Annotated in this window: 86 protein-coding genes, 1 tRNA gene and 3 pseudogenes (1 of these 90 running past the window's edge); 33 read left to right on the top strand and 57 right to left on the bottom strand. The window is 65.1% G+C overall.

The features are described 5' to 3' along the window. On the top strand, positions 1 to 294 hold the end of the coding sequence (locus D7S86_RS19155; RefSeq protein ID WP_121088463.1) for a DHA2 family efflux MFS transporter permease subunit. It extends 1,263 nt beyond the left edge of the window; only the last 294 of its 1,557 coding nucleotides appear in the window; its start codon lies beyond the left edge, outside the window; its stop codon occupies positions 292 to 294. 131 nt (positions 295 to 425) lie between these two features. Here the strand turns inward: D7S86_RS19155 and truB are convergent, their stop codons facing one another. The 9 genes from truB to D7S86_RS19105 form a co-directional block, all read right to left on the bottom strand. Further along, a complete protein-coding gene (truB, locus tag D7S86_RS19150; protein ID WP_121088462.1) occupies positions 426 to 1,340 on the bottom strand; it encodes a tRNA pseudouridine(55) synthase TruB in 915 nt (304 codons plus the stop codon). 65 nt (positions 1,341 to 1,405) lie between these two features. Next, entirely contained in the window at positions 1,406 to 1,795 is a 390-nt protein-coding gene (gene rbfA, locus D7S86_RS19145; protein WP_121088461.1) for a 30S ribosome-binding factor RbfA, read from the bottom strand. A gap of 249 nt (positions 1,796 to 2,044) precedes the next feature. After that, the gene (infB, locus tag D7S86_RS19140) at positions 2,045 to 5,002 is read right to left on the bottom strand and encodes a translation initiation factor IF-2 (RefSeq protein ID WP_121088460.1); all 2,958 of its coding nucleotides are present in this window, start codon (positions 5,000 to 5,002) and stop codon (positions 2,045 to 2,047) included. 80 nt (positions 5,003 to 5,082) lie between these two features. After that, positions 5,083 to 6,555, bottom strand: coding sequence for a transcription termination factor NusA (nusA, locus tag D7S86_RS19135; RefSeq protein WP_121088459.1), 1,473 nt, complete (start codon positions 6,553 to 6,555; stop codon positions 5,083 to 5,085). Further along, complete coding sequence (rimP, locus tag D7S86_RS19130; RefSeq protein ID WP_121088590.1) at positions 6,552 to 7,010, bottom strand: ribosome maturation factor RimP; 459 nt, start codon at positions 7,008 to 7,010, stop codon at positions 6,552 to 6,554. The genes nusA and rimP overlap by 4 nt, the downstream gene beginning before the upstream one ends. A 329-nt stretch (positions 7,011 to 7,339) precedes the next feature. Then, positions 7,340 to 9,118, bottom strand: coding sequence for a 23S rRNA pseudouridine(2605) synthase RluB (rluB, locus tag D7S86_RS19125; RefSeq protein ID WP_420813264.1), 1,779 nt, complete (start codon positions 9,116 to 9,118; stop codon positions 7,340 to 7,342). Between the two features lie 447 nt (positions 9,119 to 9,565). Further along, the gene (gene scpB, locus D7S86_RS29830; protein ID WP_166444140.1) at positions 9,566 to 10,675 is read right to left on the bottom strand and encodes an SMC-Scp complex subunit ScpB; all 1,110 of its coding nucleotides are present in this window, start codon (positions 10,673 to 10,675) and stop codon (positions 9,566 to 9,568) included. A 390-nt stretch (positions 10,676 to 11,065) separates the two neighbouring features. Next, positions 11,066 to 12,271 (bottom strand): pyridoxal phosphate-dependent aminotransferase, encoded by a 1,206-nt coding sequence (locus D7S86_RS19115; protein ID WP_121088458.1) that lies wholly within the window; start codon positions 12,269 to 12,271, stop codon positions 11,066 to 11,068. 299 nt (positions 12,272 to 12,570) lie between these two features. Beyond that, positions 12,571 to 13,485, bottom strand: a complete 915-nt coding sequence (locus D7S86_RS19105) for a LysR family transcriptional regulator (protein ID WP_121088588.1) — start codon at positions 13,483 to 13,485, stop codon at positions 12,571 to 12,573. Between the two features lie 606 nt (positions 13,486 to 14,091). On the opposite strand from D7S86_RS19105, the pseudogene D7S86_RS19100 reads away from it, so the two are divergent. Then, a pseudogene (locus D7S86_RS19100) lies at positions 14,092 to 14,487 on the top strand (transposase); the annotation flags it as partial. Positions 14,488 to 15,141: 654 nt separating this feature from the next. Continuing rightward, on the top strand, positions 15,142 to 15,423 hold the full coding sequence (locus D7S86_RS19090) for a hypothetical protein (protein WP_121088455.1): 282 nt from the start codon (positions 15,142 to 15,144) through the stop codon (positions 15,421 to 15,423). Positions 15,424 to 15,597: 174 nt separating this feature from the next. On the opposite strand, the gene D7S86_RS19085 is transcribed toward D7S86_RS19090, so the two are convergent. Continuing rightward, positions 15,598 to 15,900 (bottom strand): hypothetical protein, encoded by a 303-nt coding sequence (locus D7S86_RS19085; RefSeq protein WP_121088454.1) that lies wholly within the window; start codon positions 15,898 to 15,900, stop codon positions 15,598 to 15,600. A gap of 330 nt (positions 15,901 to 16,230) precedes the next feature. Here D7S86_RS19085 and D7S86_RS19080 point away from each other — a divergent pair, with 330 nt between their 5' ends. The 3 genes from D7S86_RS19080 (at position 16,231) to D7S86_RS19070 (ending at position 19,130) form a co-directional block, all read left to right on the top strand. After that, on the top strand, positions 16,231 to 16,461 hold the full coding sequence (locus tag D7S86_RS19080; protein WP_121088453.1) for an SIMPL domain-containing protein: 231 nt from the start codon (positions 16,231 to 16,233) through the stop codon (positions 16,459 to 16,461). Between the two features lie 147 nt (positions 16,462 to 16,608). Then, on the top strand, positions 16,609 to 16,878 hold the full coding sequence (locus D7S86_RS19075; protein WP_121088452.1) for a DNA-binding protein: 270 nt from the start codon (positions 16,609 to 16,611) through the stop codon (positions 16,876 to 16,878). Between the two features lie 569 nt (positions 16,879 to 17,447). Then, entirely contained in the window at positions 17,448 to 19,130 is a 1,683-nt protein-coding gene (locus D7S86_RS19070) for a trehalase family glycosidase (RefSeq protein WP_158602027.1), read from the top strand. On the opposite strand, the gene D7S86_RS29595 is transcribed toward D7S86_RS19070, so the two are convergent. The 3 genes from D7S86_RS29595 to D7S86_RS19055 all read right to left on the bottom strand — a co-directional run bounded on the left by D7S86_RS29595 (position 19,127) and on the right by D7S86_RS19055 (position 23,228). Beyond that, on the bottom strand, positions 19,127 to 19,270 hold the full coding sequence (locus D7S86_RS29595; protein WP_158602026.1) for a hypothetical protein: 144 nt from the start codon (positions 19,268 to 19,270) through the stop codon (positions 19,127 to 19,129). The genes D7S86_RS19070 and D7S86_RS29595 overlap by 4 nt on opposite strands. A 734-nt stretch (positions 19,271 to 20,004) precedes the next feature. After that, positions 20,005 to 21,192, bottom strand: coding sequence for an outer membrane protein assembly factor BamC (gene bamC, locus D7S86_RS19060; RefSeq protein WP_121088587.1), 1,188 nt, complete (start codon positions 21,190 to 21,192; stop codon positions 20,005 to 20,007). 512 nt (positions 21,193 to 21,704) lie between these two features. Continuing rightward, the gene (locus D7S86_RS19055; protein WP_121088449.1) at positions 21,705 to 23,228 is read right to left on the bottom strand and encodes a CoA-acylating methylmalonate-semialdehyde dehydrogenase; all 1,524 of its coding nucleotides are present in this window, start codon (positions 23,226 to 23,228) and stop codon (positions 21,705 to 21,707) included. Between the two features lie 259 nt (positions 23,229 to 23,487). Here D7S86_RS19055 and D7S86_RS19050 point away from each other — a divergent pair, with 259 nt between their 5' ends. Continuing rightward, positions 23,488 to 24,915, top strand: a complete 1,428-nt coding sequence (locus tag D7S86_RS19050) for an aminotransferase-like domain-containing protein (RefSeq protein ID WP_121088448.1) — start codon at positions 23,488 to 23,490, stop codon at positions 24,913 to 24,915. A 32-nt stretch (positions 24,916 to 24,947) separates the two neighbouring features. On the opposite strand, the gene D7S86_RS19045 is transcribed toward D7S86_RS19050, so the two are convergent. Together D7S86_RS19045 and D7S86_RS19040 are read right to left on the bottom strand one after the other, a co-directional pair. After that, positions 24,948 to 25,538 (bottom strand): peroxiredoxin, encoded by a 591-nt coding sequence (locus tag D7S86_RS19045; protein WP_121088447.1) that lies wholly within the window; start codon positions 25,536 to 25,538, stop codon positions 24,948 to 24,950. Between the two features lie 68 nt (positions 25,539 to 25,606). Continuing rightward, positions 25,607 to 27,916 carry a P-loop NTPase fold protein gene (locus D7S86_RS19040; protein ID WP_121088446.1) on the bottom strand — a complete coding sequence of 770 codons (2,310 nt, stop codon included), beginning with the start codon at positions 27,914 to 27,916 and terminating at the stop codon, positions 25,607 to 25,609. A gap of 189 nt (positions 27,917 to 28,105) precedes the next feature. Here D7S86_RS19040 and D7S86_RS19035 point away from each other — a divergent pair, with 189 nt between their 5' ends. Further along, positions 28,106 to 28,858, top strand: a complete 753-nt coding sequence (locus D7S86_RS19035; protein WP_121088445.1) for an SDR family NAD(P)-dependent oxidoreductase — start codon at positions 28,106 to 28,108, stop codon at positions 28,856 to 28,858. A gap of 191 nt (positions 28,859 to 29,049) precedes the next feature. Here D7S86_RS19035 and D7S86_RS19030 read toward each other — a convergent pair whose 3' ends face one another. Both D7S86_RS19030 and D7S86_RS19025 read right to left on the bottom strand, forming a co-directional pair. Continuing rightward, on the bottom strand, positions 29,050 to 29,319 hold the full coding sequence (locus D7S86_RS19030; protein WP_158602025.1) for a DUF4148 domain-containing protein: 270 nt from the start codon (positions 29,317 to 29,319) through the stop codon (positions 29,050 to 29,052). 527 nt (positions 29,320 to 29,846) lie between these two features. Then, a complete protein-coding gene (locus D7S86_RS19025; RefSeq protein ID WP_121088443.1) occupies positions 29,847 to 30,290 on the bottom strand; it encodes an Lrp/AsnC family transcriptional regulator in 444 nt (147 codons plus the stop codon). Between the two features lie 232 nt (positions 30,291 to 30,522). On the opposite strand from D7S86_RS19025, the gene D7S86_RS19020 reads away from it, so the two are divergent. Both D7S86_RS19020 and D7S86_RS19015 read left to right on the top strand, forming a co-directional pair. Continuing rightward, on the top strand, positions 30,523 to 31,620 hold the full coding sequence (locus tag D7S86_RS19020; RefSeq protein WP_121088442.1) for an ornithine cyclodeaminase: 1,098 nt from the start codon (positions 30,523 to 30,525) through the stop codon (positions 31,618 to 31,620). A 536-nt stretch (positions 31,621 to 32,156) separates the two neighbouring features. Further along, a complete protein-coding gene (locus D7S86_RS19015; protein WP_147432390.1) occupies positions 32,157 to 33,701 on the top strand; it encodes a hypothetical protein in 1,545 nt (514 codons plus the stop codon). Positions 33,702 to 33,781: 80 nt separating this feature from the next. Here the strand turns inward: D7S86_RS19015 and D7S86_RS19010 are convergent, their stop codons facing one another. After that, positions 33,782 to 35,167 (bottom strand): sigma-54 dependent transcriptional regulator, encoded by a 1,386-nt coding sequence (locus tag D7S86_RS19010; protein WP_121088440.1) that lies wholly within the window; start codon positions 35,165 to 35,167, stop codon positions 33,782 to 33,784. A 788-nt stretch (positions 35,168 to 35,955) separates the two neighbouring features. Between D7S86_RS19010 and D7S86_RS19005 the strand changes: the two genes are divergently transcribed. From D7S86_RS19005 to D7S86_RS30540, 3 genes are read left to right on the top strand one after another with little or no spacing between them, the layout of a single operon-like run. Next, on the top strand, positions 35,956 to 37,131 hold the full coding sequence (locus D7S86_RS19005; RefSeq protein ID WP_121088439.1) for an isovaleryl-CoA dehydrogenase: 1,176 nt from the start codon (positions 35,956 to 35,958) through the stop codon (positions 37,129 to 37,131). 8 nt (positions 37,132 to 37,139) lie between these two features. Further along, positions 37,140 to 38,837 (top strand): carboxyl transferase domain-containing protein, encoded by a 1,698-nt coding sequence (locus tag D7S86_RS19000; protein WP_121088438.1) that lies wholly within the window; start codon positions 37,140 to 37,142, stop codon positions 38,835 to 38,837. Positions 38,838 to 38,861: 24 nt separating this feature from the next. After that, positions 38,862 to 40,946: an acetyl/propionyl/methylcrotonyl-CoA carboxylase subunit alpha gene (locus D7S86_RS30540; RefSeq protein WP_121088437.1), complete on the top strand. Its 2,085-nt coding sequence runs from the start codon at positions 38,862 to 38,864 to the stop codon at positions 40,944 to 40,946. A gap of 112 nt (positions 40,947 to 41,058) precedes the next feature. Here D7S86_RS30540 and D7S86_RS18990 read toward each other — a convergent pair whose 3' ends face one another. The 5 genes from D7S86_RS18990 to D7S86_RS18970 all read right to left on the bottom strand — a co-directional run bounded on the left by D7S86_RS18990 (position 41,059) and on the right by D7S86_RS18970 (position 46,430). Further along, on the bottom strand, positions 41,059 to 42,483 hold the full coding sequence (locus D7S86_RS18990; protein ID WP_121088586.1) for an amidohydrolase family protein: 1,425 nt from the start codon (positions 42,481 to 42,483) through the stop codon (positions 41,059 to 41,061). Between the two features lie 49 nt (positions 42,484 to 42,532). Next, positions 42,533 to 43,294, bottom strand: coding sequence for an ABC transporter permease (locus D7S86_RS18985; RefSeq protein ID WP_240648295.1), 762 nt, complete (start codon positions 43,292 to 43,294; stop codon positions 42,533 to 42,535). A 125-nt stretch (positions 43,295 to 43,419) separates the two neighbouring features. Continuing rightward, entirely contained in the window at positions 43,420 to 44,295 is an 876-nt protein-coding gene (locus tag D7S86_RS18980) for an ABC transporter ATP-binding protein (RefSeq protein WP_240648282.1), read from the bottom strand. Next, entirely contained in the window at positions 44,292 to 45,332 is a 1,041-nt protein-coding gene (locus D7S86_RS18975; RefSeq protein ID WP_121088435.1) for an aromatic ring-hydroxylating oxygenase subunit alpha, read from the bottom strand. Before D7S86_RS18975 ends, D7S86_RS18980 begins: the two co-directional genes overlap by 4 nt. A gap of 75 nt (positions 45,333 to 45,407) precedes the next feature. Beyond that, positions 45,408 to 46,430, bottom strand: coding sequence for an ABC transporter substrate-binding protein (locus D7S86_RS18970; protein ID WP_121088434.1), 1,023 nt, complete (start codon positions 46,428 to 46,430; stop codon positions 45,408 to 45,410). Positions 46,431 to 47,317: 887 nt separating this feature from the next. Between D7S86_RS18970 and D7S86_RS18965 the strand changes: the two genes are divergently transcribed. Next, positions 47,318 to 48,883 carry a methyl-accepting chemotaxis protein gene (locus D7S86_RS18965; protein ID WP_121088433.1) on the top strand — a complete coding sequence of 522 codons (1,566 nt, stop codon included), beginning with the start codon at positions 47,318 to 47,320 and terminating at the stop codon, positions 48,881 to 48,883. A gap of 53 nt (positions 48,884 to 48,936) precedes the next feature. Here D7S86_RS18965 and D7S86_RS18960 read toward each other — a convergent pair whose 3' ends face one another. From D7S86_RS18960 to D7S86_RS18940, 5 genes are all read right to left on the bottom strand, one after another. Then, the gene (locus D7S86_RS18960; protein WP_121088432.1) at positions 48,937 to 49,884 is read right to left on the bottom strand and encodes an aldo/keto reductase; all 948 of its coding nucleotides are present in this window, start codon (positions 49,882 to 49,884) and stop codon (positions 48,937 to 48,939) included. Between the two features lie 164 nt (positions 49,885 to 50,048). Beyond that, entirely contained in the window at positions 50,049 to 50,312 is a 264-nt protein-coding gene (locus tag D7S86_RS18955; protein ID WP_121088431.1) for a helix-turn-helix domain-containing protein, read from the bottom strand. Positions 50,313 to 50,547: 235 nt separating this feature from the next. Further along, positions 50,548 to 51,750 (bottom strand): 3-oxoadipyl-CoA thiolase, encoded by a 1,203-nt coding sequence (gene pcaF, locus D7S86_RS18950; protein ID WP_121088430.1) that lies wholly within the window; start codon positions 51,748 to 51,750, stop codon positions 50,548 to 50,550. A 38-nt stretch (positions 51,751 to 51,788) separates the two neighbouring features. After that, complete coding sequence (locus D7S86_RS18945) at positions 51,789 to 52,445, bottom strand: 3-oxoacid CoA-transferase subunit B (protein ID WP_121088429.1); 657 nt, start codon at positions 52,443 to 52,445, stop codon at positions 51,789 to 51,791. Between the two features lie 11 nt (positions 52,446 to 52,456). After that, positions 52,457 to 53,149 carry a 3-oxoacid CoA-transferase subunit A gene (locus tag D7S86_RS18940; RefSeq protein ID WP_121088428.1) on the bottom strand — a complete coding sequence of 231 codons (693 nt, stop codon included), beginning with the start codon at positions 53,147 to 53,149 and terminating at the stop codon, positions 52,457 to 52,459. A gap of 273 nt (positions 53,150 to 53,422) precedes the next feature. On the opposite strand from D7S86_RS18940, the gene D7S86_RS18935 reads away from it, so the two are divergent. Then, positions 53,423 to 54,265, top strand: a complete 843-nt coding sequence (locus tag D7S86_RS18935) for an IclR family transcriptional regulator domain-containing protein (RefSeq protein ID WP_121088427.1) — start codon at positions 53,423 to 53,425, stop codon at positions 54,263 to 54,265. An 18-nt stretch (positions 54,266 to 54,283) separates the two neighbouring features. Here D7S86_RS18935 and phnN read toward each other — a convergent pair whose 3' ends face one another. From phnN to D7S86_RS18915, 4 genes and pseudogenes are all read right to left on the bottom strand, one after another. Then, entirely contained in the window at positions 54,284 to 54,832 is a 549-nt protein-coding gene (phnN, locus tag D7S86_RS18930) for a phosphonate metabolism protein/1,5-bisphosphokinase (PRPP-forming) PhnN (RefSeq protein ID WP_121088584.1), read from the bottom strand. A gap of 128 nt (positions 54,833 to 54,960) precedes the next feature. Next, positions 54,961 to 55,230 (bottom strand): annotated as a pseudogene (locus D7S86_RS18925) (GIY-YIG nuclease family protein); the annotation flags it as partial. Between the two features lie 117 nt (positions 55,231 to 55,347). Continuing rightward, positions 55,348 to 56,772 (bottom strand): multidrug transporter subunit MdtD, encoded by a 1,425-nt coding sequence (gene mdtD, locus D7S86_RS18920; RefSeq protein WP_240648281.1) that lies wholly within the window; start codon positions 56,770 to 56,772, stop codon positions 55,348 to 55,350. An 82-nt stretch (positions 56,773 to 56,854) separates the two neighbouring features. Then, the gene (locus D7S86_RS18915; protein WP_121088425.1) at positions 56,855 to 57,667 is read right to left on the bottom strand and encodes a mechanosensitive ion channel family protein; all 813 of its coding nucleotides are present in this window, start codon (positions 57,665 to 57,667) and stop codon (positions 56,855 to 56,857) included. A gap of 310 nt (positions 57,668 to 57,977) precedes the next feature. On the opposite strand from D7S86_RS18915, the gene D7S86_RS18910 reads away from it, so the two are divergent. Then, positions 57,978 to 59,630, top strand: coding sequence for a gamma-glutamyltransferase family protein (locus tag D7S86_RS18910; protein ID WP_121088424.1), 1,653 nt, complete (start codon positions 57,978 to 57,980; stop codon positions 59,628 to 59,630). 142 nt (positions 59,631 to 59,772) lie between these two features. Here the strand turns inward: D7S86_RS18910 and astB are convergent, their stop codons facing one another. The 3 genes from astB to D7S86_RS18895 form a co-directional block, all read right to left on the bottom strand. Further along, on the bottom strand, positions 59,773 to 61,128 hold the full coding sequence (astB, locus tag D7S86_RS18905) for an N-succinylarginine dihydrolase (protein WP_121088582.1): 1,356 nt from the start codon (positions 61,126 to 61,128) through the stop codon (positions 59,773 to 59,775). A 15-nt stretch (positions 61,129 to 61,143) separates the two neighbouring features. Beyond that, complete coding sequence (astA, locus tag D7S86_RS18900) at positions 61,144 to 62,169, bottom strand: arginine N-succinyltransferase (protein WP_121088423.1); 1,026 nt, start codon at positions 62,167 to 62,169, stop codon at positions 61,144 to 61,146. A 272-nt stretch (positions 62,170 to 62,441) separates the two neighbouring features. Further along, complete coding sequence (locus D7S86_RS18895) at positions 62,442 to 64,799, bottom strand: putative bifunctional diguanylate cyclase/phosphodiesterase (RefSeq protein WP_158602024.1); 2,358 nt, start codon at positions 64,797 to 64,799, stop codon at positions 62,442 to 62,444. Between the two features lie 605 nt (positions 64,800 to 65,404). Here D7S86_RS18895 and D7S86_RS18890 point away from each other — a divergent pair. Continuing rightward, the gene (locus tag D7S86_RS18890) at positions 65,405 to 67,741 is read left to right on the top strand and encodes an FdhF/YdeP family oxidoreductase (RefSeq protein ID WP_121088421.1); all 2,337 of its coding nucleotides are present in this window, start codon (positions 65,405 to 65,407) and stop codon (positions 67,739 to 67,741) included. 16 nt (positions 67,742 to 67,757) lie between these two features. After that, the gene (locus D7S86_RS18885; RefSeq protein ID WP_121088420.1) at positions 67,758 to 68,117 is read left to right on the top strand and encodes a 2Fe-2S iron-sulfur cluster-binding protein; all 360 of its coding nucleotides are present in this window, start codon (positions 67,758 to 67,760) and stop codon (positions 68,115 to 68,117) included. Positions 68,118 to 68,134: 17 nt separating this feature from the next. Here D7S86_RS18885 and D7S86_RS18880 read toward each other — a convergent pair whose 3' ends face one another. From D7S86_RS18880 to hmpA, 4 genes are all read right to left on the bottom strand, one after another. Beyond that, positions 68,135 to 68,965 carry a PhzF family phenazine biosynthesis protein gene (locus tag D7S86_RS18880; protein ID WP_121088419.1) on the bottom strand — a complete coding sequence of 277 codons (831 nt, stop codon included), beginning with the start codon at positions 68,963 to 68,965 and terminating at the stop codon, positions 68,135 to 68,137. Between the two features lie 170 nt (positions 68,966 to 69,135). Beyond that, a complete protein-coding gene (locus tag D7S86_RS18875) occupies positions 69,136 to 69,537 on the bottom strand; it encodes a group III truncated hemoglobin (RefSeq protein ID WP_166444142.1) in 402 nt (133 codons plus the stop codon). A 45-nt stretch (positions 69,538 to 69,582) separates the two neighbouring features. After that, positions 69,583 to 72,774, bottom strand: a complete 3,192-nt coding sequence (locus D7S86_RS18870) for a leucine-rich repeat domain-containing protein (RefSeq protein ID WP_147432388.1) — start codon at positions 72,772 to 72,774, stop codon at positions 69,583 to 69,585. 213 nt (positions 72,775 to 72,987) lie between these two features. Continuing rightward, the gene (hmpA, locus tag D7S86_RS18865) at positions 72,988 to 74,169 is read right to left on the bottom strand and encodes an NO-inducible flavohemoprotein (RefSeq protein WP_121088417.1); all 1,182 of its coding nucleotides are present in this window, start codon (positions 74,167 to 74,169) and stop codon (positions 72,988 to 72,990) included. 191 nt (positions 74,170 to 74,360) lie between these two features. On the opposite strand from hmpA, the gene norR reads away from it, so the two are divergent. Beyond that, on the top strand, positions 74,361 to 75,989 hold the full coding sequence (norR, locus tag D7S86_RS18860) for a nitric oxide reductase transcriptional regulator NorR (protein ID WP_121088416.1): 1,629 nt from the start codon (positions 74,361 to 74,363) through the stop codon (positions 75,987 to 75,989). Between the two features lie 11 nt (positions 75,990 to 76,000). Here the strand turns inward: norR and D7S86_RS18855 are convergent, their stop codons facing one another. Together D7S86_RS18855 and D7S86_RS18850 are read right to left on the bottom strand one after the other, a co-directional pair. Beyond that, the gene (locus D7S86_RS18855) at positions 76,001 to 77,227 is read right to left on the bottom strand and encodes an amidase (RefSeq protein WP_121088415.1); all 1,227 of its coding nucleotides are present in this window, start codon (positions 77,225 to 77,227) and stop codon (positions 76,001 to 76,003) included. Next, entirely contained in the window at positions 77,224 to 78,030 is an 807-nt protein-coding gene (locus D7S86_RS18850) for a cysteine hydrolase family protein (RefSeq protein ID WP_121088414.1), read from the bottom strand. Before D7S86_RS18850 ends, D7S86_RS18855 begins: the two co-directional genes overlap by 4 nt. 200 nt (positions 78,031 to 78,230) lie before the next feature. Here D7S86_RS18850 and D7S86_RS18845 point away from each other — a divergent pair, with 200 nt between their 5' ends. The 5 genes from D7S86_RS18845 (at position 78,231) to D7S86_RS18820 (ending at position 84,198) form a co-directional block, all read left to right on the top strand. Further along, the gene (locus D7S86_RS18845) at positions 78,231 to 79,391 is read left to right on the top strand and encodes a BMP family protein (protein WP_240648280.1); all 1,161 of its coding nucleotides are present in this window, start codon (positions 78,231 to 78,233) and stop codon (positions 79,389 to 79,391) included. Between the two features lie 3 nt (positions 79,392 to 79,394). Next, entirely contained in the window at positions 79,395 to 81,275 is a 1,881-nt protein-coding gene (locus D7S86_RS30250) for an ABC transporter ATP-binding protein (protein WP_240648279.1), read from the top strand. After that, a complete protein-coding gene (locus D7S86_RS18830) occupies positions 81,272 to 82,369 on the top strand; it encodes an ABC transporter permease (RefSeq protein WP_121088413.1) in 1,098 nt (365 codons plus the stop codon). The genes D7S86_RS30250 and D7S86_RS18830 overlap by 4 nt, the downstream gene beginning before the upstream one ends. Then, positions 82,366 to 83,283, top strand: coding sequence for an ABC transporter permease (locus D7S86_RS18825; protein WP_121088412.1), 918 nt, complete (start codon positions 82,366 to 82,368; stop codon positions 83,281 to 83,283). The genes D7S86_RS18830 and D7S86_RS18825 overlap by 4 nt, the downstream gene beginning before the upstream one ends. A 183-nt stretch (positions 83,284 to 83,466) precedes the next feature. Beyond that, the gene (locus D7S86_RS18820; protein WP_121088411.1) at positions 83,467 to 84,198 is read left to right on the top strand and encodes a TetR/AcrR family transcriptional regulator; all 732 of its coding nucleotides are present in this window, start codon (positions 83,467 to 83,469) and stop codon (positions 84,196 to 84,198) included. A gap of 214 nt (positions 84,199 to 84,412) precedes the next feature. Here D7S86_RS18820 and D7S86_RS18815 read toward each other — a convergent pair whose 3' ends face one another. The 3 genes from D7S86_RS18815 to D7S86_RS18805 form a co-directional block, all read right to left on the bottom strand. Beyond that, the gene (locus tag D7S86_RS18815; protein WP_240648278.1) at positions 84,413 to 86,674 is read right to left on the bottom strand and encodes a TonB-dependent siderophore receptor; all 2,262 of its coding nucleotides are present in this window, start codon (positions 86,672 to 86,674) and stop codon (positions 84,413 to 84,415) included. Positions 86,675 to 87,247: 573 nt separating this feature from the next. Beyond that, positions 87,248 to 88,378 (bottom strand): acyl-CoA dehydrogenase family protein, encoded by a 1,131-nt coding sequence (locus D7S86_RS18810; protein WP_121088578.1) that lies wholly within the window; start codon positions 88,376 to 88,378, stop codon positions 87,248 to 87,250. A gap of 10 nt (positions 88,379 to 88,388) precedes the next feature. Beyond that, positions 88,389 to 89,570, bottom strand: a complete 1,182-nt coding sequence (locus D7S86_RS18805; protein ID WP_121088410.1) for an acyl-CoA dehydrogenase family protein — start codon at positions 89,568 to 89,570, stop codon at positions 88,389 to 88,391. Positions 89,571 to 90,097: 527 nt separating this feature from the next. Here D7S86_RS18805 and D7S86_RS18800 point away from each other — a divergent pair. Continuing rightward, positions 90,098 to 90,967 carry a slipin family protein gene (locus tag D7S86_RS18800; protein WP_121088409.1) on the top strand — a complete coding sequence of 290 codons (870 nt, stop codon included), beginning with the start codon at positions 90,098 to 90,100 and terminating at the stop codon, positions 90,965 to 90,967. A gap of 37 nt (positions 90,968 to 91,004) precedes the next feature. Here D7S86_RS18800 and D7S86_RS18795 read toward each other — a convergent pair whose 3' ends face one another. Next, on the bottom strand, positions 91,005 to 92,276 hold the full coding sequence (locus D7S86_RS18795; RefSeq protein WP_121088577.1) for a glucarate dehydratase family protein: 1,272 nt from the start codon (positions 92,274 to 92,276) through the stop codon (positions 91,005 to 91,007). Positions 92,277 to 92,609: 333 nt separating this feature from the next. Here D7S86_RS18795 and D7S86_RS18790 point away from each other — a divergent pair, with 333 nt between their 5' ends. From D7S86_RS18790 to D7S86_RS18780, 3 genes are all read left to right on the top strand, one after another. Beyond that, positions 92,610 to 92,999 (top strand): hypothetical protein, encoded by a 390-nt coding sequence (locus D7S86_RS18790; RefSeq protein ID WP_121088576.1) that lies wholly within the window; start codon positions 92,610 to 92,612, stop codon positions 92,997 to 92,999. Positions 93,000 to 93,011: 12 nt separating this feature from the next. Beyond that, positions 93,012 to 93,416: a hypothetical protein gene (locus D7S86_RS18785; RefSeq protein WP_147432387.1), complete on the top strand. Its 405-nt coding sequence runs from the start codon at positions 93,012 to 93,014 to the stop codon at positions 93,414 to 93,416. Positions 93,417 to 93,593: 177 nt separating this feature from the next. Next, on the top strand, positions 93,594 to 94,046 hold the full coding sequence (locus D7S86_RS18780) for a lytic transglycosylase domain-containing protein (RefSeq protein WP_240648277.1): 453 nt from the start codon (positions 93,594 to 93,596) through the stop codon (positions 94,044 to 94,046). A gap of 22 nt (positions 94,047 to 94,068) precedes the next feature. Here D7S86_RS18780 and D7S86_RS18775 read toward each other — a convergent pair whose 3' ends face one another. The 5 genes from D7S86_RS18775 to D7S86_RS18755 form a co-directional block, all read right to left on the bottom strand. After that, positions 94,069 to 95,544, bottom strand: coding sequence for a heavy metal sensor histidine kinase (locus D7S86_RS18775; RefSeq protein ID WP_121088406.1), 1,476 nt, complete (start codon positions 95,542 to 95,544; stop codon positions 94,069 to 94,071). Next, the gene (locus D7S86_RS18770; protein WP_121088405.1) at positions 95,541 to 96,227 is read right to left on the bottom strand and encodes a heavy metal response regulator transcription factor; all 687 of its coding nucleotides are present in this window, start codon (positions 96,225 to 96,227) and stop codon (positions 95,541 to 95,543) included. The genes D7S86_RS18775 and D7S86_RS18770 overlap by 4 nt, the downstream gene beginning before the upstream one ends. A 176-nt stretch (positions 96,228 to 96,403) precedes the next feature. After that, positions 96,404 to 97,822, bottom strand: coding sequence for an efflux transporter outer membrane subunit (locus D7S86_RS18765; RefSeq protein WP_240648294.1), 1,419 nt, complete (start codon positions 97,820 to 97,822; stop codon positions 96,404 to 96,406). A 110-nt stretch (positions 97,823 to 97,932) separates the two neighbouring features. Then, positions 97,933 to 99,189: an efflux RND transporter periplasmic adaptor subunit gene (locus D7S86_RS18760; protein ID WP_121088403.1), complete on the bottom strand. Its 1,257-nt coding sequence runs from the start codon at positions 99,187 to 99,189 to the stop codon at positions 97,933 to 97,935. A gap of 45 nt (positions 99,190 to 99,234) precedes the next feature. Further along, positions 99,235 to 102,447, bottom strand: coding sequence for an efflux RND transporter permease subunit (locus D7S86_RS18755; protein WP_121088402.1), 3,213 nt, complete (start codon positions 102,445 to 102,447; stop codon positions 99,235 to 99,237). Positions 102,448 to 102,790: 343 nt separating this feature from the next. On the opposite strand from D7S86_RS18755, the gene otnI reads away from it, so the two are divergent. Next, positions 102,791 to 103,567, top strand: coding sequence for a 2-oxo-tetronate isomerase (gene otnI / locus D7S86_RS18750; protein ID WP_121088401.1), 777 nt, complete (start codon positions 102,791 to 102,793; stop codon positions 103,565 to 103,567). Positions 103,568 to 103,747: 180 nt separating this feature from the next. Then, positions 103,748 to 104,407 carry an HAD family hydrolase gene (locus D7S86_RS18745; protein ID WP_121088575.1) on the top strand — a complete coding sequence of 220 codons (660 nt, stop codon included), beginning with the start codon at positions 103,748 to 103,750 and terminating at the stop codon, positions 104,405 to 104,407. Positions 104,408 to 104,424: 17 nt separating this feature from the next. Here D7S86_RS18745 and D7S86_RS18740 read toward each other — a convergent pair whose 3' ends face one another. From D7S86_RS18740 to D7S86_RS18730, 3 genes are all read right to left on the bottom strand, one after another. Then, positions 104,425 to 105,471, bottom strand: coding sequence for an aldo/keto reductase (locus tag D7S86_RS18740; RefSeq protein ID WP_121088574.1), 1,047 nt, complete (start codon positions 105,469 to 105,471; stop codon positions 104,425 to 104,427). 165 nt (positions 105,472 to 105,636) lie between these two features. Then, positions 105,637 to 106,512, bottom strand: a complete 876-nt coding sequence (locus tag D7S86_RS18735) for an amidohydrolase family protein (protein ID WP_121088400.1) — start codon at positions 106,510 to 106,512, stop codon at positions 105,637 to 105,639. A gap of 183 nt (positions 106,513 to 106,695) precedes the next feature. Further along, complete coding sequence (locus D7S86_RS18730) at positions 106,696 to 107,130, bottom strand: DoxX family protein (protein ID WP_240648276.1); 435 nt, start codon at positions 107,128 to 107,130, stop codon at positions 106,696 to 106,698. A 268-nt stretch (positions 107,131 to 107,398) separates the two neighbouring features. On the opposite strand from D7S86_RS18730, the gene D7S86_RS18725 reads away from it, so the two are divergent. Beyond that, positions 107,399 to 107,488, top strand: a tRNA-Ser gene (locus tag D7S86_RS18725). A 162-nt stretch (positions 107,489 to 107,650) separates the two neighbouring features. On the opposite strand, the pseudogene D7S86_RS18720 reads toward D7S86_RS18725, so the two are convergent. Next, positions 107,651 to 108,059 (bottom strand): annotated as a pseudogene (locus D7S86_RS18720) (transposase); the annotation flags it as partial. A 231-nt stretch (positions 108,060 to 108,290) separates the two neighbouring features. Beyond that, positions 108,291 to 109,481, bottom strand: a complete 1,191-nt coding sequence (locus D7S86_RS18715; RefSeq protein ID WP_121088399.1) for a lactonase family protein — start codon at positions 109,479 to 109,481, stop codon at positions 108,291 to 108,293. A gap of 682 nt (positions 109,482 to 110,163) precedes the next feature. On the opposite strand from D7S86_RS18715, the gene D7S86_RS30535 reads away from it, so the two are divergent. Together D7S86_RS30535 and D7S86_RS18700 are read left to right on the top strand one after the other, a co-directional pair. Next, positions 110,164 to 110,355: an integrase catalytic domain-containing protein gene (locus D7S86_RS30535; protein ID WP_420813263.1), complete on the top strand. Its 192-nt coding sequence runs from the start codon at positions 110,164 to 110,166 to the stop codon at positions 110,353 to 110,355. A 235-nt stretch (positions 110,356 to 110,590) separates the two neighbouring features. After that, a complete protein-coding gene (locus D7S86_RS18700) occupies positions 110,591 to 114,229 on the top strand; it encodes an autotransporter domain-containing protein (RefSeq protein WP_147432386.1) in 3,639 nt (1,212 codons plus the stop codon). 251 nt (positions 114,230 to 114,480) lie between these two features. Here the strand turns inward: D7S86_RS18700 and D7S86_RS18695 are convergent, their stop codons facing one another. Both D7S86_RS18695 and D7S86_RS18690 read right to left on the bottom strand, forming a co-directional pair. Next, on the bottom strand, positions 114,481 to 114,774 hold the full coding sequence (locus D7S86_RS18695; RefSeq protein WP_158602023.1) for an integrase core domain-containing protein: 294 nt from the start codon (positions 114,772 to 114,774) through the stop codon (positions 114,481 to 114,483). A 205-nt stretch (positions 114,775 to 114,979) separates the two neighbouring features. Further along, the coding region (locus D7S86_RS18690) for an autotransporter domain-containing protein (RefSeq protein ID WP_121088395.1) at positions 114,980 to 115,343 on the bottom strand (364 nt) is incomplete at its 5' end.

Raw genomic sequence — 115,343 nt, 5'->3', positions numbered from 1 at the left:
ACGACCGCGTGGGATCGGCGCGCGACCCTGCACCATGCGCAGCTCATGGAGCAGGCGACCCCGTATAACCCCGTGTTCATGCAGCAAGTCCAGCAGTTCCAGCAGCACGGCGACAACGCGGTCGGCTATCTGTGGTTCAACAATTCGGTCTCGCAGCAAGCCGCGATGCTCGGCGTCAACGATCTGTTCTGGCTGTCGTCGGCGATTTTCGTCGCGCTGATCGCGCTGATCTGGATCACGAAGCCCGAACGCTCGACGCCCGAATCAGCGGCGGCGGCATCAGCCGCGCACTGAGTCGGTGACGCAATAGCTGACACGGTATCGCCGATGGCCCGACGTCCGGGTCATCGGCGAACGCAAAAAAGAAAGCGCTGGATGCCGATCGGTATCCAGCGCTTTTTGTTTGGGTCGGTGAAATGTCGCTTTTATGCCGCGGACGCGATCAGCCGCTCAGGCGCAATCACCCCGTCCTGCAATCGCGCGGTGCCGAGCAAATGTGACTCCGACGAATACACACGGACACGCTCGGGATCCGACGCCGATCGTTCGCGCACGCGAAGCTTCTGCCCATGAAGGAAACGCCGCGTCTGTTCGGCATCGAGATCGATACGCTCGAACGTCGACAACAGCGCATCGACGGGTGCCAGAACGGCGTCGCGCGCATCGACGGGCATCGCGTCGATCTGTTCGAGCGTGACCGCGCCGTCGAGTGTCAGCGCGCCGACGCCCGTGCGTCGCAACATCGTCAGATGCGCGCCGCAGCCCAGCGCTTCGCCGATGTCCTCGCCCAGCGTGCGCACATAGGTGCCCTTGCTGCACGTCACGCGTATCGTCGCGAACGGCAGCGTGCAATCGAGCAACTCAAGCCGATGAATCGTGACGGCGCGCGCCTCGCGTTCGAGCGTCTGGCCCGCGCGCGCATATTCATAGAGGGGTTTGCCGTCACGCTTGAGCGCCGAATACATCGGCGGGACCTGCAGAATCTCACCCCGGAATCGATCGAAAATCGCGGCGACCGCGGCCGCGTCGCATTCGACCGCGCGCGCTTCGACGACCTCGCCTTCCGCGTCGCCCGTCGTCGTGCGCGCGCCGAGCTTGAGCGTGGCTTCGTAGGTTTTGTCGGCCTCGAGCAAGTCCTGGGAGAATTTCGTCGCTTCGCCGAAACACAAAGGCAGCAGCCCCGTGGCGAGCGGATCCAGCGTGCCGGTATGCCCGGCCTTCTTCGCGCTGAACAGTCGCTTGGCGCGCATCAGCGCATCATTGCTCGACAGGCCGAGCGGCTTGTCCAACAGCAACACGCCGTCGATCAGACGGCGCGGAATCTTCTTGGGTGCATTCATAGCAAGCTATCGCCGGCGCGAACGTGCGCGCGTGAGACCGTCGCGATCGCGTCCGACCGATATCGTCATTCGCCGGCAGGCGCCTCGTCATCGTCCTTCGCGCGCGTCGCATTGGCCGCGTCGATCAGACGCGACATTTCGACCGCGCGCTCGACCGTCTGGTCATAGACGAAATGCAGCGTCGGCACCGTATGGATATGTAAGCGCTTGAACAACAGATTGTGCAGATGCCCCGATGCATGATTCAACGCGACCTGCGTCGCCTTCGGATCGCCGGTCAGCGTCGTGAAGAAGATTTTGGCATGCGCGTAATCGGGCGTGAGCTCGACGCTCTGGATCGTGACGAGACCGATACGCGGGTCCTTGACCTCGCGCGCAATCAACTCGGACAGATCGCGCTGGATCTGGTCGGCGATCCGCACATTGCGGTTCGGGGAAGCACTTTTTCTTGGCATGACTGACTCCGGTCAAACGCGGCCATCGCACCCCGATGGCCCGTCCGAGGCCGACGGCGCCGTCGCGGCGCGCATTTCGGACACTCGCGCGAGGCCCGACAATGCACGCGCTCGACGCGCCTGCGATCGGCCTCACAAATGAATTCGGCGGCCTGAGCCGCCGAACTTGGCCCGAGATCGCGCACGCATGCGCACCCGGGTCATCGATCACACGGCCGCCCCGTCTTCGACGCGGGCGACCCTTGATGCTTACAGCGTACGCGCGACTTCGGTGACTTCGAAGATCTCGAACTGATCGCCTTCGACGATGTCGTTGAAGTTCTTGACCGACATACCGCACTCGAAGCCTTGCTTGACTTCCTTGACGTCATCCTTGAAGCGCTTGAGCGAATCGAGCTCGCCCGTATGAATGACGACGTTATTGCGCAGCACGCGGACCGACGACGAACGCTTGACGATACCGTCCAGGACCATACAGCCGGCAACTGCGCCGACCTTCGGTACCTTGAAGACCTGACGGACTTCGACGAGACCCGTGATGACTTCCTTCTTCTCGGGCGCGAGCATGCCCGACATCGCCGCCTTCACCTCATCCACGGCGTCGTAGATGATGTTGTAGTAGCGGATATCGACGCCGTTCGCTTCGGCGAGCTTGCGCGCCAGTGCATCGGCACGCGTGTTGAAGCCGATGATGACCGCCTTCGATGCCGTCGCGAGGTTGACGTCCGACTCGCTGATGCCGCCGACCGCGCCATGCACGATCTGCACGCGCACTTCGGTCGTCGAGAGCTTCGTCAATGCATGCACGAGCGCTTCCTGCGAACCCTGAACGTCGGCCTTGACGATCAACGGCAGGTACTGGACCTCGCCTTCGGTCATCGAGTCCATGAAGTTCTCGAGCTTCGCGGCCTGCTGCTTCGCCAGCTTCACGTCGCGGAACTTGCCCTGACGGAACAGGGCGATTTCACGCGCCTTGCGCTCGTCCGGCAGCACGATGACTTCCTCGCCCGCGTTCGGCACTTCCGACAGACCTTGAATCTCGACCGGAATCGACGGACCGGCTTCCTTCGTGGCCTTGCCGTTCTCGTCGAGCATTGCGCGCACGCGGCCGTAAGCCGTACCCGCGAGCACCATGTCGCCGCGCTTGAGCGTACCCGACTGAACGAGCACGGTCGCGACCGGACCCTTGCCCTTGTCGAGCTTCGCTTCGATCACGAGGCCCTTCGCGGGCGCATCGACCGGTGCCTTGAGTTCGAGCACTTCGGCCTGCAGCAGCACGTTTTCGAGCAGATCGTCGATGCCCATCCCCGTCTTCGCGGAGACCGGCACGAACGGCGCATCGCCGCCGTACTCTTCGGGCACGACGCCTTCGGCGACGAGTTCCTGCTTCACCCGCTCGACGTTCGCGTCGGGCTTGTCCATCTTGTTGATCGCGACGACGATCGGCACATTGCCGGCCTTCGCGTGCGCAATCGCTTCCTTCGTCTGCGGCATCACGCCGTCGTCGGCCGCTACGACCAGAATCACGACGTCAGTCGCCTGCGCACCGCGCGCACGCATGGCCGTAAAGGCCTCGTGACCCGGCGTATCGAGGAACGTCACGACGCCGCGCGGCGTCTCGACGTGGTATGCGCCGATATGCTGCGTGATCCCGCCCGCTTCGCCCGCTGCGACCTTCGCGCGGCGGATGTAGTCGAGCAGCGACGTCTTGCCGTGGTCGACGTGACCCATGACCGTGACGACCGGCGGACGCGGCAACGCCTCGGCGTCGTGCGCTTCGCCTTCGATGCCTTCCGTCAACAGCGCTTCGGGATCGTCGAGCTTCGCGGCGACCGCACGGTGACCGAGCTCCTCGACGACGATCATCGCCGTTTCCTGGTCGAGCACCTGATTGATCGTGACCATCTGGCCGAGCTTCATCATCACCTTGATGACTTCCGAAGCCTTCACGGCCATCTTGTGCGACAGGTCGGCGACCGAAATCGTCTCCGGCACGTGCACTTCGCGCACGATCGGCTCGGGCGCCGTGAACGACGAACGGTCGTCCTGATGCTTGCCGCCGCGACCGCGCGGACCGCCGCGCCAGTTGCGATCGACACCGCCGCTCGAATCTCCGCGCGTCTTGATGCCGCGGCGCTTCGATGCGTCGTCCTGCCAGCCGCCGGGCTTCGCACCCGGTGCGCCGCGCTTCTTGTCGCCGGCATTGCCCGGCGATGCGGGCGCGGGCGTCTGCGCGTTCGCCGGACCGGCCGGCTTGCGTTGCGCGACCGGTGCCGGACGCGCGGGCGTCGACCCTTCGGGACGTGCGGGCTTGTGCAGCGTGCCCTTGGCTTCGGCCGCCTTTTGCGGCGCCGGAGCCGGCGCTTCGACCGGCTTCGGCGGTTCGACGACCTTCGCCTTGCGCGGCGTGTTCATCATCTCGCGAATCGCGCGCGCTTCGGCTTCAGCCGCGGCGCGACGCTTGCGGATCGCATCCTCTTCGGCGCGCGCGAGATCCGCCGCTGCCTTCGATTCGGCCGCAGCCTTCTCGGCTTCGATGCGCTTGGCTTCGCGTGCGGCGTTCGCCTTGTCGTCGGCTTCCTTGTCGGCAGCCTCCTTGCGTACCTGGGCTTCGCGATCGTTCGCGCCCTGCGCAAGCGCGGCCTTCTCGGCTTCGGCGCGCGCGGCACGTTCGGCGGCCTCGGCCGCTTCGCGCTGAGCCGCTTCTTCCTCGGCCTTGCGACGTTCGGCGGCGGCGGCTTCTTCGCGGCGCTTGCGTTCCTCGGCTTCGCGCTCGAGTTGTTCCTGGCGAGCCTGCAGCTCGCGCGCCTCGCGCTCGAGCTGCTCCGCGCGTTGCGCTTCCTCGGCCAGGCGTGCGGCTTCCGCCGCGTCTTCGCCGTCGGTCGCGCCCGGTACGTCCGTACCGTCTTCGCGCTTGACGAACGTGCGCTTCTTGCGAACTTCGACCTGAATCGTGCGAGCCTTGCCCGTCGCGTCGGATTGCTTGATTTCCGACGTTTGCCGGCGCGTCAGCGTGATCTTGCGCTTGTCTGCTTCGCCTCCGCCGTGCGCACGGCGCAGGTGATCGAGCAGGCGCGCCTTGTCCGCCTCGGACAAGGCATCCGCTTCACTCGCTTTCTGCACACCCGCCGCCTGCAGTTGTTCCAGCAGCACACCGGAGGGCATCTTAAGTTCTGCGGCAAATTGGGCTACGTTGTTGCTCGCCATTCAAACCTCATCGAGCAGGGCCTCAACGGCCCTGCAGTTAAACAATCCCGACCCGCTCTATCTAGACTCGCATACTGATCTCACTGAAACCAGTGCTCGCGCGCCTTCATGATCAGCGCCTTTGCGGATTCCTCGTCCATCCCGGTCAAATCGACCAGCTCGTCGACCGCGAGCTCGGCCAGATCGTCGCGCGTCTGGACCTTGTGCTCCGCGAGCTTGGCGAGCAGTTCCGGCGTGATGCCGTCCAGGCTCTTCAGGTCGAGGGCGACATTCTCCACCTTTTCCTCGTTCGCGATCGCCTGCGTCAGCAAGGCGTCGCGCGCGCGGTTACGCAGTTCGTGCACAGTTTCCTCGTCGAATGCTTCGATCTCGAGCATTTCGTTGAGCGGCACGTACGCGATTTCCTCAAGGCTCGTGAAACCTTCGTCGATGAGGATGTCGGCGACTTCCTCGTCGACGTCGAGCCGCGAGATGAACAGATCGCGATACGTCGAGCGTTCTTCGGTCTGCTTCGCGGCCGATTCATCGGGCGTCATGATGTTGATCTGCCAGCCCGTGAGCTCGCTCGCGAGACGCACGTTCTGGCCGCTGCGGCCGATCGCGACAGCGAGTTCGCTCTCGTCGACGACGACATCCATCGCGTGCTTTTCCTCGTCGACGACGAGCGACTGAACGGCGGCCGGCGCGAGCGCGCCGATGACGAACTGCGCGGGGTCTTCCGACCACAACACAATATCGACGTTCTCGCCGCCAAGCTCGTTACGCACGGCCTGCACGCGCGAACCGCGAATGCCGACGCACGTGCCGATCGGGTCGATGCGCTTGTCGTACGCGACGACCGCGATCTTCGCGCGCACACCCGGATCGCGCGCGGCCGACTTGATTTCGAGCAGGCCTTGCTCGATCTCCGGCACTTCGAATTCGAACAACTTCATCAGGAACTCGGGCGCCGTGCGCGAGAGTTCGATCTGCGGGCCGCGGGCCGTGCGGTCGACCTTCGTGATGTAGGCGCGCGCGCGGTCGCCGACCCGGAGGTTTTCCTTCGGGATCATCTGGTCGCGACGCAGCAGCGCTTCGACGCGGCCCGATTCGACGACGAGATTGCCCTTGTCGAGACGCTTGACCGTACCGGTCATGATCTTTTCGCCGCGCTCGAGGAAATCGTTGAGGATCTGCTCGCGCTCAGCGTCGCGGACCTTCTGCAGGATGACCTGCTTGGCGGCTTGCGCGCCGATGCGGCCGAACTCGATCGACGCGATCGGCTCTTCAACGAAATCGCCGACTTCGAGGTTCGGATTCTGTTCGCGCGCCTCGAACAGCAGAATCTGCTGATCGGGCTCTTGCAGACCCGCCTCGTCGGGCACGACGAGCCAACGGCGGAACGTTTCGTGTTCACCCGTTTCACGGTCGATATGCACGCGGATATCGGCATCGTCGTAAAGCTTCTTCGTGGCCGACGCCAGCGCGGCTTCAAGCGCGGCGTATACGACGTCCCGATTGACGTTCTTCTCGCGCGCCAGCGCATCGACCAGCATCAGTACTTCGCGACTCATTGTTTGCGGCTCCTAAAATCTACGTGCGGAACAAGACGTGCCTTGTCGAGATCGGCCAGGGTGAAATCGAGCATGGCCGGGCCATCCTTTCCTTCGAATTCCAGTCCTATCGTCTCGCCCTCCGGCGCATGCAGCACACCGCGGAACTGCTTGCGGCCATCGAGCGGCTTCTTTAACGTCACCGACGCCTCGCTCCCCGCGAAGCGCGTGAAATCCGCGAGCTTCTTGAGCGGGCGGTCGAGGCCGGGAGACGACACCTCGAGACGTTCGTAATCGACGTTCTCGACGGTCAAAACGTGTTGCAGTTGGCGCGTGACTTTCTCGCAATCTTCGATTGCGATGCCCGTCGGCTGGTCGATGAACACGCAGAAGAAACCGCGCCCCGTTCGTTCGAAGTCGACCAGTTCGTAGCCGAGGCCCGTCACCGTGCTTTCTATCAGTTCGGTCAGTTGCACCATAATTCCAGGAGTCATTGCAAAGCCCGGAGTGGTGAACCCGTCCGGCTGTCATTCGTCGCTCTGGTCGCTCGGCCGCCCGTTCGCTTGGCTGCGGCAGCAACCGGCTCCGTGAGCCAGCGAAGGGATATCGTGCGAAACCGTTTTGGCAAAAAAAAATGGGCGAAACGCCCATCATCTCTTGCCGGTGGTCGCTCGTTGGGCCGCGCATCTGCGCATCGAACACATCACCCAGCGACTTCGAGATTTTACACTTTATTCAATGCGTTGGCAAACTGCGCCTGGCGCGCGGGCCGCGCGCGGCGGCCCGTCCAGGGGCAGTGCGGTGTTCAACGTCCGCGGCCGCGATTGCGTTGACCGCCGCGGCCGTTGCCCTGACCGCCCGACTGGCCGCCATTGCCATTGCCACCCGCGTTACCGCCGCCGCCATTTCCGCCGCCGTTGCCGCGCGCGCCGCGCGGACCGTTGCGACTGTTGCCCCGGCCGCCCGCGACGTTGCCGTTCGCGTTGCCGTAGCCGCCCGCATTGCCGCGATCGCCACCCGACTCGCCCTTACGCGGCGCACGATTGCCGATATTGTCGGGAAGATGCGCGGTGTTGCGCGGCGTTCCCGTAAAGACACCCGTGAACTGCGACGGCGCGCGACGCGGTCCGCGCGGCCCGAATCGCCCGGCGCCCGGTTGCTCGGCGGCGAAGCCGAGCGCGGTTTGCATCGGATCGGGTTGACGGCGCTGCGGGGCGTTGCCGCGCCCATTGCCGCCACGCTCCTCGGCCGGCGCTTTCAGACCGACCGCGCTCATGAGCGCGCGGACCTGGTTGTCCTCGAGCTCTTCCCAGCGCCCGCGCTTGAGCCCGCGCGGCAGCGTCACCGGACCGTGGCGCGTGCGGATCAGCCGGCTCACGGTCAAACCGACCGCCTCGAACATGCGCCGCACTTCGCGATTGCGACCTTCCGACAACGCGACGTGATACCAGCGATTCGTCCCTTCCCCGCCGCCATCCGCGATGCGCAGGAAATTCGCGGGGCCGTCGTCGAGTTCGACGCCGCTCAGCAGCTTCTGGCGCGAGCCTTCCGCAAGTTCGCCGATCACGCGCACCGCATATTCACGCTCGACGCTATAACGCGGATGCATGAAACGGTTCGCGAGGTCGCCCGAAGTCGTGAGCATCAGCAGACCTTCGGTATTGAAGTCGAGACGCCCGACCGCCAGCCATTTGGCCGTCTTCATCGTCGGCAGCTTGTCGAACACCGAGGGCCGGCCCTCGGGATCGGAGTGACTGACGATCTCGCCCGTCGGCTTGTGATAGATGAGCACGCGGGGCGGCTTGTTCTGGATCTTGCGCTTGACGGGCTTGCCGTTGATGCGGACCTGGTCGGTCGGCATGATGCGCTGGCCGATATGCGCGGGTTCGCCGTTCACGGACACGCGGCCCGCGAGGATCAGCTCTTCCATGTCGCGGCGCGACCCCATGCCGGCTTCGGCCAGCACCTTGTGGAGCTTCGGCGCGTCGTCGTCGGCCGCCAGCACGCGCTTGGGCTTGTCGGCGGGCTTGCGGCCGCGGCGCAGCATCGGTGCGCGCACGCCCGTGCCGCCGCTATTGTCCGCGTCGAACGCGGGCGACGTCACATACGCGAACAGATCTTCGGATTCTCCGGCCCCGTTGGCGTCGGCCGATCCCGCGCGCTTGCCGTCCGCGCCGCGTGCGCCTTGCTTCGCATTCGCGCCGCCTTGCGCGCGATTGCGATTGCGGCCGTTGTTCTGACGGCCTTGGCGATCGCCGTTCGTCTCGGCGCGCGGCGCCTCACTGCGCGTGTCATTGCGTCGGCCCCGGCGTCCCTGCGCCCGGCCTTCCGTACCGGCTGCCTGGGTATCCGTCGTCGCACCCGCGTCGCCTGCGCGCTCCGCGCCGTCGAACTCGGCCACGTTAACCGAATCACCGCCGGATGCCGCGTCGCCGCTCGTTGCCGTCGTCGTCGCGCTCGCCGTATCGGCTGCGGCATCGGCCGTGCGCTTGCGGCGCGGGGCCGCGCTGCGCCGCGCCCGTCCTTCGCGCGGCGCGCCTGCGTCGCCCGATTCCGGGTTCGCGCGCGCCTCGGCGCCCGACACGTCGCCGGACCGATCCGCGTGTGCGCCATCGTCGCCTTCCGACGCGGGCGCTTGCGCGCGCTCGGCGACATCCGGATTTTCGTCGCCATCACGCGCCTTGCCCGCTCGGCGACGCGCGATCAAGCTGCGCGGACCGCGACGCAGACCGCGGCGCGTACCCCGTTCGCCCGCGTCCGCGCCGTCGGCGCCTTCAGCGCCGTCGGCCGCGCCGGGCGACGCCGATTCGGCCTGCGCCTGAGCGGCGGGCGCATCGGCGACCGCATGCTCGGCAGCCGGTGCGGCGGCAGCCTTGGCGGACTTCGCGCGCGATGTCCGCGCGCGGGCCGGCTTCGGCTGCTCTTCGCGCGACTCGGGCGAATCGTTGAATTGTTCGTCTTTCAAACTAAACCTCTGAGAGTCTTGACCGGGCCGCCCCATACGGGTGCACACCGGCCGTCCTGGTCTTGATCAGGCGTCGCGCGGCATCTCGTCGGGGCGCGCAGCCAGTGGATCGTTCGATTCGTCCTGACCCGGATCCGTCGCGAAGGACGCGTCCGTGTGCAAGCGCTCTTGCGGCCGATGCGCGTCGGCATCGGCCAGGGTGATGTCGTGCGCGGCGGGATGCGACGCCGTTTCCGTGCCGGATGCCGCGCTCGCGCCGTCTTTACCGTCTGTGTCGTTCGCGTCGGTTGCCGCCTCGACCGACGCACCGAGATGCGGGGGCGCCGCCTCGACAACCTCGATCGCCGCGTTATCCGTATCCGTCGTCGCGTCGGCGGCCACGTCGAGATGCGAGGCCGTCTCAGGCGTTTCGGCTGCCTCGGAACCGGCGGCGCCCTCGGCAAGTTTCGTTTCAATCTTGGCTTCGGCAACCGCCTCGACCGTCGTATCGCGAGCGGGGCCCGCCTCACGCGCTTCGATCGCCTCACCCTCGGCGCCGTCCGCGGCACGCTGTCCGTTCGCTGCCTGCGCAACGGCCGCCGCGACCTTTTCGGCGATTTCGTCTTCGGGCAGATCTTCGAAGGCGATCGCATGCTGCGCCAGCAGATCCGACTGGACCGCCGAATCCGGCGTCACGAGCGAAGGCAGTTCGTCGAGCGCCTTGAGACCGAGATCGTCGAGAAAATGACGCGTCGTCGCGTAAAGCGCCGGACGGCCCGGCACGTCGCGATGCCCGATGACTTCGATCCAGTCGCGATCCTCGAGCTGCTTGATGACCTGCGTGCTGACCGCGACGCCGCGAATTTCTTCGATATCGCCGCGCGTGACCGGCTGGCGATACGCAATGATCGCGAGCGTCTCGAGCACCGCGCGCGAGTATTTCGGCGGTTTTTCGGGATGCAGCCGATCCAGATAGACGCGCATCGCGGGCTTGCTCTGAAAACGCCAGCCGCTCGCGAGGGACACGAGTTCGACACCTCGTCCCGACCACTCGCCGCGCAGATCTTCGAGCAGGGCGCGCACCGTGTCGGCCGAAACGGGCTCGGCAAACAATTTGCGCAGCTCGCCCAGCTTGAGCGGCTCCTGTGCACAGATCAACGCAGTCTCGAGGACGATCCTTGCCTCTTGAGTATTCATGCAGCTAGTCCCGACCTGAGCGGTCAGCAGAACGGGATCAAAAGAAACTGGAATGGGGAGAAACGCTCGTCCGATTGTGATCGGTCATAGTCACGGGAGCGTATCTCGGGAAGGCCGACGCATCGTCAACGATCGGCCGCATCACTTCTTGCCGTCGGCGTCCGGCTCTACCGCTCGGACGCAAGGTGCCACACACCCGGCGAGCCATTGCAGCGCGATCTGCGGCTGCTTTGGCAGCAGACTCCGACCGTGGCCCATACGCGCACACACGAGAGTCGCCTGATAACGCCGCATCTTACGCAAAAAGAATCACGCAGTAAATGCCCGCGCGTCATGCCCGCGGTCAATCCCCATTGGACGCCGGGCGCGTCCGAAGGGCCCGCCCGCCGCCTAGACCCCAAGAAACTGCGCGAGCCGCCGCACCCCTTCATCGAGCCGTTCCGTGCCGCACGCGTAACACCAGCGCACGAAACCCTCGCCCTCTGCGCCGAACGCAACGCCGGGCGCGAGGCCCAGTCCCGCTTCGCGCACGAGCCGCTGGCACAGCGCGAGGCTGTCGCGCGCCGCGTCGAGCCGGAAGAACAGATACATCGCGCCGTCTCCCGGCTTGACGTCGACGCCGGGCAATCCGCCGAGCGCGCGCACGAGGTGATCGCGCGACTGGCGCAATTGCGCGACCACGCCGTCGGTCACGGCCGCCCCGTCGCGCACCGCGACGATCCCCGCGCGCTGCACGAACTCGGGCGCGCACGACGTGTTGTACTCGACGAGCTTGCTCAGATCGTCCATCAGCGCGTCGGGGGCGACGATCCACCCGAGCCGCCAGCCGGTCATGAGCCACGCTTTCGAGAACGAATTGACGGCGATTACGCGCTCGTCGCGTCCCGCGAGATCAAGAAACGACGGCGCCGTGCGCCCCGCGCCGAAATAGAGCCGCTCGTAGACCTCGTCGGCGATGATCCAGATGCCGTGTCGCCGGCAATGCTCGAGCACGGCGCGCTGCTCGTCGCGCGACATGACCCAGCCGGTCGGGTTGTTCGGCGAATTGATCAACACCGCGCGCGTATCGGGCGTCAAGACCGCGAGAAAGCGTTCGAGATCGAGCGTGAAACCCTTCGGCCCGTACGACAGCGACACGGTCTCGACGCGCGCGCCGAGAATCTTCGGAATCTCGACCAGATTGGGCCACAGCGGCGTCAGCGCGACGACGCGATCTCCCGCGCCGACCACGAGTTGCGATGCGAGCATCAGCGCATTGACGCCGGCGCTCGTCACCGCCACGTGATCGGGCGACGTCGCGCCGTGCAGCACCGACACATACTCGGCGAGCGCGCCGCGCAGCGCCGGAATACCGAGATTGTGCGTATAGAACGTCGCGCCGTCGGCCAACGCGGCGCTCGCGGCATCGCGAATAAAGCGCGGCGTTTGCTGATCGGACTCGCCGAACCAGAACGGCAGCACATCAGGCAAGCCCATCGCCGCATTCGCGACCTCGCGAATCTTCGACGCGCGCAACGCCTGCACGGCCTCTCGCGCAAAAGGCGCCGCCGCGCCGCGTCCGGCTTCCGTCACCCACGACACAGTCTCGCTCGCCATCTCCGTACCCACGCTCCCTGCCCTCGAAAAAACGGATGGTAGCAGCGCATCGGCGTTCCTCGCCCGCTATCCATGCTCACGCCCAAGCTCGTGCTCGTGCTCGTGCTCGTGCTCGTGCTCGTGCTCGTGCTCATGCTCGTGCCAGTGCCAATGTCAGACGCAAGCCCAGGGTCCGCCACCTGATTTCGGCTTTCGGCTTTCGGCTTCCCGCTTCCCGCTTCCCGCTTCCCGCTTCCCGCTTCCCGCTTCCCGCTTCCCGCTTCCCGCTTCCCGCTTCCCGCTTCGAGTGTAGGCCGCGCTCAGACGCCCTGCCCAAGCCGCAAGGGCACGTCGCGCACGATTTGCCAGACGGCGTCGGCCGCCGGAGACAGCGAGCGATCGCGGCGCCGCACGAGCGCCACCGTGCGCTCGGCCGTCGGCACGAGCGGGCGGGCGACGAGCGAAAGACCGGCCGGCAGCGGCAACGCCAGATTCGGCAGCACGGAAATGCCGACGCCCGCATCGACGAGGCCGAACACGCTCGCCGGATGAGCCATCTCCTGCACGACGACGGGCTCGATGCCGTGGTCGCGGAAGACCTTTTCGATCAGCGGACGACTGCCCGACGCCGAATCGAGCAGCACGAGCCGCTCGCCTTGCAGCGACGCCCATCCGATCGCGTCGCTGAACGCGAGCGGATGGTCGACGCGGCAGACGACGCTGAACGAATCCGTCATGACGGGTTCGAGCACGAGACCATCGGCCGCGATCGGATCGAGCAGCGGCGCGATGACGACACCGAAGTCGACCTCGCCCGACTTGACCTTGCGCAGCACGTCGTATTGCACCTCGTCGCGCAACGACAGCGCGATATACCGGTGCTGCGCGTTGCATTGGGCGACCGCGAGCGGCATCACGCGGGCCGATACCGTCGGCGCCGCCGCGACGACGACGCGTCCGCGCCGCTGTTCGCCGATCTCGCGAATCTCCCGCAAGGCGCCGTCGAGTTCGGCGAGCAGCCGCGATACGCTGGCGACGAGATTGAGTCCGGCCTCGGTCAGCACGACTTCGCGCGTCGTCCGGTCGAGCAGCTTGAGTCCGAGCTCGTCTTCGAGTTCGCGGATCGATCGACTCACGGCGGACTGCGTGAGGCCGATCTTCTGGCCGGCTTTGCTGAAACTCGCCAGCCGCGCGACCTCCATGAAAACCCGCAATTGCCTCAGCGTGACGTTCATCTTGTTGTTCGCGCTCCTCGCGCCCGATGCATGAGGCCGATAGACCGGCCCATTCGATGTGCGTGCCGCATCATAGCGCGCACGCCCAAAGACGACGCATCGGCATGGCGCGCGCGGAACCGGCGCGGTGCGCCATGCAGGTATGGCAACCGTCCGGTGCGCGCCGGCGGGTTCTTGCCCCGTCGAACCCGCGCGCGGCACGTCGACTGAGCGCGCGAACGCTTGCGCGTGCGCAACCGGCACGAATTGCGGCGAAAAACCCGCAACCCGGCCGATCGCGCGCGGATGCGGCACGCCCATCTGGTGCGCGCACGTGATCGACCGGGCACGGATCGCGCCTCGCATGCACAACTTCGGTGATTTCGCCGATCCCCAATCCTGCGTTTTCGACGCCCTGCGGGGTGGCCTTAAATCGCGCGCAAGCCTTATACGGCGGACGTTTGCTGTGCTGCAGCACGCGATTGGCACGGTATTCGCTTTTAGCCATCCAAGCCAACTCGCCATGCGGGTTGGAATACAAGGTCGCAACGTTGAGAAAGCGTCCACGCGTCCCGCCGCCGATTGCGCGGGCACACACTGGGGTCTGCATTGCTGAGGTGAAACATGATGGTATTCGACGATTTGAAAGACAACGAATGGGCCCTGGTCGAGGCGCTGTTCTGTGACGAGCCCAAGCGTAGCGAACGCCGCGGTCGTCCACGCGTCGAAGCCCGCTCGGTCGTCAACGCCGTGCTCTGGGTGTTGTGCACCGGCGAAGGCTGGTCGAAGCTGCCCGGGCGCTATCCGTCGCCGCCGACCTGCCGCCGCCGCTTCGACGAATGGCAAGCTGACGGCACGCTCGCCGAAATCGTCAAACGCCTCGGCAGTTGCGGCCGCGAGATCAGCCTGCGCGGCCGCGCGGCCGCGACGGTCAACAAACAACCGGCGCCGCCCGCGCGCGACCGCTTGCGCGGTGCGTTCTGGACCAACCCGGAATCGTGGCGCGCGCCCGTCAAACTGGCCTGAGAACATCCTGTCGGCTGAGCGCGCGCGGTCCGGCTACCGCCCCGCGCCTCGCGCTCATTGACGCCCGCATCCATCGGCCGCATCGAGGGACGGCACGCGTGGCGAACGGCGAAGCCGGCGATGCTGCGACGGAAACGTCGACGACACGCGGGTTCGCCACGCGGCGGCGGGGTCGGCTGCCGCGGTGTCCGCGGATCTGACAAAGATGCGCTGCCGACGACCGTTTCGCGCTCGGCGCCCGACGGCCGACACTGTCGCGCGCCGTCCGGTCACGATCCCTCCCGATGCGGCGACGCGGCGATGCGGCCGCTGTCGAGTCCGCGACATTCGATTCCGCGACGCCTGGGTCGCTCTCGTCGAATCCATGACCATCGACTCGGTCGCGGACCATCCGAAGCCCCCCGCGCCCATTCCGGCGCCGCGCGGCCCTTCGACACGCTTAGCGCTCGCGCTCCGCGATCTGTTACCGGCGCGCGGACAGACGCTCGTACGGCACGCCGCTCCTCGCAAGGTCCGCGATGCCCGACGCGGCCGACCGCCGACGCGCGTCAAGCGCCCGAAACGGCGATAAACATTCCTTTACGAACACTTACAGCTCGCGCGATCCGAATCCGTAGACTGAATGCTCCGCATTCACGTCGACACGTTTCCATGATCGCGAAAGCGCTGCTCGCCGTCGGCGCCGCAGCTCTGGGACTCGGTGGGTTTCTGATGGCGGCGCCGGCACGCAGCCAGGCCGCATCGGCTATCTGGGCTGCGCACGGCGCGCCGGTCGCGTTGCCGGTCGATCGTGCGCCGCCCGCGAGCTCGACCTTCACGCCGCCCGCGCCGAGGGGGAATTTGCGCGGCGACATCGCGGCCAATTCACGCGAGGACCGCCACGATCACGATCGAGACCATCGCGAATCCGAACGCAAGTCGAGCCGCCAATAAAGCAATCTCGAAAATATTCCGAAAAGTCCGGGAACCTGTTTCGCTTCGCGCGTGTCGGACACTTTGCCATGACCACAGCGTGGCATGTGTTACCCGGTATCGCCCGTATCCCTGGATACGGGCGTTTTTTTATCGGGCTTCAGATCGGGCTTCAGCGAAGCCGCGTTCGCGCGGCTAATTACCCGATGCCTTGATCGCATCCTCGGGCGCCAGATACAAATTCACGCGTTCATTCGACCACGTCGGCGCGCGTTCGCTGCGCTCGAGGCGGACGATTTCAGCCTTGCCGCGCGCCGTGAGCACCGCGATATCGACAGGGGCATGGTATCCGGGGCCATCAGGCGTGCGCTGGCGGATCGTTTCGAGCAACCCGGCGCCGCGCAAAAACTCGAATACCTTCGGCCGCTTCGGCCACGGCACCTGCCGGTACTGTGCATGCCGTAGTGCCTCGAGCACGGCCTCGTTCGAATGCTTCATTTCGCTCTCCGCGTTCCGGCCCAAGGCCGCAATTCGACTTGTCATGAGGACAGCGCCATTCTGCCAATTCATGCACCCGACCGATTTGGCATACCTGACTGGCAAACTGTGATCTTAAGCCCGACATATCTCGCAGGCAAAGTGTCGTATCGACCGATTTGCACGCGAATGCAACTCCCGACTTTTCCGAGGTTAGTAACAACTTGTAACCATGGTAAGCAAAAATAGGCGGTCTGCGGAGTGCCGGAGAGCGTCGATAAAATGGAATTGTCTTTCGAATGCCATTTCGTAGCGGTTTGCTTCTGTAACTCTTTGCCTGGAGGTTCAATCATGAAGACAATGCGCATGGCGTTGGCGGTTTCCCTGATGTCGCTCGCGAGCATCGCCGCCGCGCAAACGGACGGCGTGACGGTCAGTACCGACCCCGCGAAAGCGGCCGACGTCGAGGCGCGCGCCCAGGCCTTGCAGGACGCGCAGGACAAGGCCAACGCGATGAAGAGCGAAGCGCCCCCGCACAAGCATCACCACGGCAAGAAGCCTGCGGGCGATAAGGCAGAGTAAGATAGCGCCCGGTCGACTCGACCGACCGCCTCGGCGACCGACGCGCCCGCCGTCGGACGACACGGCGCCCCACTTCGACAGAAGCCCGCTCCACGCGGGCTTCTGTCTTTATAGAATCCCGTCATAGCGCGCAGAGAAGGAGCGAGTGTGAGCAATATTCAATTCGACATCGAATGGACGGACGCGGCGAGCCGCAAAATCGAAAAGCTGATGCCGAAGGCGAAAGGGCCGGACGGCGAGCGCGAACCCGTGCTCGCCCTGCCGCCGATCGAATGCCTGCCCGCCGAGGGCGATATCCTCTTTCTCGGACCGCGCGGCAAGCAACAACCGTTCATCGTCGCCGAGCGGCAATATCACCATGAAGGCGGCGGCGACTGGACCATCGTGCTGATTCTCGACCTCCCGGACGACAACTGATCGCCGCATGCCGTACGTCCAGCATCGTACGGCTGCGGTCTCACGTTCCCGGTCTAGCGCTCCAGGCCTCACGTCCCGGATCGCGCGTCGCCGCGCACGGTCAACGCGCGAAAAAAAACCCGCACTTGATCCAAGTGCGGGTTCAAACCGCCGCCCTACGAGGAAAGGCGACGGGGCCAATTCAAATCCTGCCGATCGCGAAGACGATCACGCGTGGAACCCCGGGACGTGTCGTGTCGGCCAGTCCATCGCCATGCGAATTCGGCATCTTCGCGGCTATGCCAGACTCCGGACCGCGTCCCTATTTACGCAACAGCCATGCCATCCGCGCATATCTGTACGCGAGACGGATACGATCCGCGACAGCGGCAGTCCCCATCGGGCGCACACGGATTTCGATCGCGCGATTGCTTCGCTCTGCAGAACGTAGCCTGATCTCATTCGAACGTTTGTTCAGTGCGATGTCCAGCGCACATGCGCCGTAACGTTACGTGACACGCGGCCGCACATGCAGAGAGCCGCGACGCGACGGCCTGTACAATCGGCCCATGCCATCCACGGAAGGGACCATGATTCGGCCGTTGTCTGCACGCGCCCTGCTATGCCCGTTGTTGCTCGTCGTCTGCTGCACGACGCATGCATCGTCCGAACCTTCGACCTCGACCCCGCCCCCACCGCCTTCGGTTCTCTACGGACCGTTGTTCGCCGCCGTTCAGAACGCGCGTCTCTTCTCCGACGAACGGACGTTTGCCGACATGGCGCCCGTCGGCACGCCGGATCGAATCGTCAGCGGCTTCGAGCGCATGAAGTCGCAGCGCGGCTTCAATCTCGGATCGTTTGTCTTCGAGCATTTCCTGCCGCCGCGTCGTGCACGCCCCCCCGCGCCGGCCGATCCGCGCATCGCGATCGACGATCACATCGATGCGCTCTGGACCGAACTCGCGCGTCCCGCGGATCTCCCAAGTTCGCCCGATGCCTCATGGATCGCCGTCCCGCGTCCCTACCTCGCGCCAAGTCCTCGCTTCGACGACGTGCGCTACTGGGAGTCGTACTTCGTGATGCTTGGGCTCGACGCCGACGGACGCCGAGCCCAAGTCGACGATCAGATCGACGACATCGCCGCGCTGATCGACCGCTTCGGCTATATGCCCGCGAGCAATCGGACCTACGACCTCAGTCACTCGGGCCCGCCGTTCTTCTCGCTGATGGTCGATCTCGTCGCGCGCCATGAAGGGCCGGCGGCCTATGTCCGCTATCGGCCCGCACTCGAACGCGAGTATGCGTACTGGATGGACGGCGCCTCGCAACTGCCCAGCGACACCGCCTGGCGGCGCGCGATCCGCCTGTCCGACGGCACCGTGCTCAACCGGTACTGGGACGATCGCGCCGCGCCGCGCGACACGTCGTACCGATCGGATCTCCTGCTCGCCTCGCATGCCGGCTCGCCGTTCGGCAAGCGCGCGGAAAGCCTCTTTCGCAATCTGCGCGCCGCCGACGAGAGCGGATGGGCCCTGAGTTCGCGTTGGGTCGCCGACGGTCAGCACGTCGCGACGCTACGCACGACCTCGCTGGTGCCGGTCGACCTCAATGCCTTGCTCTATCACCTGGAAGTCACGCTGGCGCGCGGCTATCGCGAAACCGGCGACCGTGCGCATGCCGAGAACCTGCTGCTGCGCGCCGCGCAACGCAAGGCCGCGATCGAACGCTTGATGTGGGATCCGAAAATCGACGCGTTCGCCGATCTCGATTGGACCAGCGGCAAACTGACGCACATCCTGACGGCAGCGACGGTGTACCCGCTGTTCCTGCGCACGGCGACGCCTTCGCAGGCCGCCGCGGTCGCGCAGACGGTGCGCGATGCCTTGCTCGCGAAAGGCGGCGTCATGACGACGACGATCCGAAGCCCGTGGAGCTGGGATGCACCGTATGGCTGGGCGCCGATTCAATGGATGGCCGTGACCGGCTTCAACCAATACCATTTCGCCGACCTCGCCCGCACGATCGCGAAACGATGGGTCCAGACGAGCCTCGACACGTACGCGCAGACCGGCCGCTTATCGGAGCGATACGACGTCGTCGATCCGAGCCGCAATGCGGCGCTGATCGCAAACGAACTGTCGGCCGAAACGGGCGCGCCGAGCGTCGTGCACGGCGTCGGATGGAGCGCGGGCGTGCTTCGCGCGATGCTCGCGGCGTATCCGGAGATCGCCTCGACGCATACGCGCGGGCCGGACCCGCGTCTCACGCACTAATGTCGATGGCGTCGCGCCGCGTGCAGCTCGGGCGGATCGCAGTCGTCATGCGGCTCCGTGAGCGCATGCGCCACGATAAACACGAGCGCGGCCAGAAACACGATAAACGCCCACATCCAATACGGTATCAAGTCGAACATGATGAAGCCTCCCGCGCGGTCGATTCTTGTTCTGATCGGATTCGCCGGACGATGCCGCCGCACCGGCCGGATACGCGTCCGGCACGGGCTCGCCCGCCGATCGTCGTTCCTGCCCCTCAGGAACGCTGTCGACGCCCGCGTGCGTCGATATGGATGACTGCCGAGCGCCGCGTGCCCGCCTCGGGCCGGCGTCGGTATTCGATTTCGATCACGCGGCGACGCTGGGGCCGCAACGCGCGCAGAGCGCCGGCGCATCGGCCGAACGCGTGCTTGAAAAGGGACTTGATCGCTTGAGCAGCGTGGTGCGCGTACGTATTCATTGTGTGCCCGTCCCCCATGGTCCTGACAGCCTATCCACTCCCGTGTCGGATCGCCGATTGCCGAATTGCCTATCGCCACCGCGTCCGACACGTCCTTGATTCAAAACACCAGCAAGCTTCGGGCCCGCCTGCGGATGTCGTCTGATACGCAACGGCATGCGGTTCATCCATGCCGTTGATTCCACCATCCCACACTTTGCGCCGCCGCGCACTGAGGAACGACCCTGCTGCGGCCCAATCACAACGGCATGGCAGCACGGCGGCCCGCGTCGCTCGCAACCCGATGCATTCAGGCACCCGGAAAACAAAAAAGCCGGCATAAGCCGGCTTGATCGATCAGCGGAACCGCGGTGCCGGACCCATCGAAGACGCGCGCGACCGCGCACGTCCCCGATACATCCAGCATAGGACAGATTAGTGCATCTCCGTGCTCAAAAGCCCGACGATGTGCTGCGCTTGCGGCGTCGTCACCACCTTGCCGCTTTCGTCGACGATCGCCACGCGCGTCGTGCTTTCGGTCAGCGCGCGCACGTTGAGACGATACTGCTTGGCTTCCTTGTCCTTGTGACCATGGAACAGTTGGCTCCAGAAGCCTTGTTCGTCGGACGTGTGGTCGTTCGGATCGACGTAGCGGATGAAATACAGCCCCTTCGTGCGGTCCTTGTCGTCGACCGTGAAGCTCGCGCGATCAAGTGCGACCCCGACCGCCAGCCACGCGCGGTCATAGGACGACGCCATATTGATTTCGGTGAGTTTCGTGTCGGCGCCCGCGTCGGCCTCGTTCGTGTTGTGCGCCGCGGAAGCCGCTGCAGGCGCGGAAGCCGATGCCGCCCCCGACGCGGCGACGCCCGATGCCGCATCGGCGTCGTCGGCGATCGGCTGCCCGCTCGTCTTGTTGTATGAGAGTTCCGTCATCAGACGGCGCAGATATTCGACTTCGAGCGTCGGATCGTTCGGCGCGGCAGCCCACTCGCGATTTTCGTTGTTCTGCCCCGTCATCTGCTCGGTCAGACCGCGCTCGCTGATGAAGACATACGTGGAACCGTCCGGACCCGCTTCGAGGCGCGTGCGGTATTTGTAGCGGCTCGCGGCCGTATACGCGCTGTCGAGGCTCTTGCCGATGAAATTACGCACGAAGCCCGCATCGATGCTCGGCCGCTTCTCGTTCCAGTCCGTTTCCATCACGCCGGACTTGCGCGACTCGACGGCAAGCAGGAAGCCCTGCTGCTGCCAGAACTTGCGGAGCTGCGGCCAGAGCTGCTTGGCGTCCTGGCCGTCGACGACGAGCCAGCGCTCGTTGCCGTCGCGCTGCAGGTGCACGCCCGGCAGCGACGGCAGCACCGTATCCGTTGTTTTCGGCGCGGTCTTCTCGGTCTGCGTCAGCGAACTCAGCGACGCTTCGCCGCTCGTCGGCGCGGCGAGCCGCTGATCGGCGACCTGCGCGGTCAGATCGGGCGGCGCCGCGAGATTCGGCGTCTTCGGCTTCTCGGAGCTCTTGTACTCGATTGCGTGCGGGTCCGGAGCGCTGCACCCGGCGGCCAGACCTGCGAGGGCGGCAAGCACTGCAACGTTCAGCGTAAGGCGATGGGCAATAAATTTCATGGATTCCTTCGGGCGCGCCACGGACCAGCTTCCGTGGGATCAACGGGGGATTTTACCGGTCTTGCGACCTTCATTGCAAAAACGTGCGCCGACCCGCAATTTTCCGTTCGTCACCAGACGGCGCAAGGTCGCTCCGGCCCTGCCTTGTCAAGCCCTTGCGCGCGCCGCGTGGCGTCACGGCCCACGCGCCGAACCAACGCTTGCCAAGCGCGTCGCGCGCCCCCACCATGGCTGCTCGCCCCTGCGGGTCCTATCCGTCGCGGGGACGAAGAATGGCATTTGAGCCCGCGATTCGCGGGCTTTCTTTTTGCCCCGCCGAAATCCGCTCGTCCGCTTCTGCGCGCTGAATTCGGGCCGCCTCGCTCCTCGCGCCTGAAATCCATGCGCCCCCGCTGAATGCCCTAAATCCTGCGCGGCGATCCGCCGCGGCGACGATCGCCGTCCAAACAAAAAAGCGGTTCAGACCCGTCTGAACCGCTCGTGCGTTCAAGCAAGCCGACGGCGCTGTCGGCTTACTTCGCGACCGGCATCGTGAACTCGGCGCCCTTCGCGATCGAATCGGGCCAACGCTGCATCACGCTCTTGTAGCGCGTATAGAAGCGCACGCCCTCTTCGCCGTACGTATTGTGGTCGCCGAATAACGAGCGCTTCCAGCCGCCGAACGAATGCCAGGCCATCGGCACGGGAATCGGCACGTTGATGCCGACCATGCCGACCTGGATCTGACGCGCGAACGCGCGCGCGACGCCGCCATCCGATGTGAAGCACGACACGCCGTTGCCGTATTCGTGCCGATTGATCAAGTCGACGGCGGACGCGAAATCAGGCACGCGGACGACCGACAGCACCGGTCCGAAAATCTCCTCGCGGTAAATCTTCATATCGGGCTTCACATGATCGAACAACGTGCCGCCGAGGAAAAAGCCCTGTTCATGACCCGCGACACGCTGTCCGCGACCGTCGACGACGAGTGTCGCGCCCTCGCCGATGCCCGCATCGATATAGCCTTCGACCTTCGACTTGTGCGCGCCCGTCACGAGCGGCCCCATTTCGGCGTCGCGCTCCATGCCGTTCTTGACGGTCAGCGCGCGCACGCGCGGCGCGAGGCGATTCACGAGGTCGTCGGCGATGTGTCCGACCGCGACCGCGACCGAGATCGCCATGCAGCGTTCACCGGCCGAGCCGTACCCCGCGCCGATCAGCGCATCGACGGCCTGGTCGAGGTCGGCGTCGGGCATCACGACGAGATGATTCTTCGCGCCGCCGAGCGCCTGCACGCGTTTGCCGCGCGCCGCGCCCTGCGTGTAGATGTATTCGGCGATCGGCGTCGATCCCACGAACGAGATCCCGGCGACGTCGGGATGATCGAGCAGTGCGTCGACCGCCTCCTTGTCGCCGTGCACGACATTGAAGACCCCGTCCGGGAGCCCCGCCTCCTTGAGCAGTTCCGCGAGCCGGATCGAACACGACGGATCGCGCTCGGACGGCTTGAGCACGAACGTGTTGCCGCATGCGAGCGCGATCGGGAACATCCAGCACGGCACCATCATCGGGAAGTTGAACGGCGTGATGCCCGCGGTCACGCCGAGCGGCTGACGCATGCTCCAGTTGTCGATACCGCCGCCGATCTGCTCGGTGTACTGCCCCTTGAGCAACTGGGGCGCCGCGCACGCGAATTCGACGACTTCGATGCCGCGCGTGACCTCGCCGCGCGCGTCGCTGAGCACCTTGCCGTGTTCGCGCGTGATGAGTTCGGCGAGCTCCTCGGCGTGCTTGTCGAGCAAGGCCTTGAAATTGAACAGAATCCGCGCGCGCTTGAGCGCCGGCGTGTCGGCCCATGCCGGGAACGCCGCACGGGCCGCCGCGACGGCCGCCGCGACCTCGGCCTTCGAGGCAAGCGCGACACGCGCCTGCACCTTGCCGGTCGCCGGATTGAAAACGTCTCCCGTGCGTCCGCTCGTGCCGGGCTGGATCTTGCCGCCAATGAAATGCGTGATGTTTCGGACCGCGGTATCGCCTGCGTGGGTGTCGCTCATTGCCTGTCTCCGAGACGTTCTGGATCGTGCGCAATCGGGGGATCGATCGGGTTGACGATCGGGTTGAGGGTTGGCGAGGCGCACAGTCGCCCCGCCGGTGCTTGCACACAAGTGGCGTCACTATGCGACGCCCAATTTGGCGCGCACAGAGTCAGTTACCGAACTGAATTGATAACTGTATTGGTCTCAATCGATAAAGTGTATTGGCAAAAAGCGGCATGCTTTCGTACGATCGGGTATCGCCATCGCCGCTTTCCCCATGATCGAACTCGACCTTATCCGCCAGCGCGCGAACGCCCCGACCCTCGTCGAGCAGCTTGTGCGCGCGTTCTCCGACGCGATCGAGCGGCACGCGCTCAAGGCCGGCACGCGCCTGCCGTCGGTACGGCGCCTCGCGCAAGACCATGCGCTGAGCACCTTCACCGTCACGGAAGCGTACAACCGGCTCGTCTCGCTCGGGCTCGTCGTGGCGCGGCGCGGCTCCGGCTATCGCGTTGCCAGCCGGCCGACGGCCGCGCGGGACGACGCGCCGGCCTGGGAACCGCCGAGCCTCAATGCGACCTGGCTGCTCTCGGACGTCTTCGCCGATCACTCGGTGCCGATCAAGGCCGGCTGCGGTTGGATGCCCAACGAGTGGGTCAACGAAGCGGGGCTGCATCACGCGCTGCGGGCCGTGAGCCGCACGCCGGCCGCACGGCTCGCGGACTACGGCCATCCGTACGGCTTCGCGCCGCTGCGCGAACGTGTCGCCGCCGAGCTCGACCGCTACGGTGTGCCCGTCGATGCGACGAACGTCCTGCTCACGCAGGGCGCGACGCAGGCGCTCGACCTCATCGTGCGCACGCTGCTAAGGCCTGGCGACGCGGTCGTCGTCGAGGATCCCTGCTATTGCAATCTGCTCCAGATCCTCAAGCTCGCGGGGCTCCAAGTCCATGGCGCGCCGCGCACGCCGCAGGGCTTCGACCTCGATGCGCTCGAAAACATCGTGCGCACGCACGAGCCGAAGGCGCTGTTCGTCAACACGGTATTGCAGAATCCGACCGGCGCGAGCCTGAACATGGCCGCCGCGTTTCGCGTGCTTCAGATCGCCGAGCGGCACGGACTCTGGGTCATCGAAGACGACGTCCATCGCGAACTGTCGCCGGCCGGACCGCCGATGCTGGCCGCGATGGAGGGACTGCGGCGCGTCGTCTACGTCAGCAGTTTCGCGAAGACGATCACGCCCGCGCTGCGCTGCGGATACGTCGCCGCGGAACGCGACGTGCTGCGCGAACTCGCGCGCACGAAGATGGCCGTGGGTCTGACGTCGTCGGAAACGACCGAGCGCCTGGTCGACAAGGTGCTCGTCGAGGGCCGCTATGCGCGGCATGTCGAATTCGTCAACGACAAGCTCAAGGATGCACACGCGCGCGTCGAGCAATACGTCGACGATCTCGGACTCGAACTCTTTCATCGGCCGCAAGCGGGGCTCTATCTCTGGGCGCGTTTGCCGATCGAGCCCGAACAGGCGAGCGACATTGCGACCCGCGCATTGCGCTACGGGATCTGGCTCGCGCCGGGCTCCTATTTTCGACCCGGCGACCAGCCCTCGTCGTGGTTCCGCTTCAACGCGCCGTACGCGACCGACCCGCGCCTGTGGGACTTCGTCGCACAGATTGCGCGCGAAGCGCGCGGCACGCGGGCGTAAGGTTCGCGCGCTCGGGCAGACTCGCGCGCCGGCTAGTTCGACCCGCCGTGCTCCTTCTGGTATTCATCGAGCGCGCGCAGCGTGTTGTTCACGTGCTGCTCGGGGTCCATGCTCGAATACGAGTACCAGATGCGGCCGTCCGGCTCGATGACATACGACACGCGCTTGGCCATCTGTTTCTCCGGCATCGCCGCATCGTAGGCTTTCATGATCGAGCGATCCGGATCCGCCGCGACCGCGAATTTGCTCCGGCACTCGCTGACCGAGAATTGATTGAGCGTCTCGATGTCGTCGTGCGAGACGCCGATGACGGTCGCGTGATAGTCGTGAAACCGGTCGACGGCGTCCGCGAACAGATGGGCTTCGATCGTGCAGCCCTTCGTGAAGGCCGCCGGATAGAAATAGAGCACGACCGGGCCCTTCTTGAGCGCCTCGTCGAGCGAAAACGCAAAGACCTTGCCGCCGATCGACGCCTGAGCCTTGAAATCCGGCGCCGGATCACCCGAGTTGAGTTCCGCGTGCGCGAGCGAGGCGGCGCCGAGCGCGCCAACTGTAACAATTGCCGCCACCGTTGCGCGGCTCGCGCGAAGCACGGACGACAGCGGCTTGAAAGACTCGGACATCCCTGTCTCCTAACGGGCACAACGCCCTGGCGGCTATTGTGCCCGTTTGTCGGAGACGCCGCTCGCGGCTAGACGCGCTCCGGGCTCGCGCCCTCGCGATTGCGAGGCGGATCGAACAGCGGGACGAGCTCGGGGCTCGACAACGAGAAGCGCGCCACCGTATTCGCATGATGGGCGAGCGCGTGGACCATCCCGCGGCCCGGATCCATCTCTTCGAGCATGCGCAGGATTTCCATATACCGCCCGCCGCCGCGGATCCGGTCGAAATGCAAGCGGCGCAGACGCTGAATCAGCCCATACATGTCTTCGTTGCGGCGCGCACTCGTGCTCTGCACGGCCACGTAGCGCTCGTAGAGCCGCGGCAGGCCGCAAATGAACCCGAGCTGCGCGAGCACGGCGCGGTAATGGGGCCGCTCACCCTCGGCGCCGACAAAGCCTTCATGCGCCGACGCGCCGATCGCCGTCTTGATCAGGTAATACGCATGCACGAGGCGTTGACCGCCGCCGGGCGTCTGATTCGCGATGACGTCGAGTTTCTGGATCAGGCGCCGCTCGAACTGCGTCAGCGTGACGGATTCCGCGCCGTCGTTCGAGGCGTCGTCGCCCCCGCCGCCGAGCGAATACCACCAGTCGTCCTCGCGATCCGAGGCCAGTTCCGCGAGATGCTCGGCCACGGACGCCGAATTGTGCGCGAGATCGGGCTCGACCTCGTCGCGAATCCAGTAGAGCGTGTCGAAGCGACCGCACAGATAATCGTCGGACAGCGTCATCCCCGCGGCGCCCGGTGCGGCATCGTCGGTCACGCGGCGATTGCCGCCCTCGTCCTCTTTCTCGATCGCACGCTTTTCCGTTTCGCGGCGCAACGTCTTGTTCATGCGTTCCTGGTCGAAGACCGCGAACACCGTGAACTGGGGCATCGTCATCAAGGCGTCGATCGCGCGCAGCGCGTCGGCCAGCGCGATCGGTCCGCATTTGTCGAGACCGTCGAGAAAGACGACGACGCGACCGATCGGCGTCTCGGGCGCCGTCGCATGGCTCGCGGGTTCGGCACGCGTCGTGCTGAGTTCGTCGACGACGCCCGCGTCGTCGTCGGCACCGGGTTCGTGCGCGTGCGCCGCGTCCGCACCCGCGTGCTCGGCAGTCTGGTCCGCATATTCGTCGGCCTCGGGGTTGCCCGAATGCGCCGGTGCATCGGCCTCGGTATGCGAAACGCCCCCCGCGGCATGATGTTGGGCAGGCCGCTGCGAACGCGGCGCGCGCTCGGGCGGCGCATCGTTCGGATTGCCGCCCGGCGATGCCGCTGCGAGCGCCGCGCGCGCGCTGTTGAGTTCGCGTTCGGCGGCCATGAGCACCTGACGCGCGTCGCCGAATCCCGTCTCGCGCTTCGCGAGGACCGTGACCTTGGCCGATGCCTTGGTCTTCTCGCGGCCGATCTCGCGTTCGATCGTCGTTTCGATTTCCTTGTCGAGTCCGCGCAGATAGCTGATCGCGCGCGCGGGCCCGAACAACCCGATGCGAAACGCGAGCACGGCCGCCGTGATCGCGATCGCAACGTCGCCCACGGGCCGCGCGATCGCTTCGGGCATGACTTTCGCCAGATAGTCGATGCCGATCGAGTCGAACGACACCGTCGCCGCGGCCGTCCCCAGAATCGCGAGGATCGTCGTCACAGCGAAAATCAGCGGACGGCGCTTGGCGATCTCGATCAACGACGACGCGAGCATGCGTGTACGTCCGACGCGCGAGCTCGCATCGACCATCAGTGATTTGATCGACGCTTCATCCATGCTCCGCACGCCGAGGTCGCGGCCGAAGCGCGCGAGCCTCGGCTTGTCGGCGGCGAGATGCTTGCCGAACACCTCGCGCGTGACGTCGGTCGTCACGGTCTCGGGATCGCGCACGCGCTTGCCGTAGATATCCTCGTACGCCTTGCGCGCTTTCTCGAGATTCTCTTCGGCGCGCGCGACGCGCTCGCGTGCGCGCATGACGTGCACCGCCTGGTCGTCGAGCTTGAACGCGCGCGTGATCTGCTCGGCCAGCGGATCCACATGCGCGGCGGTGCCGTCGCGGGCCGGCGCGAGCTTGAGTTCCGAGAACAGATGCTCGACGATTTGCCCCCACAACTGCCCCTGATCGCCGGGCAGCGGCATATAGCGGACGACGGCGAGACGGCCTTCGCCCGGTGCGGGATCGTCCTTCGTGAGCTCGCGGATCTTCGTGATCACGCGATCGATAAACAAACCCTTCGAGCTCGGCGATTCGCTGAACAGCGCGATCGATGCCGGCGCGGCGGGCCCACCGGCCACGACGACCCGGGCAAACGCGGCCGCTTCGGCCGACGCCAGTTTTCGATGTTGCTGATGCGCGCTGTCGCTCATGACCCGTCTTTTAATATCGCTGTTGATAAACAATACGGGTCTGCGTTATGGATGCCCGTTCGACACTGTTAACGGATGCCGTCCCACAATCTTTAGACGCACCGACGCGCGGCGCCGTACCTAAAACGCGGCAAACGCGAATGCCCGTTACACTGCGGCTTTTCCCCTGAGCCCCACGCACTTTTCGCCATGAACGTACTCATCACCGGCGCTTCGGCCGGCTTCGGACGCGCGATCGCCGAGCGTCTCGTCCACGACGGTCATACCGTCTTCGCCACCGCGCGCCGCAAGGACAAACTCGACGAACTGAGCCGGCAATTGGGCGCGAAGCTCGTGGCATTCGAACTCGACGTCCGCAGCCGCGAAGCGACGGCCGCGCTCGTGCGCGAGATCGAAAACGGACATGGGCCGATCGATGCGCTCGTGAACAACGCGGGGCTCGCGCTGGGTCTCGGTCCTGCCCAGACTTCGTCGCTCGACGAATGGGACACGATGATCGACACGAACATCAAGGGACTCGTCTATATGACGCACGCCGCATTGCCCGCGATGGTCGAGCGCGATCGGGGCTGGGTCATCAATCTCGGATCGGTCGCGGGAACGTACCCGTATCCGGGCGGCAATGTCTACGGCGCGACCAAGGCGTTCGTGCATCAGTTCACGCTGAACCTCAAGGCCGATCTCGTCGGCAAGCACGTGCGCGTGACCTCGATCGAACCGGGCTTGTGCGGCGGGACCGAGTTCTCGGTCACGCGATTCGGCGGAGACGAACAGAAAGCGGCGACGGTCTACCAAGGCACGCAGCCGATCACGGCAGCGGACATCGCCGAAACGGTCTCGTGGATCTTGTCGCTGCCCTCGCACGTGAACATCAACACGATCGAAATGATGCCCACATGCCAGGCGCCGAACGCGTTCGCGATCGCGCGATCGAGCACCTGAGACGCGACGCGTGGCGACACCGGCGCGGGCACCGGACATAAAAAAACCCGGCAGGATCGCTGCCGGGTTGTGCTCGTGCTGCCTGGGTGTCGGCGGCACGAGGCGTGATCTTCCGGGATGCCCCGGCCGCGCTCTCGTCCTTCCGATGAACGACACCCGCGCGCTCGTCATCCCGAACGCGCTCGTGAAACTTATTCCTGCGCGTTGCTCGGAACGGCGACCTTCGCGTAGCGCGCTGCGCTGTGCTGCGTCGCGACTGCGTATTCACCACGCACCGCCGGGCGGTTCGCCGGGAAAGCATTCGGTGCGCGTTGTTGCTCGAGCTGGCCCGATGCTTGTGCGACGACGAGTTGCTGACGAACTTGTTCGCGGGTCAGACCTTCATTGCTTTGGGCGAATGCCGGAACAGCAGCAGCGAACGTAGCGGAAACGAGCAGTGCGGAAACGAGAGTGCGCTTCATGGTGTAACTCCTGACAATTTTGAGCATCCTGGGATTCGGTCCGGGTCCAGTTCTGGATCGCTGACCGTTGAAGCTAATGTAAACCCTAGGCTATTGAACAAAAAGGTTGATAAATGGAATAGATAGTTCGAGATTCCGTAACAATCTCGGCATGAATGCTGCGATGCAAAACCCTGCCGAAATCAGGGTGGAAATCCTGAGAACGCCTTTACACCGGGGGTTTGAAGTGAAAATCCCGGCGACGATGAATAGATTAAGAAAAAAATTCTCGTCAGATCGGTGTTTCAAGTAGCAGCACAAAATCGTCGATCGTGCAGCAGTCGAACCGCCCAATCGGTTCATACCGCCCCGAATCGCAACGCGAGCGGCCTCGTACAGGCGAAGCGCGTCCGCGGGTCCGTCATTCGATTCGCGGTTCGCTCTCGGCTCTCAGCCCTCCCTCGGCCTGGCCACCCGGGCTCGGTGCGATCGAGAGACAGGCGTCCTCTTGATCGCACCCGCGCGATCCGCCTCGCGCGGGCCGCGCCCTAGAGCTTGAGCGTCGACAACAGGATGCTCGTCTCGGTCGCGGCAATGCCGTCGATCGTGCGAATTCGCGTCAGAACCTGATCAAAGGCCTCGAGGTTATCGGCGCGAATCTCCGCGACGATGTCCCAGCGACCGTTCGTCGTATGCAGCGACTGCACGCAAGGCTCGCCGCGCAACGCGCCGAGCACATGTCCCGCGCGGTTGCCCTCGACGGCGATGCTCATCCATCCGCGAACGCGATGCGCCTCGGCTTCGGGCTTGAGCCGGACCGTATAGCCGACGATGACCCCGTCGCGTTCAAGCCGATCGAGCCGGTTCTGGACCGTCCCCCGCGACACGTCGAGCACCTTCGCGAGATGCGCGACCGGCCATCGCGCGTTATCGCGCAGCAGCGCGAGCAACCTGCGATCCGTGTCGTCGAGCGAATGCAGCGCTTCGGTCATGGTGCTCTCCGGAAGTCATCGTCGAACGCGTCCATCGCATCTCGACACATCGCGCAAATAGCGATCCGACATTGGCGATTTGTGCAATTTGATAGACGTATTGCGCAGTCTGCTGGCTATTTGTTGACTTCGCAAATCGGCACAATGAGTCAGGGCCCTGCAGCGCATCGTCAGCGGCCCGTCCGCGAACGGCCTTTTCAACGCCGCTTCGTCTTTTCGGGAGATTTTCATCATGACCCGCTATCTCGACGTCCGGGACCTGTTCAGGTTGATCGACGCGATCGGCGTGCCACGCATGTTGCAGGACATCGCGAGCGAGATCGAGGCCGATTTTCTGCGCTGGGCCGCGTTCGACAAGACCGCGCGCGTCGCGGCGCATTCGCGCGAAGGCGTCATCGAATTGATGCCGGTGGCCGATGCCGAGCGCTTCGGCTTCAAGTTCGTCAATGGCCATCCGAACAATACCCGCGTCGGACTGCCGACCGTCATGGCGTTCGGCGCGCTCGCCGACGTCGCGACCGGCTATCCGCTGCTGCTCAGCGAATTCACGCTCGCGACCGCCCTGCGGACCGCCGCGACATCGGCGATCGCCGCAAGGCGGCTCGCACGGCCCGGCGCGCGGACGATGGCCCTCGTCGGCAACGGCGCGCAGGCCGAATTCCAGGCGCTCGCGTTTCATACGATGCTCGGCATCGACGAGATCCGCGCGTTCGACATCGATCCGGCGACGACCGACAAGCTCGAGCGCAACCTCGCCGCGTGGCCCGCGCTGCGTATCGTGCGCGCGGACTCGGTCGCGTCGGCGATGCGCGGCGCCGACATCGTCACGACCGCGACAGCCGACAAGCGGCTCGCGACGATCGTCGATCTCGCGTGGGTCGAGCCCGGCATGCATCTCAATGCGATCGGCGGCGATTGTCCGGGGAAGACCGAGCTCGATCCGAGGATTCTCGAACGCGCCCATGTCGTCGTCGAATACGCGCCGCAATCGCGCATCGAAGGCGAGATCCAGCAGATGCCGGCGGCGTTCGGCGTCACCGAACTCGCCGAGATACTCGACGGATCGAAGGCGGGACGCCTCGGCGCCGACGACGTCACGGTCTTCGACTCGGTCGGATTCGCGCTCGAGGATTATTCGACGCTGCGTTATCTGCACGCGAGCGCGCTGCGACTCGGCATCGGAACGGACATCGGTCTCGTCGCCCAAGCGCCCGATCCGAAGAATCTGTTCGGATATGTGCTCGACAATCGGCACGCCCGCGCCGACGGCGTGAACGCGTCACATGCGGTCGCTGTTAAACGCGCGCGCTCCGTGCAAGCGACGCAATAAGGCACCCCGCATGATCGCGGGATTGAATCCGGCGCGACCGCGTCGGCAATCCCACGGAGACCGACATGCCCTATCACCTGCGTGGCGCCGAGCGCCGGCCGACGCAACATGGAAGCTCGGCCGGCATCCTCACGCAATTACGCATTTCGGCACCCGCGCGACGCCGTGTCACCGGCGTGCGCAATTGCATCGGGACCCGAGTGCCGCGCGCGACCGCCACGCGCGATCGGCACGAACGCGGATCGTGTCTCTCGTCCTCGTTTCGCTGGGTACGGCCCGTGATCGCGTACGTGAATCCCGCGTTCACGTCCGAATGGACGCTGGAGCACGAAACGCTGCCGCCCTCCAGCCGATTCGTCGAGGTCACCGGCCGTCGTGAGACAACCGAGATACGGCGGGATCCTGAGATCCCTTCCGCGCCGCCCGCTTCCCCTCCGCGCGATGGGGTGTCGGCGTCTCCCGCCTCGCTCAATCACACGCATCTCGATCACACGCCGTTCGCTCACATGGCGCTTGATCACATGGCGCTTGATCACGTGTCTTACGATCCAGCGTCAACAAGCGACGCACCACCGCCCTACATTCCGCCGACGCCGCCGCCCTCCTACATCTCGCTCGAGCGCACCGAGGACATCGTCGCGCAGGCCGCCGTCCGGAGCGAGCTCGCAACCGTGCTCTGCGCGGTGGGGAACGATGTCCCAAGACCATTCGGCCCGATCGATACGCTCGAATTCATACCGTCCTCCGACAACGCGCACCGGCTCGCCCGACGACTGTTGATGCTCTTCGATGCGGCCCGTACGTCGACTCAGACGTTCCAGGCGTTTTACGAGCCCGAGTTCCGCCGCGGTATCGAACGCTGGCCCGCCTGCGCGAATGCCCTCGACACCCACGGCAATCGGAATCTGCCCGCATCGCTCTCCACCCAGTTCGAGGCGTTTCGCGCGCCGGCCGAATACGGCAAATACCTGCGCACCGCGCGCAACGCCGCGTCATCGCTCGCGAGCATGGCGATCCTCACGGGCATCGCGCTCGCGATCCTGCACGACGCGGACTCGGAGTCGACCTCGCCGCTCGACATCTTCAAGCGCGCGAACCTGCCGTACGGCACGCCCGGCGCGTCATGGGGCATGACGGGCCTCGAGGTCTCGAAGGCAATCGTGACCACGGCGCTCAGCTACGGCACCATGCCGCCGCACCATATGATCGACGAGTATTTGAAGCGATACGAGAACACGATGCACGTGCTCATGGCCTCGCTCACGGACTTCGATGCGGGCTTGGCGCGCGTGCTCGCCGATGCGAGCCGTCCAAGCCTCGGACATCGGATGACGAACGTCGGCTCGGCGTTCGGTCGGCACCTCTCGACCGTGTTCACGTTGATCAACTATCTCGTCGCACCGGTCAGACTCACTATGTTCACGGTCGAACAGACGGCGCCCGAAGAACAGATCGCGGATCGCGACACGCTCAAATCGGTCACGGGACTGCTGCGCGTCGTGTCGAGCGTCTCGGATACGCTGCGCGCGCTACTGAGCGAACTCGGCACGCGATGTCGGCACGCGCACTTCGGATATCGAATGCATAGGCTTGCCGCACAGGCCGCGCTCGTCGAGCATGTGCTCGAACGGATCGCCGTGTCGCCCGGCCACGCGACCCGCGTCGAGCACATGCTCGAGCAACTCACGACACTCTGCACGATCTCGGACGACGGCGTGCTCGAACGCGCCGCGCAAAGCCGGGCGATGAGGCGCGTCATCGCCGACCTGCTCGAGGCGCCCGCGACATCCGAGACACGCCATTTCGCGCCGAGTGCGCTCAAATCGTTCGGGGTCGAGATCGGCGTCGCGCACGAGACGGAACAATCGCAGATGCCGCACGCATCCCCTGCCGGCCATCCGTCGCGCTATCGCTTGCAGACGCGCACGCCCGAGGACCGTTGGGGACGTGCGCCCGACGGTTCGCTGCGGCTGATGAGCTGGCTACGGATCGCGTACCGCGTATCGCTGACGCTGCAGGCGTTCAGCGCGCGCATCGTCGACCGCATGACGCGTCGGTGGAAGTCGCATACGCCGGCGTAAAGACTGGCGTAAGGACTGGCGTGAAGACCGGCATAACCGCTTCCGCACAAGCCGCCTCCGATGCACTGAACGCGATGCCTTTACCCTTCCGCCGCTTCGGGCAAGTCGCCGTCGTCGCGATCGTCGCGCGGCGTGCTCATGCCGAGCGCACTCATGAGCCGGTAAAGCGTGACGCGCGAAATGCCGAGTTCGCGCGCCGCATCGACGAGCCGGCCCGGGTGCCGCTCGAGCGCCATCTCGATGGCTTCGCGTTCCGCACTTTCGCGAGCCTCGGCGAGCGTCTTGAGCTGCGCGATGGGGCTCTGCCCGAGTTCGAGATCGGCCGCGGTCACGAGCTTGCTGTCCGTCATGACGATCGCACGCCGCACGCGATTGATGAGCTCGCGCACATTGCCCGGCCATTCGTAGTTGTACAGCGCGCGCACGCCGTCGTCCGAGAAGCCGCGCAGCGCGCGCGACGCATCGCCCTTGTAGCGTTCGAGCACGTGCCGCGCGAGCACCTCGATATCCTTGCCGCGCGCGCGCAGCGGCGGATTGTCGATACGCAGCACGCACAGCCGATGAAACAGGTCCGAACGGAAACGGCCTTCCTCCATCAGCGTGTGCAGGTCGAAGTGCGTCGCCGAGATGACGCGGACGTCGACCGGAACCGGATCGAACCCGCCAAGCCGGTCGATCGTGCCTTCCTGAAGAAAACGCAGCAGGCTCGCCTGCGCCTCGAGCGGCAGATCGCCGATTTCGTCGAGAAACAAGGTGCCCGTGTGCGCGGCCTCGATCCGGCCGATCTTGCGCTGGTTCGCCCCCGTGAACGCGCCGCGTTCATAGCCGAACAACTCCGAGAGCAGCAATTGCGGCGAAATCGCCCCGCAATTGATCGCGACGAACGGCGCATGCCGGCGCCCTGAATGCTCGTGAATGGCCTGCGCGGTCAGTTCCTTACCGGTGCCGGACTCGCCATGGATATACACCGGCGCATCGGTTCCGGCGACCTTGCGAATCGAACGAAACAGCCTGAGCATCGCTTCTGAACCACCGACCATCTCGCCCAACGGCCCTTGCGCATGTCCCGGATCGACGACGCCGACCGCCAGCGCGGCCATGCCGAACGCATGCCCGAGCGCATTGACAAGCTTCTCGTCAGGACACGGCAGCGTCACATAGTCGAAGCAGTAGTCGCGAATCAGCCGGCGGATCGCGGGATCGGCCATCTGGTCGACCGTCGCGGCCGCCACCCAACCGACCTTCGACGCGGAGAGGCAACGTTCGAGCGACGCGAGTTCATGCTTGTCGAGATGGCTGCTCAGATCGAGCAAGCCCGCCGCGGCGGAATTGCGCGATGCCTCGCGTTCAGCCTCGCGCGAAGATCCCGCGATCCGGATACTCCACCCACGTTCGGCAAGCAAACTGCGCAGCGTCTGGTCGGACGTGCGCGTCAGGTAAATCAAATTCCGCGGACTAGCATCCATCGTGCGACTCCGACCTCATGCACAGACTCACGGCCCGGATCGTCGCCCGGAATTTCTGGGTGATACACACCAAACGGATACAGATACGAATCGCAGCCCCCCAGCTCGTATGCGCCGCATCTCGCGACGACGCCCATTGCGAGTGCATTATCCAACCGCAGGTACCGATCACTCCATGCGGAACCGCACGCGGCGCGATCGCAAATCCGCGCGCCGCGCATGCCGATCGCCCCGTCGCAGAGCGGCATCCCCAGGACGCGCCGCACTAGCCGCACTAGCCGCACTAGCCGCACCGCGGGATCGCCGTCGATCGTGTGTCCCCGGCAAGACGGCGCATGTTCGGTGCGTTGTCGCGCGCCCATCGATTCACGCTCGCGCGACGCGGCCCAGTCCGTGCAGCCCCGCCACGCACGGCTGCCGCTGTATTGTCCATACGAATCGGCGCATTCGCTCAAGGATATCTCGAAAACGATCGTATATGGACGATGGTTGACGACCGATCCGAGTGCGCCGGCTCTCGAATCCTTACAGAGAACTCACGTTCGCCGGTCAAGGTGAATGGCCACGTCACGTAGCGCGGCTCGCGACGCCCCGGGAGACGTCTCGGAAGACGCTCCGAGAGACGCCCCGGAAGACCCCGCGGAAGTTGCCGCAGGACATGCCTCATAGGATGCGACACAGCCCGCCTCAGGGTTTGCCCCGACGGGTGCGCGCTGGACCTCGCCGGGGCCATCGGCAACAATGTTTGCCAGTTGACGTTAACGTCAAGCAACGCTCAGGAGACACCCATGCTCGCGCCACTCGGCCTGCCGACCGATCCCGATCTCGACGCGCTGCGCGATTCGATCGCCACCTTCGCGGCGGCCGAAATCGCTCCGCGCGCGGCGGAAATCGACCGCACCGACCAATTCCCGATGGACCTCTGGCGCAAGTTCGGCGACCTCGGCGTGCTGGGCATGACCGTCGGCGAAGAATACGGCGGCTCGGGACTCGGCTACCTCGCGCACATGATCGCGATGGAAGAGATCTCGCGCGCATCGGCGTCCGTGGGTCTGTCATACGGGGCACATTCGAATCTCTGCGTGAACCAGATCCACCGCAACGGCACGCCCGAACAAAAACGGCGCTACCTGCCCAGGCTCGTGAGCGGCGAACACGTCGGCGCGCTCGCGATGAGCGAGCCGAACGCGGGTTCGGACGTCGTCAGCATGAAACTGCGCGCCGAACGCCACGGCGATCACTACCGTCTGAACGGCACGAAGATGTGGATCACGAACGGGCCCGATTGCGACACGCTCGTCGTCTATGCGAAGACCGATCCCGATGCCGGTCCGCGCGGCATCACGGCGTTTATCGTCGAGAAAGGCATGAAGGGTTTTTCGGTCGCGCAGAAGCTCGACAAGCTCGGCATGCGCGGCTCGCATACCGGCGAACTCGTGTTCGAAGACGTCGAGGTCCCCGCCGAGAACATCCTCGGCCAGCTCCACGGCGGCGTCAAAGTGCTCATGAGCGGGCTCGACTACGAACGCGCCGTGCTCGCGGGCGGCCCCGTCGGCATCATGGTCGCGGTGATGGACGCGGTCGTGCCCTACATCCATCAGCGCCATCAGTTCGGCCAGCCGATCGGCGAGTTCCAACTGATCCAGGGCAAGGTCGCCGATCTCTATACGACGCTGCAAGCGTGCCGCGCCTATCTGTACGCGGTCGGCCAGCGACTCGACGCGCTCGGCGAGAGTCATCTGCGCGATCTGCGCAAGGACTGCGCGGGCGTGATTCTTTACACGGCCGAGAAAGCGACATGGATGGCCGGCGAAGCGATCCAGATTCTCGGCGGCAACGGCTATATCAACGACTACCCGGTCGGGCGGCTCTGGCGCGACGCGAAGCTCTACGAGATCGGCGCGGGCACGAGCGAGATCCGCCGCATGCTGATCGGGCGCGAACTGTTCAACGAAACGGCCTGACCCGCGCGATGCCCGTTCTTGACAGCAAACTCGACCCGCGCGCGAGCGATTTCACGGCCAACGCGACAGCGATGCGCGCGCTCGTCGATGATCTGCGCGCGCAGACGCAGGCGGTGTCGCTCGGCGGCGGCGCCGCGGCGCGCGACAAACATCTGGCGCGCGGCAAGATGCTGCCGCGCGATCGCGTCGCTCATCTGCTCGATCCGGGCACCCCGTTTCTCGAACTCTCGCCGCTCGCCGCGCACGGCATGTATCGCGGCGACGCGCCCGGCGCCGGCATCATCACGGGCATCGGCCGCATCGCGGGCATCGAATGCGTGATCGTCTGCAACGACGCGACGGTCAAAGGCGGCACCTACTATCCGGTGACCGTCAAAAAGCATCTGCGCGCGCAAGAGATCGCGGCCGAAAACCGGCTGCCGTGCGTCTATCTCGTCGATTCGGGCGGCGCCAATCTGCCGAATCAGGATGAAGTGTTCCCGGACCGCGAACACTTCGGCCGCATCTTCTACAATCAGGCGAACCTGTCCGCGCAGGGCATCGCGCAGATCGCGGTCGTCATGGGATCGTGCACCGCGGGCGGCGCGTATGTGCCGGCCATGAGCGACGAATCGATCATCGTGCGCGAACAAGGCACGATCTTTCTCGGCGGGCCGCCGCTCGTGAAGGCCGCGACAGGCGAAGTCGTCAGCGCCGAAGACCTCGGCGGCGGCGATGTCCATACGCGGCTCTCGGGCGTCGTCGATCATCTCGCCGACAACGATGCGCATGCGCTTGCGATGGCGCGCACGCTCGTCTCGAACCTCAATGCGCGCCTGCGCGCGCAATCATCGGATTCGATCCGCTCGCTTGGCGCACGATCCGAGGCCGCCCCGGCATCCGCCTCGTCGCCTCTGTCCGACGCGCCGCACGTTGTCGCCGACTCCGCGCGCGCACGACCGCCCCGCTTCGATCCCGAGTCGATCTACGGCGTGATCCCGACCAATACGCGCAAGCCCTTCGATGTCCGCGAAGTCATTGCCCGCCTCGTCGACGACTCGGTATTCGACGAGTTCAAGGCGCGCTTCGGCACGACGCTCGTCACGGGCTTCGCGCAGATCTGGGGCATGCGCGTGGGCATTGTCGCGAACAACGGCATCCTGTTTTCCGAGTCCGCGCAAAAGGGCACGCATTTCATCGAACTCTGCTGCCAGCGCAAGATCCCGCTCGTGTTCCTGCAGAACATCACGGGCTTCATGGTCGGCCGCAAATACGAGAACGAAGGCATCGCGCGTCATGGCGCGAAGATGGTCACGGCGGTCGCGACGGCGCAGGTCCCGAAGCTCACGGTCATCATCGGCGGCTCGTTCGGCGCGGGCAATTACGGTATGTGCGGACGCGCGTTTTCACCGCGCTTCCTTTGGATGTGGCCGAACGCGCGCATTTCGGTGATGGGCGGCGAGCAGGCGGCGTCAGTGCTCGCGACCGTCAAGCGCGACGGCATCGAGGCCAAGGGCGACGCGTGGAGCGCCGAAGACGAAGACGCGTTCAAGCAGCCGATCCGAGAACAGTACGAACGCCAGGGACACCCCTACTACGCGACCGCGCGCCTTTGGGACGACGGCGTCATCGATCCGGCGCAGACGCGCGACGTGCTCGCGCTCGGCTTGTCGGCAGCGCTTAACGCACCGATTCCGGACACGCGTTTCGGCGTGTTCAGAATGTGACGCCACCCCGATCGAACCGACACCATGTTCAACAAGATCCTGATCGCGAACCGTGGCGAAATCGCGTGCCGTGTCGCCGCGACATGCCGCCGGCTCGGCATCGCCACCGTCGCGGTGTATTCCGATGCGGACGCGCACGCCAAACACGTCGCCGCCTGCGACGAGGCCGTGCACATCGGCCCTTCTCCCGCCGCGCACAGTTATCTGCTCGGTGAACGCGTGCTCGCTGCCGCGCGCGCGACGGGTGCGCAGGCGATCCACCCGGGATACGGCTTTCTGTCCGAGAACGCCGCGTTTGCACAAGCCTGCGCCGACGCGGGCGTCGTCTTCATCGGGCCGCCGGCGAGCGCGATCGCGGCGATGGGATCGAAGGCCGCCGCCAAGGCGATGATGGCGCGCGCGGGCGTGCCGCTCGTGCCCGGCTACCACGGCGACGATCAGGACCCCGCGCTGCTGCGCCGCGAAGCCGACGCGATCGGCTATCCCGTATTGCTCAAGGCCAGCGCGGGCGGCGGCGGCAAGGGCATGCGCATTGTCGAGCGCGGCGACGATTTCGCGGCCGCGCTCGCGTCGTGCCAGCGCGAGGCGCGCGCAAGCTTCGGCGACGATCGTGTGCTGATCGAGAAGTATCTGACGCGGCCGCGGCACGTCGAAATCCAGGTCTTCGCCGATACGCAGGGCCATGCCGTCTATCTGTTCGAACGCGATTGCTCCGTGCAGCGACGCCATCAGAAGGTGCTCGAAGAAGCGCCCGCGCCGGGACTCGGCGCGAGCCGCCGGCGCAGCATGGGCGAGGCGGCCGTGGCGGCCGCGCGCGCGGTCGGATACGTCGGGGCGGGAACCGTCGAGTTCATCATGGCCGACGACGCATTCTTCTTCATGGAGATGAATACGCGCCTGCAAGTCGAACACCCGGTGACGGAAATGATCACGGGACTCGATCTCGTCGAGTGGCAACTGCGCGTCGCATCGGGCGCCGCGCTCCCGCTTGAACAGGATGCGTTGCGCATCGACGGACACGCGCTCGAAGCGCGCATCTATGCCGAGAATCCCGCGCGCGGCTTCCTGCCGTCGATCGGACGCCTCGCCTATCTGCGCGCGCCACGCGAGCGCGCATCGCACGTGCGCGTCGATAGCGGCGTGCGTGAAGGCGACGAGATCAGCCCGTTCTACGATCCGATGATCGCGAAACTCATCGTGCACGGCGCGGACCGCGCCGCGGCCTTGCGCGCGATGCGCGCCGCCTTGCGCGAATTCGAGGTCGTCGGCGTGTCGACGAACATCGCGTTCCTTCAACGGCTCGTCGCCAGCGTGCCGTTCGCGTCGGCCGATCTCGACACGGGTCTGATCGAACGCCATCATGAAGCGCTGTTTCCGCCGCCGCGCGCGCCCGAGCCGATCGCAGTCGCCGCGGCCGTCGCTGCCCTGCTCGCGCGTGACGCGCAGGGCCCCTATGACGCGCACGCGCAACCGTCCTCTTCGGCCGACTCGTCAACGGCGTCGACGCTATCCATGGCGTGCGCGGCGCATGCCTCCCCCGCCTCACCGTGGACCGCGCTCGGCGGCTGGGCGCTCAATGCGCCCTACCAGCGCACGTTCTCGTTGACGCCGCGCGGCGAAGGCGACGACACCTACGATGCCGTCACGGTCGTCTATCGGAGGGATCGGGGTGTCGCATCGCTCGATATCGACGGCGAAACGTCCGCGTTCGCGTATCGCCGCGGAGACGGTCCGTACGACTTCATCGTGACGTGCGGCGCGAGCCGGATGCCGGTCCGCGCGGTCATCGAAGCCGACAGCGTCCACGTCTTCGCGAACGGCGACGCATCGCGCTTCGACTGGCACGACCCGCTCGCGCATGCGGGCGATGCCGAACACGACGGCGGCCGCCTGACGGCGCCGATGCCCGGCAAGGTCGTCGCGATTCATGTCGAGGCGGGCCAGGCGGTCGAGAAAGGCCAAGCGCTGCTCGTCATCGAAGCGATGAAGATGGAGCACACGATCGTCGCGCCCGCCGACGGCATCGTCGACGCGATGCTGTTTCGCGTCGGCGACCAGGTCAGCGACGGCGCGCAACTGCTTCACCTCAAATCCGCGCACGCCGACTGAGGCGCGGCGGCGCCGGACGCGCGCGCGGCCGAACCGTGCGCGACGGCCGGCGCCTCAGCGAACGCGCCGACGCATCGAACGCTTCAGACGTCTGCCCGACCCGCGTGCCGCCTCACACGCTCGCCAGCAGCTCGCCGACGGCCGTCCTCGCCTCGTGCGCAAGCTCACGCAAGTCGACGCCCTCGATCGCATCGTCGCGCACGATCCGGCGGCCGCTCGAAAACAGCGCCGCGAGAGCGGGCCTGCCGCCCGAAGCAACAGGACCGATCGCCGGATCGTGGAGGCCGAAATAGCGCGGGTCGTCGAGCCGATAGATCGCGATATCGGCCGAGAACCCCGGCGCGATCCGTCCGACTTCGGACAAGCCCAGCACCTCGGCGCCGCCCGCGGTGCCCCAATGCACGACGTCCTCGATCGTCGCGGCGTCCGCGCCGCCTTCGAACCGGCCGCCCGCATACGACGGCTGCGCCGCCATGCCGCGTCGCGCACGCTGCGCGAGCCAGGTCATATGCACCTCGGAAATCATGTCGGCCGCTTCGTTCGACGCCGCGCCATCGACGCCGATCGACACGGGCATGCCCGCATCCGCCATCTCGCGCACAGGGCAAATACCGCTGCCGAGCCGCCCGTTGCTTTGCGGACAGTGCGCGACGCCCGTGCGCGTGCTCGCCAGCATCGCGAGTTCATGCGCGTCGATCTTGACGAGATGCGCGAACCAGACGTCGTCGCCGAGCCAGTCGTACTCGCCGCAAAACTCGACCGGGCTCATGCCGTGCATCTGCCGCGCGCTGTCCTGATAGCCGACGGTCTCCGACAAATGGCTGTGCAGCCGCAAACCGTGCGCACGCGCGAATGCCGCGGTCTCGCGCATTTCCGACGGTGAAATCGAATAGAGCACGGTCGTCGGCGCAACGACGACGCGCCGCATCGCACGCGGCGAAGCATCGTGGAACTGTGCCGACAGTCGTTGCATATCGGCGAGATAGGCGTCGAGCGATTCGGGCCGTAGCGCGGTCGGCAATTCGGCTTCGAGCTGGCGTGTGCGCGTCGCGCCGCCGCGCAACAGCACGAAACGCAGACCGAGCTTGTCCGCCTCGTCGAACAGGATCGCCGAACTGTCGAACGGCATCCCCGGGTAGTACACGTAGTTGTGGTCGGCGACCGTCGTACAGCCCGAACGCGCGAGTTCGATCAGACCGATGCGCGCGGCGAGCCGGAAGCGCCGCTCGTCGAACAGGGCGCGAAAGCGATACGGCGTCGCGGCGAGCCACGGCGTCAGCGATGCATCGAGCCCCACCGTGTCGCCCTTGAGCAGCGACTGGAACAGATGATGATGCGTGTTGACCCACGCCGGATACACGACGCAATCGGTCGCATCGACGATCGACTCGCCGGGCTGCGGCGTGAGCGCACCGATCTCGGCAATGGTCTCGCCGACGATCCGGATATCGGGTCCGTCCAGACGGACCGGGCCCTCTCCCTGTGTGCGCGCCCCGCTCAGAATGGCGGAGGCGTTTCTGATCAGCGTCGAAGACATCGTCAATACCTATCCCTGAAAATAGAGGCGAAAACGTTCAAGGCCGAGTTCAAAGTTGACTCTCGTGCCAGCCGCGCAGCGCGAGCTTCGAGCCCGCGACGGTCGTCGCGAACAGCACGACGCCCGTGACCGTGATCAGCACGAGTGCCGCGAACAGCCGCGGAATATTGAGCTGGAAACCGGCCTGCAGGATCTGGTACGCGAGCCCCGCGCCCGTGCCGCCCGTCCCTGCGACGAATTCGGCGACGACCGCGCCGATCAGCGCGAGCCCGCTCGAGATCCGAAGACCGCCGAAGAAATACGGCAACGCGCTCGGAATGCGCAACAACCTCAACGTCTGCCAACGCGACGCGCCATGAATCCGGAACAGATTGACGAGGCCCGGATTCACGCTGCGCAAGCCCAGTGTCGTGTTCGAGATGATCGGAAACAACGCGACGAGCGTCGCGCAGATCACGAGCGCGAACGTCGTGTTCTTGACCCAGATGATGATCAGCGGCGCGATCGCGACGACCGGCGTGACCTGGAGCAGCACCGCATACGGAAAGAAGCTCGCCTCGATCATCGGACTCTGAACGAACAGCAACGCGATCACGACGCCGAGCACGGTGGCCAGACCGAACGCGAGCAGCGTGATCTTGAGCGTGGCCCAGAGGCTCATCCACAGCAGCGGGCCATCCTTGAAGAACTGCACGGCGATCGCCGACGGCGACGGTACGAGATACGACGGCACGTCGAATCCCGCGCAAAGCCCTTGCCAGAGCATCAGCAGGATCGCGCCGACGAACCACGGCGCGACGCGACGCCGCATGCCGGGACGCGCGAGCCACGGCACGCGCCGCTGCGGAAGCGACGAAGCGGACGAGGTGGACGACGTGGACGAAGCGGAAATATCCTCCGTGTGCTCGATCGGCGAAGACGAAACGGCATGGGCGCTCATGACACGACCTCCATGGAAGCGGATGCGAGACGATGCGCATCGGTCATCAGATCCGACAAGGTCTTGCAGTGTTCGAGAAACGGCTGCGAGACGCGGAACGCGTCGTCGCGTGCAACGGTCGCGTCGATCTCGACTTCGGCGATCACGCGGCCCGGACGCGCCTGCATGACGACGACCTTGTCCGACAGATAGACCGCCTCATACAAGCTATGCGTGACGAACACGACGGTCATGCCGCGCGCCTTCGCCAGCGCGCGCAGATCGCTGTCGAGCTTGTTGCGCGTGAACTCGTCGAGCGCGCCGAAAGGTTCGTCGAGCAGTAACAGATCGGGCTCGGTGACGAGCGCGCGCGCGAGCGACACGCGCATCTGCATGCCGCCCGAGAGCTCTCTCGGGCGCGCCTTGCCGAAGGTTCCGAGGCCCACGCCGTCGAGCGCGCGAGCGACGCGCTCGTCCGCCTCGCGGCGCGGCATGCGGGCGATATCGAGCGGCAGCCGCACGTTGTCGGCCACGCTCGCCCACGGCATCAACGTGGCCTCCTGGAACACCATCGATTGGCGCCGTCCCGTCGTACCGACCGCCGAGAAGGCCTGCCCCCACCACCGCAGATGCCCTTGCGTGGGCGCCTCGATGCCCGCGAACATCTTGAGCAACGTGCTTTTGCCGCATCCGGACGGACCGAGCAGCGAGACGAACTCGCCGCTCGCGATCGAGAGCCGGACGTCGTCGAGCGCGACGGTACCGTTCGCGTAACGCTTGTCGACGCGATAGGCCGAGAGCACGGGCGTCGGCACCGAAGATGCCGCCGAAGATGCCGGCGAACCCACCGGGCTTGCGCCGCCCGGTTCGGTCATCGAAGTCGAGTCGTTCATCCGCGCACCTCGTCCGGTTCACGAAACACTTCACGCTCGCCATGATCGGCGAGCAGCTTGAGCAACATGCGCCGCATCAGCAGACCGGGCTTGTCCGATTCCATATGGCACTCCTGCTGGCGCTGCACGTCGATGCACGCGTCGTAGTCGGTCGCCTCGAGGATGTCGCGGTCCTCATCGGTGATCGGCCGATCCCAGTCGATGAGTTCCTGCGTCGAGCACGACGCCTCGCTGTCGTTGCGGTACAGCCATTGCGCGAGCACCATCGTGCGGTCGTCGATCGGCGTCGCGCAGTTATAGATGATGTGATCGATGCCGCTGGCCGGATACGAACAGCCGAAGCGGCGCGCAAACGGCATGTACCAGCGATTGATCAGGTGCCGCTCGGTGATCTCTTCGGTGGTACCCGTGATCCGATGGCTCGCGGGCGGATTGCGCACGGGCACGTGCGTCTCGGCCTCGAAGCCCCATTCCTCGGGACGGAATTCGTATTTCGAAGGCGTCGGATTCGAGAACAGGCCGAAGTTGGCCTTGTGCACGAAGCTGAAGTGCGAGTTGTCGAACGAGTTCTCCATCATGCGCAGCGGAGTCGTGTTCCACGTCTCGTGGAACTGCAGGATACGCCGGTAGCCGGGGGTGAATTCCTCGACGAATTCGGGAATCGGCTGCAGCGGGTCTTCGAGCGCGACCCACGCGTAGCCATAGCGCGCCTCGCAGCGATAGGCCTGCACGATCGCGTTCTTCGGAATGACGCCCGCGGGATTCTGCGGAATCTTGACGCACGCGCCCGAACAGTCGTACGTCCACCCGTGATAGCCGCAGGCGATATTGCCGTCCTCGTCGACGAAGCCTTTCGAGAGCTTCGCGGTCCGATGGCAGCAGCGGTCGCGCAGCGCGTGCGGTTTGCCGTCGCCGCCCTTCCAGAGCACGATCGACTCGCCGAGCAGCGTGAACGGCTTCGGGCCGTCGTCGAGCATCGACAGCGGCAACGTCGCGTACCAGAAGCGGCGCAACACTTTTTGTTGGGTGACCAGCATGACAACACTCCTTCTTGCGTGCCGGACGCGCGAGGTCCGGCGTGTAATGTGGGGCGCGGCGGACGGTGCTCGCGCTCAGGGCAGGACCTTGATCGCGTCGACGAACTGCAGCGTGTAGGCCGCCTTGTAGTCGGTCTCGGGCTTCAGCAGCTTCTCGCGCGTCATATAGTCGTAGGTCTTTTTCCAGCGTACGTCGGTCATCGCGCCGATGCCGAGCGTGCCGGCGTCGCCGCCCGTCACGAGCTTGAGCTTGCGGATCGCGTCGACGCCGAAGGCCAGTTGACCGTCGGTCATATCGGGGTTGTCCTTCTTGATCAGCGCATTGCCCGGCGCGGGATCGGCGAGATAGCTCTTCCACCCTTCCATCGACGCCTTGACGAAGCGCGCGACGACGTCGGGCTTGTCCTTGACGGTCTTCTGCATCGTCACGATCGTCGTGCTGTACGGCGGATAGCCGTCGTCCGCGAACAGGAAGAACTTCGTCTTCACGTTGGCTTGCTGCGCCTGATAGGGCTCCGACGACGGGTACGCCTGCTGCGTGACGTTCGGGTCGGCGAAGAAAGGCTGCAAATTGAACGTGTACGGCCGCGCCTGCGCTTCCGTGTAGCCGTACTTCGCGCGCAGCCACGGCCACCAGCTCGTGCGGCCCGAACCCGCGACGAGGATCGTGCGGCTCTTGAGATCGGCGAGACTCTTCACGTCGTCATGCGTCATGAGGCCTTGCGGATCGTATTGAAACGCGGCGGCGACGGTCGTCGCAGGCACGCCGGCTTCGATGCCCGAGAGGACCTGGAAGTCATAACCGAGGATGAAATCGGCCTGACCCGCGGCCAGCAACTGCATGCCGTTGACCTGAGGACCGCCCATCTTGATCGTGACGTCGAGGCCGTACTTCTTGTAGATCCCGGTCGCGACGGCCTGATAGAAGCCGCCGTGCTCGGCCTGCGCATACCAGTTCGTCAGCAACGTGACGTGATCGTCGGCGTGCGCGAGCGGCGCGGCGAGCGCAGCGCCCGCGAGTGCCGCGGCGGCGGCGAACCGCGTGGTCAAAACGCGGCTGCGCGCCGCGAGCGTCGAGAACAAACGCGAAAAAGCCATGGCTATACCCCGTGAATGGTCGGCGTGGTGGGAGCGGACAAGGAAGAAAACAACAGAACGCGTGAGCGCGAGGCTCAAGCGCGCGACGGACCGGCCCACAGGCTCGGACGACCCGTCGGAAACCGCGCGGCAATCGCGCGACGCCGGATAGCGGCCACGATCGATCGAGATCGGGAAAAAGCAGAGGCGTCTGACGATGCACATATGCGGCTCCTGTTGACGGGACCGACGGTCCCGGGCAAACGTCGCGAACGACGTGGGCGCACGGTGCGCCCCAAGAGCAATGCCCCACGGTCGCGGTCATGCTTCGACCGGCCGCTAGCCGCTTCTACTCTGAGCATCGATTAAGCGAAGGTCATGCCAGGACGATGACCGACACGCGCGGCAGAGATCGAAAGCCCCGCCTCAACACGCGCGCGAACGCGGCGCAAGGCCTGCCGGCTCGGATTCGAGCGCCCCCATGCCACGACATGAAGACCGATGCGCCGCATGCCATCGCGGCGCCGCACGGGGTGTACCGCGGCGCGCGGGGCCCGATGCGCACCTCGGTACGCCCCGGTTTTGCGCACGACGCGCACGCCATGCGGACAGGCGCACGCCCCACTTGCACCGTCACGGTGCAAAACAGCGCAGCGCGTTCGACGCCGCATGATCTGCATCAACGCCTGTTTCAGACTCTTGTGGCAGCCTCGCCGCGTTTCATACGATGCCCCCATGCAGCACGAAAATCCGCGTTGCGCGCGGATGTCCGAGTGCATGACTCGGAAACCCTAAAGCCCTTGGGGATCACGCCGATAAATACGGCATCGTCCTGCATCATTCGAATTTCAAGATGAACGGTTAAGCGCGAGGCTCGCTCCGCACGCTGTTCAGCAGCCAGAGAAGTCATGCGAAATAACCAGCCCGTCACACAACAGGAATACGTACTCGACAACGCCGATATGCTTGTCTCGGCGACCGATCTGCAAGGCAATATCGCGTACTGCAACCCCGCCTTCGTGCGCGCGTCGGGGTATTCGAAAGATGAGCTCGTCGGTGCGCCGCACAACCTGATCCGGCATCCCGACATGCCGCGCGAAGCGTTCGCCGATCTCTGGGAAACGATACGTGCGGGCCGCCAATGGGGCGCACTCGTCAAGAACCGCCGCAAGAACGGCGATTACTACTGGGTTCGCGCGAGCGTGACGCCCGTCATCGAGCAAGGCCGCACGGTCGGCTATCTGAGCGTGCGCGTCAAGCCGTCGCGCCAGGAAGTCAGCGGCGCCCAGGCACTCTACAAGCAGATGCGCGAAGGCACGCTCCGCGGGCGCCGGCTCTCGGGCGGCCTGATCGTGCGCACGGGCCTCGCGGGCGTGCTCGACCATTGGTCGTCGCTCGCGCTCGCCAAGCGCGTCGCCTTGATGAATATGGTCGGCGCGCCGCTCGCGACGCTCGTGCTCGGCTGCCTCGTCGACCGCGGTGTGCCGGGCCTCGCGTACTGGATCGCGACGGCTGTCACGGCCGTCTTCGGCGCGGTGACGGCGAACCGGCTCGGCGCGCATCTCGGCAAGCCGCTCGACGACATCACGCAGTTCGCGCTGCGCCTCGCCGCGGGCGACTTGCGCGTCGATCTCGCGGTCAATCGGCAGGACGATCTCGGCGATCTGCAACGGTCGCTGCAACAATTGAAGTCGAATCTGACCGCGATCGTGTTCGACGTGCGCTCGCAGATCACGGGTGTCGCCGACGCGGCGAGCGAGATCGGCAGCGGCAATATCGACCTGTCGCGGCGCACGGAGATGCAAGCCGCCTCGCTCGAACAGACTGCCGCGACGATGGACGAGCTGACCTCGACCGTGCAGGCCAATGCCGACTCCGCGGCGCGCGCGCTCGATCTGTCGCAGGAAGCGCAGAAGGCCGCGACGGAAGGCGATCAGATGGTGTCGCGCGTCGAGCACACGATGGAAAGCATCGCCACGGCATCGAAGCGCATCGGCGACATCACGAGCGTCATCGACAGCATCGCGTTCCAGACGAACATCCTCGCCTTGAATGCGGCAGTCGAAGCTGCGCGCGCGGGCGAGGCCGGCCGCTCGTTCGCCGTCGTCGCGACCGAGGTCCGCAATCTCGCGCAAAGCAGCGCGAACGCCGCGCGAGAAATCAAATCGGTGATCGACGCGAGTACGGCTGAAGTCGAGAAAGGCTCGCTGCTCGTCTCGCAGACCGCCGCGCAAGTCCGCTCGATCGACGAGGCGGTCAAGCGCGTCGCGTCGATCCTCGTTGAAGTCGCGAATGCGAGCAGCGAGCAGGCCGACGGGATCCGCCAGGTCACGCAGGCCGTCGCGCAGCTCGACAGCGCGACTCAGCAGAATGCGGCGCTCGTCGAGCAATCGACCTCGACCGCGCAGAATCTCGGCGTGCAGGCGGGCGTGCTCGGCGATGCCGTGCGGCTGTTCTCGATCGAGCACGCCTGAACGCGCGTCGACGCGCCGACACGCGGATCGCGCGTGTCGGCGGCCGCCGCCGGTCAGGGTGCGCTTGCCGTATCGAGCGCGGCGATATCGTCGGCGTCGAGATTCAACGCCGTGGCCGCAACGAGTGCGTCGAGCTGCGCGAGCGAGGTCGCGCTCGCGATCGGCGCCGTCACGCTCGGCCGTGCGATGAGCCAGGCGAGCGCGACCGAAGCGGGCGTCGTCCCGTGACGCTCGGATATCTCGTCGAGCGCCGCGAGAATCCGCTTGCCGCGCGGGTTCAGGTAAGGCTCGACCCCGCCGCCGCGCTTGCTCTTGGCGAGATCCTCGGTCGAACGGTATTTGCCCGAGAGAAACCCGCGCGCGAGCGAAAAATACGTGACGACGCCGAGACCAAATTCCGTTGCGACGGGCTCGGACTCGCGTTCGTACTCCGCACGATCGTAGAGATTGTATTCAGGCTGGATCACCTGATACTCGGGCAGACCCTGCGCGCGGCTGATCTTGCGGGCCTCGCGCAGGCGCGCGTCGCTGTAGTTCGACGCGCCGATCGTGCGGACCTTTCCGGCCTCGATCAGCGTCTGGTAGGCGCTCAGCGTTTCTTCGAGCGACGCCGAATCGGCGAAGTCGCGATGCGAGAAATACAGATCGATGTAATCGGTCTGCAAGCGCTGCAACGACTCGTCGGCCGCCTTGAGGATGTTGTCGCGCGTGAGGCCGGGGCGCGTCGCGAGCGAGCCGACCTTCGTCGCGAGGACGACCTTGTCGCGCTTGCCCGAGCGCTTGAACCATTTGCCGATGATCGATTCGGACTCGCCGCCCTGATTGCCGGGCGCCCATGCCGAGTAGACGTCGGCCGTGTCGATGAAGTTGATGCCCGCGTCGGCGAGCGCATCGAGCAGTGAGAACGATGTCGCCTCGTCGGCGGTCCATCCGAATACATTGCCGCCGAACATCAGCGGCGAAACCTTGAGTGTCGTGGTGCCCAGTTCCCGCAGTTGCATCGGTGTCTCCCAGTGTAGAAACCGCTTAAGTCTCGATGACTTCGCGCGGCGACGCAAGCGGCCTTGGCCATCAAGCCGCGCGACGCGGCGGATCAGGCAGACACGGCGCGATCGAACCGTTCGACGACCCGATCATGGTCTGGCTGTGCGAGCGTCGCCCCATGTCACCACTCCGTCTTGGTCGTCGATCCGGATCGACCGCGCTCGCCCAAGCTGAGTTCGAGTCCGACGACCGCACACCATCCGAGCAACTGCTTGAAGCTCAGTTCATCAGGATGCTGTTCGAGATAGGAGACGCGGTTCTGACTCAGGCCCAGACGCGCCCCGACTTGCGCCTGGGTCAACGCGCGACGCTTGCGCGCGGCCAGCAGAAGTTGCCCAAGCTGCAAAGCAGTCAACAGCCGCTGAGGCGGCAAGGTCAGAGACATGGGATCTATCTGTTATTCGGCTATATGCATTTCAGCCGAAATACGGATATAGGCAATTTATCCGTATTTCAGATACTTCTTGAATAGCTGAATAACAGATAAACATCGAGCGTGGCGGCCCCCCGCCGGAAAAACATACGCCCCAGTCATCGACTGAGGCGCCTATGAAGCCAGGGCCAAGCGCATCCGTGCCAGGCCCCGCGCATCAGGAAACGCGATGGCCCGCCAAGCCGGCTTAGATCCGCTCGATCACCGCGGCAATGCCCTGCCCCACGCCGATACACATCGTGCACAGCGCGAAGCGGCCGCCCGTGCGCTGGAGCTGGTACGTCGCCGTCGCGACGAGCCGCGCGCCCGACATGCCGAGCGGATGGCCGAGCGCGATCGCGCCGCCGTTCGGATTCACGCGCGGATCGTCGTCCGCGACGCCCAACTGACGCAGCACCGCGAGCCCTTGCGAGGCGAACGCCTCATTGAGTTCGATCACGTCGAACTGATCGATCGTCATGCCCAGGCGCGCCATGAGCTTCTGCGCGGCCGGCGCCGGTCCGATCCCCATGATGCGCGGCTCGACGCCGGCGGTCGCCACGCCGAGAATCCGCGCACGCGGCGTCAGACCGAATTGCCTGGCCGCGGCCTCGCTGGCGATCAGCAACGCCGCCGCGCCGTCGTTGACGCCCGACGAGTTGCCGGCCGTCACCGAACCGTCGGGCGCGACGACGCCCTTGAGCTTCGCGAGCGCTTCGAGACTCGTCTCGCGCGGATGTTCGTCGCGGTCGACGACGATCGGATCGCCCTTCTTCTGCGCGACCGACACCGGCACGATTTCCTGCGCGAGCGTGCCGTCCTTCTGCGCGCGCGCCGCGTTGAGCTGGCTGCGCAGGCCCATCTTGTCCTGGTCTTCGCGCGAGATGCTGAACTGCTTCGCGACGTTCTCGCCCGTCTCGGGCATCGCGTCGACGCCGTACAACTGCTTCATCAGCGGATTGACGAAACGCCAGCCGATCGTCGTGTCATACACGGCCGCTTGCCGCGAAAACGCCGACGTCGCCTTCGGCATCACGAACGGCGCGCGGCTCATGCTTTCGACGCCGCCCGCAACCATCAGCGCGGCCTCGCCCGAGCGCACCGCGCGCGCCGCGATGCCCACCGCATCCATGCCCGAACCGCAGAGCCGGTTCACCGTGCTGCCCGGCACCGCGATCGGCAGCCCCGCGAGCAACAGCGACATCCGCGCGACATTGCGGTTGTCTTCGCCGGCCTGGTTCGCGCAGCCGTAAATCACGTCGTCGATCGCGGCCGGATCGAGGTTCTTGTTGCGCTCGAGCAGCGCGCGCAGCGGAATCGCGCCGAGGTCATCCGCGCGCACCGACGACAGCGCGCCGCCGTAGCGGCCGATCGGCGTGCGGATCGCGTCACAAATCAAAGCTTCAGTCATGTCAGTCCAGGATCAACTTGAGGGAGTCAGGCTGCGTCTCACGCAGTCGCGGCGATCGGGTCGTAGCGCATCGGCACGCCCGTGAGCTTGACGAGTTCGTCGAACGAGAGGTCCGTGAAGATCTCGCGAACGACCAGCCCGTCGGGCGTCACGTCGATCACGGCGAGATCCGTATAGATCCGGCCGACGCAGCCGATGCCCGTCAACGGATACGTACACTCGGCGACGACCTTGCTTTCGCCGGATTTCGTCAGGTGTTCCATCATCACGTAGACCTGCTTCGCGCCGATCGCGAGGTCCATCGCGCCGCCGACCGCGGGAATCGCGTCGGGTGCGCCCGTGTGCCAGTTCGCGAGGTCGCCCTTGGCCGACACCTGGAACGCGCCGAGCACGCAGATATCGAGGTGGCCGCCGCGCATCATCGCGAACGAATCCGCATGATGGAAGAACGCGCCGCCCGTGAGCAGCGTCACATGCTGCTTGCCCGCGTTGATGAGTTCGTCGTCCTCTTCGCCGGGCGCCGGCGCGGGCCCCATGCCGAGCAGGCCGTTTTCGCTGTGCAGGAAGATCTCGCGGTCCGCCGACAGATGGTTCGCGACGAGCGTCGGCACACCGATGCCGAGGTTCACGTACGCGCCTTCGGGAATGTCTTGCGCGACACGGCGCGCCATTTCGTCTCGAGTCAGTTTCTTCATTGTCCTCTCCCTCAGGCTGCCGCCTTCGTCGCGGCCACGGCGGGCTGCACTTGCACCACGCGCTGCACGAAAATGCCGGGCGTCACGATATGTTCGGGATCGAGCGCGCCGAGCGGCACGACTTCCGAGACCTGGACGATCGCCGTCTTCGCGGCCATCGCCATGATCGGGCCGAAGTTGCGCGCAGTCTTCCGGTAAATCAGATTGCCCCAGCGATCGCCCTTGAGCGCCTTGATCAGCGCGACATCCGCATGCAACGGCGATTCGAGCACATACGGCCGGCCGTCGATGATGCGCGTTTCCTTGCCTTCGGCGAGCAGCGTGCCGTAAGCGGTCGGCGTGAAGAAGCCGCCGATGCCCGCGCCCGCGGCGCGAATACGCTCGGCGAGATTGCCTTGCGGCACGACTTCGAGTTCGATTTCGCCGGCCCGGTACAAGCCGTCGAACACATACGAGTCCGACTGGCGCGGGAACGAACAGATGACCTTGCGAACGCGTCGCGCCTTGAGCAGCGCGGCCAGGCCGATATCGCCGTTGCCCGCGTTGTTGCTCACGATCGTCAGGTCGCGCGCGCCCTGCTCGATGAGCCCGTCGATGAGCTCCGACGGCATGCCCGCCGTGCCGAACCCGCCGACCATCACCGTCGCGCCGTCTCGAATCCCTTCGACGGCAGCGGCGACCGAATCAAAGATCTTGTCGATCATCGTGTCTTCCTCTACTATTCCAGCCGATTAGAAAATGTTCGCCTTACGAACATTGATTCGTTTGGCGAACGTTTTGTGCGATAGTAGTGACTGTGGCCATCCGCTGTCAAGGCGCGACCGGTCCGCGCCCGGGGCCGCGCCTGAGTCCGGAAACGGGGCGCGAGCCGTCGGCGCGCGCGGATCGGCGCGGCGCATGCGATGCGGCCGGATGCGCCCCCCTATGACAATCGATCGCCGTTCATGCGGCCGCTCACCTGACGATACGTTTTGACCATGCTGACCCAATCCGACACGCCGCCCAATCCTCTCGCACCGGGCGAACCGGGTGCGTCGCCCGAGGGCGCCGAGCGTCCCGGCGATTCGTTCGTCCAGTCGTTCGCGCGCGGCCTCGCCGTGATCCGCGCGTTCGACGCGCGCCGTCCCTCGCAGACGCTGTCCGAAGTCGCGGCGGCGGCCGGGCTCACGCGCGCGGCCGCGCGACGCATCCTGCTCACGCTGCAGACGCTCGGTTATGTCGAGGCCGACGGCCGCCAGTTCCGGCTCACCGCGAAAATTCTCGATCTGGGGTTTGCGTATCTGACGTCGATGCCGATCTGGAACCTCGCCGAGCCCGTAATGGAACATCTCGTCGCCCAGGTCCACGAAAGCTGCTCCGCGTCCGTGCTCGACAAGACCGACATCGTCTACGTGTTGCGCGTCCCGACGCAAAAGATCATCGCGATCAATCTCGCGACGGGCAGCCGACTGCCCGCGTTCTGCACGTCGATGGGCCGCGTGCTGCTGTCGGGTCTCGACGACGACAAGCTCGATGCGACGCTCGCGGCGTCCGAGCTGCGGCAGCGCACGCCGCGCACCGTGGTCGATCCGGCGCAACTCAAGGACATCATCGCGCAGGTCCGCGAGCAGAATTGGGCGATCGTCGATCAGGAACTCGAAGTCGGATTGATCTCGATCTCGGCGCCGATTCGCGATCGTCAGGGGCGTGTGATCGCGGCGATGAACGTCAGCGGCAATGCGCAGCGCAGCACCGCGAAGCAAATGATTCGTGACTTTTTGCCGCCGCTCCAGGCGGCCGCGCAACGCGTGTCCGCGCTCGTCGCATTGCGCGGTTCGTGAGCGATCGGCGCGCGACGCCTAGCCGGCGCGGTCGAGCAGATCGAGCAGTGCGCGCGCGGCGTCTTCGAGCATGCCCGAGTTGTCGATCGTGCGCATCGAGACGCCCGCGGGGATGTCGAGCGTCACGCGTCGCGTGAGACGCGCCTGCATCTGCTCCGCGCTTTCGCGCCCGCGCGCGCTGAGGCGCGCCGCGAGCACGGTCGGATGCGCATCGATATGGACGATCTCGAGCGCGGGATACCGATCGATCGCATCGGCGAGATGACCGCGCGATCCGTTGACCACCACCGTGCATCCGCTCGCGAGCCACGCATCGATTTCGATCCCGATTCCGTAGCGAAACTGATGGCTCTGCCAGGCGAGCGCGAACAGCCCGAGCCCCGCGCGCGTGTCGAACTCTTCGTCGCTGAGATGGATATGATTTTCGCCGCTCGTATCGGCCGCGCGCGTGATGTAGCGATGCGCGAACATCACATGCGAGCCCGCGAGCCGCGCGCGCGCAAAAGCGAGCAGCGTGTCCTTGCCCGCGCCCGACGGGCCCATGACATACACGAGGCGGCCCGTCATCCGCGCACCCTGCTCGCCATGCACGCCCTGCGCGGCGTCGTTCCGTTGTCTGAGGCTGTCATCGTGTCGTGATCCGGATTCATCTCGCTGCGCCGCACTCAGGACTGTTGCGCCATCCAGTCGGCGAGCGCGGGCACGGCGTCGCCGAGTTCGAGCGCACCCGACGCAAGCAGACGCTTCGTCGACGCGGGCAGGCGTTTGACCGCATATTCGGCTCTCGACGCCATCGAACGATCGGGCAGCGAGAACGACGCCAACAGACGGCGCGGGACGTGCGAGCGCGTGTATCGCGCGCCCGTCCCGCTCAGATGCTGGCGAAATCGCGCGTCGACATCCACGGCAATGCCCGTGTAGATACTGTCGTCCTCACATTCGATCAGGTAGAGATGCCAGGTCATAGGCGCGCATTATCGCCGATCCCGATCCCGTTTCCGATCCCGCCGCCGATCTCGATAACATCGAAGCCGCGGTCCCGTACGCCGGTGCGCGCCGGCGCGCACCGCTGCGGCGATCGTCTACATCTCGCCGGCGTGCCCGATCGTGTCCGTCGCGAGACGTTCGGCCGTCAACTGCATGAAGATCCACGCCGACGCCGACGTGATCAGTCCCACGCAAATAAACGTCGCATGGAAAGCGGGCAGCGGATTCGCGAGCTCCTGCGCGACGCCCAGACGCGTGCGGAACGTCTGCAGCAACGCGCCGGCCGACGTCACGGCGAGACTCATCGACAACATCTGGACCATCGACAGCAGACTGTTGCCGCTGCTCGCGCCCGCGCGCCCCAGGTCCTTGAGCGTGATCGTGTTCATGCCCGTGAACTGGATCGAGTTGACCGCGCCGAACAGCGCAAGCTGAATCAACATGATCCAGATCGGCCGTCCCGGCGAAATCAGCGCGAACGACGCGATCGCGATCCCGACGAGAAACGTATTCGTCACGAGCACGCGCCGATAGCCGTGGCGCTCGATCAACGTCGTCGCGAGGCGCTTGGACAGCATGCCCGCGAACGTGATCGGCAGCATCATGAGCCCCGCTTCGATCGGCGAATAGCCGAGGCAGACCTGCAGCACGAGCGGAATCAGGAACGGCATGCCGCCGTTGCCGATCCGCGCGAACAGATTGCCGAGCAAGCCGACGCTGAACGTATGGATCTTGAACAGATTGAGCGAGAACAGCGGCTCGGGATGCCGCGTCGCATGCAGCCCGTAGGCGGTCAGCATCGCGAGCGCGCCGATCAGCAGCATCAGGACCGTCGCATGTTCGAAACCGAGCTCGGCGAGCCCGTCGAGCGAGAACGAGATCGCCACCATGAACAACGCGAGCAGCAGATACCCGCTGGTATCGAAGCGTCCGATGCCCGAGACCTTGCTGTTGGGCATGTAGATGATCGTCGCGATGCCGCCGATCACGCCGACCGGCACATTGATCAGAAACACCCAATGCCACGAAAAGGTCTCGGTCAGCCAGCCGCCGAGCGTCGGTCCGATCAAGGGGCCGACCATGCCCGGAATCGCGACGAAGCTCAGCGCCTGCAGATAGCGGTCCTGCGGAAAGGTCCGCAGCACCGCGAGCCGTCCGACGGGCAACAGCATCGCGCCGCCGACGCCCTGCACGACGCGCGCGGCGACGAGCATATCGAGCCGATTCGCCAACGCGCACAGGATCGAGCCGATCACGAACAACACGATCGCGGTCTGGAACACGCGCCGCGTCCCGAAACGGTCGGCGAGCCATCCCGACGCGGGGATCACGACGGCCATCGTCAACGAGTAGCCGATGATCACGGACTGCATGCGCAACGGGCTTTCGCCGAGACTTTTGGCGATCGGCGGCAGCGCCGTGTTGACGATCGTCGAATCGAGCGTCTGCATGAAAAAACCGACCGCGACCACCCAGAGCATGATGGTCAGCGATCGGTCCTGCATCGGGGCAACAGTCATCGGTAGGCGTCGGCGAACGAAAAGCGCCATCTTACGCCGGCCGCTCCGATCGGCGGCATCGCGCCGTTCGGACTGCCCGCGCTCAGCCGACCTGGCGCCGCGCGATCGGCGTCTCGGGCGTCGGGAAGCCGGCCTGCTTGAAGGTCTCGATGATCGTGCGATTCGTATCGAAGTAGACCTGCCAGTAGTCGACGTTGTCGGCATACGGCCGCACGGCGAGCAACGGTCCCTCGGGCGTGAACGACAGCACCTCGACATCGGGCGGCGGCGTTTGCTTGACGTTCGGAATCGCCGCGACCGCGGCCTTGAGCCGGGCGATCGCGTCAAGCGGATCGACGCCGTTCGCGATCTTCGCCGTGAGTTCGACGCGCCGGTACGGCTGCACGCTGTAGTTGGCGATCGTGTCCGAGAAGATCTTGTTGTTGCCGATGATCGTCGTCACGTTGTCGGGCGTCAGCAGCGTCGTGCCGAACAAGCCGATTTCCGTCACGGTTCCCGTGACGCCGCCGCCCGTGATGAAATCGCCGACCTTGAACGGTCGCAACGCCTGCAGGAACAGCCCCGCCGCGAAATGCGCGAGCAAGCCGCCCCACGCGGCGCCGATCGCGAGACCGGCGCCCGCGAGCAAGGCGGCGAACGAGGTCGTCTGAATGCCGAAGACCTGCAGGATCGCGAGCACGAGCATCAGCGTGAGCAAACCCGCGAGGATCGAGCCGAGGTAATGCGCGAGCGTCGGGTCGACGCGGCCGTTGCGCGACAGCACATTGCGCATGAGGCGGATCACGAGATTGATGACCCACCGTCCGATGATCCAGATCACGATCGCGGCCACGACCTTGATGCCGAAATCGATCCCGCGGGTCATCAGGAATACACGTACGGTTTCCAGATCCATGGCTTTCTCACCGGTGAATGAAGCGTGTCGGAACGACCCCCGCACAAGCGGGCGCTGCGCAATGCCGGAACCTCAGACCGCACACCTCTACCGCACGCGCCGACAACCCGATCGATCCGCCGAACCGAGGCTCCGAGCGCGCCTTGCGCCTTTATACGTGAGCCGTCAGACCCGTGCAAGACGACGCGCATGACGGATCGTTGCCGCACTAAGCAATTGACCTCGCGCACCAACGCCTGAAATAAATTCGGTTAATGTATCGGGCTCCAACACGCAATCCGTCATCCCGTTCACGAGGTCCGCCGTCATCATGCTGGCAGCTTTTTCGCATCACTCGCCCTACCCGTCCCGGCGCAGCGTCGTCTATTCGCGAGGCGGCATGGTCGCGGCCTCGCAACCCGTCGCCGCGCAGATCGGCCGCGACATGCTCGCGCGCGGCGGCAATGCGATCGATGCGGCGATCGCGACGGCGGCCGCCCTGACCGTCGTCGAGCCGACGAGCTGCAGCATCGGCGGCGACGCGTTCGCGATCGTCTGGATCCGCGATCCGCTGACGGGCAAGGGCACGATGCACGGCCTCAACGCGAGCGGCCCCGCGCCGCGCGATCTCACGCTCGAACAGATCCGCGCGGCCGGCCACGAGACCATGCCGCTGCACGGCTGGATGCCCGTGACCGTGCCCGGCTGCCCGGCAGCCTGGGCCGCGCTGTCGCGGCGCTTCGGCAAGCTGCCGTTCGCCCAGTTGCTCGCGCCAGCGATCGCGCTCGCGCGCGACGGCTTCGCGGTCACCCCCGTGATCAGTCAGCTTTGGCACAAGGCCGAGACGCAATTCCGCGCCAACGACATGCTGCGCACCGTCACGGGCGATGACGTCGCGCGCCGCTGGTTCGACGTTTTCGCGCCTCAGGGCCGCGCGCCCTTGCCCGGCGAGATCCATCGCTGGGAAGATCAGGCGCGCACGCTCGAAGCGCTCGCGCAGACCGAATGCGAAAGCTTCTATCGGGGCGACCTCGCGCGCGCGATCGACGCCTTCGCGCGCACGAGCGGCGGCTATCTGCGCGAACGCGATCTCGCCGAATACGCGCCGCAATGGGTCGATCCGATCGCGATCGATTACCGCGGCTACCAGGTCTGGGAGATTCCGCCCAACGGCCAGGGCCTCGTCGCGCTGCTCGCGTTGAATATCCTCAAGGGTTTCGACGATCTGCACAGCCGCGAACATCCGCTCACGCTGCATCGCCAGCTCGAAGCGATGAAGCTCGCGTTCGCCGACGGCCAGCACTACATCACCGAGCACGACCGCCTGAAGGTGCCGCTCGACGCCCTGCTCAGCGAACGCTATGCGGCGCAGCGGCGCGCGTTGATCGGCGCGCGCGCGGGCGACCCGCTGCATGGCGATCCCGTCGCGGGCGGCACGGTCTACCTCGCGGCCGCCGATCGCGACGGCAATATGATTTCGTTCATCCAGAGCCATTACCGCGATTTCGGCTCGACGATGATCGTGCCCGGCACGGGCATCGTGCTCCAGAATCGCGGCGCGGGTTTCAGTCTCGAGCCCGGGCATGCCAATGCATATGCGCCGGGCAAGAAGCCGTATCACACGATCATCCCGGGCTTTCTCACGCGCGACGGCGAGGCGCTCGGGCCGTTCGGCGTCATGGGCGCGTTCATGCAGCCGCAAGGCCATGTCCAGGTCCTCATGAACATGATCGACTTCGGCCTCAATCCGCAGGCCGCGCTCGACGCGCCGCGCTGGCAATGGTTCGGCAAGCGCCGCTTCGGCTTCGAGCACGGTTATTCGAGCGCGCTCGTGCACGAGATGGCGGCGCGCGGCCACGACGTCTACGTCGACCATCATTCGACCGACTACGGCCGCGGCCAGATCATCCTGCGCGACCCCGTCACGGGCGTCCTCTGCGGCGGGACCGAACCGCGCACGGACGGCGTCGTCGCGGCGCTTTGAGGGATCGGGTTTAGGGGGGCTGCTTGGATGGGTCCGCTTAATGGATCCGCTTAATGGATCCGCTTAATGGATCCGCTTGGTGGACCCGCTTAAGGTACCCGCTCAAGGTACCCGCTGATCGAATCCGCCTCGACGGGTCCGGTCAGCGCTGGAACGCGTAGATCGAACCGAGATCGAGCAGACGCGTCAGTGCATCGAGCGCGGTCCGTGTTTCGTCGAGCAAATGCGGATCGGCGAGATCATCGAACGCGAGGCGGTCGCGATAGTGCGTCTCGACCCAGCGCGTCAACGCGTCATAGCGCGCATCGTCGATCCACACCGAGGGCTTGACCGCCGCCGCCTCGGCCGCGTTGAGCGCGACGCGCAGACGCAGGCACGCGGGACCGCCGCCATTGCGCATGCTCTCGCGCAGATCGAAGACGCGATAGTCGGCGATCGGCCCGCCCGCCGCGACCAGGCGGTCGAGATACGCCGCGACGCGCGCATTCTCGCGACACTCCTGCGGCACGATCAAACGCTGGCGCCCGTCGCCGAGCGCGAGCAATTGGCTGTTGAACAGATACGCGCCGACCGCGTCGGCGACGCTGACGTCGTCGTCCGGGACTTCGACGACGTCGAGCGTCGCGCCCGTGCGCGCGAGGCGTTCGCGCAACGCGTCGTAGACCGCATGCTGATCGACGAAGGCATGCGCATGACAGAACAGCACGCGCTGGTTGCCGACCGCGATCACGTCGTTATGGAACACGCCCGCGTCGATGACGTCGGGCCGTTGCTGCGCATAGACGACGGCGTCATCGGCGAGCCCGTGACGACGCGCGATCGCCCGGCTCGCCTCGAACGTCTGCCGCGCCGGATATCGGACGGGTGCGGGACCGCCGCCGTAGACGCGCCGACCATAGACGAAAAACTCGACCCCGCGCGTGTCGTACGCGCCGCAAAAACGCGTGTGATTGGCCGCGCCCTCGTCGCCGAGCACGGGCGTGCCCGGCAACGCCGGATGCACGACGAAATGCCGGTCGTCGGCCAAGATCGCGCCGAGCACGCGCTGCGTCGTCGTGTGTTCGATCGAGCGGTGCAGATTGAACGCGAGATTGGCGGGCGTGACATGCACGCGTCCATCAGCGGTATCGGCCGACGGGCTCACGGTGGCCGCGTTCGCGGCCCACATCGCCGACGCCGAACTCGCGGCCGACAGCAGTTCGGGCGCGCTCCGCGCAGCATCGCGGATCACGCGCGCATCGTCGCCCGTGAAGCCGAGCGTGCGCAGCAGATCGACCGAAGGCCGCTCGTGCGGCGGCAACACCGCCTGCCGATAGCCGAGCGCGGCGAGCGATTTCATCTTGAGCAAGCCTTGCAGCGCGGCTTGCTTCGGATTCGCGACGCGTTTCTCGTTCGCGTGCGAGGCGACGTTGCCGAACGACAAGCCCGCATAGTTGTGCGTCGGTCCGACGAGTCCGTCAAAGTTGGCTTCGACCGCGTTCGCGGGTGTCGATTGCATCGTCATGGGCCACCTCTATGTCGAAGGGACGGACTGCGCGAGCACGCGCACGGCCGCGTCGTCCGTGACCTGCAGCGCCGCGCGCTGCGCGTCGTCGAGGTCGATCGCCGCGCCGTCGACGCGCGCGGTCGCCGCGATCACGCGGAAATCGCCGATCGACCCGTTCGAGACGAGGCAGCGCTGAACCGGCAGGGTCGGATCGACAGGCGCGACGCGAACCCGCCGGCTCGCGCGAACCGTGCGCAGGTCCGACGTATGGCATTCGAGCACGGGTCCCGCGTCGAAGATATCGACGTGATTCTCATAGCGCAGTCCCTCGGACTCGAGCATGCGGCGCGCGGGCAAGGTGTCCTTGTGCGTGACGCCGATCGCCTGCTGAGCCGCTTCGGGCAACAGGCGTACATAGACCGGATGCCGCGGCATGAGCTCGGCGATAAAGGCCTTCTTGCCTTGCGCGCTCAGGTAGTCGGCCGCATTGAAATCGATCTGGTAGAAGTGCGAGCCGAGCGCGCGCCAGAACGGCGATTCGCCTTCCTCATCGAAATAACCGCGCATCTCGGCGCAGATCCGTTCGGGAAAACGATCGCGAAACTGCGCGATGAACATGAAGCGCGACCGCGACAGCAAACCGCCCGCGCCATGCGCGCGGGCGCGCGGACTCAGAAACAACGAGCACAGCTCGGCATAGCCGGTCAGATCGTACGAGATCGTCAGCAACGAGGTCCGCGACCAGACGTTGAGCTCCTTGCTCGCATGGACGGCCGTGCTCACACGGTAGTTGTAGAAAGGCAGTTCGAGCCCGACCGCCGCTTCGAGTCCGCAGACGCCGACGACTTCGCCGGTCTGCGTCTCTTCCATGACGAACAGATAGCCCTGCTCGAACAAGGCGGCCTCGCCGCGCGCCGTTCGCACGACCCGCTCGATGCGCGCGGCGAGCGCGGCGCGATCGGGTTTGAGCGTCGTCAAACCGGGGCCCGTCTCATTGGCGAGCGCCAGCACGGACTCGAGGTCGTGCGTCTGGACGCTGCGAACAACCATCATCGCTTCTCTCCTGCACGGTCGCACGGGGTACCGTCGGTCCCGGTCTGCCCGCGGCGCGCTCGTGTTGCGGGGCAAAACTCGGGGAATGATAAGCGAGACCGAACGCGTGCGAAAACCGGTGCAGGCATCGAGGCGAGACTGTGCATCGGCTTGATTGACTCATCCGTCAAACCAGAGGCGATGACGGGCGCCAAAGCGGATGCCTGAGCAGATGCCTGAGCAGATGCCTGAGCGGACGTCGAACGACGCGTCAACGCACGACTGACGCCCGCTCACGCATCGAAGCGGAACAGTTGAGTGTCTTCGGTCAGGATGGGATCGCCGTGCGGCGGCCGCTCGGGCGAGCGCAGCAGTTCGGCCGCGCGCTCGGGCATCACGGGCTTGGACAGCAGATACCCCTGCGCATACCCGCAGCCGCTTTCGCGCAGGATCGCCAACTGGCCCGGCGTCTCGACGCCCTCGGCGACCACGCCGTAGCCGAGCCCCTTCGCGAGCAGGATCACGCCGCGCACGATGCCCGCGCGCGACGAGCGCGTTTCGAGCTCGCTGACAAACGAGCGGTCGATCTTGAGCCGGTCGATTTCATACGTGTCGAGATACGACAGGCTCGAATACCCCGTGCCGAAATCGTCGATCGCGATCCGGATGCCGTGCAGGCGCAAGGTCTGGAGCTGCGACACCGTACGGATCGTGTTTTGCACGAGCGAACTTTCGGTGATTTCGAGTTCGAGCCATTCGGGTCCGATCGCGTGCCGGCGCAGCGCGTCGAGCACGAAGCCGACGAAATCGCCGCTCGCGAACTGCTGCGCGGCGACGTTGACCGACACCGCGACGAGCGGCACGCCCTGCGTGCGCCATGCGGCAAGCTGCGCGAGCGCCATGTCGAGCACGTATTCGCCGAGCCGGCCGATCAGCCCGTGCTGCTCGGCGATCGGGATGAAGTCGCCGGGCATGAACAGACGGCCCTGTCCGTCGCGCCAGCGCACGAGCGCTTCGAGTCCGGTCAGCTCGTGCGTGACGAGCGAATACTGAGGCTGATAGACGAGATAGAGCTCGTTGTCGGCGAGCGCGCGGCGCAGCTTGTTCGACATGCCGAGACGCGCCTCGATCTCGCGGCCCAGCGACGGTTCGAACACGCGCGAGCAATTCCGGCCGTCGGCCTTCGCGAGATACATCGCGGCGTCGGCGCAGCGCAACAGGTCGGATGCCGAACGCGCATGCAGCGGGCACAGCGCGACGCCGATGCTGCAATCGACTTGAAGTTCGGTCGAACCGCTGAACACGGGCTCCGATACGGCGCTGAGCACGTTGCGGCAGAGCGCTTCGACGCGCAGCGCATCGTAGTCGAGCGCGGCGATCACGAACTCGTCGCCGCCGTAGCGCGCGATCATGACGTCGCGCGGCAGACGTTCGCGCAAGCGCTTCGAGACTTCGCGCAGCACCGCATCGCCCGTCGCGTGGCCGAGCGTGTCGTTGATGTACTTGAAATGGTCGAGATCGACGAACAGCACGGCGCACGACGCGCCCGACTCGGCCGCATCGGCGAGCATCGCTTCGAGACGCTCGACGAGTCCGTTGCGATTCGGCAGCAGCGTCAGCATATCGACCGACGCCTGCAGACGCAGACGCTCGCGCGACGCGAGCAGTTCGCTGACGTCGTTGAGCACGATCACGTAATGCATCGGGTTCGCGACGCCCTCGACGACCGCCGAGATGCACAACTGCACGCCGACGGTCGCGCCCGAGCGCGCGCGCAGATGCACGAGCCCCTGATAGCGGCCGGTTTGTTCGAGCGCTTCGCGCATGCCCGCGACGTCGTCCGGATCGGCGAGCCGATCGCCGCGCATGCCGATCAACTCGCCGTTCGAATAGCCGAGCATCGACGTGACCGCCGGATTCGCGTATTCGATGATCTCGACGCCGTCTTCGGCGCGGCTGATCAGCACGCCGTTCGGCGTATCGTCGATCGCCTGGCTCAGCAGCCGCAGTTCCCGATCGGACATCGCGAGCGTATTCATCGCATGACGCTCGGATGCGCGCGTCGCGACGAGGCGCGAAAACAGCGCGAGCAGCACGAGATTCGTCAGGATCACTGAACCGAGCAGGATACCGACAACCCAATACGACCAGCCGAACACGCGATTCATTGCGCGCGTCACGCGATCGGCTTCGATATTGCGTTCGACCGCGATTTCGGAAAGCACGGCGTTCAGGCGCACGTTGAGCGCCATCAGACCGACACCGCCGCCATTCGAAACCTTTTCGGAGCCACGCCACTGGTCGAGCGTGAGCCGCGCCGATTCGAGGTACTGCGCCGTGAGGTCGCGCAGGCTCAGACCGTCGCGCGTGACCGCGCGGCTCGCGGGTTCGATCGTCGACAGCGTGTCGAGCGCGCGACGCGCATCGGCGTAGCGCGTGAGTTCGAGCGCATGCTCGCCGATCACGACCGGCGACGCCATGCCGGACGACACGGCGGCGTTGACTTGCAGCAATGCGTCCTGCAGCGATTCAAGCGCTTGTTTGGCGGCCGCCGTCTGGACGAGTTCGGATTGCGAGCGGCGCTCGGATTTGATGCAGAAGTAAGCGACACTCGCATCGAAGACCGACGCGAGAAAGATCAGGGTCAGCACATAGACCCAACCCGACCTCCCCTGCGCCTTGGTGCGTCGTGCAATTTTTTCCGATAGCCGCATGGACGATGTGGGATGCGTCACGCGCGCGCGTGAACAGGAATATCAAACCCTATTTACGGCATGAAACGCGTGAAATGGAGTCTCACTGCGTACGTAATTACCCTGTATATATACTCATTCGATGCCTGGAAAATCGACCGGCATGCAGAAAAATGAAAGAAATCTGCATTTTCTTTACGAAACATGCGAATGATTCAGATAAACAACTTGCCACCCGAATACATCATGAATTGCGATGGTCGGGATTTTCCGCGGATTGAAACCCCGCGCAAGCCGAAATCCGCGTTTAATACGGATCGGCAGCCTGCGGACGCACCGACCAGGCCTGCCGGCCCGTCTTGCGGCCATCGTGCGGCCGCTTCCCGTACGCGCCGGGGAACCGCAAACTGTGCTCTCACGACCCCGCGACGGCTGTGCTCCTTTTGAACGGACCACTCGCTTAAGCTCGAAACTCGAATCCATGCGTCGAATTCCGTCCGTCGCCGATTGCTTCGTCATCCGGAACATCACGCGCGCCATGCCCATGAAACTTCAAGCCGTTCATGTCCAAGAATAAATACGACGCACGCATCGAACCCTATACGCATCCGGCCGCGGGCTGGGGCGCCCTCAAGCAAGTCGCGGTCAATCTGATTCGAGAACGCGTACCGGGCGGCAACTATCGGACGCTGCTCAAGCAGAACCAGCCCGACGGCTTCGATTGCCCCGGCTGCGCGTGGCCCGATCGCGCGCATACGTCGACGTTCGAGTTCTGCGAGAACGGCGTCAAGGCCGTCGCGGCCGAATCGACGAGCAAGCGCGCGACGCCCGAATTCTTTGCGCAGCGCACGGTCGCCGACCTCATGCGCGAGTCCGACTACACGCTCGAAGCCTATGGCCGGCTGACCGATCCGATGGTCTACTCGGCCGCGAGCGACACCTATTTGCCGATCAGTTGGGACGACGCGTTCGCGATGATCGCGACCCATCTGCGCGCGCTCGACGATCCGAACGAGGCCGCGTTCTACACGTCGGGACGCGCGAGCAACGAGGCTGCGTTTCTGTACCAGTTGTTCGTGCGGATGTTCGGCACGAACAACTTCCCCGATTGCTCGAACATGTGTCACGAGCCGACGAGCCGCGGCTTGCCGAAGACGGTCGGCATCGGCAAAGGCACCGTGACGCTCGACGATTTCACGCAGTGCGACACCCTGCTGATCTTCGGCCAGAACCCCGCCACCAATCACCCCCGCATGCTCGGCGAACTGCGTGAAGTATCGCGGCGCGGCGCGACGATCGTCTCGATCAATCCGCTGCGCGAGCGCGGACTCGAACGCTTCGCGAGCCCGTCGCACCCGGCCGAGATGCTCACGATGGGCAGCACGCCGATCAGCTCGGTGTTTATCCGGCCGACGCTCGGCGGCGACTTCGCACTGATCAAGGCCGTCGCGAAACGCGTGCTCGAACTCGACGACGCGGCCCTCGAGCGCGGCACGCCGCGCGTGCTCGACGTCGCCTTCATCGACGCGCATACGACCGGATTCGACGCCTTCGCGGCCGATCTGCGCGCCGAGGACTGGACCGTGCTCGTCGACGAATCGGGCGTCTCGCGCGAAGACATCGAGCGCCTGAGCACGATCTACGTAAACGGCGAGCGTGTGATCGCGACGTGGGGCATGGGGCTCACGCAGCATCGCCATGCGGTCGCGACGATCCAGATGTTGTCGAATCTCATGATGATGCGCGGCAATATCGGCCGGCCCGGCGCGGGTCTGTGCCCGGTCCGCGGCCACTCGAACGTCCAGGGCGACCGCACGATGGGTATCGAGGAGAAGCCGGCCGCGGCATTCCTCGACCGCCTCGGTCGGGTCTTCGCGTTCGAGCCGCCGCGCGCGCACGGCTATGACGTCGTCGAGACGATCCAGGCAATGCTCGATCGCAAGGTCAAAGTCTTTATCGGGCTTGGCGGCAACTTCGCGATCGCGACGCCCGATACGCCGCGTACGTGGGCCGCGCTCGAATCGTGCGCGCTGACCGTGCATGTAACGACGAAGCTCAACCGCAGCCATCTGGTCCACGGCCGCGACGCGCTGATCCTGCCGACGCTCGGCCGCACCGAGATCGATATGCAGAACGGCGTCGCGCAAGGCGTGACGGTCGAGGATTCGATGAGCATGGTCCATCTGTCGTACGGGATGAACAAGCCGGCCTCGCCGAATCTGCTGTCCGAAATCGCGATCGTCGCGCTCATGGCGCAAGCCACGCTCGGCCCCGGCACCGCCGACTGGCGTGGCTATATCGACGACTATGCGACGATTCGCGACGCGATCGCGCAGGTCATCGACGGCTTCGAGGATTTCAACGCGCGCGTCGCGCATCCGGGCGGCTTTCATCTCGGGGTCGCGTCGCGCGAGCGCGTCTGGAAAACCGCGAGCGGCAAGGCCGCGTTCATCGCGCATGCCGTCGATCGCGATACGCCGATCCATCGCGCGCGCGCACGGCACGGCCAACGGCTCATGACGCTGATGACCACGCGCTCGCACGATCAGTACAACACGACGATCTACGGCCAGGACGATCGCTATCGCGGCGTGTTCGGCCAGCGGCGCGTCGTGTTCGCGCATCGCGACGATATCGCGATGCTCGGCTTCAAGGACGGCGACTGGGTCGATCTCACGAGCGTCTGGGACGACGGCATCGAGCGCCGCGCCGCGCGCTTCCGGCTCGTCGAATACGACATTCCGCGCGGCTGTCTGGGCGCGTATTACCCCGAGACGAATCCTTTGATTCCGCTCGAAAGCATCGCGATCGGCGCGGGCACGCCCTCATCGAAGTCGATACCGGTGCTGCTCGACGCGACATCGGACGCGCCGGTCGAACAGCCCTATTTCCCCGACTAAGCGGCGATCGGGCACAATGCCGGGCATGTCGAAGCCCCCTGTCGTGTTCCCCATCCGCATCGAGCCCGCCGGCTGGGCATTCGACGCGCGCGCCGACGAGACCGTGCTCGACGCCGCGCGCGCGGCAGGCTATCTGCTGCCGAGTTCATGCCGCAACGGCACGTGCCGGACCTGCCTGTGCAAGCTCGCGAGCGGCGCGGTGCGCTACACGATCGAATGGCCCGGCATCACGACCGACGAAAGCGACGACGGCTGGATCCTGCCGTGTGTCGCCGCGGCCGAGTCGGCCCTCGTGCTCGACGTGCCGTATGCGCGCCTCAAATCCGAGATCGATCTGCTGCTCGAACAAGCCAAAAAACGCGCGCGGCGATTTTGAGCCCGACGGCCGCGCGACTAGAGCGTCACGCGGCCGTCGATGCAGGTGAGCGCGTGTCCGCCGACCCAGATGTCGTCGCCGATCCGTTCGATCGATACGCGTCCCGCGCGGCCCAAGGCCGTGCCCTGGCTCGCGACATAGCGCGCGGGCGCGCGGCCGCTCCCGATCAACCACTGCGCGAGACTCGCGTTGAGGCTGCCGGTCACCGGGTCTTCGGCCATGCCCTCGCCCGCGATAAAGGCGCGCACTTCGAAGTCGGCCTCGCCGTCCTTCCAGGGCGCGACGACGCCGACCTTGAGACCGGCGAGCCGGCTGTCGTCCGGCCGGATCGCCAGCACGCGCGCCCGGTCGTCGAGTAACAACGCGACCCACCCCGGTCCGTTGTCGACCCATTGCGCGGCGACCACGGCCTCAGGCGGCAGACCGAGCCCCGCGCGGATCCGCTCGACGAGCTCGGGCGCGGGTTCGCCCGTGCGCACCAGCGGCGGCGCGGCAAACGCCAGACGCGCCTGATCGCGACGGATCCGCACGAGCCCGACGCCGCACTCCTGCACGATGTATTCGCCTTTCGCCTGGCCGCCCGCTTCGAGCCATGCATGGCAGGTGCCGAGCGTCGGATGGCCCGCGAAGGGCAGTTCCTGCCGCGTCGTGAAGATCCGCACGCGATAGTCGGCCTCGGGCGTGGTCGGCTTGAGCACGAACGTCGTTTCGCTGAGGTTCGTCCAGTTCGCGAACGCGGCCATCTGCGCATCGGTCAGCGCGTCGGCGCCGAGCACGACGGCAAGCGGATTGCCCTTGAGCGCCGCGTTCGAGAACACGTCGAGTTGTTTGAATGCGTAGGAATTCACCGGGGCTCCTGAGATCCTGAGAATGGGACTGAAGATCGAGACGCTTGCGCATCGAGTGCGAGAGGTGCATTTCATCGCGTGTCGCATCCCGGAGGCCATAGACAACTCGATACGCCGCGACCAGTACAGTCGCGTATCGCGCTCAAGAGTCAGGGCTCAAGATTCAGGCCTCAGGGCTCAAGCCGGCCCGGCAGGTTCGCCGGATCGTTGTACATCTGATACCCGTACCAGAGGCTCTCGGCGATGCGCGGCGCGAGCATGTCGGCGCGCTCGCGCATGCGCGCGTTGTCGAGCGTGTGTGTCGTCCGATGGAACAATTCGAGCCAGCGCTTGAACAGATCCGGATTGAGCTTCGGCAATTGCGCGTGCTTGGGCATCGGCGTACCGCGATAGCGCGCCGTGCCGCGCAGGGTCGACGACCAGAAGTCGACCATCTTCGCGAGATGCGCGTCCCAATCCTTGACGTGCGCATTGAAAATCGGCGCGAGGTCCGCGTCTTCGTGGACCTTCGCGTAAAACGTATGCACGAGATAGCGGACTTCTTCCTCGGTGCATAGATCGGGCATCGCGATCATGCGGCGTTCTCCATCAAGATGTCATGCTCGAGCGGCGCGCATTCAAGGCGCAACGTCGCCGGGCAGGGTATAGCCCAGTTCGGGCCCGGCGACGACGATCATCGCACCGCCGCGCAGGGGCCATATTCTCGCATTCCGGAAAATCAAGGACGGTAGCGGATTGTCATACATCGTGACGCACGTTCCCGAATTCATTTCGCCGAGCGCCGCCGGAATATGGCGAAAGCCGCAACGCGACAGATTGAGCGTGCCGAGCTGCTTGAGCGTGGCGATATCGGCGGCGAGCGTATCGAGCGCGACGTTGTTGGACAGATCGAGCTTCGCAAGCCCCACCCTGTACCCGAGTCCCTTTTCGATGCGCGTCAGCCCAGTCTTTGCGAGATCAAGTTCCGTGAGCGCGATGAAGCCCGATGCTTCGCGGAGCACCGCGGGCACTCCGCCGAACGGATTCTCCGCAAGACGCAGGGTGCGAAGCGCATCGAGCGCGCCGACGAATCGCGGCAACGCGTCGAGCCCGCAATCCCGCATGCTCAGCTTCGACAGCCGGTGCAGGAACTGGATGGCCGCCGGTACCGAGCGAAGCGGATTGGCATCGAGTTCGAGCGTTCGCAAGCCCGCGCAGTCCTGAATCCGATCCGAGATCCGCTCGATGATGTTGTCGCTGAGATCAAGCGATTCGAGCCGCGAGAAAGCTTGGATTGCATCGTCGACCACGCGGATCGCATTGCCTGCGAGCAAGAACGTGCGCAATGTCGCGGCACTCGCGAAACGCTCGGGAATCGCAGATAGCGCATTGTGCGACGCATTGAGATACGTCAACCCTTCGAGCGGCGCCACGCTGTCCAACGTACCGAGCAGATTCGATGCCAAACTCACCGTCTGCAGTCTCGGACAGCGAGCGAATACATCGGGTACGCGCTCGATGCGATTGCGATCAAGCGTGAGCGTGCGAAGCCGGGGCGCGACAAGCGTCTCGAACGACTCGGCGGATAACGCGTTATCCACGAGCTCGAGTCGACTCAGTCGGTCCGCTCCATCGATATCGACGCGCGCCAGTGCGCACGCCGATGCGCGGATGTAGGCGAGCCCGGGAGCATGGCGCACGCGCAGCGTATGAATTCGACGCTCCGACAGATGCACGAATGTGAGTCGCCCCGCCCCTTCGATTTCGAGCGCATCGAGCGAACCGGGAATCACGATCGCGCCGCCGCCGATGCCGAGCCCGCGTGGCACGACCTGAATCATGGATGACTGGCCGTCGACGATACGCAAGGTCTTGATCCGGGCCGTCCCGACGACCCCGACGATAAATTCGTCCATATGCGCGGGCGACACCACGAGCGTTTGCACCCATGGGCACGCGTCGACAAAGGCCGGCATGTCGACGATGCCGACACAGCGGAGATCGAGTGTCGGTGTCCTTGCGACGATTTGCCGATCGATCTCCGCATATTGCGCGAAGTCGACGTGACGCTCGATCGCCCACTCGCGCATCGCCGCACGCTCGGGCGCCTCGGCCGCCAGCGGCGCGCGCTCCATGCCGCCGGGCAGTCCGCGTGTCGCATCGAGCCTCCAGCGCTGGGTCGCCGTATCGAATCGGATCGGCACACCGGGCTTGGACGGTTCATGCTCGATGCACACGCTCCAACGCCCTGCGTTGCGCTTCACGAAGTAGAAGCGGCCCTGCACGCTCAGATAGTGCTTGCCCTCGACCTGCAGGATGCCGGGCAGTTCGGCGACGCCCTCGACATAGCCGGCCGGCGCCGCGACTTCAAAGCGCTTGAGCGCCCCGGCGAGATCGAGGACGGCCGCCTCGCCGCGCGGCGAGCGCGCCGACGCGCGCGCGTGGGTCTCGTCGATCCGGTGCCGCCCCTCATGCCGCCCCTCATGCCGCACATCGTGCCGCCCATCGTCCCGTCGATCGCGCACGACGCCGCGATCGGCACGTCGACGCGCGTCGATCATCTTGACGAGCAGCGCCGACGCGGCGTCGCGCGACACGACAGCCTTCGCTTTGCCGCCCTGCGCGTAGATCGCATAGAGCATCGCGACGTGCGGCGCGACGGGTGCGTCGCCGCCGTGTCGATCGCCACGACGGACAGCCGCGTCGACCGACCGCGCAAGACTGACGAGACGCGCGTTCGTCGTCTCGTCGGTGAGCGTTCCGCGCGCACGCATGAGGTCGAATCCGATCTGCAGATCGACCCATTGCGGACTACCGATCACGACCGACGCGCATGCGTCGCGCAACAGCAAGGGCTGACGCTGTTCGAGCGTGACGCGCGTGATCCACTGAGCGAGTTCGGACCGCGCGCCGATGCGCCCCAACACACGCTTTTGCACGAGCTCACGCGTCTTGCCCACTGTCAGACGCGCACGCGCCGCATCGCGCAGCGCGCCGTTCGCGAGTTCGAGCGGCGATGCCGCGACGCGACCGAACACCGCCATTTCGAGGACGTCGCTGACCAGCTTGTGCCGCGTCGTCGGATCGATATCGTCCGACGCGCGGGCTTGCGCGGGATCGAGCGCCTGCGCGATGCCGCGCGCGATGTCGATGCGCGCGCAGATCGATTCGGCATCCGTCGCCGTCATGACCCGTTGGAGTTCGAGCAGCGCGGCGACGGGAGGACCTTTGCGGTACGCCGCATTCGACGGCAAGACGTGCGACGCGAGCACGTCGCCGAATTCGCGCATGCCCCGATCGGCCTGCTCTGCTTGCGCGTCGCCATGGACGCAAACGCGTTGCGCCTCGCGCCGCGCGTCCGCGATCCGCGCCTCGCGCCGATACCGCGGATTCACCTCCGCGTGCCGCGTGCCGTGCGAGCGCGGCCCGACAAAGCGTACGCTCGCGGCACCCTCGTCCGTCTCCGTGCCCTGCACGTGCACGAGCCCGTCCTGCACCTCCTGCGTGTCGACGACATCGTCCGCGCACCACGCGAGCCGCGGGCCCGCATGCGCGACGACCGACATCAACGCGCCGAGCGCGGTGAGCCGAAGCCGCGGCTCGAACTGCGATTCGGCGACATCGGGCACGTCCCACTGAACGCGCGTGCCGTGCGTGCGCATGACCTCATCGATCGACGGCATCGGCGCGCCCGAACGGACCGCGATCGGCGACTCGCCGCGCGCCGCGTCGCTCACACGCGTCACGCGGCTCACGCCGAACCCGTGCGGCGCCGAATCGCGATCTCGATCGCGGCGCGCGATCTCGGATTCGGCAGGGTTCGGATGCACGGCGCGGGACGCGTGCGCATGACGACGCGACACGGCGCGTCGATGAGAGAGGGACGAAGCATGAGGATCGATAGGCGGCATGGCGATGTCTCGTTGAGGTGGGAAACGCGCGCCTACGCTAGAAGCAAGCGCCTTCGACGGTTTGCCTAAACCGCCGAACGCCGGTGGCGCCCCACTTCGTTGAGCGCGCCGTGCACGGCGCGAACGCCGCCGTCAATCGAGCGCCGAGGCTGGGCCGAAGAACTCGAATCGCGTCTGCGCGCGCGGCACGCCGAGTTCTTGTAGATGCCGCTTGACGGCCTTCATGAAAGGCAACGGGCCGAGGAAATAGACATCGATATCGCGCGACGCCGGCAACCAGGCCGCGAGCGTCTCGCGATCGAGCAGCCCCACCGCGTGCGGCGCGGGATGATCGCCCGCGTGCTCCGCATAGCAATAGAAGCGCCGGAGTTGCGGATGCCGCTCGGCGAGCCGGTCGATCGCCTCGCGAAACGCATGGACGCCACGGTGGCGCGCGGCATGGATAAAGTGAATCGGACGCGGCGTCTTCAACGCGGCGTCGAGCATCGCCAGCATCGGCGTGATCCCGACGCCGCCGCTGATCAGCACGAGCGGGCGCGTCGACGCGTCGAGCGTGAAATCGCCGGCCGGCGCGAACAGATCGAGCGTCGCGCCCTCGACGGCGACGTCGTGCAGATACGTCGACACCGTGCCGCGCGGTTCACGCTTGACGCTGATCCGGTATTCATGCGCCGAGCTCGCGGCGGACAGCGAATAGTTACGCCGGTGTTCGACGCCGTCGATCTCGACGCGCAAGCCGATGTACTGACCCGGATCGAAGGCGAGCAGATCGCCGCCGTCGACGGGCCGCAAATGGAACGACGTGATTTCGTCGCTCTCGCGCACGCGGCGCGCAACCGCGAAGGCGCGCGCCCCGCGCCAACCGCCCTTGGCGGCCGCATGCGCGTCGTAGCACTGCTGCTCCGCGGCGATCAGGATGTCGGCGAGCTGCCGATATGCGGCCGCCCATGCATCGATCACGGCGTCGGTCGCGATCGCGGGCCCGAGGACTTCGCGGATTGCGCGCAGCAGGCATGCGCCGACGATCGGATAGTGTTCGGGCAGGATCTGCAGCGACACGTGCTTGTTGACGATCTGCGACACGAGACCGCCGAGCTTCTCGAGTTCATCGATATGGCGCGCATACATGAGCACACCGTTCGCGAGCGCGCGAGGCTGGGCGCCGCTCGCCTGATTCGCCGGATTGAACAGCGGCCGGACTTCCGGGTACTCGCGCAGCATCAGCGTATAGAAGTGCGCGGTCAGGGCTTCGCCACCGCTTTCGAGCAGCGGGACCGTGGCTTTGACGAGGGTACGATGTTCGGCGGACAGCATAGGTATCGGTTCCGGATGGCAGATGAAGGGAAAAATCCAAGGCGCATGAACGCGCGCTCGTCCTCCACAACACAGCTTCCGTGCCACCTTCCGCGCCCCTTGACAATCAATGACCTACAGAATTTCGCGCGAAGATTCAGGTATATTGACGTCAATTTGACTCAGGTCACTTTGACGCGAAACGAGTCGTTATGACGACATCTACCTTACTCGCGGCGCTGATTCCGCTCGTCGACGACCTGTCGCGGGATCTCGCCGAAAGCGAACGCTACCAGCGCTTATTGCGCGCCTTGCGCGCGCTGTTTCCGTGCGATGCGGCCGCGCTGCTGCGGCTCGACGGCGACATGCTCGTCCCGGTCGCGATCGACGGACTGAGCAGCGACACGCTCGGACGGCGCTTTCGCGTCAGCGAGCATCCGCGTCTGCGCAGCCTGCTCGAAAACGACGGCGTCACGCGTTTCGCATCCGACACCGACCTGCCCGATCCGTACGACGGTCTGATACAGAACACGCACGACCGGCTCGAAGTGCACGATTGCATGGGTTGCGCGCTGCGCGTGGGCGGCAAGCCCTGGGGACTCGTCACGCTCGACGCGCTCGATCCGCACCGCTTCGATTCGGTCGATCTCGGATCGCTCGAAGCCTTCGCGAGTCTCGCGTCGGCCACCGTCAACGTGGCCGACCACCTCGGCGCGCTCGCGCGACGCGGCGAACACGAATATGCGCGCGCGGAGGCCTACCGGGTCGCCGCGGTCGGCACCGCGCACGAGATGATCGGGCAAAGCGCGCGCTATCGCCGGCTCGTCGAGGAGATCGGCGTCGTCGCGCAGAGCGATCTGACGGTGCTGATCACGGGCGAGAGCGGCGTCGGCAAGGAACTCGTCGCCCATGCGATTCATGCCGGATCGACGCGCGCCGACAAACCGCTGATCAGCCTCAATTGCGCCGCGCTGCCCGAGACGCTCGTCGAAAGCGAATTGTTCGGCCACGTGCGCGGCGCGTTTTCGGGCGCGATCGGCGACCGGCGCGGCAAGTTCGACCTCGCGAACGGCGGCACGCTGTTTCTCGACGAAGTCGGCGAACTGCCGCTCGCGATCCAGGCCAAGCTGCTGCGCGTGCTGCAAAGCGGCCAACTCCAGCGGCTCGGCTCGGATCGCGAACACCGCGTCGACGTACGGCTCATTGCCGCGACGAACCGCAACCTCGCCGACGAAGTCCGGCACGGACGCTATCGCGCGGATTTCTATCACCGGCTCAGCGTCTATCCGCTCAACGTGCCGCCGCTGCGCGAGCGCGGTCGCGACGTACTGCTCATCGCGGGCGGCTTGCTCGAACAGAATCGCGCGCGCCTCGGACTCCAGGGCATTCGGCTCTCGAACGACGCGCAAGCGGCCCTGCTCGCGTATCCGTGGCCCGGCAATGTGCGCGAACTCGAACATCTGATCGGTCGCTCGGCGTTACGTGCGCTGGCGGTCGCGACGCCGCGCCCGAAGATCCTCACGCTGCGCGCGGCGGATCTCGATCTGAGCACGTACGCCGCGCCGCGCGACATGCGGCACGAAGGCGAGCACGAAAGCGAGCACGAAGACGAGCATGAAGCGCAGCACACAGCGCCGCACGATGCGCCACGCGACGCACCCAACGACGGCGCGCGCGAAACGCCCGCGAAAGACCTGCGTCAAGCCCTGCTCGACTACGAACGCACGCTCATCCGCGATGCGCTCGAACGGCATGCGCAAAGCTGGTCCGCCGCCGCGCGCGAGCTCGGCGTCGATCGCGCGAACCTGAGCCGTTCCGCGAAACGGCTCGGCCTCAAGTAAGGGCTGGCGCGCTAGGCCCCGCCGTCCTGCCGACTCGGCACATCGAAGCGCCGAACGAAACGCAGCATCGCGAGATCGTCGCCGCGCGCGCCGATGATCGAGAGCGCGAGCGGCCGGTCACGTTCGTCGCGAAACGGAATCGTAATCTGCGGATAGCCGCCGAACGCGGCGACCGCATTGATCGCGAGCGCATTCGCATAGAAATGCGCGATCTGCGCGGGCGGCGCGAGTTTCGACAGCAGCGAGACCGGCGTGGTCGGCAACACGAGATACTGCTTGTCCAGCACGGCATCGAGCCGCGCGCGCCAGCGCGCGCGAAGCGCCGCGCAATGCGCCACGTGCGCGGCGTCGAGCTTCGCGAGCCGCGCGAAACGCGGCGCGATCGACGGGCCGAAGCGCGGCCGTGTCGCCGCGAGCCAGTCGCCCAACGATCGTTGGATATCGGCATCCTGCAGATGCTGATAGACATCGAGCCATTGCGCCCCATCGCCCCAGAACACCGACACGCCTTCGAGCGCGCCCATGAGTCCGGCGGCGTCGAGCAGCGCCTGCGCATCGTCGGGCTCGCTCGCGGCGCGGATCGCGAACGCTTCGTCGAAGCGCGTGAATCGCTTCGCCGCGCCGCGCGCGCGCGGCGCATCGAGCAACACGGTCCCGACGCGTTCGAGCATCTCCGCCGACCGCGCGAACCAGCCGATCGTGTCGAATCCGGGCGCGAAATCGAGCACGCCGTCCGTGGGCACCGCCCCGTGCGTCGGGCGGATGCCCCAGAGCCCGCAAAACGCGGCCGGCACGCGAACCGATCCGCCCGTATCGGTGCCGAGCGCGAAGTCCACGACGCCCGCGGCAACGGCCGAGGCCGAACCGCTCGACGATCCGCCGGGCAACGCATGCGGCCAATGCGGATTCAAGGGCGTGCCGTAGTGCGCGTTCTCGCCTTCGAGGCTATAGGCGAGCTCGTCGGTGATCGTCTTGCCTTCGACCGCGGCGCCCGCCGCAAGCAGGCGCGCCACGACGCTCGCATGCGCGGGCGCCGGCGCGTGGGTCGCGAGCCAGTCGGGATTGCCGCCGCCCGTCGTGACGCCCGCGACGTCGATCAGATCCTTGACCGCGAAACGCAGGCCGTCGAGCACGCCATGGCCCGTCGGTGCGATGCGCGTACGCGGTCCGGGCACGAACGCGTCGAGCCGGTCGTCGTCGTTCGACCCATCAAGCACGTGCGTTTCCTGACCCGTCATCGCGGCGCGCCCTCGCCGATCGCGTCGAGCACGCGCGCCGAATCCGTCACGAAACCGAAGCACTTCTTGACGTTCCAGATCGTCGCTTCGGTACAGAACGCGGGCGAGGACGTCGCGCAACAGTCTTCGACAAGCACGCAGCCGTAGCCGAGAAAGTTCGCGTCGGTCAGCGAATGCAGCACGCATTGATCGGTATTGACGCCCGCGAACAGCACCGTGCGCACGCCGAGGTTGCGCAGGATGCTGTCGAGCGGCGTGTCCCAGAAGCCGCTGATCCGGTACTTGTCGACGCAGATGTCCTGCGGCAGCGGCGCGAGCTCGTCGACGACGGCGGCGGCCCAGGCGTCCTTTTCGAGCACGTGCGAGCCGTTGCCGGGCAACGGCTCGCCGAGCCCGATGCCCGTCCCCGTCGGCTTGTACAAGTGCAGTTGGTTCGGCGGCATGTTCGCGAGATCGGGCCGGTTGCCCCAGTTGACCCAGATCACCGGGACCCCTGCCGCGCGCAGCGCCGGCAGCAAGGTCTGCAATGGTGCAATCGGTGCGCGGTCGGCCTCGTAGTTGCCCCCGAGATGGGCAACCCATCCGCCTTTGGTGCAGAAGTCGTTCTGCATGTCGATGACGACGATCGCGGTCCGACGCAGATCGATACGCACGTTTTGCGGCGCGCTCGCGAGCGTCACGGGCACCGGTTCGGGCGCGCGCATCGCCATGTCGACGAGTTCCGGCGTCGCCTGCCAGTGATAGTTGTCCGCCTGGCCCAATCGGCCGGAAACGCGCGTTGCATCAGGTCCTTCGTGTTTCATCGTGGGTCGCTCCTCATCGCATCAAAAAGGGGGGGACGTCCGTCGCGGCGCGCCGTCGCGCCCTAACGCGCGGTGCATCGGCAACGGGTCCGGCTCGGGTCCGCCGCGCACGATTCACGCGCGACGCTGCAAAGCTGGCATTGAAGTTGCGTTTTCGTTCATGAATAACCTACTTACCCAAACGCAAAAGGAGTGCCAGTATGTCGATCGACTTTGCTTCGTTGTTGACGCGCGCCGCGCGCACGGTCCGCAACGGGTTGTCGCGTGTTGCCAACGCCTATGCCGATATCGGCGCCGAACCGGGCGCCACGCATAAAACCGCAGGCGTCACGCAAGTCTTAAGCCACACGTCGCGCCACGGTTCGCGCCGCACGCAGGCGACGCGCCGCCGCGCGGCGCTCAAGCTCGCCGCGACGGCCTTCGCCGCGCTCACGCTGTCGGCCGGCGCGCTCGACGCGTTCGCCGCCGATACGCTGCATGTCGGCGTGCTGATTCCGGGCTCGAAGTCGGACAAGGGCTGGATGGAATCGGGCTACGACGGCCTCGTCGCCGCACAGAAGGAACTCGGTCCGCGCCTCAAGACGCAGATGATCGAGAACATCAACTACGCGGACATGGAGCAGGCGCTCACGAACCTCGCCTCGAAGAATGAACTCGTGATCGGCGTCGGCGGGCAGACGCAGGCGGCCGTGCTCAAGGTCGCGAAGCGCTTCCCGAACGTCAAGTTCTCGATCGTCGGCGGCAGCAAGGGCGCCGACATGCCGCCGAACGTCGCGGGCTACGACGTCAAGCAGGCCGAGATCGCCTACGTCGCGGGCGCGGCGGCCGCGATGCTCTCGAAGACGGGCGCGGTCAGCTATGTCGGCGGCATGGAGATTCCGTCGATCGTCAACGCGGGCAAGGAATTCGGCAACGGCGCGCACGCGATCAACCCGAACATCAAGTACTTCGAAAGCTATACGGGCGACTTCGACAACGTGTCGAAAGCCAAGGAAGCCACCGTCGCCGCGATCGCGCAAGGCGCCGACGTCCACTATCACATCCTGAACCTCGGCCTGCGCGGCATGGAACAAGCCGCCACCGAGAAGCACACGCACATCATCGGCAGCTACACCGACCGCTGCGGCACGGACCCGCTCTATATCGCCTACTCGATCACGGGCGTCGGCTATCAGGTCCAGTACGCGATCGACCAGCTCGCGGCCGGCACCTGGCAGCCGGGCTATAAGGCATTCGGTCTCGCGATGGGTCCGAAGGCCTCGGGCATCGCCGTGTGCAACGGCACGCCGGAAATGAACGCGAAGCTCAAGCAGATCGAAGACGACATCCTGAGCGGCAAGATCAAGGTTTCGGAAGGCTAAGCGATGACCCAGCCCGCGCTCGTTCCCCTCGATGCGGGTGTGCCGCCCGCGTCCGACGCCGGCCACGCGGCCGACGGCGTCGATGCCCGGCCGGCGTCCGCGCCCGCCGTGCTGACGCTCGACAACGTCGGCAAGCAGTTCGGCGCGTTCCATGCGCTGAGCGGCGTCACGCTCGAACTGAGGGCGGGTGAAGTCCATTGCCTGCTCGGCGAGAACGGCGCGGGCAAATCGACGCTCTGCAACGTCATGTTCGGCGTGCATCAGCCCGACACCGGCACGCTGCGTCTCGACGGTCAGCCGTATCGGCCGCGCAGCCCGCGCGATGCGCTTGCGAACGGCATCGCGATGGTCCATCAGCATTTCAGTCTCGTCGGCGACGTGACCGTGCTCGACAACCTGCTGCTCGGCCAGTCGCGCGGCTGGCTCGATCGCCGGGCGCGCGCCGGCCACGTCCGCAGGCTCGTCGAGGACCTCGGTCTCGCGCTCGACCCCGATGCGGCGATCGCCGATCTGTCGGTCGGCGAGCGGCAGCGCGTCGAGATCGTCAAATGTCTGATCCGCGAGCCGAGACTGCTCGTGCTCGACGAACCGACGGCCGTGCTGCTGCCCGGCGAAATCGACGCGTTGCTCGACGTGTGCGCGCGCGTCGCGGCGCGCGGATGCGCGGTCGTGCTCGTCACGCACAAGCTCGCCGAGATCCGCAAGATCGCGACACGCGCGACCGTGCTGCAGAGCGGACGCGTCGTCGCGCGCTCGGATCGGCCCGCCGACGAGATCGATCGGCTCGTCCGCGCGATGATCGAACGACCCGGCACGCCGCCGGCCGAGCGGGCCGCGCGCGGCGCGAACGCTCACGCCGACGCAGCGCCCGGCAACGATAGAGCGGACATGGCGGCCGGCGGTCACGTTGCCGATGCCGATGCCGACGCAACGGCCGATGCCCCCGTTTCGCTCGACAACGCGGCGGTCGCCGCGGCCTTGGGCGCGACACCGGCCGTCGCGCCGCTGCGCGGTGTCGAAACAGCGGGCCCCGTCGCCGCGCCGCGGACTTGGGCGGCGTCCGAGCGGCCGCCCGTCTGGTCGTTATCCAAACAACCGCCGATGCCCGCGCCCTCACCGTACGGCCGCCCGCTCAGCGACGAAGTCCTGCTCGTCGACGGCCTCAGCGTGCGCGACGCGCAAGGCGTCACGCGCCTCGACGACTGCACGCTCGTGGTCAATCGCGGCGAGATCGTCGGCATCGCGGGCGTCGAGGGCAATGGCCAGACCGAACTCGGCGCGGCGCTCGCGGGCATGACGCGCGCGAGCGCGGGACGTTTCTTCATCGAAGGCAAACCGCTGACCGATGCGACGCCGCGCGAGTTGACCGCGGCCGGCGTCGGGATCGTGCCCGAGGATCGTCACGCGGTCGGCTGCGTGACCGAGATGAGCCTCATCGACAATCTGCTGCTCAATCGACTCGACGAAGTGTCGCGTCACGGTTTTCTGCGTCGGCGCGCGATGCGCGCGCAGGCGATCGAGCTCATGGCGCGCTTCGACGTGCGCGCCGCGAGTCCCGACGTCCGCTTCGGCGGGCTGTCGGGCGGCAACCAGCAAAAGGCCGTGCTCGCGCGCGAACTCACGCTCGATCCGCTCGTGTTCCTGATGGCCGCGCAGCCCACGCGCGGCCTCGACGTCGGCGCGGTCGCCGCCGTCTACGACCATATCCGCGCGGCACGCGATCGCGGCGTCGGCGTGCTGCTGATCTCGTCGGAACTCGACGAATTGATGGCCGTCGCCGACCGGATCATCGTGCTTTACCGCGGCAAGATCATGGGCAGCTGCAAGCCCGATCCGCTTCAACGCGAACGCATCGGCGCCTGGATGGCGGGACAGACATCATGAATACTTCGACGCTTCTCACGACCCCGCGGCGCCGCTGGCGCGACGCTCCCCAGATGCGCGTCGCGCTCGTGCTCGGCGGCGCGGCCGTCTTCGCGATCGGCGCCGCGCTGCTGTTGATCGCGCTCGTCGGCGTGCCCGTGGGCGATGCGCTCGCCGCCTTCGCCGACGGCGCGTGGGGCTCGCCCTACTCGATCGGCGCATCGCTGAACCGCAGCCTCGCGTTTGCGCTGGTCGGCATCGGCTTCGTCCTCGCGGACCGCGCGCGTCTGACGAACGTCGGCGGCGAAGGACAGATCGCGATCGGCGGAATCGTATCGACTGCGGTTGCACTTTACGGTGGCGTCGGTCATTGGCCGTACGGACTCGCGTTTATCGTCCCGATGCTCGCGGCATCGGCGGCGGGCGCCGCATGGGGGGCCATTCCCGGCGCGCTCAAGGCCAAGGCCGGTACAAACGAGGTCATCAGCACGCTGCTGCTGTCGTTCATCGCGGTCTGGCTGCTCTACTGGTGCGTGCAATCGGAGGCCCTGCTGCGCCAGCCGATGACCAATGCATCGACGCTGCCCGAATCGCTCGAAATTCCCGATACGACCAAGCTGCCCGTGCTCGCGGGCGCGGCCTCGATGGGTCTGCATCTCGGCCTACCGTTGACGGTCGTGCTCGGCCTCATCGTCGCGGTCGTGCTGCGCCGTACGCGCTTCGGTCTGCACCTGCGCGCGGTGGGACTCAACGCGGTCGCCGCGCGCCGCGCGGGCATGCCGATCACGGCGACGATCGTCGGCGCGCTCGCACTCGCCGGCGCATTCGGCGGACTCGCGGGCGCGCTGATGCTCCAGGGCGACCAGTATTCGTTGAAGGCGGGCTTTTCATCGGGTTACGGATTCGACGGCCTCGTGGTCGGCTTGCTTGCGCGCGGCTCGGTCACGGGCGTGTTCGCGGCGGCGTTGCTGTTCGGCTTCCTGCGTTCGGGCGGCATCAATATGGAAATGGTCGCGCAAGTGCCGTCGGCCATCGTCCTCATCGTTCAAGGCATCGTCATCGTCGCGCTCGCGGGCGGCGCATGGTGGCTCGACAAACCGGGAGCAGCACGATGAATGCGGAAATCGCGGCAGTCTTCGTCGGATCGTCGATCCGTTTTGCGGCGCCGCTGATGCTCGCCTCGACGGGCGAACTTGTCAGCGAACGCGCGGGCGTGCTCAATATGAGCGTCGAAGGCATGATGCTCACGGGCGCGTTTCTCGGCGCGACCGGCGCATGGGCGACCGGCAATCCCGTCGTCGGCCTGCTCGCGGGCATGATCGGCGTCGTGCCGATCGCGTGGCTTCAGGCGTTCCTGAGCATCACGCTGCGCGCGAACCAGATCGTCACGGGCATCGGCATCAATATCCTCGCGCTCGGCGGCACGACGCTCGCCTATCGCGAGCTGTTCGGCGAGCGATCGAGCGCGGCGATCCCGGGTCTCGCGCATTGGGCGCCGCCCGGACTGCGTGCGATTCCCGTGATCGGACAACCCGTGTTCGATCAGGTCTGGCTGCTTTACGCGGGCATCGCGGTGCTCGTGCTGACCGCGATCATGATGCGTCACACGGCGCTGGGCGTCGCGCTCCACGCGGTCGGGGCCGCGCCGCGCGCGGTCGATCAATCGGGCCTGTCGGTCACGCGGCTGCGCTACGGCGCCGTGATCTACTCGGGTGTCATGGCCGGCGCCGCGGGCTGCTTCATTTCGATCGGCGACATCCATACGTTCACGGAAGGCATGACCAACGGCGTCGGATATCTCGCGATCGCGGCGATCATCTTCGGCAACTGGAAGATCGGACGCACGGTCGGCGCCTGCGTGCTGTTCGGCGCGGCGACCGCGCTGCAATTCCAGCTTCCGATGATCGGCGTGCAGGTGCCGACCGCGTTGCTCATCATGCTGCCGTATCTGCTCGCGCTCGTCGCGGTCGCAGGGCTCATCGGACGACAGACCGCGCCGCTTGCGCTCACGCAGCCGTTCAAGCGCTGAGTCGGCGTCACGGAGTCGGCGTCGCCGAATCGAAGCAAGCAAACCGGAGCGCCCGGATCGAAGCGCCCGAGTCGAAGCACCGAACGCGCGAGCGTAATATCGAGCCTCGGCGCGCATCGCGGATCCTGCCGCGGCTGCGCGCTCCCTTAGTCGTTGTTTGTCCTTGCAATCCGCCCGCCTTCCATGCCACGCAAGCCTGCTTCTCCGGCGCCCGCGAAGTCCGGCGCCACGACGTTGACCCACCGGCAGCGCCTCGCGGCCACGACGCGCGCGCGTATCTTCAAGACCGCGATCCGCGAATTCGCCGACAAGGGGTTCAGCGGCGCGCGCGTCGAGACGATCGCAACGCGCGCGAAGGTCAATATCCGCATGATCTATCACTACTTCGGCGGCAAGGAAGCGCTCTATATCGAGGTGCTCGAGCACGTGCTCGCGAACCTGCGCGACGAGGAGCGCAAGCTCGAACTCGATGTCGAGCGTATCGAGCCCGTGAACGGCATCCTGCAGCTCTACGATTTCACCGAAGGCCATTTCGCCGCGCATCCCGAGCTCTTGAATCTGCTCTCGTCGGAGAACTTGAATCGCGCGCGCTTTCTCAAGCGTTCGAAGCTGATTCCGAAGATTTCGTCGCCCGTGCTCGATATGCTGCGCACCCTGATCGAACGTGGTGAACAGACCGCCGTCATGCGCACGGGCATCGATGCGCTGCACCTCTACGTGCTGCTCGTGAGCCTCTGCTATTTCCACAAGTCGAACGCTTTCACGATTTCGCGGATGTTCGATACGGACATGCTGACCGCCGACTGGCAAGCCGCGCACAAGCGCCAGGCCCATGAGGTCATTCGCGCGTTTCTTGTATCGGGTTCGCAGACCGCGCACGCGGCGCTGTCGATCGCGGCGATCGACGATCTGTAACGACGCGGGATACTGATCAACTCGCGGATCAACTCGCGGATCAACTCGCGGATCAACTCGCCGATCAATTCGCGGATCGATCTACGGACTCATCGACGGACCCATCAACGGATAAAAGCCGCGCATAAAAAAAGCGGGCTGCCATGGGCAACCCGCCTTGAACGACCCGCGCGCGTACGCGCCGGGTCCGGTTTCGATACCGCGATGCGCCGGCTTAGAACTCGAGCGTCGCGTTCGCGAGGAACGTACGCGTCGCGCCCGGCAGGATGTAGTAGCCGTAACCCGTCGTCCAGTAGTGCTTGTTGAACAGATTGGTGATGCCCGCACGGAACACGACGCTCTTGCCCGCGACTTCGGTCTCGTACTTCGCGCCGAGATCGACGGTCGTGTACGACGGCACGATGTATTCGTTGGCCGCGTCGACGGCGATATCGCCCGTGTACTTGATGCCCGCGCTGACCGTCAGGCCCGGCACGACCGGCGGCGTGTATTCGACACGGCCGGTCGCCTGGAAGCGCGGCGCGCCGAAGATGCGCTTGCCGTCGACCGTCGGATCGTCGATATCGACGGCCTTCGCATTGAGCGCGAGCACGCCGACGAGCACGTGCCAGTCGCGCGCGGGCTGGAACCACGCGCTTGCATCGACACCCGTATAACGCTGCGTGCCGTCCTGGACGTAGTAGCCCGCCGTGTTCGTATAGTCGTACCCCTCATCGACACGGAACAACGCAACGTTCGCGCCCCAGGTCTTGCGATCGGTCTTGAAGCCGATCTCGTACTGGCGGCTGCGCAACGGACCATAGACCTGCGGATAGTTGACGTCGCCGATCGGTGCGGCGCCGCCTTGTTGCAACGACTCGACATAGCTCGCATAGAGCGTCGAATACGCATCGGTCTTGAACATCAACGCCGCGGTCGGCGTGACCGGGCTCTGGCTGTATTGCGACGCGTAGGTCTGGTCTTGGTTGTAGACATCCTCGCGATACTGCGTATAGCGCAGGCCAATGAGTGCCGACAGACGATCCGTGAACTGCATCGTATCGCTCGCGAACAGCGACGCCTGCGTCGTACGGCTCTCGCGATACAGTGCGGGATCGAGCGTGACGCCCGGGTTATAGAGCGTGATCGGCGTGTAGATGTTGCCGCTGCCGAGGTCGTAACCGTGGTCCCAGCCGTACTCGCTGTCGTATTCGGCCGTCTGCGACTGATACTCGGCGCCGACGACGAGATCGTGCTTGACGAAGCCCGTCGAGAACTTGCCCTCGAGCATCGCCGTCACGTCCTGATAGAAGTAACGCGTCTCTGCGCTGTACAGCGTGTTCGTGTAGTCGCCCGCCGAGTCGCTCACATAGAGCAGGCTGTCCGAGTTGTAGCGATTGAGCTTCGAGAAGCGATAGTTGACGCTCGCCTTCCAGTCGTCCGAGATCCGGTACTGAAGGCCCGTGCCGACCGACGTCGTCTGAGTTTCATACCAGTTCTGCGGCTGGGTCAGATCGCGCGTGACGAGGTTCGCGTCGGGCACATTGCCGCCCGCGGGCCAGATGCCGAAAATCGTGCCCGTCTGCTTGCTTTGCTGATACAGCACGTCGGCCGACCACGTGAGGTCCGGCGTGATCCGATAGTCGAGCGCGAGCGACGCGACCTGACGGCGGATATGACCGTTCGCTTCGGACGTGTTGCCGTCTTCGTTGACGAGGTTCAGCCGGTAGCCGAATTGATTGTCGGGTCCGAAGCGGCCGCCGAGATCGACCTTCTCCGAGAACACGCCGGCCGTCTCGTAGCCGACCGTGATGCTGTGATACGGGTCGTCGGTCGGACGCTTGAGCACGTAGTTGACGATGCCGCCGGGCGCGCCGAAGCCGTACATGAAGCCGCTCAGGCCCTTGAGCAACTGAACCTGCTCGAACGGTTCGAGCGGGAGGTCCATATCCCATCCCGTGAAGCTCTGGCCGTCGATCTTCAGGCCGTTGAGCATGTCGATCTGCATGCCGCGCACGCTGAACACCGAGTTCTCGGCCGTTGCGTGGTCGCCGATGATCGAGACCGCCGGGTCGTACTTGAACACGTCGTTCGCCGTCGAGGCCATCAGATCCTGGATGTCCTCGCTCGACTTGACGTTCGTCGAGAACGGCGTGTCGACCTGCTTGTGATCGCCGAGCGCGCCCGCGCTGATCTTGTCGGTGCGCAGCGCATCGTTCGACGCTTGCGCCGAAACCGTGACGGTCGGCAGGCTTTCGACAGGTGCCGCGTCGGTCTTCGCGGGCGTCTGGGTCGCTGCACCATTCGCTGCCCCATTCGCCGCGCCGGCGGCCGCCGCACCCGATGCCGCGCTCGGCACGGCCGCGGCGCCCGACGATTGCGCGAAGCTCGTGGCCGGCAGCGCGACGAGCGCCGCGCAGGTCAGGCTGAATGCAGCCAGTGCGATCGGGGAAGGTTGAAAGCCGGCAAAGCGGCGCAGCGTGGACGTCTGGGGCAAACCTGCTCGTTGCATCGTCATGAATGTCGTGTTGCGGCCTTGCTGCCTGGGATTCAAATGCAGCGCCGCATTCAAAACAGTCGAGCAGAAAGCCAAGTTATTTAATTAAGAATCGTTCGCATTATCATTAAATAAGCAAGGCCCTTCAACCGCGAACGTGAAATTCGAGACATACCTCGCAATGAGGCTCGGGCGCGCATCCGGGACCGGCGTGCACGCGCTTCGATACGCGGACGAAATCCGCTATCGGATCAAGGCACTAGGGGAACACGCGGGCATGGCAAGCGGCGGCGGCCGATGTTGTCTCGCCGCAACGCCGACAGAGGATCGGCGCGGCCCGCGCGGTCGGTCGTCCACGAAGACATGGCCGCGCGAATGGCGGCGGTCTTCGAGGGTAGCGGTGTCGGGCTGTCGAGCGGTCTCGGGGGGCTTGAATGGTCTAGGACCGTCTCACCCGTACACGCAACGGGACAGTGCGTCGGCGAGTCCCCGATCGAGCCGGGCACTGCCTGACGCCCGCATGATTCGGAAACCGGATCACGCGGGCGTCACACCCTGCCCCCAGCCACCTCGTCAGGCTCGGCCGAACCCGATATAGCGTTCGAGATGATGGTCCTGATCGCCGAACTGATGGTCGATCATGACGAGCCGCTTCGCGTAGTGCGACGTCGCAAGCTCCCAAGTCATCCCGATCCCGCCGTGCAGCTGGATGCACTCCTCGGCCACGCGCGTGCCCGTGCGGCCGATCGTGTATTTCGCGGCCGACACCGCGCGCTCGCGCGCGACGCGATCGAGATTCAGCGACGCCGCCGCGTTGATGACCGCCGAACGCGCTTGCTCGATATCGATCAGCAGATCGGCCATGCGATGCTGAAGCGCCTGGAAGCTGCCGATCGGCACGCCGAACTGCTTGCGCGTGCGCAGATATTCGAGCGTGTCGCGCTTGACGACTTCCATCGCGCCGAGTGCCTCCGCGCAGACCGCAAGCGTGCCGCGCGCGATCGCATATTCGAGCACCGCATAGCCGGCCCCCGCCTCGCCGACGCGCGCATGCGCGTCGAGCTTGACGCCGTCGAAACGCAGATCCGCCGCGCGCCCGCCGTCGACGCGCGCGTAACCGACCGCATGCACGCCGGCCGCCGACTTCGGCACGAGAAACAAGGACACGCCGTCCTCGTCGAGCGCGTCGCCCGATGTGCGCGCCGACACGAGCACGAAGTCCGCCTGCTCGCCATGCGCGACCGCCGATTTCGCGCCCGTCAGAACCCAGCCGTCGCCTGAGCGTTCGGCGCGCGTGCGCACGTTGACGGCCTCGTAGTGCGAGCCCGGCTCGTCATGCGCGAGCGCGACGATCGCCGTGCCGGCCTGGATCTGTTCGAGCGTGCCCGCATGCGCCTCGCCGCCGGCCGCGGCGAGCACCGAACCGACGACGAGCGCGCCGAGAAACGGTTCGACGACGATGCCGCGACCCAGGCTTTCGAAGACGACCGTGATATCGAAGCCCTCGCCGCCGAAGCCGCCGTCGGCTTCGCTGAACAGGGCCGCGACCGTGCCGAGTTCGACAAACTTGTCCCACGCCGCGCGATCGAATCCGATCGCCGACTTCGCGGCCTTGTCACGTACGTCGAAGCCATAAGCCTCCGACACGAAGCGGTCGAGCGTATCCGCCAGCATGCGGCGCTCTTCGGTATGTTCGAAATTCATCGTGCGCGCCTCACAGTCCAAGGATCATTTTGGAAATGATGTTTCTCTGGATCTCGTTCGAGCCGCCGAAGATCGAGAGTTTGCGGAAGTTGAAATAATGCGCGGCCGGTCCGCGCGCGCCTTCGAGCGGCGCTTCGCGCGGATCGACGTGATCGAACTGCGCGAGCGCGTCGATGCCGAGCACGCGGCGTTGGAGCGCGGTGATCTCCTGCCGGATCTCGGTACCGCGGATCTTGAGCATCGAGCTCTCGGCGCCCGGCGCGCCGCCGCCCGCGACCGCGGCGATCACGCGCAGATTCGTGGTTTTCATGTTCTCGAGTTCGATCTCGGCGCGCGCGACACGCGAGGCGAACGCCGCATCGTCGAGCAAGGCGCGGCCGTTGCGCGTGCGGACCGCAGCCGTGCGTTTGACTTCGTCGAGCGCCGCGATCGACGCGCCGACGCCCGCGATATTCGTGCGCTCGTAGGTCAGCAGATATTTCGCGTAGGTCCAGCCGCGGTTCTCCTCGCCGACAAGATTTTCGACGGGCACGCGCACGTCGGTGAAGAACACCTCATTGACTTCGTGATCGCCGTCGAGCGTGATGATCGGACGCACCTCGATGCCCGGCGTCGCCATGTCGATCAGCAGGAAGCTGATGCCCTCCTGCTTGCGTGCGTCGGTCGCGGTACGCACGAGGCAGAACATCATGTTCGCGTGCTGACCGAGCGTGGTCCACGTCTTCTGGCCATTGACGACATAGTGGTCGCCGTCGCGCACGGCCGTCGTCTTCAGCGAGGCCAGATCCGATCCCGCGCCGGGCTCCGAATAGCCCTGGCACCACCAGTCCGACCCGTCGAGAATGCGCGGCAGCCAATGCCGCTTCTGTGCTTCGCTGCCGTACTTGATAAGCACGGGCCCGAGCATGCCGACGCCGAACGGCACGATCGGCGGCGCATCGGCCAGCGCGCATTCGTGCTCGAAGATGTAGCGGAACACGGGGCTCCAGCCCGTGCCGCCGTACTCGACCGGCCAATGATTCGCGAACCAGCCGCGCGCGTTGAGAATCGCGTGCCAGGCTTCGATATCGGCCTTGCCGAGCGTCTGGCCGCGGCGCACCTTCTCCGCGAGCGCCTTGGGCAGTTGATTCGCGAGAAAGGCTTGCACCTCGCTCCGGAATACCTGTTCCGCCTCAGTAAAATTGAGCTCCATCCACGTCTCCGATAAATGTCGCGTCGGGCGATCCCGCGATCGGACGCCCCGCTTTCACGGCGAGCCGCCTCTCCCGGATCATTTTCCGCACGATCGTCCACTTTTATACCGCGTCGCCCGCGATCCGTCACGGCAGAACTGGGGGTTTTCAGTACAAACCCCGAGCCCGTCGATCGAGGCGCGGCTCAAATCCTTTCAATCACACAACGCGCGCCCGGTAAAAAAGACCCCAAGAAAGTTTGACTTGTGTTGGGTTGCGCGCTGATCAATCGGGATCGACTTGGTACTTTTGACCTGCACACACCCCGTGTGCGATTGGTCTGTTCGCCCCGCACCGTTCCCCGACGGTTCGGGGCTTTTTTTCGGCCGGCCTCATGCGTCACATTAGGCGTCGCATTAGGCGTGATATTAGGCATGACCTCACGCATGGCCTCATCCGTGACATCGCGCATGACATCGCGCATGACATCGCCTTTGCAAGCGCGCATAGTGAATTCGCATCGCGTCATGTCCATGGAGGCCATGTCATGAATCCGATCACTTTTTTGCTGTCGGTCCTGTGTGCCGCCGCCGGTGTCGCGGTCGGCATTTGGGTGAATCCGTATTTCGCGCCGCCGGTTTTGATCGTCGCGGTACTCGTCGCGCTCTCGGTCAAAGTCGCGAATACCTGGGAGAAATACGTGATCCTGCGTGTCGGCAAGCTGCATAGCGTGCATGGCGCAGGGTTCTTTCTGATCGTGCCGTTTATCGACGTCGTCGTCGCGGTCATCGACGAACGCATCCAGACCACGGCCTTTAACGCCGAACAAGCGCTCACGCGCGATACCGTACCGGTCAATGTCGATGCGATCGTGTTCTGGCGCGTCTTCGATGCGCAAAAGGCGGCGCTCGAAATCACCGACTATCAGCAAGCGATCGACCGCGTCGCGCAGACGTCCTTGCGCGAAATGATCGGCGACTCGGTGCTGGCGACACTGCTCTCGGACCGGCGTGCGGCCGACACCCATCTGCGCGACGAAATCGCGCGCAAAACAGCCGACTGGGGCATCACGGTCAGCGCCGTCGAGATTCGCGACGTCGCGATTCCCGTCGCGCTGCAGGATGCGATGTCGCGCCAGGCGCAGGCCGAACGCGAAATGCAGGCACGCGTGATCCTCGGCGCGGCCGAAGCGCGCGTGGCCTCGCAATTCGTCGAAGCCTCGGAGATCTATGAAAACCATCCGGCCGCGCTCCAGCTCCGCGCGATGAACATCATCTACGAAACGACCAAGGAACGCGGCGCGACGATCCTGATTCCAAGCGCGATGATCGACAGCCTGAATCCCGCGCTGACGGTCGCGCTGACCGGGCAAACCCCGTCAGGCGATCCAAAGCCGCATATCAAATCCGCGGCCTGAATCGTCGATCGACCGCAGACGCGAAGCCGGCCCGCATTCAATACCGTACCTTCACGTGCTGCCAGCCGGGCTTGAGCTTGCGCATCTGCGCGACGTCGTTGCGCTGTGAAATCCCGCAGCGCAGATAGCGCTCATGCAATGCGCCGAGTGCGTCGTAGTCGAGCTCGACGCCCAGCCCCGGCGCATCGCTGAGCGTCACGCAACCGTTCTCGATCGGAATGCGTCCGCCCTTGAGCACTTCATCGGCCTGCCACGGATAGTGCGTGTCGCATGCGTAGGTCAGGTTCGGCACGGCCGCCGCGATATGCGTCATCGCCATGAGACTGATGCCGAGATGCGAATTCGAATGCATCGACAGGCCCAGACCGAACGTATCGCACATCGCGGCCAGCGCTTGCGTCGCGCGCAGTCCGCCCCAGTAGTGATGATCGGACAGGATGATCTGGACCGCGCCCAGCGCGATATTGCGGCGAAATTCCGCGAGATCGGTCACGACCATATTCGTCGCAAGCGGCAATCCCGTCGCGCGATGCAGCGCGGCCATGCCTTCGAGATCGGGCGTCGGATCCTCGTAATACTCGAGATCGCCTTGCAGATGCTCGGCCATGCGAATCGAGGTCTGCAGCGACCAGTTCGCATTCGGATCGATCCGCAACGGATGATCGGGGAAGGCCCGCTTGAGCGCCTTCAGACACGCGACCTCATGCTCGGGATCGAGCGCGCCCGCCTTGAGCTTGATGCTGCCGAAACCGTATCGGTCGATCATCGTGCGCGCCTGCTCGACGATCTGCGCGCTATCGAGCGCTTCGCCCCATGGATCGGGCTGATACGACGGATCGACGTCACTGGCGAACTTGAAGAATAAATACGCGGAAAACGGCACGCTGCGGCGCACCGCGCCGCCAAGCAGTTCATGGACGGGAATGCCGAGCGCGCGCGCTTGAAGATCGAGGAACGCGACTTCGAAACCCGCAAAGATCTTGAGTTCCTTTTTGTCCTCGCGCGAACCCGGCGCGAGATCGAGTTCGATCGATGCGACGCTCGCCGTCGTCCCTAACGAGGCCGAGACCACGCGTTGCCAGAGCCCGTTGAGATCGAAGGGACTCAAGCCCTTGAGACGGTCCTTGACGTGCAGCAATGCATCGAGCACGGGCTTGTCGCCGTAGGTCTCGCCCAGACCGATCAGCCCGTTATCAGCCTCGACCTCGATGATCGAGCGCAGCGCATAGGGCTCATGGACACCGCTGGCATTGAGCAAAGGCGGATCGCTGATCGCGATCGGCGTGACACGCACGGCAATGATCTTCATGAATGTGTTTCCGATATAGATCGCCCGCATCGACCGCGGAATCCACCGCCGAATCGACGACGTACAGCGTATTGAAAGCTTGAGCGCCCGCTTCGATCCTTAGCGCGAAAACCTGCAGTTCGCCATACGTACGAGGTGCAAACAATAGGGAGATCACCGCAAAAGCACGCGAAATGTGACGAATATTTTTATTCGCGCGACGCGCGCTTTAGCTAAACATTCCCCATTTACAAACAGTTACGTATTCGAAATCAAGTTTTAGGGACGGGGTGCCGAAAACACGCAAGTAAGCCATGTTGGCCCGTTTAATCCATGGGAGAGTCACCTGTGAAGATGCGAGGGCGTTCCGTCTGCTGCGCTGCCCTGTCGCTCGTCGCGCTGCTGACCGGCTGCGCGCCGGTCCAACCCGTGACGACAGCCGCCGCGCCGCCCCCCAAACCGGTCAAGCCGGCCAACGAAGTCATCGACTTCACGATTCCCCCCGATGCGCTCGGCGCGCACGATCCGCAGCTCACGGCGATCCTGACGAAAGCGGGTGCGCTCGCGGCCGCGCAGAAACGCCAGACGACGATACGCGTCGTCGCGCTGTCGCAGGATTTCCGCTATCTGAACCAGGCGATCTGGCACGGCGTGCCGCCGCAACGCGCGGGCGACATCACGCTCGAGAATTTGACGGCCGGCACGGCCGACCCGTACAGCGTGTCGATCAAGACCACGCCCTAAGCGAACGCGATCATGATCCGACCGTCTTTCTCATCACGTTTGCGCCTGGCCCGCTTCGGCGCGCCACACGCGCCGCGCCGCGCGCTCCATCGCGCCACGCCGATCTTCGTGGCCACGCTGCTTGCCGCGACCGCCTTGCACGCGCATGCCGACCCGTCCGCGGCAAAGGCCGCTTCGGGCGCCTCGGCCGCCGCCCCCGCGTCCGCGGCCCCCGACAAGGTGTATCCGCCGCTGCCGACACTCGCAATGCTGCCGCCGTCGAGCGGCGACGACGATCCGCCGCCCAAACCTTCGCGCAAGAAGGGCGGCCCGAAGATCAAGAACGATATGCCGACCCCGCATATGGTCGTGTCCGATACATCACGGAATTACCTCAATTCCGTCGAAGAAGAAATCGACCACGCGATGCAGAAGTAATCCCCCCCTCGGAGACCACCCCCCGTGAACTTCGCCGCCATCCTGCCCCGCCCCGCCGCCGCCCCCCGGCATGCGCGTATCGCGTCATCGAGCGCAGCCGCTTCATGTGCGCAGACGCGCCCCCCAACTCGCACACGCGCGCGCGCACATGCACGCATGCGCCGCGCGCTGTCGAGCATGTCGCGACTCATCGGCGCCGCCGGCTTCGCGCTCTGCATGACGAGCGGCATCGCGCACGCCGACGAAGACTGCTTCATGAAGGCCGCGGTCTATCAAGGCGTCAATCCGTCGATCCTGCGCGCGATCGCGTGGTATGAATCGAAAGGCGATGCGAGCGCCGTCACGCACAACGCGAACGGCTCGATCGACGTGGGCCAGCTTCAGATCAATTCGGTGCATTTCGGCGATCTCGCGAAACAGGGCGTTCCGCATCGCGCGTTGACCGATGCCTGCGTCAACATCTTCGTCGCGTCGTGGCTGCTCAAACAGAAGATGGTCAAGTACGGCAACACGTGGCGCGCGGTCGGCGCCTATCACTCCGAGTCGCCGAAGCTGCGCGACGAATATGCGCGCAGCATCCAGAAGATCCTCGTCCAATGGGGCGAGCTGCCGTCTGCAGCCGTGATGTAAGCCGTGGTGTGATGCCGGACGGTCAACGTCCGGGATCCGTCGCCGCGCGCGCGTCGTTCGACAGATTCCAGCCGCGGACCGTGGCTTCGTCCGGCACGGTCATGCGCGCGTCGCGCGCCAGTTGCGCGGGATCGGGATCGGGCGCCGCGACCGAAAAACCGAAGGTGTTGATGCCGTTGATGCTCGTCGCGAACACCGTGCCGCGATGCATGCCCGCGATCGCCTTGACGATCGCGAGTCCGAGACCATGGTTTTCGCGGCTATTGCTGCGCGACGCCTCGGCGCGATAGAAACGGTCGAACAGATGATCGAGCACGTCGACGTCGATCCGCGCGCCCGGATTCGCGACCGAGACGAGAATCTGGTCGCCGAGCCGTTCGAGCGACACATGAATCGCCGCGCCCGGCCCGCAATGCTGGATCGCGTTCATCACGAGGTTCGTCAATGCGCGCCCGAACAGCGCGCGATTGACCGATGCATGCGCGACACCGGTCGCGATGGCCGTCACACCCGCTTCCTCAAGCGGAATTTCAAGGAATTCGAGCGTATGCGCGACCTCGGCTTCGAGCGCGAGATCGACGAGGCCCGTCGCGCGTTCGCCTTGATCGGCGCGCGCGAGGAACAGCATATCGTTGACGATCGCGCGCATGCGTTCGAATTCCTCGAGATTCGACTGCAGCGTCGTGCGCAGACTCTCGACCGATCGATCGCGGCTCAATGCGACCTCCGTCTGGCCGATCAGGATCGTCACCGGCGTGCGCAACTCGTGCGCGACATCGGCATTGAACGATTCAAGCCGGCCGTACGCGCCGTCGAGCCGTTCGAGCGCGCCGTTGAACGAGTTCGCGAGATCGCCGAGTTCGAATGGCAACGATCGCGTATCGAGCCGCTGCGAGCGATTGTTCGGCCGCACTTCGGATGCGTCGCGCGTGAGCCGCGCGAGCGGTTCGAGCCCGATGCGCGTGGCCCAGCGGCTCAACAGCAGCACGAGCAGCGAGCCCAGGCCCGACAGGCCCGCGAGCGCGAGCCCGAACGAGCGCATCGTGTGCGAATTCGCGAGATATCCGGCCGCGACCTGCACGTGCACGGCGGGCCGGCCCAGATACGGCGGCAACGTCATCGTGTTCGTCAGCATGTCGAATTCGCGGTCGTCCGGGCGAATCCGCTCATACCCATCGGTCCAGGACTTGACCAGGCGTCCTTGCAAGGGATGGCCGAACTGATAGTTCGGATCGTCGCTCCAGACCGCGAAATACGCGGTGCCGTCGCGCGGCGTCATATCGGTGAGCTTCTCGCGCGCGATGCGCCACTTCTCGGGCGTGACCGCGTGATAGACGATGATTCGCGCGATCTCCGTGCGGTCATCGAGCGACTCGCGCAAATGCCGGTCGAGCTGCACGCGCAAGACGACGAACAAGCCCGTACCGACGAGCGCGAACACGACCAGTGCGGCGATCGCGAACAGCAACGACAGGCGGCGGGCAATCGAACGGTTCAAGAAGGGCTCGCTTCGTCGCGGATTTCGAGCACGTAGCCCATGCCGCGCACGGTATGCAACATTTTGGTCCGGAACGGGCCGTCGAGCTTCGCACGCAGACGTTTGATCGCCGTTTCGACGACATTCGCCTGGCTTTCGAAATTGACGTCCCAGACAAGCTCGGTAATCGCGGCCTTCGACAGAATATCGCCGTGACGCCGGGCGAGTACGCTCAACAACTGAAACTCCTTTGCCGTCAGATCGAGACGCACGCCTTCGCGCGTCGCGCGGCGGCCGATCAGATCGACATAGAGATCGCCGATCGCGAGCAGCGTCGACTCCTGGACACGCGTGCGGCGCGCGAGCGCATGCAGACGTTCGACGAGTTCGAGAAACGAAAACGGCTTCGTCAGATAGTCGTCCGCGCCTTCGCGCAACCCCCGCACGCGATCGTTGATCTGATCGCGGGCGGTCAACATGATCACAGGCGTCGATTTGCGCGCGCGCAGGGCCTTGAGCACCCCGAATCCATCGCGCCGAGGCAGCATCACGTCGAGCACGATCACGTCGTAGTCGAATTCGAGCGCGAGATGCGTCCCCTCCTCCCCATCGCGCGCCACATCGACGACCCAGCCCTGTTCGCCAAGGCCCGAGCGCAAGTAATCGACGACCTTGTGCTCATCCTCCACTATCAGAACTTTCATCGCAGCACCTGTTATGTCCGCATTATACGAGCTGCCTTCAAGCCGGCATCGCACCGTGCCTTACGTACAGTTGCTCCCGCGCGATACGGCGCGTGTGCGCACGCCGAATCGAACGTCGAATCCCACATCGAAACTCCGCCGAATCCCGAGCGCGGCACGCACCGCGCCGCATCGCTTCAATCGTGCGCGCTCGCCACGCTCGGCTGCGTGACCGCCGGCGCCGTCACCGCCCAACCGCCGCCGAGCGCCTTGACGAGCGAGACCGACAAGGTGAGCTGCTGCCCATGAATCTGGACGTCCTGGCGTTCGCTCGTGAGCAGCGACTGCTGGGCCGTGATGACATCGAGGTACGCGACGAGGCCGCCCGAATAGCGGTCGTTCGCGAGCGAGAGCAGTCGTTGCGCATCGCCGACCGCCGCATGCGACTGCGCCGCCGCGCCGTCGAGCACGGACAGCCCCGTGATGCCGTCCTGCACTTGCTGGAACGCCGTGAGCACCGTCTGCCGGTACGTCGCTTCGGCCGCGCGGTATTGGTCGTTCGCGAAATCGACGTTCGCCGAACGGCGTCCGCCGTCGAAGATCACCTGCGTCGCCATCGTGCCGATCGTCCACATGAGACTCGGCGCCGAGAACAGGCTCGCGAAATCGGTGCTTTGCCAGCCGATCGCCGGGTTCAACGACACGCTCGGATAGAACGCCGCCTTCGCGACGCCGATCTGCGCGTTGGCCGCCGCCATCGCGCGCTCCGCCGATGCGATGTCGGGACGACGCTGCATCAGATCGCTCGGCACGCCGAGCGCGATCTTCGGAATCGCCGTGCGTTCGACTTTCGGGTCGATCGAGAATTGCGGCGCGGCGACGCCCGCCAGCGCGGCGATCGCATGTTCGAACTGTGCGCGTTGCTGCAACAGAAGCTGCGCCTGCACGCGCGTCGCATCGAGCTGCGACTGTTGCTGAAGCACGTCGAGACCCGACACCGCGCCGAGCTCGTGCTGATTGTTCACATAGTCGAGCGCCTTCTGCTGGAGCTCGACCGAACGATTGAGCACGTCGATTTCGGCATCGAGTTCGCGCAGCGAGAAATAATCGCTCGCGAGATCGGTCGTCAGCACGAGCCGCGCGTTCGCGAGATCGTCGCGCGACTGATCGGACGATGCGCGCGCGCCCTCGATCTGCCGCCGGATGCGGCCGAAAAGATCGAGGTCGTAATTGATCTGCGGGCCGACCGTCAGATCGTTCTGCGTGACCGAATAATTCGGCGTGCCATATGCCGACAACGGCCGGTTCTTCGAGGTCTTCGCGCGTGCGGCGCTTGCACCGACGTCGACTTCGGGCACGAGCTGCGCCGATGCGTTCGCGAGCGTCGCGCGCGACGCGTCGTAATGCGCGAGCGCGGCCGCGAGCGTCTGATTGTGATCGAGCGCCTGCTGTTCGAGCGTATCGAGGTCGGGCTCGTCGAACATCGCCCACCAGTCCGGGTGCTCGTCCGCATGCGAGGGCTGCGCAAGCTTCCAGTACGAGTCCGTCTTCCACGCGGGCGGCGCATCGCTTACCGGCGCCTTGTAGTCGGGACCGACCGTGCAGCCCGACAGCATGCCCGCGAGCGCGAACACGCCGCCCGCCGCATAGGCGAGGCGCGACACGTCGCGCGTGTCACGCCGGGCGGCGCGCAAGCCTTCGATCATCGGACGCCACTTCGCAGTCTTCACGAGGCCTCCTTGTTCGCCTGCGCCGTCGTCGCACCCGGCGACGACGCGCCCGCGGCCGGCGCGATCGACACGACATCGCCGTCGGCGATCGAGTCGCTCGGGTTCACGATGACCTTGTCGGTCGGCTCGATGCCGCTCTCGATTTCGAGCGACTGCCCGAGATCCTGCGAGATCACGATCTTGCGCAACGCGACGTGGCCGTCGGCGCCGACCACCGCGAGGCGCGGCCCTTCGGCGCGGAACAGCAGCGCATTGCCGGGCACGAGCAGACGTTGATGGGATGCCGTGCCATGCAGCGCGACCTGGACATAGGCGCCCGGGCGCAGCCTGCCGTCGGGGTTCGGCAGACGGACTTCGATCTGCAGCGAACGCGTGGGCACGTCAATCGCGCCTGAAATATGCGTGATCGTGCCGTGGAATTGCTGACCCGGCAGTTCCGCCTGCGTGACCGTGGCTTCCTGGTTCTCGTGCACGCCTTCAGCATAGGCCTGCGGCAGTTGCAGATAGACGCGCAGCGGATCGGCCTGCGCGAGCGCGAACAATGCGCGGCTCGTGCCGCTGCCCGCGTCGATGAGATCGCCGACGTCGACGTTGCGCTGCGTGATCACGCCCGCGAACGGCGCCACGATGCGCTTGAACGATTCGAGCTGCTGCAGACGCGCGACGTTGGCTTGCGCGGCCTTGAGGTTCGCGATGTCCTGCGTGTACGTGCTGTTGCGCTCGTCGAGTTCCTGTTGCGAGACCGCGTCGCGCTGGCGCAGTTGCTGCCAGCGTTCGTACGACGATTTCGCGAGACCGAGGCTCGAACTCGCCTGCTCTTGTTGCGCGATGGCCTGTGCGAGTTCCTGGTCGATTTCAGGCGTGTCGAGATCCGCGAGCAATTGCCCCTGCTTCACGCGCGCGCCGATATCGACGTACCAGTGCAGCAGATAGCCCGTGGCGCGCGCGTAGATCGGCGACTCGACGTAGCCGCGCAGCGTACCCGGCAGCAAGGTGTCGCCGCTCGCGGCCGCCGGCTTCGGCGTCACGACGTTGACGTACTGGATCGCGTTTTCGCGCGTCGTGTCGGCGATCGCGTGCCGCTGGATGACGTCGGACACGATCGTGCGCGCGGCGCCGATCGCGAGCACGACGAGCACGACGACGACAGCGATCTTTGCGCGGCGCCACTCGCGATCGCGCGGTGGCAACGCACGGCCTTCGTTCGGATCGTGCGGTGGAATCGCAAGCGAAGCGTGGTGTTTGTCTGTCATGTCAGTCTGCCGTCAGGATTCGTTGCGTCTTGTGGGTCCGGTTCATCATGCGTGCGCACCGTGGCCGCCGTCGTGTCCATTACCGTCGTCGTTGCCGCCGTCGTGACCGTGATCGCGTGCCTGGCGCCGCGCGAGGCGGCCATGGATGCCCGCGAACACGAGCGGCACGAAGAACAAGGTCGACACCGTGGCGAACAACAGGCCGCCGATCACGGCGCGGCCGAGCGGCGCGTTCTGTTCGGCGCCTTCGCCGAGTCCGAGCGCCATCGGAATCATGCCGATGATCATCGCGAATGCGGTCATGAGCACCGGACGGATCCGGCTCGCGCCCGCTTCGAGCGCGGCCGTCAGCGGCGGCGCCCCGTCATGCAGGCGTTGCCGTGCGAACGAGACCATCAGAATACTGTTGGCCGTCGCCACGCCCATCGTCATGATCGCGCCCGTCAACGCCGGCACGCTGAGGTGCGTGCCCGTCAGGAACAGCATCCAGGCGATGCCGCCGAGTGCGGCCGGCAACGCGCTGACGATGATCAGCGGGTCGATCCACGACTGGAAGTTCACGACGATCAGCAGGTAGACGAGCACGATCGCCATCGCGACGCCGATACCGAGGCCGAAGTACGACGAATGCATCGTCTCGACCTGACCGCGGACCGCGATCGTGCTGCCGCGCGGCAAGGTCTTGCGCGCCTCGTCGACGAGTTGATTGATCTGCGTCGCGACGCTGCCGAGATCGCGTCCCTCGACGCTCACGTAAATATCGATGACGGGACGGATGTTGTAGTGCGTGACGACCGCGAACTGCGCATTCGGCGACACGCGCACAAGGTTCCCGAGCAGTTGCGTCGGTCCGGCGAGCGTGGCCGAGACCGGCGTGCGCAACAGGTCGTCGATCGACGTGATCTGGTATTGCGGCGTTTGCACGGCGACCGAATATTCGACGCCGTTCTGGCCGTTGAACCAGAAGCCGGGCGAGGTCTGCGTACTGCCCGACAGCGACACGAGCACGTTCTGCGCGACGTTATTCGCGCTGAGGTTCAGTTGCTGGAGCCGTGTGCGGTCCATCGCGAGATTGATCGTCGGCAGATCGAGCTTCTGCTGGATATGCGTATCGACGTTGCCCGGGATCGCGCGAATCTGCTTCATGAGCTTGCTCGCGACCTCGAAGTTGCCCTTCTGGTCGGCGCCGACGATCTGGACGTCCACCGCGGCGGGCAGACCGAAGTTCAGGATCTGCGTGACGATGTCGGCCGGCTGGAAGAAGAACTCGACGCCCGGGAAGCGTTGCGGCAACAGCGTACGCAGCTTGTCGATGTATTGCTGCGTCGGACTGTGGTCTTCGTTGAGCGCGACCTGGATTTCGCCGTCGAGCGTGCCGATCGTGCCCGAGTTGCTGTACGACAGATTGATACCGCTGTACGGCAAGCCGAGATTGTCGAGAATCGTCGCGAGCTCCTTCTGGGGCACGACTTCGCGCACGACCTTCTCGACTTCGTCGGCCAGACGCGCGGTTTCTTCGATCCGCGTGCCCGTCGGCGCGCGCATATGCATGCGGATGTCGCCCGCGTCGACGTTCGGGAAGAAGTCCTCTCCGAGCGCGAAGACCAGGCAGAACGACGCGACGCAGAACAGCAGAAAGCCCGTCGCGAACACGCGGCGCCGCACGAGCAGCGCGCTCAGGATCACGATATAGGCGGCGCGCATGCGTTCGAAATGATGATCGAAGCGCTTGTGCACGCGCATGAACACATTGGGTTTCGCGCCCGCCTTCGGCGCATGCGCGTGTCCCATCAGCAGCATCGCGAGCGTCGGCACGAGCGTACGCGAGAGCACGTACGACGCGAGCATCGCGAACACGACGGCTTCGGCGAGCGGCACGAACAGATAGCGTGCGACGCCCGTCAGGAAGAACATCGGCACGAACACGATACAAATACAGAGCGTCGAGACGAGCGCCGGCACTGCGATTTCGCCCGCGCCGTCGAGAATCGCCGTGTGCAGATCGGTGCCGAGGTGCAAGTGCCGCTCGATGTTTTCGATCGTGACGGTCGCGTCGTCGACGAGAATCCCGACCGCGAGCGCGAGACCGCCGAGCGTCATGATGTTGATCGTCTGGCCGAGCGCATGCAGCGCGATCAGCGAGGACAGGATCGACAGCGGGATCGAGATCGCGATGATGCAGGTGCTGCGCCAATTGCCGAGGAACAGCAGAATCATCGCCGCCGTCAGCGCCGCGGCAATCAACGCTTCGCGCACGACGCCCTCGATCGACGCCTTGACGAACACCGACTGGTCGAACAGCGCCGAGATCTTGAGATCCGGCGGCAGCGCGGCGCGCGCGGCGGGCAGTAGTCCCTTGAGCGTGTCGACGATCTGGAGCGTCGACGCATTGCCGTTCTTGAGCACCGACATCAGCACGCCGCGTTGGCCGTTCTGACGCACGACATTGGTCTGCGGCGTGAAGCCGTCGCGCACGTGAGCGACCTCGCGCAGATAGGTCGTCGCGCCGTTGACCGTGCGCACCGGAATATCGTTGAGGCCCGCGATCGTCGCCGGCGAGCCGTTCATGTTGACGTTGTATTCCTTGGGTCCGATCTTCGCGGTACCGGTCGGCAGAATCAGGTTCTGCGCATTGACGGCGTTGACGACGTCGAGCGGCGTCAGGCCTTTGGCGAGCAAGGCGCGCGGATCGATATCGATCGAGATCACGCGCGATTTACCCCCATAGGGATAGGGCACGGCCGCGCCCGGGATCGTCACGAGTTGCGGGCGCAGGAAGTTCAGCGCCGTATCGTTGAGATCCTGCTCGGACAGCTTGGGGCTCGACAAGCCGAGCTGGATGACCGGAATACTCGAAGCCGAATAGCTGATCACGAGCGGCGGCGTGGCGCCGACCGGCATCTGCTTGACCTGCGCCTGTTCAACCGCGACGGTTTGCGCGATCGCGGTCTGGATGCTCGCGCTCGGCTGCAGGAACAGCTTGATGATCGCGATGCCGGGCAGCGACTGCGATTCGATGTGCTCGATATTGTTGACGGTCGTCGTGAGGCTGCGCTCGTTGACCGACGTGATCCGGTTCGCCATCTCTTCGGGCGACAGACCCGTGTAGCTCCAAATGATCGAGATGACGGGGATGTTGATTTCGGGCAGGACGTCGACCGGCGTCGTGATCAGCACGAACGGTGTCGCGAGCAGAATCAGAATGGCCATCACGATGAACGTGTATGGCCGCTTCAGCGCTACATTGACGATCCACATGGAAACGCGCTCGGGAAAATGCTGGACGGGTTGGCAAATGCACGCGCGCCACGGAGGCGCGGAATCGGCGGCACGCCTGATGCAGACCGTGCGACGCGTGTCGTACGCGATGCCCGGGTCCGCCGGGCATGCCGGTCTTGTCGCAATGGTAGCGGCCTCGCCCCAACGCAAACCTGACACGAATATGGCAAAACTGCCATAAAAGTCGAGTTGAAGCGAGTTCGTAAACTTCCCGATGTTACATGTCATTACCCTTAGGAATGACGCCGCACGACCGGTTCGTGAAGCGCTTAACGATATGATGTGGGACTTTGCGTCTCATCTCGATTCGACCCCACCCGCCATGCCTCGCTTTGCCGCCAATCTGTCGCTCATGTATACGGAGCACGCCTTTCTCGATCGCTTCGCGGCCGCCGCGCGCGACGGCTTCAAAGGGGTCGAGTTCCTGTTTCCTTATGAGCACGCGCCCGAAGACCTCGCCGCGCGGCTGCGCGATCTCGGGCTCGTGCAGGTGCTGTTCAATACGTCGGGCGGCTACTGGGCGAACGGCGAACGCGGCTGCGCGGCCCTGCCCGGCCATGAAGACCGCTTTCGGGTCGATCTCGAACAAGCGCTGCGCTATGCGCGCGTGCTCGGCAACACGATGCTTCACGTGATGGCCGGCGTCGTACCCGCCGGCGTCGAGCGGCAAGCATGCCGTGACGTCTATCTGCGCAATCTCGCGTATGCGGCAAGCGAAGCCGCGCGAGACGGGATCACGATCCTCATCGAGCCGATCAATCCGCGTTCGATGCCCGGCTATTTCCTGAATCGACAGGACGATGCGCATGCGATCCGGCGCGAGGTCGGCGCGTCGAACCTCAAGGTCCAGCTCGATCTGTTTCATTGCCAGATCGTCGAAGGCGATCTGGCAATGACGATCCGGCGCACGCTGCCCGACGTCGCGCATATCCAGGTCGCGAGCGTGCCCGAGCGTCATGAGCCCGACGCGGGTGAAGTCCACTATCCGTATTTGTTCGAGCTGATCGACGAACTCGGCTATGCGGGCTGGATCGGCTGCGAATATATCCCGCGCGCCCATACATCCGAAGGACTCGCGTGGCTTCAGCGGTGGCGATAGATCGTCGCCGCACGACCGCATTCGCGCGTGCGCGCGAGCGACTTCATCGTGCGATGCCCGGCGCTTCATGCCATAGGCGTCATGCGGCGCGACGGCTTGGCATCGCCGTCATCATGGCTGTCGTGCGAGAACGTGCACGGCCCTCATTTCGGATATCCGTATCCGCCAGAAATACACATCATGTTGCTGACTCAAACCCGAATCCCTGCGTCGTGCCTCTTGTTCGATATGGACGGCACGCTCGTGAACTCGCATGCGCCCGTATTGCGCGCCTATACGGCGTGGGCGAATCGTTACGGCCTCGACGTCGATTTCGTGCTGCGCGAGAGCCATGGCCGCCGTTCGATCGACACGATCCGCGCGCTGGCGCCGGCCGGCGTGGATGTCGAAGCCGATAACGCAGAGATCATGCGACGCGAGCGCGAGGATACCGAGGGTGTCGTCGAGATCGCGGGCGCACGCGCGCTGCTCGAATCGATTCCCGAAGACCGTTGGGCCGTCGTCACGTCGGCGGACCGGCTGCTCGCGACGACGCGCCTGACCGCCGCGGGGCTGCCGATCCCGAAGCGGCTCATCACGGCCGAGAACGTCACGCGCGGCAAGCCCGCGCCCGATGGATTTCTGCTCGGCGCGCGCGAGCTTGGCGCCGATCCGGCGCGCGCGATCGTGTTCGAGGACTCCCCGGCCGGCATTCAGGCCGGCCTCGCCGCGGGCGCGACCGTCATTGCGATCGCATCGGCCCTGTCGCCCGAACAACTCGGCGAGCAGGCATGGGTGCCCGATATGCGGACCTTGCGTGCGAGCGTCGAGCCATCGGGGCTCGTGCTGCATATCGCCTGAGGCTCCGGCCGGCCGCCCTATCCGTTCGATTCACGCGCATCGACGATCGGCGCATCGGCGCGCAGCAGGCCTTCGTGCTTGAGATCGGCCCAGAGTTGCGCGGGGATGGCCGTGCGCATCGATTCGGCGTTGCCTCGGACTTCTTCGGGCGTCACGCCGCCCGGGACCACGCTGACGACGCTCGGGTGCATGAGCGGAAACTGGAGCGCGGCGTCGCGCAAGGCGACGTCGTGCGCGCGGCACACGCGTTCGATCGCCGCGACGCGATCGAGCACGTGTTGAGGGGCGGGGTCGTAGTTGAAGAATGCGCCGGGCTTCGGTCCTGTCGCGAGAATCCCCGAATTGAACGGGCCGCCGATGATGACGCCCATCTGCTTGGCGGCGACCAGCGGCAGGAAAGTATCGAGCGCTTCCTGTTCGAGCAGCGTGTAGCGGCCCGCAAGCAGGAACAGATCGACATCGGCGTGGCGCGCGACGAATTCGCAGACCTGCCATTCATTGACGCCGATACCGATCGCGCCGACGACGCCCTGGCTGCGCAACTCGCTGAGTGCGCGTACGCCGCCGTCGAGGAACTCGCGCGTGCGTTGGGCGCTCGCTTCGGCGCTGCCGTGCGAGAAGATGTCGATGTCGTGGCACAGCGAGATATCGATGCGATCGACGCCGAGCCGCTCGAACGAGAGCTCGAAGCAGCGCATGACGCCGTCGTATGAATAGTCGTAGATGACTTCGCGCGACGGCACGTCGAAGAATTTGCCGATGCCGTCGCGCTTGTCGGCGGACGTGCGACGCAGCAGACGTCCGACCTTCGTCGACAGCACGAAGTCGTCGCGCGGCCGTTCGCGCAGAAAGGCGCCGAGGCGTGTTTCAGCAAGACCGTAGCCGTAGAGCGGCGCCGTGTCGTAGTAGCGCACGCCCTGCGTCCACGCCTGGTCGATCGTCTCGTGCGCTTGTGCGTTGCTGATCGCGCGATAGAGGTTGCCGAGCGGCGCGGTGCCGAATCCGAGCGGCGTGAAGGCGAGTTCGCGGCCGGAACGGCTCGTGAAGCGGCGTGTGCCCGGCATGCGTTGGCGATCGTTCGACACGGTGGGATTCCCTTGAAAATGACGTGAAAAGCGGCGTGAATTACGAGTGTAAAAGCGGCCTGAAAAATGTCGCGAGACGAGAACGCGAAATGCAGTGACGCGCGTCCTCGCGATGCCACGGCGCGAATCGGAGCGCACGCGACGTCAGCCCGTCCGGACCGGATTCTGGACCGGATGCATGCGATAGAGTCGCACGGCATTGCGGCTCAGCAATGACGCTTGTTCGTCGGTGCTGCAATCGGCGATAAGGGCGCGCGTCGCGTCGAGCCACGCGTTGACGTCGCCGCCGAGACGGCAGACGGGCCAATCGCTGCCCCAGACGAGGCGATCCCATCCGAAGCAGGCGACGAGGTGCTCGAAGTACGGCCGCAGATCGTCGGGGGCCCACCCCGGGGCCGCGTGATTGACGATGCCCGAGACTTTGCAGTGGACGTTGGGCCGCTCGGCGAGCGCGCGGATATCGGCGCGCCATGGATCGAGCGCCTCGCGTGCGATATCGGGGTTGCCGCAATGATCGAGGATGATCGTGAGATCGGGGCATCGATCCGCGAGCGGCAAGGCGACGCTCGCGAGTTGGGAGGCGAGCACGCAGAGATCGAACGTGTAGCCGCGTCGCGCGAGCCGGTTCAGGTTCGCTGCGAAGGTGTCCGACGTCGAGAGCGCGTCGGGCGACGTATGGAGAATGCGGCGCACGCCCCTGACATGGGGGCGTGCCGAGAGTCGATCGAGTGATGCCGCGAAAAGATCGGCGGATTGCTCGGGGCGGCACGCCGCGATCATGCCTTCGACGATCGTGTCGCCGCGCGCGACGATCGCACCGACGAGATCGATCTCGGCCTCGATGTCGGTCGTATCGACATCGACTTCCATCATGAGCGCGCGTGCGACGCCGTGCGTGCGTACGCGTGCCTCGTACATTTCGATCGACGCCGTGCCCTGGAGCATGGGGACCGCGTCGGTCCATCCATAGGTCAGCGAATCGGGGTACATCAGATGCAGATGCGTGTCGATGATGTGCATGAGTCGGAATGGACGTGGATGCGAGGGGGCGTCGATATCGGTTCGCGGGTTACGGGGTTACGGTTCGAGGTTCGAGGTTCGAGGTTCGAGGTTCGAGGTTCACGGAGGCGATCCTCGAATCGCGGCGCGCGAGGTCGTGGCGCTCGAAAGCGACATGCCGAGAGTCAAGCGTGATCGAACGGCTCAGCGACGCGCGCGGCGGCCGTCGATCGAATAGCGGCCGGCGCCGGTCACGATGAGCAGGATCAGGCCGCCGATGATGCTGATGTTCTTGAAGAAGTTGATTTCGGCTTCGAGCTGCGCCATGCCGGACAACGTCCAGTAGGGATGGCCGATCAACGCGGTGCCGAGCGTATAGAGCGCGAGCAGCAGTGCGAGCGGGCGCGTGAAGAGGCCGAGCACGATGGCGATGCCGACGAAAAACTCCATGACGACGGCGATGATCGCGGAGATTTCGGGCATCGGCACATGGGTTTGCGTGAAGTAGGCCACGGTGCCGGAGAAGCCGACGAGCTTTTCCCAGCCGAAGATGAGGAACAGCAGCATCAAGAGGATGCGCGCGAGGAGGATCGCGCCGTCGCGCGAGCCTGTGGACCCGGATGAAAGACTCATGTTCATGGACAGGCTCCGTTCGTGGGTATGAGATCTTGAGCGACGGCGCGCAAGGCACGGGCGGACGGCGTGGATACCGGGACGTCTGCGTGCATCGGCATGCGCGTACGTCGGTGCATGCATGCGTGCGTTGATCCGCCCATGCGCGCTCGCTGTTCCATCGTAGTCGATCATCCGGAAACTGCCTGTTGGGGCGGACCCGAGACCCGCGTTCGATGCGTTCGATCAGAGCTATCGCTGCAGTGCCCGAATGCTGCTATACTCCGCGGTTCCCGGAGAGATGGATGAGCGGTTTAAGTCGCACGCCTGGAAAGCGTGTATAGGGTCAAACCTATCAGGGGTTCGAATCCCCTTCTCTCCGCCAGAACACCTCTTCTCGCTGATTCTCAGCGACTCCCACGAAACCCCGAAACACTAATCCTGACGGTCGATTCCGGGGTGGCGATGTTCTTGCTGCTTCCCGCTCACTCCCCCACAATCGCATCATCCAAGTGGGGTATGAAGAGGGGTACGCGAAATGGGTTCCGCGCGCCTTCCATGCGTAATAGCTGCTGCGCGCAACCCCGGCCAGTCGACAGATCGGCGCTACTGCGTAGGCCTTCTCCATCGCCTGGATCACTTCCATGAGCGATCGAGCTCCTTGACGAAGAAGGCCGTGGATTTTTTTAGGACTTCACGCTCCCGTTCAAGCTCCGCCACTCGCGCCTCGAGCTCCTTGATCCGACGCGCATCCGCGCTCAGTTGTGCCGGGCTGGGTGAGCTCAAGCCATGTTTCGCCCGCCACACTGCTCGACCCACCGGCGTAGCGCTGTCTCCCCAATTCCGACGGCCTCACACGCCTTGGAAAAGGGGTAACCCTGCTCGACGACAAGCCGTACCGCTTCCTCTTTGAATTCCTGCGAAAACGCACGCCTGACCCTGGATTGGCCCTCCAGACGAAACGTTACCTCCTTTTCGAACTGTCCAAGGTTATTGGACCACTAGAATCAAACACGGTCGATCACGCCGTTCCAACGGCGCTTCCCAAGCCCGCTCGCTTAGGTCGTTCATACAAAGCCGCGCACACCGCATCGCCCCTCGACCCCGCTGCGGGTACGCATCCGCGCGCGATCGAGGAGAAACGTGACCAGCGGACACGTTTCTCGCTACGATGCGCGCACCGCGTATCAAAACTGGGTCAATGCGATCGAGACTGGATCCGTATCTGTCGTAAACGGACTGCCCGATATCGGTGTCAATGCACCCGTGGTGGAGTTAATGCTGAAGACCGAGACGTTGTTGTCGCCGATGTTCGCCACGTACGCCAAGGTACCCGAGGCGTTAACCGCAATGGCGGTCGGCAGATCGCCCGAGGTAAACGGGCTGCCGCTCACTGCGGTCAACGCGCCAGTGTTGGCATCGATGCTAAAGACAGAAACGGTGCCGTCATTTTGATTCGGCACGAACGCTAAGGTACCCGCCGGATTGATCGTGACCGTGGCCGGGCCGGATCCTGTCGCAAACGGGCTGCCGGTGATCTCTGTCAACGCGCCCGTGTTGGCGTCGATGCTGAAGACCGAGACCGTGCTCGAACCAAAGTTCGCCACGTACGCGAACGTACCCGCCGGATTCACCGCGACACCTGACGGAATACTTCCTGCTGCAAACGGACTGCCGGTCACCGGCGTCAGCTCGCCAGTGCTTGAATTGATGCTGAGAACGGAGACGTTGTTGCTCTGTTCGTTCGTCGCGAACACCAGGGTGCCCGCCGCGTTGAGCGCCAGATAATCCGGGTAAGTTCCCACCGTATACGGGCTTCCGGTCGCCGCCGTCAGCGCGCCCGTGCTGGGGTCGATTTTGAATACGGAGAGTGTGCCGGAGCTGGTGTTCGTCACGAACGCCAAGGTGCCCGCCGGATTCACCGTCACGGCCTGCGGGTTGTTTGGCGACGCAAACGGGCTGCCGCTCACTGGCGTCAGCGCACCCGTGCTGGCGTTGATTTTGAAGACCGAGACGGTATTGGCCTGCAGGTTCGCCGCGAACACCAAGGTGCCCGCAGGATTGACAGCGACCGAATAGGTATGTGCGCCCGATGCAAACGGACTGCCGCTCACCGCCGTCATCGCGCCTGTCGTCGCATTAACCCTGAAGGCGGATATCACGCCGTTGGTATAGTCCGCAACATAAGCGAACGGGGCGGCGGAGGTCTGCGCACTGCTCCCGCCGCCGTTACCGTCGCCGCCGCCGCACGCCGCCAGCGCGAGCGCGATGGGTGCCGCGATGAACAAACGTCGCGCGCTTGCGGTCCGCCCGCGCGCAATCGCTGACACACGCTTAACGCTGTGCGTGCCGATCGCCATGAGTTCTGACATCTTCATACATTCTTCCTTTTGTTTTAATTCGTATGGGATGAGTCCGGCACCCGAAAAACGACTCGCGTGCACGTACACGGAATTCTAAAGTTTTTTTCCGCGATTCAGTTCTCGAAAAGCGAACAGTTATAGACACAGTTCTTTGGATTGCTTAGCGAGCGCCCACAGCTGAATCGGATCGACCTCGCTGCACATGATTACAACCCGCTTTCGACCCCACTCAATACGCATGATCAAGCACCCTCCCAACACGCGTTCAACCCTGTGCTTGCGTTGATGTTGAAGACCGATACGGTGCCGTGGGCGGAGTTCGTCAGGAACGCTAAGGCACCCGCCGCATTGATCGCTCATGTCCACGCGCAATCACTCAAGGCTCATCTTGAGCCTTAAAGAAATTTTCCCAATCTATGGACCGCACCTTAGCTTCGCTTAGTGCCCGAGCACCCCGCCAACGTGGTTGACGTTTCCCGTATCGATGGCGCGCGTTGCCCCAGCACCGTCTCGACGGTACTGCGTCAAATGGTCAGAGTAGGCCTCACGGTAACCCCCCGCGGAATCAGCGACCATAGCGACGGCCCAGGCACGCGTACGCCATCGATCGTCGACATCCTTAAAGAACGCAAGCGTTCGCGAGAAGCACCGTTGCGAGCCGGACGGTACCGTGACGGTCATCCGCGAATGCCTCGCCATGGAGATTGGTACGTCGATACCGTCGGCGCGACTCATCCGTGTGCTCAGCCGGCTACTTGATTGTTATGGAGCGCCCGACGCAATACGGATGGACAACGGCCCGGAGCTCGTGTCGTTGGCCTTCACCGAGTGGGCGCAGAGCAAAGGCATTGCGATGCGCCATTCCAGCCGGGCAAGCCGATCCGGATAGCACTTGAGACCGCCTCCTTCTCGAAGGATTGTGTCGCCAGACGAGCTCCTATTTCGGACCGGCTTTCGCGGTAAACATCAGGCTCGTTCATTTTGACCGGTCGGTCCGACCTTCAAATTGCAACAACGCTAAAGTTTATTCCGTCCGTGTCGATACGCGTAAATGTGGATGAAAAACTGAAATCGATCGGCATGTAGCGGTTTGCTATTTTCGCCGAGTCAAGCCGGGGAATGCCTTGAAATATTTGTTTCCATCGGATCGCGGACGTCGAGGTTTGCGACTCCGCGCATGTGCGGCATGTGTTCTTGCTGCGGTTTCGGGTTGGGCGCGGGCCTATAACGTCGATACCGATCAAAGCATCACATCCAGCACGAATCTGGGGCAATTGCTCATTGGCGATTCGACGGCTGCCGTCTTGACGGTTAGCAACGGCGCGCAGGTAACGATGTCGGAAAACAGCATGATCGAAGGCGGAAACACAGCCTCCGGCATCATAAGCGCCATGACGCTGACAGGGGGATCCAGTGCTATCGCCAATGGGAATTTCCTGGTGGGTTACATGGGCGATGGAACGCTGAATGTCACCGGCGGATCTTCTTTCACCCAAACATTCAGCGACGAGGCCATATCGCTTGGCGGATATGACGTTACAGATCACGGTTTGATCACGGTGTCTGGAGCCGGTTCGACGTTGAACGATGCCGGTCCTATGGAAATTGCCTTCGAAGGGCCGGGAACCATTCAGATCTCCAGCGGGGGCACGATGACCGTCTCGGGGGAGTTTGACGATGGATATTGGCCGGGTTCACCAGGCATTGTGACTGTAGACGGGGCCGGGTCGACACTCAATCTGAACGGGGAGGCGGCGATAGGCGAAGAATCCACCGGCTCTCTCACGGTGTCTAACGGCGCCCATGTCAACGCGACGGCTGATTTTGTCGTCGGTCAGGCGTACGGCGCGCACGGCGCTGTCGTTGTGACGGATAGCGGATCCGAACTCTCTCTGACGGGAACCGCCGAAATCGGAGGCACCGGCAACTCTTACGGCAGTTTGCTTATTACGGACTCAGGGGACGTCACCGCGTCGGATATCACCATCGCGCAAGGCAGCAGTACCGGCATTCTGGCCATCGGAGCGCTCGCGGGCGATCTAGCCGCCGCGCCTGGAACACTCGAGGCAAATAGCATTGTGTTCGGCGCCGGCACCGGATCCATCGTCTTCAATCACACTAGCGACAACTACATCTTTTCGCCACTGATCTCCGGCAGTGGCTCGGTCTCTGCGTTGTCGGGCACAACCACTCTGAGCGCAAACAACGTTTATACGGGGACGACATCGATCGCAAGTGGGGCGACCCTGCAACTGGGTGCAGGAGGCACCACCGGAAGTATCGTCACCAACGTGACCAACGAAGGTGTGCTTGCGTTTGATCGCTCGGACGATGTGACCTTCGGCAATCTTATTTCGGGCGCGGGTAGCGTCGTTCAGAACGGCTCGGGTACGCTGACACTGACTGCGGCAAACACGTATTCCGGTGGCACGACGGTGCAGAACGGAACGCTTGCCGTCGCTGCAAACGGCGTACTTGGCTCCGGGGTATTGACATTAAATGCGGGATCGACACTGGCCTTCACCGCTGACGGTGTCACGCTTTCCAATGACGTCAACATTGCCGGCTCGGTGTTCGCAAACGTTGGGGCGAATTCGACCGACTTTATTAGCGGCAACGTCAGTGCCGCTGATTCGTCCGCGACGCTGACCAAAACGGGTGACGGAACGCTCGTTCTCTCTGGGAATGTCAGCGGCGCACTACGTACCGCAATTGACGACGGCACTTTGCTGATCGGTTCGAGTGATGTTTCGACGGGCTTGTCGGGAACAGGGGGTACTGTTGACTTGCAATCACAGACACTTGATATTGCTCAAGACTATGACTCGACCTATGCGGGCGCGATCATTGGCGCCGGCAGCATACGCAAAACAGGAACCGGAAACCTGACGCTCAGTGGCGCCAATACGTTTGCTGGTGGTATCGACTTGGAGCAGGGAACGCTCACGGTCGGTAGTAATCAGGCGCTTGGCATTGGCACGCTGGCGATGGCTCAAGCCACGACGCTCGATTTTAGTGCGACGGGATGGTCTGTGCCAAACGAAGTCACGCTCTCGGGCGATCCAACCATCAACGTCGCGACAGGGTACACGGACAGCGTTGCAGGAAATATTGCAGACGGATCCTCATCGGGAGATTTGGTCAAGACGGGCAACGGTACGCTCGTTTTGAGTGGGACGGACACCTATACGGGCTCGACGACTGTCTCTGCGGGAACGCTTCAAATAAATGGATCGCTGGTCAGCGCGGTCACGGTCGAGAATGGCGGGACACTGAGCGGCTCGGGTGTCGTCGGCGGCACGAACGTGAACGTCGACGGAACGCTCGCGGCCCTCGCGCCCGGCAGCGGTTTGCACATCAATGGCTCACTCTCGCTCAATAGCGGGTCGAGCTACTCGGTCGCTGTCCAACCGGATGGCACCAGCGGAATGACGACAGTAGGGGGCAACGTCAACATTGCCGCCGGGGCGACGCTTTCATTGGTTGCGACATCTGCGCCGTACTCGGTTGGGACTGTTTTCAAAGTCCTCAGCTATGGGGGCACGGAGACGGGGACATTCAGCACAGTCGCTGACGACTTTGCGTATCTGAGCCCGATGCTGTCGTACTCTGATGGCGCGATCGTGGTGACGCTTGCTCCGCTTACGACGTTCGAGTCGGGTGGCTTTGCGATTGCGGCGAAATCGGGCAATCAGGTCGCGGTGGCCAATGCCCTGACGACCGTGTATCGCGACGGAGGTTCGCTTACCACGTTGGCGCTACTTAGCGCGGCGCAGGAGCAAGCCCCTCAGAGCCTCGCTCAACTCGCCGGTGACGAAGCCCTCGTCTTCTTGCAAGACTCAGAGCGCACGATGAACAATACACAGCGAGATGTGAACAACCGACTCCGGGATTTGCAGCAAGACGCATCGGGTCTATGGGTATCGGCGGGCTTCGAAAACAATCGCAGTAGTGGCAACAGCGATTCAGGCGCTGCGGCATCGATCGATCGGACCTCGAGCTTGACGCTCGGCTACGATAGACTCGTCGCCGCCGATTGGAGGATAGGGACGGCAGTTTCTTTCAATGACGATTCGATCGAGTTCGACGATCGTGCAGCCAACGGCCGTAGCGATGGAATTCAAGCGATGCTGTACGCATCGTATGCTCCGATCGGATCAAATTACTTCGTCAACGCGATCACCAATGTAGGCTGGTGGGAAAACACGTTATCGCGCAACGTCGTAGTCGGCGGATTGGAAGGAAGCCCGCGGGGAACGTTTGACTCGATCGGCGAATCGATCTATGTCGAAACCGGGCTGCATTTTGCGACCGGTGTCGCCGCAGGCGTGGCCACACCCTACTTGGGTGTTCATGCCGGGCGCTATCAACAGCAGTCATATGTCGAATCGTCAACCAGTGGCACGGACGCATTCGATCTGAACTACCGAAGCGGTCAAGCGAGCGGTATTCGCAGCGTGCTCGGCGCACGCTTGTCGCAGCCCATCACGGTGGGTTCCCACGCGGTCGAACTGCAGGCCGATGTTTCCTGGGAGCATCGCTTTGGTCCGTCGTCCGATGCAATGGAAGTCGCATTTGCCAATGCAAACACGGTCGCGTACACGCTGGAAGGCAACCGAATGAGTTCAGACCTCGCGCGTCTGCAAATCGAATCCACGTGGCAGGTCACGCAGTCTGCAACACTGTTTGTCCGTGCGAGTGGCGCCTTTGGCGCAAGCGAACACGGTTATGGTGGCTGGGGAGGCATTCGTTGGGCCTGGTAACCCGGGCGGTTACGGCAATCGCCATGCGTGCACCGGCGCGACATGCATATTCCTGTTTCACCGACGCGAGACGACGCGCGATCTCTTTTCGACGCCATCGACGCCGCCAAGCTCCGACTCGCGCTGAGAGGCCCTCTCCGCCTTGACGTCCCGCAACCCATCGGCCGCCAAGGAGATGCTCGACTAAGGCATGACCAAGCCCGCGCAACTTGCGGTCTCGCGCGGGCTTGCTGAGGCCGTAAGCGCCCCCGTCAAGTAGACAGCGGTCGATAGACGTTCGAGGCAGGGGTTATCCGACGCATGTATTGCGTCGGCGGAACGTCACCCAAGGATTCGTGGGGACGATAGTCGTTGTAGTCGACCAGCCATTGATCGGTAATGGTCTGCACCTGCTGCAAATTGACGAACACGTGTGCATCAAGCACCTCGTTGCGGTACGTGCGGTTGAATCGTTCGATAAAGGCGTTCTGGTTCGGCTTGCCCGGCTGGATATAGCGCATCGCAATGCCCTTGCTCTGCGCCCACTCCGTGAAGGCCAACGACACTACCGTCCTCGAATCACCACGGACAATCAAGGGCTGCAGGAAGAGATTGGGTCTGCGGGATGAAGTACGACTAGACGAGTTGGCACATCGAAAAACGACGGCCTCCGCGTGCTGCGGCATCCACCTTCAAATATCAACTCGGATGCCGGCCCTGGAAATTCAACGACATGAGCCGAGACACGCCCGGCTCATTCGTCACACCGTCTTAGAACACCTTGCGCAGCCGCAGGCTACCCGTCTGCGATACGAAACCGCCGCCCGCCTGCAGTTCGTAGCGCAGGATCACGCTCAGGTTGTCCTTGTTCAACAAGGTCGCGCCCAAGGTCAGATCGGCCAGATCCTTGACCGGCGTCGCACCCACTGACGTGAATGCCGTTGCGCCCGTCGGATCGCCCGCATAGCTCGCGCCCGTCACTTGCTGCGTGCGGTCGTACTCGTGAATCCACTGCGCCTGGAATGCCGGCACCAGTTGACCGTACGACGTCGAGAAGCCCTGCTCGATCTTGAAGCCGAGACCGCTCTTGACCGAGGCCGCATGCGAAGCGTCGACCGACAGCGCCGCACCGTCG

Origin of the sequence: Pararobbsia silviterrae (assembly GCF_003628125.1) — a bacterium.
In the GTDB taxonomy this organism is placed as follows: Bacteria; Pseudomonadota; Gammaproteobacteria; order Burkholderiales; family Burkholderiaceae; genus Pararobbsia; species Pararobbsia silviterrae.
The sequence above is the reverse complement of the archived record's forward strand: the minus strand, read 5'-3'. Positions and strand labels throughout refer to the sequence as shown.

Excerpts from the sequence above, each read along its gene's own strand:
- truB (WP_121088462.1), bottom strand. The coding sequence starts at position 1,340 with ATGAATGCACCCAAGAAGATTCCGCGCCGTCTGATCGACGGCGTGTTG.
- rbfA (WP_121088461.1), bottom strand. The coding sequence starts at position 1,795 with ATGCCAAGAAAAAGTGCTTCCCCGAACCGCAATGTGCGGATCGCCGAC.
- infB (WP_121088460.1), bottom strand. The coding sequence starts at position 5,002 with ATGGCGAGCAACAACGTAGCCCAATTTGCCGCAGAACTTAAGATGCCC.
- nusA (WP_121088459.1), bottom strand. The coding sequence starts at position 6,555 with ATGAGTCGCGAAGTACTGATGCTGGTCGATGCGCTGGCGCGCGAGAAG.
- scpB (WP_166444140.1), bottom strand. The coding sequence starts at position 10,675 with ATGAATACTCAAGAGGCAAGGATCGTCCTCGAGACTGCGTTGATCTGT.
- D7S86_RS19115 (WP_121088458.1), bottom strand. The coding sequence starts at position 12,271 with ATGGCGAGCGAGACTGTGTCGTGGGTGACGGAAGCCGGACGCGGCGCG.
- D7S86_RS19105 (WP_121088588.1), bottom strand. The coding sequence starts at position 13,485 with ATGAACGTCACGCTGAGGCAATTGCGGGTTTTCATGGAGGTCGCGCGG.
- D7S86_RS19090 (WP_121088455.1), top strand. The coding sequence starts at position 15,142 with ATGATCGCGAAAGCGCTGCTCGCCGTCGGCGCCGCAGCTCTGGGACTC.
- D7S86_RS19085 (WP_121088454.1), bottom strand. The coding sequence starts at position 15,900 with ATGAAGCATTCGAACGAGGCCGTGCTCGAGGCACTACGGCATGCACAG.
- D7S86_RS19080 (WP_121088453.1), top strand. The coding sequence starts at position 16,231 with ATGAAGACAATGCGCATGGCGTTGGCGGTTTCCCTGATGTCGCTCGCG.
- D7S86_RS19070 (WP_158602027.1), top strand. The coding sequence starts at position 17,448 with ATGATTCGGCCGTTGTCTGCACGCGCCCTGCTATGCCCGTTGTTGCTC.
- D7S86_RS29595 (WP_158602026.1), bottom strand. The coding sequence starts at position 19,270 with ATGTTCGACTTGATACCGTATTGGATGTGGGCGTTTATCGTGTTTCTG.
- bamC (WP_121088587.1), bottom strand. The coding sequence starts at position 21,192 with ATGAAATTTATTGCCCATCGCCTTACGCTGAACGTTGCAGTGCTTGCC.
- D7S86_RS19055 (WP_121088449.1), bottom strand. The coding sequence starts at position 23,228 with ATGAGCGACACCCACGCAGGCGATACCGCGGTCCGAAACATCACGCAT.
- D7S86_RS19050 (WP_121088448.1), top strand. The coding sequence starts at position 23,488 with ATGATCGAACTCGACCTTATCCGCCAGCGCGCGAACGCCCCGACCCTC.
- D7S86_RS19045 (WP_121088447.1), bottom strand. The coding sequence starts at position 25,538 with ATGTCCGAGTCTTTCAAGCCGCTGTCGTCCGTGCTTCGCGCGAGCCGC.
- D7S86_RS19040 (WP_121088446.1), bottom strand. The coding sequence starts at position 27,916 with ATGAGCGACAGCGCGCATCAGCAACATCGAAAACTGGCGTCGGCCGAA.
- D7S86_RS19035 (WP_121088445.1), top strand. The coding sequence starts at position 28,106 with ATGAACGTACTCATCACCGGCGCTTCGGCCGGCTTCGGACGCGCGATC.
- D7S86_RS19030 (WP_158602025.1), bottom strand. The coding sequence starts at position 29,319 with ATGAAGCGCACTCTCGTTTCCGCACTGCTCGTTTCCGCTACGTTCGCT.
- D7S86_RS19025 (WP_121088443.1), bottom strand. The coding sequence starts at position 30,290 with ATGACCGAAGCGCTGCATTCGCTCGACGACACGGATCGCAGGTTGCTC.
- D7S86_RS19020 (WP_121088442.1), top strand. The coding sequence starts at position 30,523 with ATGACCCGCTATCTCGACGTCCGGGACCTGTTCAGGTTGATCGACGCG.
- D7S86_RS19010 (WP_121088440.1), bottom strand. The coding sequence starts at position 35,167 with ATGGATGCTAGTCCGCGGAATTTGATTTACCTGACGCGCACGTCCGAC.
- D7S86_RS19005 (WP_121088439.1), top strand. The coding sequence starts at position 35,956 with ATGCTCGCGCCACTCGGCCTGCCGACCGATCCCGATCTCGACGCGCTG.
- D7S86_RS19000 (WP_121088438.1), top strand. The coding sequence starts at position 37,140 with ATGCCCGTTCTTGACAGCAAACTCGACCCGCGCGCGAGCGATTTCACG.
- D7S86_RS30540 (WP_121088437.1), top strand. The coding sequence starts at position 38,862 with ATGTTCAACAAGATCCTGATCGCGAACCGTGGCGAAATCGCGTGCCGT.
- D7S86_RS18990 (WP_121088586.1), bottom strand. The coding sequence starts at position 42,483 with ATGTCTTCGACGCTGATCAGAAACGCCTCCGCCATTCTGAGCGGGGCG.
- D7S86_RS18985 (WP_240648295.1), bottom strand. The coding sequence starts at position 43,294 with ATGCGGCGTCGCGTCGCGCCGTGGTTCGTCGGCGCGATCCTGCTGATG.
- D7S86_RS18980 (WP_240648282.1), bottom strand. The coding sequence starts at position 44,295 with ATGAACGACTCGACTTCGATGACCGAACCGGGCGGCGCAAGCCCGGTG.
- D7S86_RS18975 (WP_121088435.1), bottom strand. The coding sequence starts at position 45,332 with ATGCTGGTCACCCAACAAAAAGTGTTGCGCCGCTTCTGGTACGCGACG.
- D7S86_RS18970 (WP_121088434.1), bottom strand. The coding sequence starts at position 46,430 with ATGGCTTTTTCGCGTTTGTTCTCGACGCTCGCGGCGCGCAGCCGCGTT.
- D7S86_RS18965 (WP_121088433.1), top strand. The coding sequence starts at position 47,318 with ATGCGAAATAACCAGCCCGTCACACAACAGGAATACGTACTCGACAAC.
- D7S86_RS18960 (WP_121088432.1), bottom strand. The coding sequence starts at position 49,884 with ATGCAACTGCGGGAACTGGGCACCACGACACTCAAGGTTTCGCCGCTG.
- D7S86_RS18955 (WP_121088431.1), bottom strand. The coding sequence starts at position 50,312 with ATGTCTCTGACCTTGCCGCCTCAGCGGCTGTTGACTGCTTTGCAGCTT.
- pcaF (WP_121088430.1), bottom strand. The coding sequence starts at position 51,750 with ATGACTGAAGCTTTGATTTGTGACGCGATCCGCACGCCGATCGGCCGC.
- D7S86_RS18945 (WP_121088429.1), bottom strand. The coding sequence starts at position 52,445 with ATGAAGAAACTGACTCGAGACGAAATGGCGCGCCGTGTCGCGCAAGAC.
- D7S86_RS18940 (WP_121088428.1), bottom strand. The coding sequence starts at position 53,149 with ATGATCGACAAGATCTTTGATTCGGTCGCCGCTGCCGTCGAAGGGATT.
- D7S86_RS18935 (WP_121088427.1), top strand. The coding sequence starts at position 53,423 with ATGCTGACCCAATCCGACACGCCGCCCAATCCTCTCGCACCGGGCGAA.
- phnN (WP_121088584.1), bottom strand. The coding sequence starts at position 54,832 with ATGACGGGCCGCCTCGTGTATGTCATGGGCCCGTCGGGCGCGGGCAAG.
- mdtD (WP_240648281.1), bottom strand. The coding sequence starts at position 56,772 with ATGACTGTTGCCCCGATGCAGGACCGATCGCTGACCATCATGCTCTGG.
- D7S86_RS18915 (WP_121088425.1), bottom strand. The coding sequence starts at position 57,667 with ATGGATCTGGAAACCGTACGTGTATTCCTGATGACCCGCGGGATCGAT.
- D7S86_RS18910 (WP_121088424.1), top strand. The coding sequence starts at position 57,978 with ATGCTGGCAGCTTTTTCGCATCACTCGCCCTACCCGTCCCGGCGCAGC.
- astB (WP_121088582.1), bottom strand. The coding sequence starts at position 61,128 with ATGCAATCGACACCCGCGAACGCGGTCGAAGCCAACTTTGACGGACTC.
- astA (WP_121088423.1), bottom strand. The coding sequence starts at position 62,169 with ATGATGGTTGTTCGCAGCGTCCAGACGCACGACCTCGAGTCCGTGCTG.
- D7S86_RS18890 (WP_121088421.1), top strand. The coding sequence starts at position 65,405 with ATGTCCAAGAATAAATACGACGCACGCATCGAACCCTATACGCATCCG.
- D7S86_RS18885 (WP_121088420.1), top strand. The coding sequence starts at position 67,758 with ATGCCGGGCATGTCGAAGCCCCCTGTCGTGTTCCCCATCCGCATCGAG.
- hmpA (WP_121088417.1), bottom strand. The coding sequence starts at position 74,169 with ATGCTGTCCGCCGAACATCGTACCCTCGTCAAAGCCACGGTCCCGCTG.
- norR (WP_121088416.1), top strand. The coding sequence starts at position 74,361 with ATGACGACATCTACCTTACTCGCGGCGCTGATTCCGCTCGTCGACGAC.
- D7S86_RS18855 (WP_121088415.1), bottom strand. The coding sequence starts at position 77,227 with ATGACGGGTCAGGAAACGCACGTGCTTGATGGGTCGAACGACGACGAC.
- D7S86_RS18850 (WP_121088414.1), bottom strand. The coding sequence starts at position 78,030 with ATGAAACACGAAGGACCTGATGCAACGCGCGTTTCCGGCCGATTGGGC.
- D7S86_RS18845 (WP_240648280.1), top strand. The coding sequence starts at position 78,231 with ATGTCGATCGACTTTGCTTCGTTGTTGACGCGCGCCGCGCGCACGGTC.
- D7S86_RS30250 (WP_240648279.1), top strand. The coding sequence starts at position 79,395 with ATGACCCAGCCCGCGCTCGTTCCCCTCGATGCGGGTGTGCCGCCCGCG.
- D7S86_RS18830 (WP_121088413.1), top strand. The coding sequence starts at position 81,272 with ATGAATACTTCGACGCTTCTCACGACCCCGCGGCGCCGCTGGCGCGAC.
- D7S86_RS18825 (WP_121088412.1), top strand. The coding sequence starts at position 82,366 with ATGAATGCGGAAATCGCGGCAGTCTTCGTCGGATCGTCGATCCGTTTT.
- D7S86_RS18820 (WP_121088411.1), top strand. The coding sequence starts at position 83,467 with ATGCCACGCAAGCCTGCTTCTCCGGCGCCCGCGAAGTCCGGCGCCACG.
- D7S86_RS18810 (WP_121088578.1), bottom strand. The coding sequence starts at position 88,378 with ATGAATTTCGAACATACCGAAGAGCGCCGCATGCTGGCGGATACGCTC.
- D7S86_RS18805 (WP_121088410.1), bottom strand. The coding sequence starts at position 89,570 with ATGGAGCTCAATTTTACTGAGGCGGAACAGGTATTCCGGAGCGAGGTG.
- D7S86_RS18800 (WP_121088409.1), top strand. The coding sequence starts at position 90,098 with ATGAATCCGATCACTTTTTTGCTGTCGGTCCTGTGTGCCGCCGCCGGT.
- D7S86_RS18795 (WP_121088577.1), bottom strand. The coding sequence starts at position 92,276 with ATGAAGATCATTGCCGTGCGTGTCACGCCGATCGCGATCAGCGATCCG.
- D7S86_RS18790 (WP_121088576.1), top strand. The coding sequence starts at position 92,610 with ATGCGAGGGCGTTCCGTCTGCTGCGCTGCCCTGTCGCTCGTCGCGCTG.
- D7S86_RS18785 (WP_147432387.1), top strand. The coding sequence starts at position 93,012 with ATGATCCGACCGTCTTTCTCATCACGTTTGCGCCTGGCCCGCTTCGGC.
- D7S86_RS18780 (WP_240648277.1), top strand. The coding sequence starts at position 93,594 with ATGTCGCGACTCATCGGCGCCGCCGGCTTCGCGCTCTGCATGACGAGC.
- D7S86_RS18770 (WP_121088405.1), bottom strand. The coding sequence starts at position 96,227 with ATGAAAGTTCTGATAGTGGAGGATGAGCACAAGGTCGTCGATTACTTG.
- D7S86_RS18765 (WP_240648294.1), bottom strand. The coding sequence starts at position 97,822 with ATGCTGTCGGGCTGCACGGTCGGTCCCGACTACAAGGCGCCGGTAAGC.
- D7S86_RS18760 (WP_121088403.1), bottom strand. The coding sequence starts at position 99,189 with ATGACAGACAAACACCACGCTTCGCTTGCGATTCCACCGCACGATCCG.
- D7S86_RS18755 (WP_121088402.1), bottom strand. The coding sequence starts at position 102,447 with ATGTGGATCGTCAATGTAGCGCTGAAGCGGCCATACACGTTCATCGTG.
- otnI (WP_121088401.1), top strand. The coding sequence starts at position 102,791 with ATGCCTCGCTTTGCCGCCAATCTGTCGCTCATGTATACGGAGCACGCC.
- D7S86_RS18745 (WP_121088575.1), top strand. The coding sequence starts at position 103,748 with ATGTTGCTGACTCAAACCCGAATCCCTGCGTCGTGCCTCTTGTTCGAT.
- D7S86_RS18740 (WP_121088574.1), bottom strand. The coding sequence starts at position 105,471 with ATGCCGGGCACACGCCGCTTCACGAGCCGTTCCGGCCGCGAACTCGCC.
- D7S86_RS18735 (WP_121088400.1), bottom strand. The coding sequence starts at position 106,512 with ATGCACATCATCGACACGCATCTGCATCTGATGTACCCCGATTCGCTG.
- D7S86_RS18730 (WP_240648276.1), bottom strand. The coding sequence starts at position 107,130 with ATGAACATGAGTCTTTCATCCGGGTCCACAGGCTCGCGCGACGGCGCG.
- D7S86_RS18715 (WP_121088399.1), bottom strand. The coding sequence starts at position 109,481 with ATGAAGATGTCAGAACTCATGGCGATCGGCACGCACAGCGTTAAGCGT.
- D7S86_RS30535 (WP_420813263.1), top strand. The coding sequence starts at position 110,164 with ATGGAGATTGGTACGTCGATACCGTCGGCGCGACTCATCCGTGTGCTC.